Below are 111,280 nucleotides of genomic sequence, written 5' to 3'. Positions count from 1 at the left end.
ACCCACCACCAAGGTGCCCCCATCAGTACCTGGAAGTGTGCGGAGTGCGGCTTCGATGAAGCTTTCGAGGTAGTTCGGCTGTTCAAACTGCTTGCTGCTTTTGCGCAAGCCAGAGGTGCCGGGTTTTTGATCGGTGAATGGGCTGTCGAGATGAACCTCACGTTGGGTCGGTTCCGCAGGGGTTGCGCTGGTCATCTCAACGGGTATGGCATTACGCGGAACCTAAACCCAGGATCGGCATTGTCCGAGGTGGAGCCGACCAGTTGACGTCGCTACCCTCGAGTCCTGGAAATTTCCTCGAGCTATGTCCCGATCGCTTCTGATGCTGCTGTTGGGTTGCGTGGTCGCTGGTTCGGCTGTGCAGGCATCGTCTCAGTCTTGGAAGCGGGCCATTCCCTTCGAGCAGGCCTCCAGTGATGCGTTGATAGCCGCCAATGCTGTGTTGAAGCAGGCGGGAACAGAAGAGTGCCTGAGGGGCAAGCTTTCCAATGCCATCGTTCAGTTGTCCAATAGCTGTGATGTCGCGGGCCTCGAGACGTCGGTCTGTGTGATGGCCTCCAGCATTGCTGGCGAGGAAAACGAGCTCAGCATGGGAGAGATGATGACCACCTCGACGCAACTGCTGTTGATGCTCGAGCCATCAACCACAGCGCCCTAAAACCCAGGGGATCGACGGTTGCTTTCACAACAGGTTTCTTTGAAGAGGTTTCCTTCAAGAGGTCTCATTTCAGTACGCCATGCGTCTGGCAGCGGCACCGTTCATGGATCGTGATCGATTAGGTGCGAGTGAGAGCAGGCTTTTTGGATGGTTTGATTGGTTCGCTACACACCCCGATTAGACGGCGTGCGGGCTGATCAATCGCATCGCGACGTTGGAAGCTATTGGTTGCTGCTACACGCGATTCCTTGACGAGTCTCCAAAGAACGTCTTTGCAAATCGCCGGGAGACGCGGGTGATCCATCAGCTCATCGGCACCTTGGCGTGCACGTTCGCACTGGTCTGGGCTGTTGTTCAGCGAACAGAGAAAGGCCTCTTTTTGCAGCGTTTTCAATACACCTTGGCTTGGCCAAGGCACATAGGTCGGAGCGGCTTGTAGGGGTGCTGCCAGGGCAAGGAGCAGCAGTGTTCGACTCGGAAGCGTCACGTTCATGGCCCCATTCTGCCCTGACGCTTGTCTCAATCGATTGATGTGTATCAGTGGTTTTATTTCTATTCCTTATCAAATATTGTAGTTGATGGGTGTCGGAATTGCATTCTTATATAGATGTATTTTTTTGACTAGTTTTGCAAGAGTATTCTAGCGAGAGTCTGAACTTTCTCTTGGTGTACATTTTTTTTGAGCACCACTAGGGCTGAGTTTGCAGGTAGTTTGAGTGGAATTATTTCTAGATTTTGTGCTTCGCCAGGCAGATTGCTGAGTGGGCATAGACAAGCATCAATGATTTGCTTTTTTAGACATTGAATATGATGTCGCTCGCTAGAAATATTTGAACTGCCCACGACCCAGCTTGGCGGTGCCGGATTGAAAAGAGGGTATTTAATCCAGCCATTGACTTCGATTCTTAGCTGCGATTTCCCTGTTAGACGAGCTTGTTGATGTACCTCTCTCTCGAGCTGTAGCAATGTTGAATCACCATTGATTTTCCACTGGCTTTGAGATTTACTGAATGTAATCCCTAATGCCTGGGCACGATTCGTTCCGTGCAAAATTGCTATCGAAGAATTGATCTAGAAGATTGTGTGATTCTCTTAATTAACCTTTGGCGCTAAGCTTGGAAAAATAGTGATTGAGCCTGTTTTAAATGTAATCATTTTGTTTTCGTCTGTTTGAGTCCAGGCGCCTGTTGTGTTTCGAGTTCTGTCCTTCGTCTTGAGATAAGATTTCGACAATCCCGCTTTTCCAGAAGACGCATCACGATTTAAATGTGTCTTCCCGCTCTGTATCAAGAATCGTATGCTTTTTGATTTTGTCGTAACCTAGTTCTGCTCCGATGTCTGTTGTTTTCTTCTCACGAACCTAATGACTTGTGCTTTCACGCCCTTAGTTTCTAGGATCAACAACCTTGCCAAACTCAGTATTTGTAACGACTGCTGATCCATCCTTGGAATAGATGGTGAAGGTCCTCGTCTCTTTTTGAACTGATCCATCTGGATAGACAAAGGTCATAATCCCATTAAGGTTGATAAAAGACCCACTTACGCTATCGACAGTCAGATTTGAAACATTGACCCGTTCGAATTGCCTGAAGAATGCAGGATCATACATTCGTTCAGCAGCCCCGGTCATATATTTAGATGCTCGTTGAGTATCGTTGTTAGACATTGCTTCTACCCATTCTTGAGTCATATAGATTGCAGTATCTATTGTTGTTGACGAGTCAAAGCGTGTCTTTCCTTGCCCGAGTTCATTGTTGTCGTTTCTATCCGTAGATTCCTCTTGGCGATTATTGAAGGATCTCTGTAGGGATTGAGTCTTGGTCGTTTGTTGTTTTTGGCTCTTTTCTTCTTTTTTTTTCTGGTCGTCTCCGATCCACCGATCCTCAGAGACCAGCCAGAACTTGCAACGGGACAGACCCACTCCCATTTCTTCTGAGGTGACAACACCGCGAACGGCAACCCTCATGCCTTTGCGAAGTTCTCGGACTTCGGGTGCATTGCGTGGTTTTGTGCAGCTCACTGAAGAGAAGCTGTATTCACCACCCGTGATGGTGATGCTGATATTTTTCTCGTCAAATAGTGAGTCGTCAATACTCCCGATTGATCCACTGAGCTCAACTGGTTGATTCATATATTTATTCTCTGCCATAACGGAGTTGGCATCGAATTCCTCTGCGATCGCTTCAACGCTCAGGCTGGCGACCGGTTGATCCAAGTCGAGAGTTCTGATGCGATTTCTGCTTGCTTCTTCCGCTGCCTGCTCTGCCTTGTACTCCTCAGCAAGTTCTTGAAGTTCTGCACAGCCTGCTGTGAGCAGCAATGAGCCTGCGGTGAGGATGCCAACAACAGTTTTCATGACCTAGGGATTGGCTGATTTAGGAATTTAGATCAAGCCACTCTGACCTCCTCTTAGGTTTCTTACTCCCTCTCCACCCCATCCCCGCAGCGGATCCGTTGACGGTCGAGTTTGCGCTGGATGTGTGGTGTGATCCCCAGTTCAGCGGTGTCCCAAAGGCGATCCATTTCACGGGTGAAATGCGCAGCAAGCTTCGGTGAGTGGATCACCAGCAGGGTCTCGTCGTTGGTGTGAGCAGCGGAGGGGCTCCAATTGAAGGATCCTGTGATCACTTTGTGGTTGTCGATCACGGCGAACTTGTGATGCAACTTGTCGCCCCGGGCGAGGCGTGGGGTTCCTACGCCCTTGAGGCCTTTGTTGAAGGGTTGATTGTCTTGTTCAAGTTTGCAGTTGCGATCCGGTAAAGCCACGCCAAGAAGATCGAGCACTTCTGAAAATGAACGGCTCGCGAAGCTTGGATCGGCAATCAGCCGAATCTGCAGCCCAGCATTCACCCTCCGTTGAAGTGCATCAGCGAGTTGTTGTGCCGTAAACACAAACAAGGCCATGTCGATGGTTTTGCCAGCCTCGTCCAACTGTTGTTCGATCCAGTTCAATCCATGGTTGAGGTCGCGTTTTCGGTGCGGTGCAAACAACACATCCACGCGGGTTGCACCCACCATCGCTGTGCGGACGCCAGCGGATTCTTTTTGGAGGCCAAAGCGGCTGTCCATCTTTCCCCCCGGTCCATCTCCCCACATGGTTTCAAATTCTTGCCGAAACAGTTCTGCCAACGCATGGCTTTTGAATCGCAGGATGTGATTCACATTGCCGCGTGTTTTGATTCGGTTGGCATCGCCGTGCATGCCTGAACGGGTGAAATTGGTACTTCCGGTGAGAACCACCATCCGATCAATCACCACAAATTTGTGATGCATTAATCCGCTCCCGCGACTGCCGTCGTCTGTGTCGTCCAGGATTGGGATGCGATGCCCTCGCAGCAACCCAATGGCATCACCCTGTTGGGCTTCCTCTGAAGTTGTTATTCCGTCTCCGTTTTGATCAGCTAGCTGCTCCAGCTGATACCAGCGTTGGCGTTGATGGGGCTTGAGTTGGCTTGGTGTTTGTTCCGTCCAGGGGGTGCTGTAGTTGTTTTCAAGAATCACCTGAACAGTCACCCCGCGACGCTTGGCAGCGATGAGTGCGTCTGCAATCGTTGGCGTCGATAGCTCTTGAACGGCGAGCAAAATTTCGTATTGGGCAAGCTCAATGGCTTGTACCAAGATCTGCTCAATGTCGTCGCCATCGCGCCACCCGCCCGTGATCGGGGACTGGTAACGATTGTGCTGATGGTGGTTGAATCCAACTGCGATTGCGTCTGGAACGTTGAGCTGCTTGATGGAAGCCGCTCCAATCAACATCCCGCGTTGGCTGCAGCCACAAAGGACTGCCAATCCAAGAAGAAGCTGGCTGAGTTTCAGCACATCCGGAGAGATCACCCCTAAAGCATTCCCCTAGCTCAACGCTAAGGCTGCCTAATGGGGCATCTCAGATGTTTTCAGCATGGCCACAAACCATAAGGAGCTCAGTGCTAGGGCAACACCAACTCCAGCTCCGATGCTGACGCGGGTCATCACAATCGGAACGAGGATCGGAAAAATCATGGCCCCCGCCAAGGGGGTCAGGGCAACAAACCAACGCAAGCCAGAAGGGGCTTTTGGGTCTGAGGAGTTGTTTAGAACCATTCGGCGCGAGCTTCGCTGGCGGGGTTGCTGTTGTCGTCAGGGGTTTGACGCTCGAAGTTCAAAGTGATGTTGCGCTTCTGCTCGCCATCAGCAGCGGTGGCTTCAATCGGGTACATCTGCTCGCCATCCCGGAAAGGAACTTGAATGCGGAAGGTTCCGTCGGCTGAAAGGGGCACTTCTTCGCCGCCAATGGTGAGTCGAGCTGAGGGGTCAGTCGCTCCATAGACGATTAACTCGGCATCGGCGACCAGCCAGAACGAACGCTGACGTGAAGCGACCCCGCCTACGCCGGACTCGTTGCGTCCGCTGGCCCAAAGGCCAATACCGGAGTCGTTGAGGCCAGAACGACTGGATGAGGAGGAGTCGTCGAATGCTTCTTGGAATTCCTCTGAGCCGACACGACGACGACGGAAGTTAACGGTGGCGCTTTGGTAGAGACGCTCGTGAAGGCCACTATCGCTGGAGTCGTTCGCTGGTGCTGGTGGCATGGGAGCAACAGCAGGAGCGGGAGCCGGTGATGCGTCCAGGCTGAACGGCACGAACTGATCAAGAATTTGCTCGCTTGGGTGGAGCGCAGGAACCCGGGCAATTGATGAGAAAGCCAAGGACATCCAACTGTTCGAGATGCGGTATCCCAACTCAACTCGGTAGTCGCGGTCGCACAGAGGTACAGGGAGGTACCACTCGGTGCTGTGGCTATCGACGGGAACTTCCTGAAGCGTATGGGGGTGGGCATTGCCGTCTTGCATGCCAGTCACGTCGGCTAGGCGCAAACACAGGCGGTTAGCCCCTTCTTTCTGTGCACGCTGTCGGTCGCTATCGGAGATCTCCCAGAACACGTAGGCCCATTGGGGATCACGGGGTAGAAACACTACGCGTGTTTCGGTGGTGGAGATGGCGGGAGCATTCAGCTCGGCTTCGATCGCCTTGAGATCTCCGCCACGTTTTTCTTGGCGGACCGCCACCTCATCGACGAGGGTTTCTTTGCTTTTACGGCTGTAGAGCGGTACCCCTAAGTCACTGGCGATTTGACGCAATTGACGAAGGGTCAGACGTGCCAGTGATGAAATAGTTGGGGACACGTCCAAAGCTCCAGGTTTAGTTCGGGATCAGTGTGACCCCAAAATTTCCGTTTCAACCGTCGCCATCGCCACTGGTCAGTGGATGCTGACTCCAATTCTTGGGGATCACAGTCAGAGCCATAAAAAAAGCGGAGCTGAAGCCCCGCTGTGCCATTGGATTTGAGTCCGTCTTCAGCGGCCAATGCTGCGGAAAGGAACTTTGGCCATGTAATCCATTTCTGTGCTGCTGACGTTGCCACGGGTGTTCGGAAGGGGCAGATCCTTGAGCCACTCCAGGTAGTCGCTTGGGGCTCCGCCACGTTTGATTTTGGCCCGCGCTGGGAGCTTTTTGCCGGGGCCTCCCATGAACACAACCTGTGGGAATCCGAGGATGCCGCGGTAGTACTCGTCGTAGCGAGGGCTGGTGATGTTGAAGGGGGTTTCACCGAGGGCACGTCCCGGCAGAACTCGGTTGCGCTGGAAAGGAACGGTGTCGTATCCAAAGGCGTCAAGGTATTCCTGGCTGTCCAACAAAACGTCCACCAGGCCAACAAGGCCTTTGGTTGCAATCACGATGGACCAAGACAGCTCTTCGCCTTTGCCGTTCACCTTGCGGCCCAGGATCCGCTCCGTCAGGTGACGAACCACTTTGTAATTACTGTTGAATCCGTAGAAGCTGCGTTTAAAGGTGTCGGAGAGCAGCAGGCCACGGATGAAGTCACGAACCGTGATTTGGCCGTCTTTGAGCTGGGACTCGAGGTTGGCGTCTCGATCGGATTTAAACGCGTGGAAATAAATCTGGCGGTAGGCGCTTTCAATCACCGTGTCCAGGTTGTCCCGGTCATCGGCAATCTCGAAGGAGTAGGCCCGGGGGCCTTCGTCGGATCCGACTCGAATGTTCGGCACGCCAGTTCTCAAGGAGTTCTGGGTGATCGGTGCGTACTCCAGAAGAGGAATGGCCACTCGAGCTTCAACATCCACTGAGGCCGATCGTAAGGGGGGCGCCGGTTTCCTTGACTACTGCTCTGGCAGCGATCACAACCCGTAATAGTTCGGGTAAGTACTAATACTTACCAGCCAAATGGGGCGAGCTCGGTCGCGGCAGCGGCAATTCTCGAGGTTTTGGCCGGCGAATCGTCCAGTTGGCGAGTCTCCATACAGAAGGATGCGTTGTTCGATAGCCCTTGGACGGTGCTGGTCCGCAGCCGAAGGTTGGGCCCGGCAAACCAAAAGCGTTCCAAGGAACTCATCATTTCGTAGTCCGTTGTCAGGATCAGTCCGTTTTCGTCATCCATGCGGAATTGGCCAGCAACGGGTGCTTTTTCGGCATAGCCCCGATCGCGCAGTAGCAAGCCTTGGCGACCAGCGTCATCGCTCGGGATCAGTCCGAACATGGTTTGGTCTTCATGGGATTCTCCGGCCCGATCCCAGGCCATGGAACCGCTCCAGCGAACCCAGCAGCCTCCGACAATCCGGCTCACATCTTCTCCGTTACGGGTTGCGATGTCCGCAAGCCGCTCATCGCCTTTGAACAGTTCCTCCACAACGATGAAGGATGCACCGGCCTCAGCTCGGCGGTGCAGTAAGTGATGCTGGCTGCGTTGAGACATCCAACGTCCGCAGCTCAGGCGGAAAAAACTGAGGGCGTCGGGGATCTCGAGGGTCATCGTCGCGGCTTCACTGCGCTGATGATGGCAGTTTGCTGGTGCTGGCTAGACGCGACAGCGACGTTCCGCTGCGGCGATGAGGTCATCGAGGCTGAGCTCAAGGGGGGCTTTGCTGCAGTCGTCGGCCATTTCCTCGAGCTGGTCCGCTGCGTTGTTGAGCTGATTGAGAAGCAAGACTAAAAATTGGGGATCATCGGCCACGACAGGCTGTTGCTCGCACCACTGCCGTCGCAGGGCAGCGTTCGGCAGAGCTCCATCCAAGTCGGGAGCCATCATGCGAAAACTTGCGAGGCAATGGGCCAGCAACCGCAAATGGTGGCGATCGAGCTGCGGGAGCAACGTGGCATCGATGCGCGCGATCGTTTCAGCATCAATGTTCATGGGATTTCGATCGGCGTAATCCGAAAACCACAGGTGTGTCCGCCCTCGAGACGCCAGTGCACCCGTTCCACTTGGCAGTCCGGAACGGTACGGCGGATGAGAAGAAGCTCCTGGTCGCAGATGGTCGGGAATTCTTCGGCAATGCGCTGAACCGAGCAGTGCGCCTCTTGGAGGTTCCAGCTGTGGCCGTCTTCATCGAGGCTGCAGACCGTCACATAGCCCTCTTCGCGACGTAGGCGAGCGAGTTGATGGAGTCGATTTTCAAGAGGAGCATCGCCGAGTTGGAGGCGGTACTGCTGTGCTTTCCCTTCCGCTTGGCGTTTCAAGAGCTCTTGAAACGCATCTTCCGGAAGGCTGGACCGCAGTGAATCGAGCAGCCCCAAGGCAAACCCCCCGCTCCCATCGGGGAATCGTTCGCGTCCTCCTTCGGTCAGAAACCAGCGATTGCTGGGGCGTCCAGGCCCGTTGGAGCTCGTGCTGGAGGCGACGAGTCCATCGTCGGCGAGGGCGCGGAGATGGCGGCGCATCGCTTGCACGGAAATCTGCTGCGTTTCCGCGAGGTCGCAGGCGTCCATCTCGCCGCGCTCAAGGAGCAGGGCGAGCACGGCGTCGCGGGTGCTGGGCTGGGCCGAAGCGCTCATGAGGAGCCGTAATCCCCCACACCATGACAGTGAATCGATCCCATTGACAGTCACAATGGTTTCCCCGCCAATGAGCTGCCTTCTGGATTAGGCTGCTCATAAGGAAACCGTGGGGTTTCGTAATTCGCTGTTCTCTCCATGTCCGACACCGCTCAAGAGCCGACAGCTGAAAGTCTTGAGGTCATCCGCAAATTCGCTGAGACCTACGCCAAGCGCACTGGTACTTACTTTTGTGCCGAGCCAAGTGTTACGTCAGTCGTCTTGAAGGGACTCGCTCGTCATAAGGACGACCTCGGTGGTGCTCTATGCCCGTGTCGTCATTACGAGGACAAAGAGGCTGAGGTTTCCCAAGCGTTTTGGAATTGCCCCTGTGTTCCGATGCGCGAGCGAAAAGAGTGCCATTGCATGTTGTTCCTGACGGAAGACAACCCTTTCGCATGCCCTGAGAAAACCCAGACCATCACGACAGAAACGATCCAAGCAACCGCAGGCTGAACCTGAATGACCAGCACCTCCACACGCGATCTCGTCAGTCAGCCGTACAAGTACGGCTTCGTGACAGAAATCGAGACCGACAAGATCGATAAGGGTCTCAGTGAGGAGGTTGTGCGGCTTATTTCATCCAAAAAAGATGAGCCGGAATTTCTCCTAAATTTTCGATTAAAAGCCTTTCGCCATTGGCTCACCTTGGAAGAGCCCGATTGGGCTGCCTTGGGCTATGAAGCGATTGATTATCAAGACATCATCTATTACGCAGCGCCAAAACAACAGGCTAAAAAAGCAAGTCTTGATGAAGTTGATCCCAAGCTGCTTGAAACCTTCGACAAGCTTGGAATCCCCCTGAGTGAGCAGAAACGTTTAAGCAACGTGGCTGTTGATGCGGTGTTCGACAGTGTGTCCATCGCCACCACTTATAAAGAAAAATTGGCGGAGCACGGAGTCGTGTTCTGCTCCTTCACTGAGGCTGTTAAAGATCATCCCGAGTTGATTGAGAAATACCTCGGCTCAGTCGTGGCAAGTAACGACAATTACTTTGCAGCACTGAATTCTGCTGTGTTTAGTGATGGTTCGTTCGTGTTCATTCCGAAGGGCGTCGAATGCCCCATGGAGCTGTCCACTTATTTCCGAATCAATTCAGGCGATACCGGGCAATTTGAACGCACCTTGATCGTGGCGGAAGAAGGCGCCTCCGTGAGCTACCTCGAGGGCTGCACTGCCCCAATGTTTGATACGAACCAGCTGCATGCTGCGGTGGTTGAACTTGTGGTTTTAGACGACGCATCAATCAAATATTCAACGGTTCAAAACTGGTATGCCGGAGATGAGAATGGCGTCGGCGGTATTTACAACTTCGTCACCAAACGTGGCCAATGCCGTGGTGCGCGCAGTCGAATTAGTTGGACGCAGGTGGAAACCGGCTCAGCCATTACTTGGAAGTATCCAAGTTGCGTGTTGCAAGGGGCCGATTCCGTTGGAGAGTTTTATTCCGTTGCTCTGACCAACAACTGCCAGCAAGCGGACACGGGAACAAAAATGATTCATGTGGGACCTCGTACCCGCTCCACGATTGTGAGCAAAGGCATCAGCGCTGGCCGTTCCAGCAACAGCTACCGGGGCCTGGTTCAGATGGGCCCAGGAGCGAAGGGCGCCCGTAATTACAGCCAGTGCGACTCCATGCTGATTGGCGATCAGGCAGCCGCGAACACCTATCCCTACATCCGTTCGCAACAGCCCCAAGCTGCGATCGAACACGAGGCCAGCACCTGTCGGATTTCAGAAGATCAGCTCTTCTATCTCCAAAGCCGAGGCATTGGCTTTGAAGAGGCCGTGTCGATGATGGTGAGTGGCTTCTGCCGTGACGTGTTCAACCAGTTGCCCATGGAATTTGCGGCGGAAGCCGACAAATTGCTGGCTCTCAAGCTCGAGGGGTCTGTGGGTTGACCCCCGCTCCCTTGATTAATTGCACTTTTTTCCTCTTTTCCCTTAAGTGATTCGCCCCGACGCCGAGCTTCTCCTCGACATCACTGATCTACACGCCTCTGTGGAAGATCAGCCGATCTTGAAGGGTGTGAATCTTCAGGTTCGGGCTGGCGAGATCCATGCCGTGATGGGTCGCAATGGCAGTGGTAAAAGCACCCTTTCTAAGGTTCTTGCAGGTCATCCCGCTTATCGCGTCACCTCCGGAACGGTGCGCTATCGCGGCGAGAATTTGTTTGAGCTCGAAGCTGAGGAGCGGGCTCGTCTTGGTGTGTTCCTAGGTTTCCAATATCCGGTTGAAATCCCTGGAGTGAGCAACTTGGAGTTTCTGCGGGTTGCCACCAATGCGCGGCGCCTGAAGCAAAACCTCGAGGAGCTCGACACGTTTGACTTTGAAGACCATGTGCATGAACGCTTGAAGGTGGTGCAGATGGATCCCGCCTTCCTGGAGCGCAGCGTTAATGAAGGCTTTTCTGGTGGCGAAAAAAAACGCAACGAGATCCTGCAGATGGCATTGCTTGAGCCCGTTGTGGCGATCCTCGATGAAACCGATTCAGGCTTGGACATCGACGCCCTGCGCATCGTCGCCGGTGGTGTGAATCAGTTGGCCAATGCAGACAACGCCATGTTGTTAATTACCCACTACCAACGCTTGCTTGATGAAATCACCCCGGACTATGTCCATGTGATGGCAGCGGGCCGCATCCTTCGGACTGGCGGTCGCGAGTTGGCACTGGAACTAGAACAGACCGGTTACGACTGGGTGGACAAAGAGCTCGCAGCCCAGGGAGTCGCTTAGCCATGGCTGCGTCCACCAGGGAACAGGTGCTGGCACCAGTCCAGCAACGCGGTCAAGAAGCGCTTGTTCGCCTTGGCTTGCCGACGCGGAAGCATGAAGCCTGGCGACTCACCAACCTGGGCCGACTGGAAGCTGTGGCTCGGATGCCGATCAGCAGCGTGGCTACCGCGTCTGATGCTCCGCCCCGTTTGGATGATGTTGTGCGCCTGGTGCTTGACGGCGTGAATGACCCTTTGGAGGGTGTGACCTTGCCAGAGGGGCTCACGCCCCTTGAGCCGAAGGAACTGGAGCTTGCTTTAGGCCACACCCTTGATCGTTGCGGATGGTCCGACGACTGGTTGATCGAGTTCAACCATGCTTCCGCTCAACAACTGTTGGCCTTGCGGGTTCGCGGCATGGTTCCGCCAGTGGAAATCACCATGGCAGCCGCGTCCGGCCTTATTCCGACAAGGGTGTTGCTGGTGGTGGAAGAAAAAGCACAGCTCGAGCTTCTACAAGTGTTTTCGGCACGGGGCGAAGCGGCCCATAGTCATCTTCTGGAGGTTCATCTCGGTCAAGAAGCGCAGTTGAACCATGGGGTCTTGGCTTGTGCCGATGGCGTGGCGTCGTTGTTCGCTCAATTGGCCGTCGAGCAAGAGCCCCGCAGTGCCTACTCCTTCACGTCTGTTGTTCAGGGTTGGTCATTGGGACGGATCGAGCCAAGGGTGGTTCAGGTGGACGGACAAGCCTCCACCACGTTGAAGGGTCTGGCCGTTGCTGATGCTGAGCAGCAACTTGCTGTGCATACGTCGGTGTGTTTTGAAGGGCCCGATGGTGAGTTGGAGCAGCTCCAAAAATGCCTGGCGGCAGGGCGCTCCCACACAATTTTCAATGGCGCAATCAATGTGCCGCGCAAGGCGCAGCGCACCAATGCAGCGCAACTCAGTCGGAATCTGTTGCTCTCTGATCGGGCCCGCGTCGATACCAAGCCTGAGTTGGAAATCGTGGCGGATGACGTGCGTTGCGCCCATGGCGCCACGGTCTCCCAACTGCAGGAAGACGAGCTCTTTTACTTGCGAAGCCGTGGGATCGGAGCCTCTGATGCTGCGGCGCTGCTGTTGCGCGGTGCATGCCAAGAAGTGGTCGAGAAGCTTCCAGCGCATGCGACAGCTTGGCGACCGCTGGAACGTGTGCTTGAGGGGCTGGCCTCATGACCACCCTTAACCCTTCTTTGGCACGTTCTAGTGAAATTTTGGGAGATTTATCGTCACGATTTCGTGCCGATTTTCCAATTCTTGCTCAAAAAACGCCGGATGACCGGCCCCTGATCTATCTCGACCACGCTGCGACCAGTCAAAAGCCGCAGCAGGTGATCGATGCGATGCAGCGTTACTACAGCTGCGACAACGCCAATGTGCATCGGGGTGCCCACCAGCTCAGTGCCCGGGCAACGGAGTCGTTTGAAGCGGCTCGAACCACAGCGGCTGGCTTTGTTGGTGCTCATAGCCCCCGCGAGATTGTGTTCACCCGCAATGCCAGTGAGGCGATCAACCTTGTTGCCCGCAGCTGGGGTGACTCCACCCTCCGCGAAGGCGACGAGGTGTTGCTCACGGTGATGGAGCACCACAGCAACTTGGTGCCTTGGCAGCTATTGGCGCAGCGCACCGGTTGTGTCTTGCGCCATGTAGGGATTACGGATGATGGCCGCCTGGATCTAGAGGATTTCCAAGCGCAGTTGTCTGAGCGCACTCGACTGGTGAGTTTGGTGCATATCAGCAACACGTTGGGATGCTGCAATCCTCTGGAGTTTGTGATCCCCGCGGCGCATGCCGTTGGTGCCTTGGTGTTGGTGGATGCTTGCCAAAGCCTGGCGCATCAGAGCATCGATGTGGTGGCCCTCGAAGCCGACTTCTTGGTTGGCTCCTCCCACAAGCTTTGTGGCCCGACCGGGATGGGGTTCCTTTGGGCGCGGGAGACGTTGCTCGAGGCGATGCCTCCGTTTCTTGGTGGAGGCGAAATGATCCAAGACGTGTTTTTGGATCACAGCACCTGGGCCGTATTGCCCCACAAATTTGAGGCCGGCACGCCAGCGATTGGTGAAGCCGTGGGGATGGGTGCGGCGCTTCACTATCTGCAGGAGATTGGCCTCGATGCGATTCAAGCTTGGGAAGCCCAGCTCACTCAGCATCTTTTTGCTCGATTGCAAGCCATTGATGGGCTGCGGATCTTGGGGCCAACGCCTGAGCAGCAGCCTGGTCGTGGAGCCCTCGCCACGTTTTTAGTCGAGGGCGTGCATGCCAACGACATCGCGGCCTTGATAGATGCCTCTGGCATTTGTATCCGCAGTGGTCATCACTGTTGTCAGCCATTGCATCGGCTTTACGGGGTCTCAGCTTCAGCCCGCGCCAGCCTGAGTTTCACCAGCACCATGGAGGAAATCGATGCCTTCGCTGAGGAGCTTTCTTCCACGGTGTCTTTCCTGCGGGAGCACAGCTAGCAGCTGTTTGTTTCAAGCCCTAGGTGAAGCCTGAAGAAGGCCTCCGTTTCCTCAAGCACCCTGATTTGGGTTGCTTGGTTGCGGAAGCCATGGCCTTCATCCTCAAACAGGCGGACGTTCACCGTGATTCCGTTGTGGCGCAGGGCGGCGGCCATCTGCTCGGTTTGCTCCGCTGGCACCACCTTGTCTTGCAGGCCCTGGAAAAACAGCACTGGGCAGCGAATGCGGCCGGCGTGTTGCAAGGGAGATCTCTCGTTGTAGGTGGCGCGCTCTTCTGGCCAGGCCCCAACAAGACTGTCGAGGTATCGGGCTTCAAAGCGATGGGTGTCTGTCGCCATCGCAGTGAGATCACAAACGGCATAGCGGCAGGCACCAGCGCGGAACACATCGGTGAAGCACAGTGCTGCCAGGGTGGTGAATCCCCCTGCGCTGCCCCCTTCGATCGCTATTTGATCGGGATGGGCGTGTCCTGAGGCGATCAATGCCTGGGCCGCGGCGGCGCAGTCCGCCACATCGACGACGCCCCAGCCTTGGTTCAACCGTTCCCGATACGCACGTCCGAAACCGGTGGACCCGCCGTAATTCACATCCACGACACCCCAGCCGCGGCTGGTCCAGTACTGAATCGCCAGGCTTAGGCCGCGGCGGGCCATCGCTGTCGGGCCGCTGTGGCTTTTCACCAGGAGGGGGGCTGGTCCATCCCCGGCTCCGATGGGCGGGTAATACCAGGCATGGGTGCGTTGCTGCTGGTGTCCCTTGAACCAAAGAGCTTGCCCCACGCTGATCTCCCTGTCGGGCAGAGGCGTCGCTACGGCAGGGGTATGGCTCCAGGTTGTCGTGGGGGATTGAAGGTCGAGCTCGAGGAGCCCGGCTCCACAGCTGCTGTTGCTGGCGACGGCTACCGCCTTGCCGTTACAGGCCCTCAGACCGGCTAGATCATCAAAGGGTTGCGCGAGCTTCAGCACCGTCCCATCGAGCCCCAGGCGTTGCAGCGTCCAAGTGCCGTCTGCGCAGGTCGCCGCCAGCAGCCGTTCTCCATCCCAGGCGGTGGTACTCATGCCGTAAATCCATTGGGGCATGGCCGTTTCCGCTGCCATCGGCCAAGGCCGTTCCCACGATTCAGTGGCTGGCTCCTCCAGCATCAAATTCCACCAGCCGCTGCTGTCTTCCGCCACCAGCAGCCGGCCATCCGGAAGCCATTGGGGTTGAAATACAGAAACGCCATTCCCCCCGGCCCGTTGGGTTGGATTGATGAGCTCTCCTGTGTGGCTGAGCTCAGCGCACCACAGGCTGCTGCTGTCCCAAGGCATCGATGGTTGCGACCATTCCACCCAGGCCAGGCGGTCTCCTTTTGGATTCAGTGCGGCATATCCAGCAAAGTCTGCTGGCTGATGGAGCAGTTCTGGTTCTTGATCGGTGCGCTGAAGGTTGACGCTGACGAGTTGATCTTTTCCCTGTTGTTCGCGGATGCCGATCCACTGGTTGTGCTGAAGATTCAGCAGACCATCCGCCAGTTCCCACGGCCCTGGGCATGTCAGCCGTTCTGGAGGGGTTTTGGCTGCGGGCACATCTTGGCCTGAGCTGGCTTCTCTCCAACACAGCCGTTGTTGCCAAAGACATCCGGCATCGATCCACACCAGATGCAGGTGGTTGTTGTCTGCGGCTGTGGCCAGGACTCCGCCGCCGTAGTCATGCACCCGACTGCGCAGGTTGATCGGTGCTGGCGTTAGTTCGATCTGAGGGCTAGTTGGCTCGCCAAAGCGGCGCATCATTGCGGTGGTCCGTCCTTTCTCCGCCGGACGCTGTTCAAGCCAGATCAGCCAGAGAACGTTGTCTGCTCCTTGAATCAGCTTCGGTTCCTTCAGGCCTGGGAGCCGGCCAACGGCGGTTTGTGCGGAGAGCTGGGTGTGTCCCATGGCGGTCGAATGATCCCGATTACCATGCTGGACCAATAGAGGAGTGGTCTTGGCGGGAAGCTTTGCGCAGTTGGCACGGGCGGCTGACAAGGCCAGGGACACGATGTTGGTGCCGAAGACGGCCCTGGAAACCCCTCCTTTGGAGATCCATACCCTTGGTGCTGATGCGTTGCGTCAGCCTGCTCAGCGGATCGGCAAGGTGAATGATCAAGTGCGGGAATTGGCCAGAGACATGCTGCGCAGCATGTACACCGCCAAGGGCATTGGATTAGCCGCGCCTCAAGTTGCTGTGTATCAGCAGCTTTTGGTGATTGATCTCGACCTGGAAAACGCAGCGACGCCCCCTCTGGTGCTGATTAATCCAGAGATCACCGCTGCAAGCGCTGGTTTGGACACCTATGAGGAGGGTTGCCTCAGCATCCCTGGGGTTTATCTCGATGTGGTGCGTCCCACCGCAATCGAATTGAGCTATCGCGATGAAATGGGACGACCACGAAAAATGAAAGCCGACGGATTAATGGCCCGCTGTATTCAGCATGAGATGGACCATCTCAATGGTGTGTTGTTTGTGGATCGGGTGACGGATCAAGACGGTCTTCAGAAAGAACTGAAGGACAATGGGTTTCAGTCCAAATATGTTCAAAGCGTGTCCTGAGCCATGCCAATGAAACCTTTGGCCGGACTTTTTCTAGCTCTGGCATGTGTTCTGGGGATTGCCAGCACTGGATGCGTGTTTGAGCTTGCCTATGGGGATCCCGATCTTGGTGTGTCCACCACCAGTTGGATCTTGGCGATCGCTGCCCCCGCCACCGTTGGGACACTACTTGTCGCGATTCGGTTGAACAAACCGGCCTGATTGGGCGGGCTTGAATTGACCATGACTTTTACGATTCCAGTAACTCAGCTCTCGGCCGTGATCCCTCGCTTTTTGCCTACCGCTGCTGGACTTGCTGTTGCTTTGTCAGGGACTGTCCCGGTGATGGCCCAGGGTTCCCTCTTTACAGCGGTTCCCGTGGAGGAGGCCAACTTCATCTTGGTGTCGGCTCCAATTGGCAAAGGCGCCAGATCTCAGCTGAATATCTACGAACAGCGCACCAACAAGCGTCCTTGCTTCGCCGTGAGTGGTGGTGTGCCTGCTGCGGTGGACCCCCTGCTCTCAAGCTTTGATTTCACAGGCGTTTGCAACCGCTATATCGATGGCAATGGGTACTCCTTACGCCTTGGTGGCGACGATCTGGGCACCCGTTATCGCCTCACCGTGGTCAAAACCGGCAGCGATATCGAACTTTTGGCAGCCCCGACCCGAAATTCTTCCCAGCCGGTGTATGTGGTGGCTCGGGCCGGTGGGGTTGCTAGCGGTTTTGTTCAACTCAATCTTCAGCCTGGCTGGATGCTTAAGCGACGTGCCTACGGAACGAAAACCCTGGGCCACCTCTACATCTATCGAGATTCAGCGCCGGCAGAGTGATCTGCCATGAGATCCGTGCAGCGGAACCCACTCGCGTCGGCGATCGCTTCGGTTGGCACCGTGTCTTGGCCGTTCAGGTCGGCAATCGTGCGGGCGACCCGCAATAACTGAAGGCTGCTACGGGTGGTGAGCCTGCGTTGTTCGATCACCCGCTCCCACAGCGTGAGTCCATTGGCCTCGAATTGGCCGTAGCGGTGTAGATCCGCTGTTGTGAGGAAGCGGTTGCTGCAGCCCCGGGGATTTCGGGTGCGCATGCGCCGACGCGCTGCCTTCACCCGTGAGGGCTTGAGCCACGCTGAGTGAGTTTGTGGCGATGGGGTTGCCTCAAGGCAACTCCGCATTTGCTTCGATGATCGACGCTCTAATCGCAATTGCAGATCAATCCGATCGAGGAGAGGTCCTGAGAGCCGTTGCCAGTAGCGCTGTCGTTGTGCCCTCGTACAGCGACAGGCTTGGGTGCTGTCGCCATGCCATCCACATGGGCAAGGGTTCGTGGCGGCCACTAAGGTCACAGCCGCGGGAAAGACTGTGGTCTCTCGCGAGCGGCTGAGGCGCACGTTGCCGTCCTCGAGGGGTTGGCGGAGCAGGTCGAGTACCCGGCGCGGAAACTCCGCCAATTCATCGAGAAAGAGAACGCCCCCGTGGGCAAGGCTGATTTTGCCTGGTTTTGGGGTGTGGCCTCCGCCGAGGAGGGCCGCCCCCGAGCAGCTGTGGTGTGCCGAGCGAAAGGGTCGCTGATGGAGCAACGGCTCACTCGCATCAAACTCTCCTGCTACTGAGTGAATCCGGGTGATGGTGAGCGACTCAGACGTCGTCAGGGGTGGAAGGAGGAGTGGTAAATGGCGAGCCAAGTGGGTTTTCCCGCAACCCGGTGGACCCACCATCAACAAGTGATGCCCCCCGGCTGCTGCCAGGGCGAGAGCATGGGCGGCCCGATCCATGCCCTCGATGCCAAGACCTAGGTGATCCAAGGTCTTGGCGGCAGGGGTGGCTGGCTGAGGCGATGGGTTGTGCTCAATGCGGACAATCGGGCATTCCCCTTTGAGCTGTTGCACCAACTGCTTGAGGTTGCTGGCTGTCCAAATTGTGAGGTTTGGGATGAGGGCTGCTTCAGGAGCATTGGCAGGGGGAACGATCAGGGCTCTGGCGCCCTGCTGTCTGGCCAAATCAGCAAGGGCAATCACGCCACGACAGGGGCGCAGGCTGCCGTCCAGTCCCAATCAATTCACCAGCACACCAAAGTCCGTCGAGCTTGGGGCGGTCCAGCTGACCGCTTGCCACGAGCAGCCCGAGCGAAATGGGTAGATCAAAGGCTGGTCCTTCCTTGCGCCGGTCGGCCGGAGCAAGGTTGATCACCACCCGCACCAAGGGGCCGCGAAAGCCACTGTTTCTAAGGGCTGAGCGCACCCGCTCCCGGGATTCTTGGATCGCCCTATCGGCAAGCCCCACTAACTGAATTCCTGGAAGGCCCGGCGCAAGATCCACCTCCACGGTGACGGGTTTGGCTTCGAGGCCGTGGAGCGACGCGCTGAGACACCGTGCCAGCATCAGAAAAGAGGTTGTGAAGTACGGGACTTATGCCCGGCCTGTCACACCACCTCTGCCGTTTCATTCCTCGTTACCTCCCTGTTGGTTGCCATGGCGGACGACACGATTTTTGGAAAAATTCTCCGAGGTGAAATCCCCTGCGATGAGGTGTACAGCGATGAGTTGTGCCTGGCTTTTCGCGATGTTGCCCCCCAGGCACCAACCCATGTGTTGGTGATTCCGCGTCAGCCGATTGAAAGTTTGCGATCGGCTGGGGACAGCGATCAGGTTTTGCTGGGGCACTTGTTGTTGGTGGCAGCTCGCGTGGCCAAGCAAGAGGGCTTGAACGACTGGCGCACCGTGATTAACAGTGGAGCTGGCGCCGGACAAACGGTGTTTCACCTCCATGTACATGTGATTGGTGGCCGTCCCCTGGCTTGGCCCCCTGGTTAAGCCGTATCTGGTCAGAATGGGGGGATGACAACACCCTCAAGGCGTCCGTTACAGGGCTTCGGTCAGCAGCTCGGCCGGCTGCAGCGCCTCGCACAGCCATATTTTCTGCCCGTTGAAGAGAGTCGCTCTTGGCAGTTTCTGCTGCTCGTTGTTGCGCTGCTCGTTGTTGTTGTTGGGGTCACCCTCCTGCTACTCACGGCAGCGGTCCAGATCAGTGGAGTGCTGATCCCCAGCTTGCAGGAACGCTTCTTGCCCGGGATCCCCGAGCGGGTCGATGCGATTTGGTCGGGTTGGATCGGTCCGTTGGTGAGTGGCCTCACCTTGGTGGGTGGCGGTTGCTTTGTGGCCTTTCGCAGCAAGCTTCGTCAGGGGCGCTGGTTGCCTTGGTTGCTGCTGGGTGTCATTGCTTTGTTGATCCTTGTGATCAATGGAATCAATGTGGGGATTAGTTTTATTGCCCGAAATATTGAAAATGCTCTGGTCGGTTACGACGAGAGCAGCTTCTGGAAAATTGTTGCCATCTATGCGTTCTGCCTTGTTTTGGCCTTGCCAATACGAGCTGTACAAAGTTACCTAATCCCCAAGGTGGGATTGATGTGGCGTCGATGGCTGAGTTCACGCTTATTGGGCCGTTATTTATCAAATCGTGCCTATTACGTTCTGAATCCGAACGACGAGAATGCATCCGATATTGATAACCCGGATCAGCGTATTTCTGATGATACGAGAAGCTTTACGATCACCAGTCTGAGTGTCTTGGTTGAGGTGATCTCAGCCTTGTTAACGTTTCTCAGTTTTATTATCGTTCTTTGGACAATTAATGGACGGCTTGCGTTGCTGTTGCTGGTCTACTCAGTTGTGGGAACCGGTTTAATTGTTTTCGCAAGTCGTAAGCTTGTGTCGTTGAATTATCAGCAATTAAAGCTTGAAGCCGACTTTCGCTACGGGCTTGTTCATATCAGAGATAATGCTGAATCAATTGCCTTCTATGGTGGTGAGGGGCAAGAGGGTAAAGAGGCGAATCGCAGGCTGGATGGTGCCATTCAGAACTACAACCGATTGATTGTTTGGGAGGCGTTGATCAGTGTGATTCAGCGCTCCTATGACTACTTCTCTCGCTTTCTGCCTTGGCTGGTGATTGCACCGATTTATTTCGCTAAGGAAGTTGATTTTGGTGTATTTGGGCAGGCCAGTATTGCCTTCTCTCAGGTGTTGTTTTCGGTGAGTTATATTGTCAATAATATTGACCGTTTAGCGGCATTCTCCGCCAGTATTTCTCGTCTTGAGGGTTTCCAAGGTCGCGTTGATGAGATCAGCGCCCAGCGGGACGATGGTCCTCTAGTCAGTGGTTCCTCCGCGCAAATCACCGAGGGAAATCATTTGTTGCTGAAGGGTGTCGATCTGGTGCCGCCCTTCAGTGATCGGGTCTTGATTCGCGATCTCAACCTCAGTCTTGAGCCCCGCCAGCGATTGTTGGTTGTGGGCCCTTCCGGTTGCGGTAAAACCTCGTTTTTACGTCTGGTGAGTGGTCTTTGGCCGGTGCAAGGGGATGGTGAAATTCAGCGCCCGTCAACGGGGGATTTGCTGTTTATTCCCCAAAAGCCCTACATGTTGCTGGGTTCCTTGCGGGAGCAGCTGGCTTACCCCTTGGAGTCTGATCGGTTTGCCGATGACCAATTCCGGGCTGTGTTGGCCGAGGCCTGTCTGCCTGATTTGCTCAACCGTTATCCCGATCTGGATGTGAAGCAAGATTGGCCAAGGCTGTTGTCCTTAGGCGAGCAACAACGGCTTGCCTTCGCTCGGCTTTTGCTCAATGCTCCGCAGATGGTGGTTCTCGATGAGGCCACCAGCGCGTTGGATGTCGCAACAGAGCGCCATCTTTACGAGTTGCTCTGTCGTCGTGAGATGTCGTTCATCAGTGTTGGACACCGCCCAACCCTGACGGAATTCCACGACACGGTGCTCGAGCTGGATGGAAAGGGAGGATGGCGTCTGTTGCCTGCGGCAGGCTATGAATTCGGCCGCGTCTGATCGACCCGATGACTTCTGAGACCACCAGTGCTGCTGACGCCAGCCAAGAGCAGGCCAGATCTGCCACAGCCACCACAACCGATGCTCCTGCCTTTGGTTGGAGCAGTTATGCCGAGCGGGTGAATGGCCGTTTCGCCATGGTTGGGTTTGTGGCAGTCGTCTTGGTTGAAGTGTTGAGTGGAGACACGTTTCTGTCTTGGGCAGGCTTGCTTCCTTAATTACGGCAAGCGGATGAGATCAACGTCCCAGCGCCCGTTTCGACTCACTTGTACGGCCAGAAGCCTCCCTGAGCCATCAAGACTCACTGATCGAGGCACGCCAGGAGGATCTAAAGGGAGTCGCTGCAGGGCTGCTGCATTACGGCGGTAGAGAAAGAGCTCAGTGCGATCCTCCCGTTGCTGAACCACGGCGATGCGGCCGCCATCACCGCTCACGCTGAGGCTGATGGGTTGGGCGTCTGCGCGATTAAGGCCTGGTAGTGGTACCGGTCGGCGAGTTCTGAGGTCGATCAGTTCGATCCGCTCTCGCCCGCCCCGCGTGCCAAGGCTCGCCAACCAGACCTGGGCAAGAGCTGGGTCCCGGCGGCTACTCACTGATTGACGCAGGAGTCCATTGAGCTCGGGCCGGGGACGCGGTCGCCCGCCACTGCATCCAGCCAGCAAAAGGAGCACACCCAAGCTCAGGCTGAGCCTTGTCATGGTGTTGGCGAGAGGGGTGGAGTGCTCAAGGCTTGTCCCGCTGGTCGGTCGGTTTCCAACACATCGCTCAGGTCAAAAATCTCAACGCGCCAAAGACCTTGATCGGTCACTTGTAGAGCCATGGTTTGGGCGTCGGGTGACAGGCTGACTTGAATCGGATCTCGGCCGCCAGGGAGCTGAATGGGGTGCAATCGCCCGTTGAGACGGTCGGCGATGACTGCCATCCGTCGCCGTCCCTGTTGGGTGATCAGGGCCAGGTATCGACCATTCCAGCTCAGCGATGGTGAGCTATGGGGCTGATGACGTTTGAGTTGAGGCAATGCCTGGATCGATCCATTGCTCACATTGCGCAATTGCACCGTTTGGCGCCCCCGCAGGTCGCTGATCACGGCGAGCCATTGCCCGTTTCCACTCAGGGCAGGATTCTGTTGGCTTTTGGCCAGTAATCCACCGCCGGCTCGCTCCACGCGGCCACTACAGCCCACCAGGCCCATGCCGATCAGGAGCATCAGCAGCGGCGAGAGGAGACGATTCAGTCGTCAAAGCGGGAACTGTTGTCCCGGACCCGAGGGCTGTTATCGCGTGGGCTGTTGTCCCGTTGACTGTTATCGCGAGGACGGGAGCTGCGTGGTGCGGACCGCCCGGTTTCAGCATTCGATTGGAACTGGCTGGTCGCTGCTGTTGAGGAAGGATTGTTTGATCGGGGTCTGCTGCTCAGCGGGCGGCTTGGGGCCTCTCCACCTCTCTCTCTCCCTGAATTGGGGAATGGGCTTTTGGTTTGGGGTGCGGGGGCTGATGCGGTATTTCTCCCACTCCGACTGGTGCTGAAGGCGGCGTCTTCCGCTTCAGGGCGTACGGGCGATCCGGTGGGGCGTTCTTGGCGACCCGTAGGCCGGCTGCCCCGCCGTTGCTCCTCACGATCAGAGCGCCGTTCACCGAAATCGGGTCGCCGCTCATCCCTGGCTTCACCGGCGCGGAAACGTGCCATGCGACGGGAGCGTTCGTCGGGTTGATCCCAACCTTGGGTGTCTTGGTCGCGCCCGCGGCGACTCGCGGCTTCCTCTGGAATCGCGGCTCGACTCGTGCGTCTTGGGCGATAAAAATCGTCTTCGGGGCGGTCCTCTGTGCCGGCATTGCGTCCGCCGAAACGGCGTTGGACCGTCTGCGGTTCGTCAAAGCGGTCGTAGTCCTCATCCCATCCGCCCCGGAGGCCTCCGGGACCAGGCTCCCCCCTTGGTGCCGCAGGTTCATCGTCGAAATAGGCGGAGCGTCGTGCTTGCTCCGTCGCGACACCCCTCAGGCGAACGCTTTCGTACGCGAAAAATACTGTGGTGCCGGCCAATAGAAACTGGCCGAACTGAAGAATCGGATCAAGGCGCCAGCCTTGAAAAAAGAGGATTCCTCCGCAAAGAAGTCCGATTGCGGCAAAGAAAACGTCGTAATCCCTTGCAAGCGCAGGCTTGAAGGTGCGCATGAAGTAAAGCAGCGCACCGCCGACGGCCAGCACAATCCCGACAATGCTGGCCCAATTAAGACTGGCATTTACCAAAGGTGCGCTCCCGCTTGCGCCCTAGCTTACGAGTGGCGCCAGTTGTTGGTCAGAGCTTGCGGTCGAGGCGGTCGGTCTGACTCACCAGGATCAAAGCAATGGTTGCGGGCACAACAATAATCACAGCTCCCCACACGAGGCTGCTTAGAAAGTTGGAGAGGGAGGAGGTCATCGGGGCGTTGCCGTCTGCATCGTGGCCAGCGCGATCCTAATGATCAAAGTCCTGTTTCTACGATGGTGGCTCGATTGCTTTGAGGTTTGTGACGCCGCTGCTGCTTCAGGCCTTGCCGATTGTCCACGTTTTATTGGGTGTCTTACTGGCTGCTTGGACCCTCGCATTTTTGCTCCGCATCGTTCTTACCTGGTATCCCCAGGTGGATATGACGAAAGGAGCGTGGCCTTTGATCGCCTGGCCCACGGAGCCAGTCCTAGTTCTTACAAGAAAAGTGATCGCTCCGATTGGAGGGGTTGATGTCACCCCTGTGATCTGGGTGGGGTTGATCAGCTTGTTTCGGGAGCTGTTGGTAGGACAACAGGGTGTTCTCTCGCAAATCCTGCTGCGGAGTGCCCAAGCGGTGGCCTAGCGCAGAGTGGCCTAGGGCAGCATTTCCTGCTCCACAAATTTGGTGTGGATGTCGCCGTTGATGAACTCTGGACGGTCGAGCATCTCCAAGTGGAATTCAACAGTGGTGGGAATTCCCGTAACGGCACATTCATTCAGGGCCCGTTTCATCCGGGTCATGGCGTGTTGGCGGTCTTTGCCCCAAACAATCACCTTCCCAATCAACGAGTCGTAGAAGGGGGGGATGTCGTACCCCGTGTACACATGGCTGTCGACACGCACCCCAGGGCCTCCAGGGGGAAGCCACCCTGTGATGCGACCTGGAGCAGGTCGGAAATTATGGCGGGCATCTTCAGCATTAATCCTGCATTCGATGGCATGGCCATTGAGTTGGATCTCGTCTTGGCGAACGCTGATCGGTTCGCCTCCAGCAATGCGGAGTTGCTCGGCAATCAGGTCAACCCCAGTGACCATCTCCGTCACCGGATGTTCAACCTGAATTCGTGTGTTCATCTCCATGAAATAGAAACCGCCGGTGCGGTCGAGGAGAAACTCAACCGTGCCAGCCCCTTCGTAGTTAATGCTTCGGGCTGCGGCGATGGCCGCTTCACCCATCTTTCGCCGCAGCTCGGGATCCAAGGCAGGGCTTGGCGCTTCTTCAAGCAGTTTTTGGTGGCGCCGCTGGATGGAGCAGTCCCGTTCGCCGAGATGCACAACATTGCCGTGACGATCCGCCAGCACCTGCACTTCCACGTGGCGGGGGCGGTCGATGAATTTCTCCATGTAGAGGCCAGGATTGCCAAAGGCCGCTTCTGCTTCCCCTTGGGCCGCCTTGTAGAGGCTTTCGAGCTGATCGGGGCTGGGCACGAGACGCATGCCTCGACCACCACCACCGGCAGTGGCTTTGATCATCACGGGATAGCCCATTTCAGCTGCGAGCTGAGCGGCCTCTTGTGGATTGGACAGCAATCCTTCACTGCCTGGAACGGTGGGGACTCCCACCGATTGCATCGTTGTTTTGGCAGTGGATTTATCGCCCATGGACCGAATCGCATGGGGTGATGGTCCTACAAATGTGAGCCCGTGCTCGTTGCACATCTCGGCAAATTTGTCGTTTTCTGCCAGGAAGCCATATCCCGGGTGAATGGCGTCGGCACCGCGTGACGTAGCTGCGGCAAGGATGTTGGGAACGTTGAGATAGCTCTTGTTGCTTTGGGCTTCTCCAACGCATACGGCTTCATCCGCTAGCTGAACGTGCAGAGCGTCTTTGTCCACAGAGCTGTACACCGCAACGGTGGCGATGCCGAGCTCCCTGCAGCTCCGCAAAATTCGAAGAGCGATCTCGCCGCGGTTGGCGATCAGCACTTTGCCGATGGGCATCCCGCAGTGTCATTAGGCCTCAAGGCGGATCGTATCAGCGGCGACTGATTAAGAGCTCGAAACGCCAGCCTGAGTTACTCCGGCCGGTATGATCACTCCTCGATGACGCCCGCGGGGCTGAATCGACCACGCGGATGTGGTGGAATTGGTAGACACGCACGTTTGAGGGGCGTGTGGCTTCGGCCTTGCGAGTTCAAGTCTCGCCATCCGCATTTCATTCTTTTGGCAAGCCTCCAAAACGCTGACCCAGGACTGGCGATCGTCTTGGTTTCGAACGGTCCAGGGGAGTTGAGCACCTGGGTTCGACCTCTTGCGGAACGGCTCCACAGTCTTCAGCCATTACGACCACGCGTTCCCAGCTCTCCCGCCAGCCTGCAACTGGTGTTGGTGCCCTGTCCGAATGCCACGGGCCAAGAGCATCGAGCGGCTCAGCCTTGGCAGCTGTTTGATCGGATCGTTCCGGCTCGATCATTTTGGTCACTGCTGTTGCGTCCCAAACGCTTTGGCTTGTGGCCTAAGAAAGGAATCGTGGTGTTTCTGGGGGGTGATCAGTTTTGGACGGTGCTGTTATCTGCCCGTCTCGGGTACCGCCACATCACCTACGCGGAGTGGGTGGCGCGTTGGCCGCAGTGGAACGACAGCATTGCTGCAATGTCAGACGCGGTGCGCCGCCAATTGCCAGTCCGTTATCAGGGCCGCTGTCGGGTGGTTGGTGATTTGATGGCTGATCTTTCGTCGTTTGCTCGTCGAGAGGCTCCCCTGCCGGATGGTGAGTGGGTGGCGTTACTACCGGGTTCGAAGGCAGCCAAATTGAGCGTCGGGATGCCGTTTTTTCTCGAAACCGCGGATCACATCGCCAAAGAACGTCCGGAATGTCGGTTCTTGTTGCCGTTGGCCCCCACCACCAGCGTTGAAGAACTTCTGCGCTTTGCGGGCCCGACCAACCCAATTGCCGCTCGCTATCGATCAGCGGTGGTGGATGTTGATCGCGATGTGTTGATCACGAAAGCTGGAACGCGCATCCAATTGATTCAGGAGCATCCAGCCCATGGCCCTTTGAGTCAGTGCGATTTGGCACTAACCACCGTGGGTGCCAACACCGCTGAACTCGGTGCGTTGGCGGTTCCCATGATCGTGATGGTGCCCACCCAGCATTTGGACATGATGCGCGCTTGGGACGGCGGTTTTGGCTTGTTGGCGCGGATCCCTGGTTTGCGACGTCTGTTGGGAGCGTTGTTGACGTTCTGGAGACTGCGCAACAACGGTTTTGTGGCTTGGCCCAACATCACGGCGGGTCGAGGTGTGGTTCCTGAGCGAATTGGTGAGATCACTCCCCAACAAATCGCGACGGAAGCGATCGAATGGTTGTCGTCTCCAGAGCGTTTAGAGGGGCAGCGTGAGGACCTCCAGGCCCTTCGCGGTGAGCCCGGTGCTGTGATGGCCTTGGCCGCAGAAGTGCGTGATCTGCTCCCCCGAGCGCTTCCCTCTGTCTAGGGTGCAACCCCTTAATTTCTCTCGTCATGCCCAGCCTTGATCGGATTGATCGCAGCACCGACGAGTGGAAGCAATCCTTATCTCCTGAGCAATACCAGGTGGCGCGCTGTGGAGGAACCGAACGGGCCTTCACGGGTAAGTATTGGGACAACAAGGCGACGGGTGTTTATCACTGCGTTTGTTGTGGAACGCCGTTGTTCAGTTCAACCACAAAATTTGAGTCGGGCACAGGTTGGCCAAGTTTTTGGGACGGTATCTCTCCAGAGGCGATTACCACCAAACAGGATGTGACCCATGGCATGGTCCGGACGGAGATCACCTGCTCCCGCTGCGATGGTCATCTCGGCCATGTGTTTTCTGATGGACCGGCACCAACAGGCCAGCGTTATTGCGTGAACAGCGCCTCGTTGGATTTCAAAGCGGCTTGATCGTCATCGGTCCAGTTCAGTCGTCCATTGCCGCCATTGCAGAAAATGGTGGCTTTGTTGATTTCCCCCACCACTGGTGTTGCGGTTCAATCAACGCGTTGGCTCGCGGTTACCAAGGATCGTCGAGGTCGTCTCGAATCGGTTCGACATCGAGGGGTTCGCTGATTTTTTGCACCGGACGCCTCGAAGCCGGCATGGCTCGTCGCGGAGCTGGGTCATCGTTCAGGCTTGAGTCGTCGAAGCGCTGCTCCTTGATCTGAGGCTGTTCGAATCGTGGTTCTTCGAATCGAAGTTCTTCGACACTGGGTTCTTCATTGGGGGCTGCATTGAAACTGGGCTCGTCCCGGTACCGCGCAGTGTTGTAACGGGGAGATTCGAAGGAATCCGTGGTTTGTTCTTCGAGGTAGCGACGTTGGGGTTGTGCGTCGCGGCGTTGGTCTTCAAGTTCCACGTATTCCATTTCTTCCTCAGCTTCAAACCGTTGAGCTTCGGACGCCTGCAACTGCCGTTGCTGTTGTTCAACGGGTTGTCCCGAACTGAGTTGGTTCTCGACCGGCACAAGATTGACGCGGTAGCGCTCTCGCTCCTGTTCCTCCCAGCTGGGGCCGCCAACCCCTAGCTTTTCGAGCACACCGCTATTCAATTGTTTGAGTTTGTCTTCAGCGCCCTCGTAAACAATGATCCGATCGGGGCCGCTGCTCACGATCTCTTCAACAGGCATTTCCCACGTGCTTAAGACGCCTTCACCCAGGAGCGGAACGCCGAGGGCACCCATCACAAGGGTGGACAGTTCACCCGTTTCAATGTCGAACGCAAATCCCAGAACACGACCAAGTTGGTCACCGGATTCGGTGATCACCTGGCAATTGATCACACGGCTGTAGCGCTCGGGATTGAATCCTTCGCTGAGGGAATCAGCGGAGTCCACCAGGATCACATCTCCCACCTGACGGATGCGATCGAGGGGCATCCAGCGCGGTAAGCCCGGTAAAAAGCGAGTGAGGGGGTTATCCCGCAGTCCAACCGCCACCACCTCACGGCGGTCAATATCGACAATCACCTCACCCACGACGCCGAGACGACGGCCGCTGTCGCGGGTGATCACCTGCGTACCCATGAGCTCTGACCGCAGCCAGAGACGGTCACTGGGAACACCCGTCAGGGTGTCGTTAGCTGAAGGGGTCGGGGTCAAACGGTCCCTCGGCCATGCACAATTCGGCCCATTCTGACGCAGTGGATCCGTTGTGGCAGTTCGATCTGCATCTGTTCAGGCTGCATCGGGAAGTCCAACAACCTGGGTGTGGGCTCCGCGGGCTTGGGTAACGCCAATCGTGCGCTCTGAGGCGCCGATCATTGGACGTCTGTGACTCACCACCATGAACTGGGCATCTTTGGCTTGACGGGCGATTAAGGCAGCTAATCGCTCCACGTTCACACCGTCGAGGAAGCTGTCGACCTCGTCGAGGGCGTAGAAGGGGGAGGGGCGGAAACGTTGTAAGGCAAACAGAAAGCTGAGGGCTGTTAGCGATTTCTCTCCACCCGACATCGACGCCAAACGCCGCACGGTTTTTCCTTTCGGATGGGCCACAAGGGTTAGGCCACCCTCGAGCGGTTCATCGGCGTTTTCCAACTGCAGATGCCCATCGCCTTCGGAAAGCGACGCAAAAATTTCACGGAAATGACCATCCACTGCGGTGAAAGCCTCCATAAAGGCGTCTTGACGCAGGGTGGCGACCGTCTCAATTCGAAGCAGCAGTTCTTCGCGTTCACTATTCAAAACATCGAGCCGTTCGTTGAGGTCACCCAAGCGTTGTTCCAGCGCTTGCAGTTCCTCAAGCGCGAGCATGTTCACGGGCTCCAGCGCTTCCATGCGTCGTTGGATTGCCTGGAGTTCGCCCTGAAGAACCTCCAATCCTTCAAGCCGCATCGACTCAGGGATCTCTGGACGGGGTTCTGGCAGTGCTTCCGCCATTTCCTTGAGGCGAATCGCTCCGCTGCGCTGTTCCTCGATTAAGCCTTCGCGGTCTTCCTTCAATCGCTCCAGGTTCCATTCGGCTTGCTGAAGCGCTTGGCGTTGACGGGCCACCTCAGCTTCCGCGGCATCACGGGCTCGTCGTTGGGTGCCGAAACGTTCTTGGAGGTCTTGTTGCTGAGCCTGTAACGACGTTCGCTTGTTTTGCAGTTCCGACTGTTGATCGCGCCACGCGCCATGGGCTTTGGCCAGGGCCTGAACAGCTTCCTGGAGTCGTGTTTCTTCTGCCGCGAGGGCCTTCTCTTGGTCTCCCAGACGCTCGAGGGCGAGCTGCCGCTCACGCTTTGCATTCAGAAGAAGATCACGCTCATGCCGAGCGACTTCGAGACGATGATCGGCTGCCTCGAGGTCGTGTTGAAGCTGTTGCCAGGCCGCGGCATCGTCGTGATCACCGCTGTTGCGTTCCGCTTCATTCAGTTGGGCGAGTTCCGCTTGCAGTGGTTTGAGTTCTGCCTCGATCATCTCCAGGCGTTGCCGCTGGGTGGTTTGTTCGTTTTGAAGGCGCAATAACCGTTCCGACCGCTGTCGGTTGCGCTCAATCAACGGGCCATGGTTCCGCTGCGCCGCGTTGCGCTCGGCGATGAGGCCGGCCTGGCGTTGTTCCATCTCCCGCAGCTGTGGTTTCTGCTGCTCGAGCAGCTGCGTCAATTTGGATTCTTCACGCCGGCAGGCTGCCAGGGATTCCCCGATCTCCAGGAGCCTGCGGCGGTGGGGTTCGGCTTCGTCTTGATCTTGGCTACGACCAAAACTGAGGCCGCCGCTGCGTTGTGACAAGCTTCCGCCCGTCATCGCACCGCTTTTTTCGAGGAGCTCTCCATCCAGAGTCACGGCCCTCGATCGACCGAGTTGTTGTCGGGCGGTGGCCAGATCAGCAAACACCAGCGTGTCGCCGAACACGTAGGCAAACACTTGGTCGTAAACCGGTTCAAAACGCACGAGTTCCACGGCACGGCCAATTAATCCGCCGCCGGTATCGCCGCTTGGACGGGCCCCGCGGGCGAAGGCTGCCGAGTTGCTTCCGCTTCCGCTGCCTGGGGCACGAATTTTGTTGAGGGGCAGAAAGGTGAGTCGTCCGGCGCGGCGGCTTTTCAGCAGTTCGATCGCTCTTGCTGCAATGCGGTCGTCGTCGACGACGACTTGGCCGAGACGGGCACCTGCGGCAACTTCCAAGGCCAGGCGGTGTTGATCCTGCACTTCACCAAGTTGGGCGACTGGACCATGAATGCCATCGAGACCGGCCTCCAACAACAGCCTTAACGCACCGGTGCCTCGGGTTTCTTGTAGGGCATCACGGCGGCTTTCCAAACGCGCAATTTCCCGTTCCAGTCGGGTTTGTTCTTGCTCCAAACGACTGCGAGTCCGTTGTTGGATGGCAAGGGAGTCCACGGTTTGTTGAAGGGCCTGCTTGCCTTCAGACAGCCCGTGGATCAGCGTTTGCCAGCTCTCTTCCAGGGTTGTGAGTTGTTGTTGAACATCCTGTTCATCAGCCCCGTCTTGCTGCTGCTCTTGATGGAGTTCTTGCAGCCGTTCCGACTCCTGACGCAACCGTTCTTGCAGTTGCTGTTGTTCTTCAAGTTTGGGATTCACGATGCTTTGCAGCTCTTGCCGCCGAGCACTCCGTCGTTTTTGTTCGTCTAACCAAGCCCCAGAACGGCCTGCAACGTCGGCTAGTCGGCGGCGGGATACCTCAACGGCAGATTCAGAGGCACGGCAGGTGTCTTCGGCAGCGGCTAAGGCGTCTTGATGGGGATCCTTCTCTTGGGTTTTGGATTGGTGCTGCCACTCCTGCCGACGGATGGTTAAGTCATGGCGCAATCCTTGCAGCCGCTGCCCTTCTTCTTGGTGTTGTGAGGCTTGACGTTCTAGTTCGCGGCTGCTGGTGTCGAGTCCTGCGAGTTCGGCTTGAACCGCTAGGAGCTGGTCTTCTCCAAGGGCTTTCACCTGATCTTGAAGAATTTGCAGCTCAGCGCTGGCTTTGTTGAGGGCCTCGCGTCCATTCGCGATGGCGATGCCATCCCTTTGCTCTTGGGCTTCGAGGGCCTGTTGGCGCGTGCTGAGGTCTTTGAGGGCTTGTTCGGCGGCCTCAAAGGCCAGCACCATTTCCTGCTGGCGCCCGAGCTTCAATCGTTCACGAAGATCCTTGTATTGACGGGCTTTGGCGCAGTCTTTCTCCAGGCGCTGGCGGCTCGCCAGCAGCTCTTGCTCAATGATTCGGCAGCGGTCTTGCCGCTCCTGCACGTCGTCGAGCTTGCGCCGGGTTTGTTCGATGCGCGTATCGAAAAGGGCGACACCGGCCAGTTCATCAATGAGCCCACGGCGATCGCGATTGCTCATCGACACGATGCGGGTGACATCGCCCTGCATCACGACGTTGCTCCCCTCCGGATCGATGCGCAAACGGCGCAATTGGGTTTGCAGCTGCTGGAGGTTGCAGGGCACCCCGTCAGCGGAATAACTCGAGCTGTAGGAGCCACCTGGCATCACCCGCAACTTGCGCGTCACGGTCCATTCCGTTTGCCCCGGTTGAATCCAGGGACCTTCCGCTGGTGCCTCGAGACCATCTTCCGCCGTGTCGGGTGTCCAATCATTGAGATCGAACCTCACGCTCACCGAGGTTTCGGCTGCTTTTCCGGTTTTGAGAACCCCGCTATTAATCAGGTCTGGCAGCCGATCGGCCCGCATTCCGCGGCTGTTGGCTAAGCCCAGGCAAAACAACACGCCATCCAGGATGTTGCTTTTGCCGGATCCATTGGGGCCGGTCACAACGGTGAATCCCTCTTCGAGAGGGATCGTCATCGCCCCACCAAAGGACTTGAAGTGCTTTAAGCCAACCTGATTGATGTAAACCAACAGGAAAACGGGCTGTCAGCAACCAAAATTTAGCGGAGCTTTTGGAAATCTCAAGGCTTGGAGAGCCGGCAACGACCTTGGACGATTTTGAGGTGTCCGCTGAGATCGCCATCCATGAAGGTGATCTCCACAGGCTCGTTCGCGTCGGTGGGCAGGCTGCCTTGATATCGACCCGCGCGAATGCGTTCGGCCCACCCCCGTCCTCCTGAGACTGCAGCACTGCGGGGCTCCAGCCAAATCAAACGATGGGCAGTTAACGGGATGGCGTCTTGTTCTGCAGCGTTGACAATCGGGATCTCAGCCAATCGCCATGTGCGGCAGTTCGCTCCGTTTTCCAATAACAGATCGAAATGACAGCCACTCGGATCGTCAGGGGCTCCCGTATGCCGCAACAAGGCGTAGCGAGGCATGGAGTTTCCTAGACGCTGCAGGCTCCCTAGTCTCTAGGCATTCCTGTTCATCGGCGTTTTTTATGGACTCGACCTCGCCGCAGCCCAACGGCAACTTCGAGCACCACTTCCGCGACCGTTTCGAGAGCTTGCTGCCCACCATTCAGAAGCGATGGCCTGAGTTGGCCCATCACACCCTCGAAGCAACCCGTGGCAGCGTTGAGGAGCTGGTGCGTTTGATCGAGCGGAATACGGGCCTCACTCCCCAAGGAGCGCGGGAGCAACTGGAGGAATTGATGCATAGCGCCGGAGATCGCAGCAAGCATTTGGCCGACACCCTTGATCCGCTTGAGGAGCAGTTAGAGCAACTCTTGGATGAGCTCAACAGCACGCTTCGACCGAGGATTGAACGCCCCGTTCGCCAACGACCCCTATTGGCCGTTGGCGTCGCCCTCGGTGTAGGCGTGTTGGTTGGCGCCATGCTTCGTGGGGGTCGTCACTCCTGATGGCTGAATCACAATCTCCACGGGGTTTCGGTGCTGCGGGTCGGGTCACCGCCTTGGCCGCATCGGTGATGGATCTGCATGTGCGGATCGCTCTCCAAGAAGTGGATCGCGAGAAGCGGCGTCTGATCAGCGGCGGCTTGTTTTTGGCGATGGGTGGCACCGCCATGCTGCTGGCCCTGCTGGCTGGCGAAGGTGCCTTGTTGCTTTGGATTCAGCAGCGCTGGAGCCTCGATTTGAGTCAGGCGCTGATCGCCTTGGCCGTGGGTAATTTGCTGTTTGCGGGAATCAGCTTGCGGATCGGCGGACAGGTGCTGAAGGGGCCGTTCCTGCCGCAAACGCTGGAGGGTGTGATGAAAACAGTGCGGGCGCTGATCGGTCGGGCTTGATCGCTTGCTAGCGAATGGCGTAGTGCAACCAGCGGCAATCGATCCCACCATTGCTGACCGGGATGCGCCTTGAGGCTTTCATGCGCAGCCCCCCCGTCAACTTGGGATTGCCACTGAGCAACCAGAGTTGCCAGCCCGACGCTCGCTCTCGAACAAATCCACCCAGGGCGCTGTAGAGGTGGTCGAGTTCTTCCTCTTCACCAATGCGTTGTCCATAGGGGGGGTTGCACACCAAAACGCCAGGACCTGCCGGTAAGTGGTGCTCTGTGAACGATCCATCGCGGATCTCAATCACCCCCTCCAAGCCAGCGGCAGCAATATTGACGCGAGCTTGTTCGGCCACCAGTGGATCCTGTTCGATTCCTAATAAGGGAGGCAAGTTGAGGTTTCGGCGGCGGCGTTGTTGAGCTCTCTCGCACTCCTCTTGCCAGAGTTCGGATTGAAAATCTGCCCAACCCTCTAAGCCAAAGTTGCGACCGAGACCCGGTGCTTGTTGAAGGGCCATGAGGGCGGCTTCGATCAGCAAAATACCGGAGCCGCAGCAGGGATCAACAAGCGGAACGGAGCCGTCCCAGCCGCTGAGTTGGATCAGTCCAGCGGCGAGGTTTTCCTTCAGGGGCGCTACGCCCATGGCGGCCCGATAGCCCCGACGGTGCAGGCTTCCACCGCTGCCATCCAAGCTCAACACTGCTGTTTCGCGGTTGAGATGGAGGTGCAGGGAAAGATCAGGTGCCTCCAAATCGATGGAGGAGCGTTCCCCCCAAATGTCTCGTTGCTGATCCACGAGAGCATTTTTTACCTGTAAGGCCGAGTAATGGCTGTGATTCAGCCCAGGGGCTGACCCGGTGACATCGACGCGAAAGCTCATCGAAGGGTGCAGCCAACGCTCCCAATTGAGGGCGCGACGGATGCCGTCATAGAGATCGTCCCGCCCTTGGCAAGGAAAGCTGGCCATCTCCCGAAGCAGCCGAAAAGGCAGTCGAGCTTGGAGGTGGAGGCGATACAGGCAAGCCATGGAGGCTTGAAATTCGGCAGCACGCCGCAGTGGGCGCACCTCATGGGCACCGAGTTTGGAGAGTTCGTCGCAGCCAGCGGCTTCGAGGCCCTGGGGAAGCACTGCTACCGCCGACAGCCGGTTCTCACGACCCACGGTGTGTTGTGCTCCAGATGACCAATGCTGTCAGAATGACAGGGTCCGGTTTGCCGGACTAGGTGATTCACACCAGTGTTTCGGACAGCGGTTCGATTCCGCTCAGCTCCATTCATCCCCCCTCTTGGGGCTGCAATGGTTTCGACGGGACATAAGGAGGGTGACTGAAGCCTGCTCGGTTAGAGCAAATCTCGTAACTGCGAACAACATCGTACGTTTCTCCCGTCAAGCAGCCCCTGTTGCTGCCTGACCCTTTTAAGGGAGATGGGGTGAGGTCAGCCTTATCACCCAAATGACTCGTTGGGGCTGGAAGGCCCCTCAAACTATTCCACCGCAAGAGAAGTGGGCGTTACGCCACTTCCTCTAAATCGCGGTGATGCGATAAACGATGCCACTCTCCCTCCGGTGCTGGCAGGGCTGGACAAGGCAGAGGCTTTGGCTTACGTCAGCCGCATGTTCGATGCCGCTCAGGTCGGTGCCGTGCTCTGGGGGGACAAGCTCCTCCTGAAGCGATTCCTGAAGCAGTGCTCCCGCACGGGGTCGAAAGAGACCCAAGACGGCTACCGCCGAGAGCTGCGGCACTTCGTCCGCTGGCGCGATCGGAACCACCCACACCTACACCTGAGGGAACTCGATCCCGCTCTGGTGGATGACTGGGTGTCCCTTCTGCGGGAACAAGTTGCCATTGGCAGCTTGAAACCCCGCTCGTTCAATCGGCGGGTCAGTGCGGTGAGCGCCCTCTACCGATGGGCGTCGGAACTTACGAGATCAGCTGTGTCAGGAGTGCCGCGCAACCCAATCCCCCGAAGAACAGGAATGTCGGCACCAAAGCTGGCCAAACCGCTGGCTGAGTCTGATCTGACATCAGTTCTTGGGGTCATCAGTGCCGCAAAGGTAAAGGGGTCAGCCATCGCAGCGCGGGACTACGTCATGGTCCGTGGGTCGTATTTGCTCGGGTGCCGTGTATCGGAGCTGTGCCGTCTGCGGTGGGAGGACATTGAGCCGCTGGATGAAGGCGGCAACGTTCGTCTTCTGGGTAAGGGGAGCAAGCCCCGCACCATCCGCGTCAGTACTGAAACGCTGGAGTTGTTCGAGTCGTTGGGCCGCGGCGAGCCTGGTGACTGGCTTTTTCCAAGTAATAAAAGGAATGGCCCATTGACCCGTCAGGCGGTGGCCGCTCGCATGGCTATGTGGGGACGGGAGGTAAATGTCCGGCTCACACCGCACAGATGCCGCCATACACATGCCACTTTTGCGATTAGACGCGGGGTTGATGTTTTTACCCTTTCGGCAACGCTCGGCCGCAGCTCGACGGGAACCACATCTCACTACGTTCTTGCTGAGCCTGGTGAGAGTTCATCTCTCAAATTGGGTTGATGGCCCGTTCTGACGTAACTACAGTTGCGTAAAGTCGTTAACAATTAACTCTGGACATTAAAAGAGGGGACAGTTCACACATGCCCCCTCTTTTTTGTGCTCACGGGTGCAGCCCCGAGTTTGTATTTTAATGTATAAAATCAACGATTTGCATTCAATTCATTCTTAAAAACAAAACCCCCTCCAAATGCAGGGGTTCCGAAAACTCAGTGGGAGTGTGACCTTGTTTTCACCCTGTAAGTTTTTTTCTCACTTTATGCACTTAACGCAGGGAATCGGCACAGTGCCAGTTAGGGATGGACAGCATCGGAGTTGGCAGCCCAGACCCCGGGTTCTACCTGTCGATGCCTGCAGGCAAAGTAATCAATCCTGTTCTTTCAGGTCGTCCTCGGGAGGGCAGACAGGAGCTACCGCATAACGCTTTTGGATATGGCGTTGCGCCCACCGCTCCAAGACAAAAGAACTGAGGTGACTCTCGCCAAGGACTTTGGTGAGGCTGGGCATTTGGCTTGTTGAGATTCCTGGAGTCACTGAGGTGATGAGCACTTTTTGGTTCATAGCCGTGTGTGAGTTTCCTTCAACAGCACCGCAGTCATTAGAAAAATCCATGATCACATCGATCCAGCACCAGTTCTGGATGTTGTGGACAACTGGCGTCGGTCAACAACACGCACCGAGTGGTTTCACCTCACATGAGAACTAATTCAAGATGTCATCACTGATTTGGGTTTAGATCCTGATTCGTTATGCAGGTCGAGGAAATGTTTAATGTCGCAGGCGTTTTCTGATGCATATAGTGGAGAGTTAGTGTTTAGTTTTTGTGCGACTTGCTTCGCAAAAATTCTGGCTTAATATCGAAAATTTGTTAGAAAAATGATGTCATTTCCTCGACTTGGCTGGAATTTAGATCGGTATTTAACAGCCGCGCTTCGATCGAATTGTTATGGTAGATATCTACAAAATTGCCATTATCTACGAAGCCAAGATTGTCGATTATCTCATTGCCTAAGATGTATATCCTATCATTTTCCTCTATATTTTCGACAAGATCCATGAAACTACCGTCGTTTGGTCGGCCATTTGTTTCAACGTCAGTATAAATATAAATATGATCTTGCTGTCCATCATTTTCTCCTGCGTCGATATTATTTGGACCTCCACCTCCTCTTATGAAATCTGCGCCAGATCCACCGAATATCGTATCTGCACCCTGTCCTGCAAAAACATTATCGGAGCCAGCCCTTCCAAGAATATAATCACTTCCATGGCTCCCATAAATTTCATCATCTTGATTTCCACCGTCAAGAATGTCTCCTCCGTAACCCCCATAAATAGTATCGCTTCCGTTGCCTCCAATTAAAGAATCTTTTCCGCCAAATCCAAATATAAGATCACTTCCATCAAGCCCATAGATAGATTCGGAGGGAGTGTCACCCCGTTGCCCAAAAAGCAAATTAGCGGCTGAATCTCCAGATTTAGCATGGTCCTCGCTACCCCATATGCTTAATAAGGCGTCCCAATCATTTGAGGTATAAGTTATATTAAAATCACCAGTAATATCGCTTGAATTGTACGACATTGATGTGTCATCTTGGTCCCAACGCGTGTCATAACCTGGCTCTCCTAATCCAAGGGCGTGACCGAACTCGTGAATGAAAGTATTGTAATTGCTGTTTGTTGTCGCCCTATTGCTTAGGTATGTATCTGCTTCAATCCATGTGCCTTTTAGAGAGCACCTTCCAAGAATATTTTCATCTGACGGAATATGATTTCTAACATGAAAACTAATTGTTGAGTTGTTGATATTGCCTGTTTCAATGAAGTCTAGGTCAATAATGGCATCGACTTGCTTGATGTAATTTTGAGCCCAGTCAATATAGCCTGGAATGAGTGTGCTTGAATCTGAGATATAGTAGTAAACTTGCTCGTTATTTGTACCCCTATTAATAATGTTTTGAGCGTAAGGTGTCCAAGTTGAATTAATTAGTGTCCCAGCTAAAGTCATTGCACAAATAGCAGAAATACAAATCTCATGGTGTTGTCTCGCCTGAACCCTTTTTAAGTTATCGAGACTTTTAATACATCTTTTATCAGGGATTCTTAGGGATTCTGCAAGAAATCTTTAGAGGCCCCTGTTTTGGGCTGTCACTGCTGTGCGGCAGCCCAGAATCTAATCATCAAGTGAAAGCTGACCATGATCCAGAAAGTGATAGAAGCGGCGATCCTCATGGCTAGTGGCACTGCCTTTTTCGCTACCAATCCAAGGGTGGGGCAGGGTGGCGGCCTATATCTCTCTCTTAAGTTGGTTCTCTTAGGTGGTGAGAATCTGAAGCTTCTCGGGGGCGATGTTTGCCGCAAGTGGGGCAGACCGGCTGGTTTTCATCTGCATCCGCACTATTAGAGGCATACCCACGCCACACATGTCATGAGGTGTGGGTGTGATGTGTTCGTTTTGGCTGGATCTCTTGGTCATGCCAATACGTCCACGACGGCTCACTATGTGGCGGCAAACCCAAGACACCAGTTCGTTACGACTTGGCTGAACAAGCCCATACCAAACGGGAACGCAGCGCGGACTACGTTCCCGTTGCCAAGTGAGGCGTGTAATCTTCACCTGACTTTTTATTTGTAACCCACGTCTTTAAGGAATCGATGTGTTGTGCATTACAGCATTTTGGTGTCATCGAATTAACCGGATTAATGGTTATTTCGATCGTTTCAGCCAGAATGCATCCAGCCTCTTTATTTGGATGAAGCGCCTTCTTGCATTCGGCACCATTGCCCTGACATTGGCAGCATGTAGTCCTAATCAAAAGGGCGAGACGTCGCCCACTTCAACCAAGCCTTCAATCCAAGAGGTATTTAAAAGCTCTGAGACTCTGAACGGAACTGCTCTTAAATATCCAGCGGGCAAACCAGAGTTGCGCCTTTACAGAGTTGAAATTCCTGCTGGGGGCAAGATTCCCATGCATACTCACGCCGCCCCAATGATGGTTTACGTGCAAGGCGTGAGGTCGGGTTCTTTACTCAACACTCGCCTACAGCCTGACGGGACTGAAATCAAAACTATTTTCAAGCCGGGTGAGGCATTTGTTGAAGGCGCCAATGAGCCTCATTACGTTGAAAATGTCGGCAACGAACCAACAATTGTTTGGGTGACAGTTGCTTCTGTCGAAGGAGTACCCACAACAGAGTTCATTGACGAATGAACTTGACGTAAGGTCCGTGATGACCATATAAGTAGTACATGTAAAGCCATGGCATGTCGATAAATAAGTTATATCTAATAATTGTGGTAAGTATCGGATCTAATCTGATACATCCCCCTGCCAAGGCTAATCCAGTTGGCTTGTCTTAAAAAATCAAAAGTAAGGTTGACAGGGTGCTTGCAGAATGTGCAAATGTTGACATGGATTTTTTAAAAATCCGCAACTGTCTCAATATGAAGCTTGAGCCTATATTTATTGATAGTAGTTCGCTTGAATAGCCTTCTCAGGACTATGGCTATGCTACGTATTTAGACAATTCGCAATCGTAATTCTCTCTATTTGGATTACAATTAAGGTTCCTTGAATAGAATCGCATGAAGAGAGCTTTAATGGTTCTTTTAATCTTATCGGCGTATTGCCCAGGAGCCTTGAGCAGTACAACCAGAGAACAGCAATCAATTATTGCTCAATGGACAGCAAAGAACATCTGCAAGATGGGCGTTAACGAATTTTACGCAGCAGACGAAGATAAGATCGCTGCTCTTTTTGAAGAGCAAACATCGATGAAGTACGAGGATATTCCGATAGAACCTTCAGACTCAGAACGAAATAGAATTACTTCTCAGTTAACGGGTTATATCTTGTCTGTTTGCCCAGAACAGATGGAAATTTACAAAAATCGTTAACCATTTCTTTATGGTCTTGTTGGCTGATTTTGCAAGATCAAATAATTTTTACCCAAGAAAATAAGAGTTCTTTGTGTAAGGCCGATCTTAATTGACTATCGCGGACGGCAGGGGATTGATGCCCCCTATTCCTGGTCCAAATACCTAAAGTATAGTCACTGCCAAATGTAAAATTGCCGTCTGTTTATAATCAACAAAGGCTCATAAGTTCTTGTCGAGACCATCTTCCGAGCTCCGGGTAAGCCTAAAGAAAATTGACACAATATTGATTACGACTTGAGGAGACGTCATATAAAGATTATTCGACAGTCAAGCTTCATTCAAGCTGCCTAGTTGAATGTGCGCTCGTGCCAAGCCTGAGCTGTCTCTACCGTGATCATAAAGTGGGATTGATAAGACCCTGCAAGCATTAGATACTTAAGGCTTGGGGCTAGTAAATACCAACAGATCAAAAAAATAAAAAGTGCTTTCGATTCTCCAGAAAAGTTGTGAAATTTTAGTTTCACTCTAAATTTTCGAATAACCCATTAAAGTCGTTTTAATTAGTTTTGTTTGTGAACTGCATCACAATCAGTTCGTATTGCAGATAACAATAACTCTCCGAATAGACGTCAAAAGAGTCTGCCAATCAGCCGCCCTTGCAATACCTGACTCTCTCCGGAGACAACGGTGGATCCCAACCAGCCCTCGGGGTAAGGACACAGATCGCCGAAGGGATGGTCTGAATCAACATGCAGAACGCAATCATCAACAGCGCCAAGCCTGTGCCGGGAGCGTGGATGTTGGCTTGGAACCAAGGTTTGTTTGGCATGCAGAGAAATTTTGGTGCGTCAACTGATTAAGGTCTTCCTATCAGTGCTGATAAGGCATTGATGTGTTGTACAGGCGATAGTCAATTCCCAACGATGACTGGTGGGGTTCCACCCTGAATACCAGGAACAACTTTTGTTTTGCCGTCCCATTTATCCAGGAATAACTTATACAAAACCTGATTATTTAATCCCCTATTGAGGGTTTCAAATTTAAGGGCTTCTTGCTCCGCAATTTTCACTTCAGTTTTAGCTCTTAGCAATTGTTGTTCCGCAATTTGTTTTTGCTCAATCGCTGATCGGTATTCTTCCGCGATTTTAAGGCCTGTAAGATCCAATCCCTTGACCGCGACATAGTCGAATTTATTGAGCTCTTTTGCCACACTCTTTTCCACTAAGGTCGAGATTGTGTTCCAGTCTGTCGCAATTGTGTTGAGCTCATACTTTGAGAAGACTGACTTCAGAGATTTCAGAAGCGAGGGCTGAATAACGCGACCATAAATACTGGCATCACTACTAGAAATCGTGCTGTAAATGCGCGGAGCTTCGTTGGGCTTGACTGCGAATTTAACCGTTGCAGTTGCCTCAATCACCTGAAGATCCTTGGTGAGTGTTGAGAATTTCTCAGGCACGACTTGTGTTCTTACACTGAAGAGGTGTGAGCTCTGAATAAAGGGCAGTTTAATATTCAGCCCTGGAAGCCTTGGTGTTTTTGAGACCTTTCCAAGGGTCGTAACAACACCAACCTGCCCAGCAGGAACGACAAACACACTTGAAAGAATCACAATCCCACCTACGGCCAGCCCAGTTATTCCCAACAAGTTCTTCGACATCTGCTGACTTTGCCCGGTTGGGAAAGATTTCATTTCAAATTGAAATTTTTAAAATGATAGCGTCGCAAAACGGTATGGCCTTGGAAAACGGAAACTTTTAGCATTTTACTGAATGTCTCTACTGTCGATATAAACATCTTCTAATTCTCGATTTAAGCACCAGCGAAATTCACTTGAAAAACTTAGATCAACATTGGCACATTTGGCGTGCGCCTTGTCGAATTTTTCATTGAAGATTTTTTCAGATACATACGCGGCATCACCCTTGGCGGTGACGAGGAGTGCGTGTGCCCCCAGAGCCAGCGTGATCAGCAGAAGATGTTTCATCGGTCCTCTCTGGATTGATCCAGTTTGACCCATATGAGATACCAGCTCTGATCGTTGCTCTCAGCACGGAAAAACACTGGTGTTAATCAACTCAGCAGCCGCCTCGGCACCATTTTTTGCTGGGTGGCGGAACGGATATTTGGTTGGCAACTATCGGTTTTATCTCTGGTGGTGGAGGGGGTAGCAGCTGTGGGAATGGAGCAACCGGAAGACGACGAGATCCCCATGAGGCGTCGTACGGAATAACGACAAGACGGATCGGTTCAGCAGCCCGAACCGATCCCGCCGAGACCAGTAAGAAAGCGCAAAACGTGAAGAGAGGTTTTCGCATCAATGCATGATCTTCGGACAAATTCCTTGTTGCAGTCAGCATTGAACACTTTTGAATTTGTACCGTCCTCAAGCCCAGCTCGATGCAGCATCCAAGCGTTTGAAATGGGTCATCGCAGCTCCACCCCCTTGCCGCGGTAGAAGGCAAAGCGTTCACGGATCGACTCAGCGTCGGGCTTGGGAGTGTCATAAGCCCATACGACGTTGCTGATCACTTGATCCCCAACCACCACATCCCAGTAGCGGGCCGTGCCCTTCCAGCCACAGACCGTTGTGAGATCTGACTCGCGAAAGAGATCAGTCTCCATCGAAGCTCGAGGGAAATAAGGATTTCCATCCACCATCACGATGTCATCGCTGTCAGCCAGCACAGTTCCGTTGAAAATCGCCTGCATGGCTTGGCCCTGGTTGTATTGGGCGCAAGGTTAGGAAGCTGAACCACATTCATGCGTCGATCCAACGTTGTGCTGTACATGACGCAGCAGGTTTGGATGGTGCACTTGGAGCGTCGTTGAGGGTCTGCAGGGATATCACTTCAGTGCTAAAACCCTCACCGTTGCAGGCGCACAACGTCAAAATGTGATCGCTGATGCCATCAGATCTGAATAACATATTCATTTAACGACTTTTTCGTGACTGCTCGATAGGGTTAATTTGTTAGACATTTAGTCATGACAGACATCACAGACAAGTACGAAAAGTACAAGGTCCCCTACAGCACCAACGAAAAGCATTCTCCCGATGAATTTGATCCGAAGGAGAATGGTGGTTTAGATAATCCAGCCAACCGTCACAAAGACAAGTTGCTTGATGATATCTGCGATACGCATCCTGGCTCACCCATGTGCAAGGTGTTTGATTGCTGATCAAATTTTATAGAGTGTTCTCTATAAAATTTCTGGATTGCTGAACCAGACTGAAGTTTGGTGTTCTTGTCCATTTCTTGAATGTCCAGTTGTAATTGATTTTGCAACTGGATTTTTTATGTCGGATTTTTTCATACGACGTCTCCAGCTTAACTCGTGAAGGCTATTGGCAGATCGTGAGTTTCACGACAAGTCTTAGCTTCCTTGTGGATCGCCTTTCAGTTTTATTGTTGTCATCGGGTGATTCATGAAGCATTTTGCTTTGATGGCCGTGCAAGAAACTTAGGAATTGAATGATCCTGAAAATTTAAGGAGTACTTCAAGAATACGTCCTTTTATGGATCTAGAAATAAATATAGAATTGTGGTATCTGATTGGAAATGCAGGCATGGAAGGCAGAAGTTGCACACAAGATTGTTGAAATTGGCGAAAGCCTTCTCAATATTGTCTGGTATAGGGCTAATGAATGACGGCCAGCCTCGCTTGAGGTCATTATTTAGAAACCATCGACCCTGATCCAAAAGGTCGTATTCGTGAAACACTCAAGCTGGCAATCTATTAAGTTACAAATGAACAAACCCTTGAAGATATTTTTGCAACAGATCTCAATGGCTTGAAAAACTGGGGCGACAGCTTTTTGGCGCGTCATATCGCCGTCATCATTTACTGGGTGTTTGCTATCACAACCCTGATCGACTATGAACTTGCTGCTCTTCTGGGGGAAGCAGTAGAGGTTGAGGCACTGAAGACATACTGAAGAATGTTGATCGAGCAGTCGAATGAGTGGTTGAACCAACCAGCCGTACCCACTGCTCTTCGTCATTGGAATAAGTCGAACAGCATGTGGAGGCCGAGAGCTGATCGTCAACCTGCCTTAATGAGGGAAGTTGTCGAAGCCATCATGAAAGATGGGCCGGATCATGTTCATGCAAATGCTCACAAATCTATCGCATTCTGAGTGTAGCCTTTGCTGAGAAAAGCATTGATTTATGATAAATTTAAGCTGGCTTGAGAGTTTGTTTATTTATTTATTTAGTCTTGATGTTTGTGTAACATTAGATCTATCGATTTGAATCATCAGATCAATGTCGTGAAAAAGGTTGCTTGCCCAGATCTTGGCAACGTCTTTTTTGGAGGTGATTGTTTTATGGCCATACGTCTGAAAGGGATTCGAGCTGACCTGTGCTGTCGTAGCGCCGCACGATCTGTTGATGTTGTCCGTTGGCGTCCAGCCATCGCAACCCACAAGCCGTGCAGTTACCCATTTGTCGATCCCGTGCATCAAGCAACACCTCCACCCCAGGTTCCGGCTGCCAAATCAGCCAGTCTCCGCAGGGCACTGTTTCACATTGAATCGGCTGTGAGGGAGGGATGGCTTCGCCCCCACTCTTGGTCTCAATGATGAACACCACCTGATCCACACCGTGGTGCCCATAGCGGGCAACGATTCGCCGACGTTCTTCACCAGAAACAACGCTCAGCTCTCCGACCCAACCAAACGGTGTGACAGAGCTGGGACCCAGTGACCACGCACCCGAGGAGTTCACCTGCATGGTGAAAGGTACGGTCTCGAAGTTCATCGACCGCTGTTGTCCTGTGCGCTTATAGGTGAGGCAGCTTTCAATCAAACCATCCTTTTCTTGCACGTCCAGCGACGTGAAAAATCGATCGTCTTCGATGCCATTGCTGTTGAGACGCATAAAACATCCCTGCCATAGCCCCTTGTTGTGCAGTAACAGGGCGGTGCGGGGATCATGCATGGCCTGATGGACGTGGGTCGGCCACTAATCGTGGCGGTTTCCACCAACGGCTGTGAAAGAGGCTTAGGCCTTCTTGATGGTTTGCATGCACTCTACTTTTTCAGCCATGCTCTGAGGGTTCGTTGATCCCTAAGGGACTCGGAGATCAGCCGCCATGGCTATGCAACAGATGGGTGTGAAGTCCGCACCGAAGCCTTCGGATCACCACATCTCTCGAGATCAATTGTCTGAGTCAAAGTAGAAGAAAGGAAAGGAGGTTGTGATGAATCTCATGAAGTGTTTCCAATTCCCCAATAAAAAAACCACCACCTCCGCGGTTTCTAAGCCTATGCCCCATAAAGTTCAAAACTATTGGGATAAAGTTTGTCATCAAAATCCTGCGAAACCTGGTTGCAAGATCTATGAGAGCTAGGCCCTGCAATGGTAGTTGATGGCGCTTCTAGGTGATCGATGAAGCGCCAAATCATTGAAAACTATTTGAGAACTCGGTGATCGTTATGATCAAAAAAAAGACCGTTATCCTCGACACAAATGTGTTACTCCATGATCCTGAATCACCAAGGAGGTTTGGCTCTGACCAAGTGATCATCCCAATTCAAGTGATTGAAGAGGTTGATCGATTTAAAAAGGATCCGGGCGAAAAGGGTAGAAACGCCAGGCGTGTTTCCAGGTTGTTGGATTCCTTCCGAGCGAAAGGGAATCTGGCCGATGGGGTCTCCATTAATCATGGAATTGGAAGCACGTTAAAAGTTGCATTTTGTAGAAAAGAAACGACCGATCGCCTGCCACCTGAATTAAAAGGGGATAGCGGCGATAATAAAATATTGGCTGTAGCACTGGAAGAACAAAATAAAAGGATGTTAGGTGATGAAAATGAAGTTGTACTAATTTCTAAAGACACAAATTTGAGAATTAAGGCAGATGCAGTTGGCCTTAAGGCAGAAAGCTACACGAACGACTTAATTGATGTTAAAGATCTATACAGGGGATTTAGAACGATTCATGTAAATGACGAAGTCATTGATAGTCTCAATAGCACCGGGTCGTTAACGCTTGATTCAAGTCCAAAACTACTGGAGGCTAAATTAAGAGCAAATGAGGGAGTTGTCTTTAATGGCGAAGGCCAAAAAGGCCACACATATTTGGGTAGATATCATGCAGAAACAAAAAGTATTAAAGGCTTAGAATGGTTGAAGAGAGCAAGGCTTGGTCGGATCAAGTCGAAAAATCTTGAGCAAAGCTTTGCCTTGGATTTGTTGCTCGATCCAAATGTTCAACTTGTGAGTCTTGTTGGTAAAGCGGGAACAGGGAAAACGCTTCTTGCATTAGCTGTGGGGCTACATCTCGTTGCTGATGAAAATTTATATGATAAGTTGTTAGTAACAAGGCCACCAATATCACTCGGAAAAGAGCTTGGATATCTACCTGGAAGCCTTGAAGAAAAGCTGGCGCCATGGATGAAGCCAATTATTGATAATCTGAACTACTTGACTGGTTCAGGTATCGACAAGCAAGGAGATCGATCCAAGAAGCATGTGAGAAATAATAGTACTCATTCATGGGAAGACTTGAAGGGAATGGGATTGATTGAAGTAGAGGCTATTAATTACATTAGAGGGAGATCAATAGCCCATCAATACATACTCGTTGATGAGGCTCAAAACCTTACACCACTAGAGGTCAAGACAATCGTCACAAGAGCAGGAGAAGGAACAAAATTAGTCTTTACGGGAGATCCAAATCAGATTGATAATCCCTATGTCGACTCGGACAGCAATGGGTTGACTTGGCTCGCGGAAAAATTGAAAGGTCAAAATATTGTCGGACATATTACATTGAGCAAGGGTGAACGCAGTCCACTTGCCGAATTAGCAGCAAACATGCTTTGATTTATTAGTAGGCGAAACTAGCTGGAGTTTTATGAGCAAATTTAGTAAAAACTCAGATATTACAAAGTCTAATTTGGAGGCAATTATGCGCTCACCTACTTATCAAATAGCTCATGAAGACCAACAGCTTTTGAATAGTGATGAAATGCGTGGCGTAAGAATGCTGCTTGAAATTAGTAAGCCAGAGCAACATCTTGAATTGGCTGGCATTACATCCACAATTATTGTTTTTGGAGGGGCGCGAATTGTTGATCCAGACAATGCGAAGAAGCAGCTTGCTGAAGCTCAGCAGTTATTAAAGCAAAATCCTGAATCGATAAGCCTTAACCAGAGAGTCCGTAGTTGCGAAGGCCTTTTAGGTTTATCTCGCTTTTATAATGCGGCCAAAGATTTTGCATATTTAGCCTCTAAGTATGGTCAATCAACGGTAGATAAACATGCAAGATGTTCATCCCATGTGATTGTGACTGGTGGAGGCCCGGGGATTATGGAGGCTGCGAATCGAGGTGCATTTGAGGCCGGTTGTCGATCCATCGGTTTGAATATTTCGTTGCCTTTTGAGCAACATCCAAATTCTTATATTACTCCTGAACTATGCTTCCAATTTAATTATTTTTCGATTAGAAAATTTCATTTTGTGATGCGATCTGTTGGAGCAGTTTTGTTTCCGGGTGGTTATGGAACTCTCGATGAATTATTTGAACTTTTAACTCTGAGGCAAGTTGGTACAAAAAGTCCAATGCCAATCGTTCTTTTTGGGAGAGAGTTCTGGGAGCGGTTAATTGATTTCGACTTTCTCGCTGAGTCTGGCTTGATCTCCCTTAACGACCTCAAGCTCTTTCACTTTGCCGACTCAGCAGAAGAAGCTTGGATGCATATCCAGGCTGGCACATCTGAATTTCATAATGCACCTGAGAATACTTGACCTGCTAGGCACAAAATAGTGAAGAACTCAGTCTTGATTCGACTTGTCTTGATAGGAGTGTTGTTATAGATGTATATCGCTTTATTGGCGTACTAAAAGACGATCAATTAAATAAATAAATGCGCATAAAATAGTTGCATGCAATATTCGACTCTTTCAAATATTGTCATCTTTCTTTCAGTGCAATATCCTGTTTTCGCCTCCTCGAAGTCCTGTGTAATTTTATTTTCTTGAATGCTAAGTTTCTCTTTTTATCGTATTTGTTGGTTCTGTGGTAATTGTTTTGTGGCTTCGCTTTCTTGTGGAGAAATTGATGTTTGTTTCTTCTTTATAGCTGAAATTGCATCTTTAGCTTGCTCTAATAAACTCGCTTTCCTTGTGGTTGTGAATTTGTCTACAGAAAGCGACATCGATATTGCGACTGATTGATGGATTAATTTTAATTCGAACTAGCCGGTGGCTTTGAGGTGTGTTGATGGTATTGATAATCCTTTTGCGCATAGCTGTAAAAACAACTACGAATTATTGCAATGACGGTTCTGATGCTGGCAGTTGTTGGCCTTTGCCTGCTGCTTCCTTGTGGATATATTAAGAGTACTCACTATTTTGCATTTCGATAATTTTATCCATAAAGCATTGTGATTATACAACTTTTTGCTCGTTAATTGTTGCTTTAAATTGGCAGAAAGAGTGAATTCTCGGTTGATTTATTCTTGGAGCTAAGTTATGTAGTGTCTTTAAGGACTAATTCTTTAGGCTGAAGTCAAAGGCTTGATGTGCTTTTGGGAGGATGAAGGGCGATATATTTTTTAGCATCATTATTCATCTCCCAGCTCCCCACGTATAAGCCTGTTCCGCATGCGGTTCTGTGTTTACAAGCAAAGCATAAATGGCCATAACATTGTTTGCCAGTACGTTTATCTATTGGTATTCCTCGAAAGGCCAGTAGGGAATGGATATGTTCAAAAAATTCAGAGTCTTTATGAATATATGATCTGATTGCCTCATACATCACTTCTGACATGGTCATGTCCCATGCATTCGCATAGTCCTTGAGGACGGCATGGCATTTGTTAGACATTTGAACTTGGACCTTTTTCATCTCAATTTGGTAGGAAACGGATCTTCTTACGTTGTATCAATTGATTCACTTTTAGCTGTCTCAACTGATACCAATTTTTATTGCTGCATGCCTGCGACGTTTTGTAGCTAAAGCGTGTTTCTAAGGGTCTGTGATCCAGCTTTGTCGGTTTTGCTTGTGCCCTGATGAACTGAGCCAACCATTGGCCCATGCGATTGCCAATTCTTTAGTCCGGCTTGAAGATGTAGCAATTAACTTGGAGGAGAGGTGCTGAACTTTCCCACTGGTCTCGGTGGGCACTGGGGCCAAAGCGCTGGCAACCATGGATTTCGAGAGATTGAACCTCTCTGCAAGCCAGGTCCGAATTTTGATTTATGCCCTTGCTTCTGAAGTCCCACCTCATTCCCTGCGTAAGGGGATGAGGAATATAAAGAGTCGACTCGCTCTTCATCATCTGAGAGTTGGTCCAGGTGCAGACTCAAGCAGTGTTGGCATGAATCATGTTCGGTATCTGAGTGAAGTGCAGTCTGTTGTGTAGATCTTCTCCTATTTCCTCTGCTAGCAAATCTCACCTTCTTCTGTTGTTCGGTTCCCTGACGGTTCTCTACCTCGCAGTGGCGATGAGCAGTTGCGAGATTAATTGAGTAGATAATTTACGGGCAAGATGACAACTGAAATTCGGAATTGGGCTGTTGTTGCGGCAGCAATGGAAGCCAAGGGAGCAACGAACAGCGAAATGTATCGCCGTGCCAAAGCTTTAGCAGAAGGACAAGCCGATCCGATGCCCACAAGTGATCCAGCGGCACCATTCAGTATTACGACGGCTTGATTGATCAGTCTTTAAAGCAAAGCCCCACATCCAGTTCGGGGTTTAATTTACTTTCATTTTCATGACCAACCATCATTTATCAGTAGAGCAGAGGTTCCACCTCGAAGCAGCATTTCGTGAGATTGATGCTTGTGGCGATATCGAAAAGCTTCGCTCTCTTACCAAGCAGATCATCACGGCTCAGGAGAATGACAAGGCGTTTGCTCGTGAGGCCATGGTTCAAGTCCGCAAGGAAATGGATGCTGCAGTCAGTCAGCGCTTCGGCTTCAACTGGGGGCAGGCAACATGATTCCGATCTATTAAGTCGTAGGTGCCTAATGGTCAGTTCCTACAGCTTTTCGATTCGGACCCTGATGAAGCGCTGAGCCACGGCAACGTCTTAATTATGACGCTGATGTCTCGTCGGGCTGACTGGAGTGTCCTTGATCCTGTCCGACCTGACGCTTCAGCCACGCCAGCCATTCTTGATACTCAGTTTCAGCCTGATTCGCCCGCCGATACATCTCCATAAGTTCTGCCAAAGGATTGCCTCGGGATGCCGCTGGTGTAGTTGTAGTGCTTCCAACCCGGTTTAAACAGCTTGAAAACCTAAAGGTTGGTTGCTCTGCCTGGCCAGCTACTTCTTAGTCGCGTTTCACCGCTGAATGCATCCGATGCATTTGGTCATGCTTGGCTTGAGGTTCAAGAGCTCCGATAATCACTGCAGGGGTGATATCTGAGACGGATAAAACATTGTGTTTGAGGCGTGGTTACTTCATGGGGCCAGATTGCACCAACAACAATGATCAAAGTTGAGCTGCTAGCGGCAACAATCCCTGGTATTCCCGGGATTATCGCTGATCACTATTGGTTTCTTATTTTGCGAGACTGCAAGGTACAACCCTATCTCACCTGTGATCGTTGGGAGGTGTGGCAATACCCGTATCAGAATGATTCATGTTGGGGACATCTTCATAAGAATCTTTTGCCTCCCTATCAAGGAGTTGGCAACGGATCCTCTCGATTAGTGCGCCAATGGTTGGATGACGAGGCTTTATTCATCGTGCGGAGAATTGAATCATCCCCATGCAATTACCCATTTATTCAACAATATGCATACTGGCCCGGTCCTAATAGCAACACCTTTGCGCAATGGGTTGTTCGAGATCAGATGACACTCGGAAGACGAGCGATTGGAAGAGGCTTCCCTGTGTCAGAGATGGCTGGATAACCAGCATGATCAATGGCGGTCTTTTGAGGACGTTGCCTGAATACTCATCTCCATGGGAAGCACAACCAAGCCTTGCCAACCGTTGGTTGGGTTGTTGTGTTAGTTATGGATCACGCCAAAGCGCCCGATATAGGGACCACTGCGCGAGAACCGATAACCTTTTTTTCAATGAACAGAAGATCACTCACTCCAGAGCGTGGAGACTCAGCTTCGCGAGTTAATGCCTCCAAGCCAACCAAAAAGCAACCAGAATTAATCACTTGGGAAGAAATTATCGGCAAGCGCTAGATGTAGCTCTTGAGCCGAATTTTGGGCGCTAGATATAGCGCTTGAGCTAAATGCTGGCATCGACTCAGCCTCGTCTGGGCAATCATATTTGCGTGTTGTGTACTGCTTCAGCTGTTTGGCGTCGTGGAGACGCCAGTGGGAGATCCCCTTTGGAGTGTCCAAGCCATCTCGGGATAAGAGGCATGAAGCCTTTGCCTCTCCTGAGCAAATAAACCTCATACTGCGAAACCGTTAGGTCTCCGCATGAAGCTCCCCCTCACCCTTCCTTTGATTGGTTGCACGATCGCGATGGCAAGCATGGTGATTTGGTTTGCAACCAAGGCGTCTGTGGTGTTCTAACCAGCACCCTTGTCGTTTGGTTTGTTCGGCTGATGGCATCGTCGCGATCATGATTTCCCGAACAGCTTCTCCAAGGCATTCCGCTTGTTCTGAAGTGAATTGGCCCGCATCGGCTTGCCCATGGGGCGTGGCTGGCGCGGACGATTCAAAAAAACTTTGCTGAGCCACCAAACCTGAAGACCTACAAAAAGGATTGCCACCAGCCCTAGCTCGAATGCTCCCTGCATCAGTAGTGCTTTCCCCTGTTCTCAAGGGCATCACGTTTGAAGCATTCCAATTCCTCGGGTGAATGGAGCGGGGGTTTCTGACGTCCGCGTGTCAGTCGCTGAAGCAGAACGAGGAGTCGTTTCATCTCACTACTTTGCCTCTGCTCGTCATCTCTGACACTGCACCCGTGTTGGCCGGGCCCTCAACGGATGGGAGGGCATGAAAAAAGCGCCCCTTAAAGGACGCTTTGTTGCGGCTTTACAGGGTGTTTCTGGCCATGTCGACGCCCATATCTGCTCTAAGTAAGAACTAATGAAACGAGGAAGCAGTCAGTTCTCGTAAACCTTGCACCCAGGCGCTGTTGGAGAGGTTTCACACTTTTCATCCCAGTACATGTCGTGCTGAGATTTCATCTCATGTGATGTTTTCGGTGCTTCGGAATTGTTGGCCTTTTCTCCCAAGTCAATAGGAAGACAGCAGTCAAAGAAGCCTGAACAGATGGTCATCATGACGTTCGTTTCGACTGACTTGTATCTACTCTTCTCAGATTGAGAGTCAATAGGTACTTAACACGGTTCTGTTGGTCTTCTTCTTACTAACTTGCCCCTTCATGTTTGTGGCGTCAAACATAACCTCTATGGAATCCATGGTTTTGTGTAGTGATAATGATTCTTTCTGGCTAGTTAAATATTCCTAGGTAGTTTACCCGGCGCAATGTGAGGCTTGACGCCAAAAGAAACTCGTCATAAATATCTCAAAGCTGCAGAAGGGAAATGCATTCAATTAAAGGAGAACACAGTCACAGCACTATCTTTGAGCGATGGCAGGCGGTTGATGAATACTTTGTTTGCATCAGCGAATGTGATCTCTCTGATCAGGTTTGCACAACGCGTTGTGTGCTGACTCACTTGAAGGTGGACGATGAGCCATTGGCTGATGTTGCTCCCTTTTGATCCATTTTGTTTTCACTTGTTGCCAGCGTCGGAGCGGCTAGAGCGGGCTTCTCGTATAGGTCGTTGCGTGTGTGGGGTGATGCGGCCGACGTCTCGAATCTTGGATTCAATGCCAACTGCATGATTTTTTGAATATTAGGCGCCTTGTTTTTTTTCTATATAAAAAGCAAAATGTGGTCATGTTGCTTAGGGAATAGTCACCTTTGAGCCTTATTCGCGTAAACATGTATGTCTTTATTTGCTATTTGCTTGCAGAGTAGTTTTCTTCTCGGTGCAAGTTTGACAAATATAGTATTGTCCATTTGCTTTAATTTAAGCGATTAATGATCTCTTCTCAGTCGATAATTACGAAGTTTGGTGGAGAGCGGACCACAGGTCATCCCTTTAAGTTTGATCGAAAGTCACCGATCAAAATTTCTTTGACGAGGGCGGAGTTCCTTCAGGCTGGCTGTGAAAAGATGAGTCTTCCCATGGGGCCAAGGTTGCATGAGGAATGTGAGACCAAAGTGCCAAGAGGAGAGCTCACCGATGCTTCTGCTGAAGCCTGTCAAAAGGCTATCCAGGCTGCTTATATCCATGTGTATGGCAATGCTCATCTTATGGATTATGAGCGTTCGGTTGAGTTGGAATCTCAGCTTTTAAATGGTGAAATAGCCATGAAAGACTTTGTTAAAGGGATCGCAAAATCAGAGTTCTATGAGCGTAATTTTTATACGAATTGTTCTCCAATGCGGACGATTGAACTAGATTTCAAGCATCTGCTTGGAAGGGTACCTTATAACCAATCAGAAATTTCTGAGTTGATTGCTCTCCAAGCTGAGTTCGGGCATGCAGCTGTTATTGATGCAATGGTTGATTCTGCTGAGTATTTGGAAACGTTTGGTAAGCATACGGTTCCATATATGCGTTCTTGGAAATCATCTGCTGGTGCTCCCCAGGTTACGTTTAATCGAACAGCCGCCATGTCGCTGGGGTATGCCTACTCGGACAAAGCGATTGGTGCTTCTAGTCAATTAAACCAATCATTTTCGGCTCAGCCCAATCACTGTATTGTCTTTCCGAAGGGTAGTGATTTCGAATATATGGAAATGTCCATGGCATGGTCTGGTGGCAAGCCGCCGAAGATTGTTACCAAAATTGCAACTGTTTTTACAATTGCCGGCCTGATTGAAGTAACTCGAGTGGTAGCAATTGTTGCCTTTTCTGCAGTAGCCACATAAGGGGATTTCTTTAGATCCTTTGCTATCTTTAGGTTGCTCAGTTCAACTTACATGACTTGAACTAAGAAATCCTTTATTTGGTTCAAGAAGACTTAAAGCCCCTTCGCAAGACGGGGCTTTTGATGTGATAGTTGCTCACCTTGTCGCTAAGAAGTAACCATCCAGAAAGTCTGTTATGCTGGTTGATTCTCCTAGACATGCCGTTAGTGAATGTCGGTCAATAATTTCATTTCCAAATAAGCTAAATTTGGTTCCATTTAATGCAAAGTTGAAATTTTCCCCATCCAAAATAATAAAAAGTCTCTTACCAACTGATTGAAGAAATCAAGTTGTCTTGTAATGAGACCGTCATTAAGAAGACCGTTATTAAGACGACCGTGGATGGATAATTCCTTGTTTGCATCTCTGAGGGTGTTTGTTTGGAGTATCCATGCCTGTGGGATGCCCAAGATCATTTGAGAAATTTTGAACTCTATGGGCTAATGACCAAACGATGGGAAATTGAACCGTCCTGGTGAAGATTTTGAGTGAAACTGATTTGGTTCATTATAAGAATGCTCAAGGCTGAAAGACTTCATCAAGATAATGTCTTCGAAACATCCCTTTTCATTACGGACTGCTTATTCGAGCGGCCTATGGCCTGAAGTCTGCTTAAGAATCGCACGCCCTTTTTTTGACTGGCTTAACTTGCGGATTCAGAGGGCACGCAAGCGCATGGAAGGGCTTGTGTTTCCCGTCGTGAATGAGGGTGCCCATCGGCTCAGCATTCATCGAATCGAACTTCATTGGTGTTCCTACTTTTTGCCTAACTGTTCTAACCATATTGATCAGGTAACCGCTGATGACTGACTTTCAGAAGCTTGTATGACTCGTGCATGCAACTGGCTAACCAGTCAGCTCAGTATTCCCACGACGCTGGTGCAGTTTTGGATGTTGCCGTTGATTGCTTTCGTGATTGCGGCACTCGGAAGTTTTCTTATCTTTAAAATGTGGAAGAACGATCGATGATGCAATTAAAAATGGCTATCGGACTACTTAGCCTGCTTTTTTGTCCTCTCCCATTAGAGGCATCGATCATCCTTCGTGTTATTGATGGAGACAGAGTAATTGCAAGCTTTCAAGGCAAGCAAACTAAAATTCGTCTTGCATGTATCGAGGCACCGGAGATCGGGCAGGCTCCCCATGGACGAATCGCTAGAAATACATTAATTGGACTTTTACCTCGTCATTCAAGAATCAATGTTCAACCGCTAAATTATGATCAGAATGGTTGGCTTGTTGCCAATATTCTTAGCCTTGGTGGTGTCGATATTGGTGAGGAATTAATTCGTCTTGGATTGGTTTATGCCCATAATACGAGTCTGTCCTACTGCGATGGCCCGAAGCTACTCCTTATCGAAGATCAAGCTCGTCAATCTAGGATTGGAATATGGAAGGATACTCAGCAAGGTTTATCGAGGCCCTGGCTCTATCGATAATGAATGAGGCGCCTGCACTGCCCTTTTGTTGATGAGGGCTGCATCCTGTTTGCAAACCGATTCGCTGCGATATCTCTTGAATATCAATTAGAAATCATTAAAAGACCCAACACCAAGGCTGGGTCAAACTCTCACAGTATTTTCTTCTGTGGTTGTGCGTGCGACATGCCGGTTCGAGACATGGGTTATCTGAAGGCCAGCTGTCCGCCGGACATCGAGTTATGCATGAGGTCTGTAGCGTAACGGCGACCTGCCTTCTGAGCGTCACGAATCGACTTGTAATTTCCAACAAAGTCGTACTCAATTCCGTCAACAGTTGCTGCGACAGCATACATTCTGTCGGCTACTTTCTTGACTGTCCAACGTAAGTAACAGGCAGGAGACTTTGACTGGCCAGACATTCTTTCCTCCGTTTATGTTTGGCAAACTTAAACAAGAATTTCAAAAAAAATCCTCTTTCTTATCATTTTGAAAATAGGTAATTATATTTTCTTCGGTTTTTGATCTCGCTGTTCAAGGCGTCGCTCCGAGATGACGATGGATCGATTCTTCTCTGGATATCCGTGATTAGCTGATTAGCTGAGTTAGCAGTGCCGCGGACGCCAACCCACCAAAGAAAAGGAATGTGGGTAGCAGTGCTGGCCAAACTGCAGTCTGTGACTGATCGGTCATCTGTCTTTACCTCGATTTCGGACAACCTAAAAGAACTCACCATCACATTGCGTGCCCTTGTGACGGTCTAGTTGCATTCACCTTGGCCGATTCCAGGCCAAACATTCTTCGAAGCCTTTCGATTGGATGAATGGCTGCTTTGAAGCAAGACTAAGCTCGGCTTTGTTCTTGGGTGTATCCACTCGTGTGGCGGAGGCTTTATCGGCATCGATGCAGATTTCGTTTGCATGTGTATGCAGTGTTGTGCTGATCGTCGCGTAGTAGAAACCGACGACAAGTCATCGTCGTCATACGTGTTTGGACCAATCGAATCTCATGGACATGATTTCGAAGATCGTCATTGCCCATGGGGAGATGACCATCCACTGGGGATAACATTCGTGGAATCAATGGATAAAAACGTTTCGTCTACCCATTGTTGTAGGGCTCGATGATGGCTTCTATCTTTGACATCAGCGCTGACGTGTTCTTCGGTCTGCTTGTGTCGATCGATTCGATGACTTTCTCCAATCATTTTTTCGTTGTTGTGAGGAACCAGGTTTGGCTTTTGCCTTTTGACCCGTACGTACTGATTGGGAAGATCGACGTTGCCGTTGACCGCCTTGTTTCAGCGGTTCAGCTTTTAAGATTTTTTGTTCAAATCCAACAACAGCAACTTTTGGGAGTGGATTGCCGATAAATTTCTCAATCGCCTTGAGTAATAGGGCTTCTTCTGCTGCAACTAATGAGATGGCATGTCCATTCTCACCGGCCCGTCCTGTCCGTCCAATGCGATGGACATAATCTTCGGCGACATTTGGTAAATCAAGATTGATCACATATGGCAGTTGATGGATATCAATTCCTCGTGCGGCAATATCTGTGGCAACTAATATTTTGACGTCTCCATTTTTGAATCCTTCGAGTGCCCTTGTTCTGGCTCCTTGGCTTTTATTTCCGTGAATTGCTGATGCCTTTATGTGTTGATGGCACAGAATTTTTACAACTTTATCGGCACCATGTTTTGTCCGTGCAAAAACCAGCACCTGCTTCCATTCGTTTGTTTTGATGAGATGGCAGAGCAGGTCAACTTTGCGAGCCATGTCGCAAGGATGGACAAGATGTTCAATCGTGGGAGCAGCTTTGTTTTGAACTGAGGCTTTGATTTCAACGGGATCGTTCAGTAATCCGAGGGCAAGTTTTTTGATTGGGGCACTAAATGTCGCCGAAAACATCATATTTTGACGCTTCTTGGGCAAGAATTCAATCACCTTCTTGATATCTCGAATAAAACCCATATCGAGCATCCGATCTGCTTCATCGAGAACTAAAATCTTGAGATTGTCGAATCGAATAGTCTTTTGATTGATTAGATCGAGTAAGCGGCCTGGTGTTGCCACAAGAATATCGACTCCACCTTGCAGTCGTTTAACTTGCGGACGAATGCTAACTCCACCAAAAACAGCATCAGATCGTATGCCCAGATATTTCGTGTATCCCTTCGCGTTGGCCTCAACTTGTGCTGCCAGTTCTCTGGTTGGTGTCAGAATAAGGGAATGTACTTGCAACCGTTTCGGCTTATCTTCTACTCGAAGTAACTCTATGATTGGCAGAATAAAAGCCGCTGTTTTTCCAGTTCCAGTTTGGGCTGATGCCATTATATCTTTGCCCTGCAATACCTCCGGTATCGTTAGGGTCTGAATTGGTGTTGGCGATAGATATCCTGCTTCTCTGATCGATCTGACTGTTTCAGCACAAAGGTTGAGTTGCTCAAAGGTCAATGTGTTGTTGTTGTCGTTCCTTGGATTTGAAATAATTGGTGAATGATCCTTCATTGATACTACACCCATCGACACTGGCTTTTCTGCGTTCAGCATCGTGTTGCTCTGGTGTTTGGAAAGAACCGAGTTGTGTGATGTTTTATGTGGTGTCGACCATGATCTATAAACTCGTCAGTTGTGAACTCTATTGATTGTGGGGGTGGCGGAGTGAGGGTTCAGCAGGTTGACTGGGTTGTGATGATCATTGTTATGACTCGTGTTCTCAAGGACCAATGGATTTCGATCACGATCGCTTCTATGTCTCTGATTGGGTTGTTTTGGCTCGAGCTGGGCGTCTGGTGATCTCCAGTTCGTTAAGTTCAGATGTTGTTATTATGACGTCCGACATCGAACCGAATGTTGCATCGAAGCTGTATCTATAGTGACTTGTCTTGATTTTTCTATTGTTCAGTTCTGCAAAGTATGTAGATATTGAAATGATTAAGCATTCGTGCTGGTCTCGCAATTATTGCTCTCTCTGTTTGAATAACTTTTTCGTCTGCATATAAATCATGTTTAAATATTGTTTATATCGCTATGATGCCAAGATGACATGATTGCAGGAAAATTATTAACTATGGTCAGTAATTATGATTTGTTAGCAGTATATGTGTTGCATTTGTAGAGAGATTTTTATTCCAATTGCATGAGTTAAAAAGTATTGTATTGATTGCTTTGCTAGTAGCAGTATATCGCACGTTAGTGCAGTGATTCGCCAGTCCGCATATCTAGTTATTCCATGAGATATTGCCCTTCTCTTTTTTTTCCGCTGTATCTAAATTAAGCCAGAGTTCACCACCGATGCCCTGTCCCTTAATTTTTCGAACTCCGATCCTGTGGGCTCCGAGGGGGCCAATGCAGTTGCCAATTGTAGTTGGTGGGATGTATCCATCTTTTCGTGGAATGTAGTCGTACTGCTGGTAAAATTTATAATATCCATTAGTATTATGAAGTCCAATCATTATAGTAAAAGTGGGTGTTAGGGCCCCTTTTATGATTCCAATCTTGCACTCTTTGTATGCTTTTATCATGCTATGCCTTACAAGTCGGTCTGCTGCTGCCTCTTGAATTCCGAAAAGCAGAGGTAAAGAAATTGCGCTCATAATCGTAATCACAGTAATGACGACGACTGTTTCAACTAAGGAGAAGCCACTACTGTCCTTCGAGTTTTTCGATTGGTGAAATGGCTTGAGGCGTCTTTGTGAGTAACTCTTGCTAATGGTCGAGAATCAATTCCAGTCGTGTGTATTCTAATCATAAATTCTATTTTGCGATAGTAGTGCTTTCCATTCTTATTTCTTTGGCTGTTTGGTCGGCTTTTTAGAGTCCTTATGGTTTAGTTCTTCTCCCTCGCTCCTTGTAACCTTGAAATCTTTTCTCGTTACCTTCTTGAACAATGAAAGTGGATTCATTCTTTGGTTTTTGTGGGGGAGGTATCCATTTCTTCGCATGTTCAACCCTGATCAAAGGTTTTGTGCGGTATGTCAGGGTTAAATCAAGGTTGTTATGCGTATTGAATGAATAAGAAGTTTCTAATTGATTTAATTCCCCCGCTTTTGTTTCTATTCCAAGGCATTCCGTTGCAATAGCGTCAATTTAGCCTCCGCGATGGTCAGAATTTATTGATGTGGAAGCAAACTGAAAGTTCTAGCAAAGGAGCCAACCCTCAAGATGGTGAGGGTTGGCTCGTGAATGACCAGCAAGGGCTGGTCTGTGAGTTCAGCGTTGATGATCCGTCAATCCAAGATTCATGGACCACTATCCGAACCTTTCGCTGGAGAAAACCTGACTATCCCATTCCGCAGTCGCGTCGGCGCTTACTGAGAGATGGCGCCATTGAGGAGTGGAAAAGGATGCAAGCCGCAGGCTGGAGGCGATGCTTTCCCCCAGTACGTTGAATAACGCTCTTGCTAAACGCTCAAAAATATGTGAGGTTATTATTACGCTAAAGAATCCTCGTCTTAAGGATCCACAGCGCGAGAACCGATAAAAGCGATGACATGAGCAAAAAAGACCTGACTGCCAGAAGGGAGATCAAACAGGCTGAACCCCAATCCGACGACGCACAACTCACCGGATATGAATCTCCTCAGCGACGTCGTTTTTTGCGCGAGCTAGCGGCGGAAGAACCTTGCGGCGAATAATTTCAATGTTGTTGAGTGATCAGTATTCTTTACAATCTTTCTTTTGAGCTTGTTTGCAAGCAGTTTATTGGTTGTATTCATTAGGATGTCTTCAATTACGTTGGTTTTTCTGAGCGTTTTCTCTCTGCTCTTTAGTACGTTAATCTAATGCAGTATCAAGTTCGTGTCGACGACGGCGAAAGTTCTGTTGTAGTTGAATCATTTAGTGAATTGGGACAAGCTGTCGATTGTTATGTGCTTCAAATTCTGGCCCTGACGCAGGCCGATGTAGACATCCAACTTGTTCAGTTGATTGGTGAAGATGATGAATGCGTTCCGATTACGTCCCATACTTTTGTTTGAGCAGATCCATACTGGTGATCTCAAACGTTTGAATGACGTTCATAGTTCCTTGGCTATTTGAAACGCCATGAGGACTAGCTTTTCAGCCTCAAGTTCGACAAGATTAGCTAACCATCTCGTCGTTAATTTCCGACATGCCTCTCCCTAAGTGGTCCACCATGACTGATGAGAGTCAGGCAATGGTCAAAAAAACAGGCGTTGGCCTGGGTGTTGGCATCCTTGTGGTGTGGATTGCTCTTGGCTTCGTGAAGGCTATCTTGCCTCTCGTTTTTCTTGGCGGTGTGGTGTATGTCGCTTGGAAGGTCATGAATAAGCAATGAATTATTGGAAAAGTGATTTTGTGTTGCTGACCTCCCCTTGCGCATCGCTTCCATTGACCTTGTAATTCTCAGCAATGAGCCTTATTTCCGTGGATCAGGCTGAAATCAACAACTGGGCAAGGATCGCTGTTGATCTAGAGGTTGCCGGCGAGGTTGATAACGTTCTATATGAACGGGCACGTGCCATTGCGCTTGGGCAAGTTGGTCCAAGGCCTAACTACCCGTTGGTGATAGCAGACGAACTACCGTTAGTTGCCTAAAAGGTTTGCCAGGTGCTTGTAAGCCATTGAGGGGCAATGGACCACCAGATCGCACACGACACAAAAATGGCTGCCAGCCCAATGAGTGAGGTGACCAGCTGATCATTCGCTTCGTTCGACAGCTTTTTAGCCTTTCCCATGACGCGTTCATAATCCTTCTTCTGGTTGTAGTGCTCCCATAGCAATAGAACTACCCGTTGATGTACTCAGTCATCCATGGCATTCCCAAGGCTGAGTGATTGATCTGCTCTCTGCGCGTCTCATCTGTGATCACCCCTGTCACTGGCCCCATGTTTTGGCAGGTTCGGCTTCAACCATCCACGGATGCTCGTGAGATCGCGTAACGTTTCTTCATACGTGAAATTTGTTATGGGCGACTACTCCTCTGCCATCCTCGCTTTGATTGCTGTGACTGCGGTTTTGACAACCGGTGTGGTCTACGTCTTGGCTCAGCCAACCGACGTTCCTGTGGCAAAGAGAGAAGGTTGATTTTATGTTGACTTTCCTCTTCCCAATTGTTTTCACAGCAGCGTTTGTCTTCCTTCTAGTTCAGGCATTCCGAATGATGACCCTGGGCTTCAGCACGAATGGATCTTATTCATCATCAAAACGTCATGACCGTACCGGCTTGCTGACGACGCATCCTGAAATTCTCGACCAAAACGGAGACATCACGTCTGAGGATTTACTTGTTGTGAAATTTCCAGAGATCGGTGAGTCGGAAGTTGCGCCGGCTTGAATTTCTAATTTAAATATTCTTGCTAGTGTTGGATTAATTTATTATTTTGTATCGATTAATATGCCTTATTTTTTTCATTTATTATCAGATCATGATCAACTATTGATTGAACATCTTAATAACATCTCAATAACATCTCAATAACATCTCAATAATTTCCCAATGACATCCCAGTTCTCAAACACTATTCCCTAACATATTATTAATGGATAATCTGCAATCTTCAACTATTGATCGGATTATAGAAATGGCTTGGGAAGATCGCACATCGTTTGAGGCGATTCAGTATCAGTTTGGATTGTCTGAAAGCGATGTGATTGCGCTTATGCGAAAGGAGATGAAATCATCCTCTTTTCGTATTTGGCGAAAAAGAGTTTCTGGTCGTAAAACAAAGCATGCAGCGACCAATCTTTCCTATCGGTTTAAGGCTCACTGTCATAAGTAGGGTTTTGTTGGTGTTTCTGAAGTATTCAATTAAGTTGATCGGATTTCCAGGTTGTATTAATCCCATTGCCAGGTGTTGTTCGGCCAGTGAAGTGTTTTTAGAAACGCTTCGCTATCGGGCTGAATGATTTCGAGGGTCCGTTTCTTCAGTTCGGCTGTCCATTGCGGAGGTTCAATATCGCGTCGTCCCTTTGAGCCTGCTGGATTCGCCAGAGGGAGTGATCCCTTGAAAAGAAGTGCCGAGCCGTTGGCGGGTTGGCCTAGAAATTTCAAAATTGCATTTAGGCTTTTGATGGGATGGGCGGTGAGTTCCTCTGTCGAGAGGCAGTGAATCGATTTGGCGGGAAACCACTGGCGATAACGCATGAGTTGCTTGTGGTAAAGAGATCCCTCCACCACTCGTTGTTTTAGTGCTTTTGAGTTCAGGAGTTGATGAAAGGGTGGGCAATCATTGATTCTCCCTCGCCAATGTCGCCAATGCGATTCAATGCGTCGCAAGGGGTGACGAACGATATAAATCAGCGGAATGATTCCGAGATGGTGGCGGATGAGTTGTGGTGTGTGTTGATAAGAGCGGTAAGAGGAGGTGTACATCGTGCTTGCTTCCCCACGCAGGCGGCAATGTTCTCCGCTGGAGAATTGCTGTCCATACCATTCCCAGCCACGTCTGTAATTTCGGCCAAAAAACTTCGGCTCCATTGATGCACTGATCTGGATCTCCGGGTGCTGGCTGAGTACGGTTGCCAGTGTGGTGGTGGCAGACTTGGCTGATCCAATGATGATGAAGTTAGGCCACTGATGTTGATAGGCTTTCGCGATGTGGTCATGCTGCCCAGCAAGACTCTTTTGAATGGCTTGATAACAACGTAAATCGCTAAGCCAGCTTGTTTGCCTAGCGGTTGAAGACATGATCTTGAAGCCAGCTTGATAGTTTTAGGGAACGAGATTGCAACGGTGTGATTTGTGGAAGTGGCGCATTATTGATCAAGTTGTCAATACTTGTATCGTTATAAAATAAGTTAACATCGTCGCCATATAGCTGCAGTGCTTTACTGACGAGTGAGTCATTGTGGAAGTATTCTTTTAAGCTGTTTTTCTCGCTTCGGCGTACATTTTTCTGCGGCAATGATTCCATTACATGAATGCCTTCTCGTAACAGAATATTTCGTAGAATGTCCCAATGTTCATCAATTTGTTCGACTCGTCCAACGAATTTTGGAATAACTTGTCGTCCTAGGCATAGCAAATGACTTTGCGGTAACACGTGAACGTCATAACGCTGTATTGGTGTATCAATCAAGACGTCGAGAAAGGATTCAAACGACATATTGTGATGAATTCCCATGTGCTGCATAGGAAGTGGTGGCTGTTCTATTTCGATAACTTTATTGTTGTAAGCAGCGATAAGGCGATCAAATGGATTTCGCACAAAACTGAAGCTAAAGTGGCTGCGTCGATATTTTCGAGCTTTGCGTAATGTGATTAGTTCGGTCTCATTATTTGTTTCATGCTGCCAAAACTTGTCTGATGTGGTTTTTGTCCCTTTCGGTGGTCGTTCACTTAAAAGTCGACATAAAGCTGCTTTGATCGATGAGTTGGCAGCTTTTGGAACACGGCCATAAAGCAGCTTGCATGTTTTTATCCGGATGAAATGGTGTGGTTGTGCCATCAATTAAATCCCTTTTGTGAAATTCTTTTGTAAGAATTTGCGAAACAATTTCCATTCTTGTTTTGTAAAGATTGGTCGCGCTTCTTTGGCGATTTCAATGCCTCGATCGCTGATACCAGGATTGAAGGTTTTATTCGAATTGTTTGACTCTATATCGTTGATTAGAATGGGTTGAATTTGCTCAGCCAGCTCAGGCATGATTATTTTAATAAAGTTGTTTAAATAGACGCATGGATCTGATCTGTCAATATTTTTATCATAGCTGAAGGGAATGATATTGATCATACGATTTTTTTTCAGGGCACTGAGCTCGTCGATTAATTTGTTTTTTTCTGCATGCGCAAAGTCAGTGTTTTGAACGAAATCGTCATGGCTCAAGCTGGCAATTTCATGGCCTTCCTTGATCAGCTGAACATGGCAAGAGCGAATAAAGTCGTCGCTTTCCCTGTTGGCAAAACAGATGCTCCATTGAATTGATTTTGTTGATAGGGCTACTTCAAAGGCTTCCATCAAGCGTCTGACTCTTCTTCTACTGTATCGATAGAGGCCTGGTTGATTTTCTTTATTGGCAGGATTTCTTCGGTCTTTAGTGGTGAGTCCTGCTCTAAGTGTTCCAAAAATTGATTCGAATGAAACCAGAATGGTATGAATATTTCCAAGCGCTTCCTCTCCTGCTAGCTCAGTAGAAACACTCAGTATTTGATTGCGTAAAAGTGTCTTTGGCTTATTGTCGCTCCGTCCCCATTGGAGGTATTTCCAAAGGCCAGGACATCTCTTTTTGATGGTTTGTGGTCCGAAGTATAGGATTCCTTGATCTAATAATTTATCCCGACTGGCCTGAAGGTTGCGTTGAAGATATGTACTACCAGTTTTGTGCACACCGCAATGCAAAATGATTCGCTTGGGTTGGAGCTGACTCACGCGACAGAAGCATTATTTTGGGTTGTTGAGCAGAAGTTTTCTAATCGCTCGAGTGCCATCCATGCTCCTTCTCCACGGTTTTTATGACCTTGCCAAATTTCAGGTATAAAGGAAGCATTAGGGCAGTAGATATTCATAAGATTGAATAGTTCTTTCCAATCAATTTCTCCCTCTTTGATTTGAAGGCCTTCGCCATCCACTCCTTGGGCATCTGCCAAATGTAGATGTGCAGTGAAAGGGAGAATTTTTTTCAAGAATTCACTGAACGATGCATCCAAATGGTTGCAAGCTAGTTTTGAATGGGATACGTCAAGACATACCCGCATTCCGGTGTCGTTATGAAAGGCTTGAATAAAATCGGCGTCGACAAAAAGATTGTGATAACGCTGCCCTCCGAAATGCCATGGGAATGGTGGCATCGTTTGGGGGATGATTTCCACCTCATTAGATGTCGATATTTTATCGAGGCTCTGAATCAGTCGATCACGTAGGGGTTGTTTTTCCTGATCATCGAGATGATGGTGCTCAGAGAAGCCACCAACATTAGTGACGAGAAGAACTGGCTCTTCGCAGTTAAAGCGTTTACGTAGGTCTTTTGAGATGTCAACCACTCTCTGAAGTTCTCGGATCGAATGTTGGCGATATTCATCGTCAGCAGTCGATAGGTCGAGTGTGTGGTCACCTGCAAATAATTCAGGGGCGTGAATAACAAGCCCGATGGGTTGTCGCTCCGGAATCACGACATCAAGATCGACTTCGAGGTCTTTGTAGCTCAGATGAATTTCAACAAGATCGAGGTTGCTTGTTTTGGAAAATGTACTGATGTCGTGATAACGAACCGGCAGCCCGAAGGGTTGGCCAAAGCTGTAAGCACGTGGTGTGGCTGCTTGGGTTTCAAGGTCTGAGGGGAAGAAGATGTCTCCCTTCTTTTTGCTGATCGGAAGCTTTTGGCCAACTAACTCATGAAGACGATTGGGTTGCAGTCCTTGGCCCGGGCTCTGGATCTTCACCATCGCGTCGGTGATCGTTGTTCCAGCATTGATGTCGCACGACGCCACAAGACTTTTGGCGAGGACTTCCCGATTCATCATTTCGCCTTGACTGATACTCCGCTCTCCCCCTTGTCCCATTGATTCTTCAACACGACGGATGCCGAGCATCATTTGGTTGAATTCGTCTGGGAGAAGGCTCACCTTGTGATCGTTGCCTTCCATCCCTCGATCAAGGGTGATGTGCTTTTCAATCACCACGGCTCCAAGGGCTGCTGCGGCGATAGGGATTTCGATGCCCCGCTCATGCCCCGAATAGCCAACAGGTGCATCGGCTAGCTCACGAAGGCGTTCTAAATAGCGGAGATTGACGTCTTTAAAAGGTGTTGGATATGTGGAGTTGCAATGCAGTAAAACATAATTTGCACCAGCTTTCTGAAGATGGCGAATTCCAGAACGAATTTCTAGCTCCGAAGCCATTCCGGTGGAGCAAATTAATGGCTTACCAGTCGCTGCAAGTTGTGTCAGTAAGGCGTGATTTGTAAAGTCAGCAGATGCAACTTTGAAGCCTTCCATTCCCCACTGATTCAGTTTCTGCAGACTTGTTTCATCCCATGGGGTACACAGGGGGACCAGCCCTTTACTGGCTGAGTAATCAAAACAACGGAACAATTCGTCATCGCTGAGCTGAAAGCGCTCGAGCAGATCAAGGGTGTATTGCGTCCCCAGGTCCGACGCCATATCGCTGCTCTTGCCTGAATTGCTGTAGAGCCGTCCCATATCGCGCATCTGGAATTTCGCGCAATCCGCTCCGGCGGCATGCGCAGCGTCAATCAGTTGCAAGGCGATATCGATATTGCCGTTGTGATTGTTGCCAATTTCGGCAATGACAAAAGATGGATGTTCTTCCCCAATGGAGTGTTGTCCAAGCTGCAATGCGCCAGTTCCAAGCCTCGCCACAGCAACGATGCGTCCGTGGCTGTCCAGTAATGGCAGCGCAATGATTCTGGAATTCAGCAGTGCGGCCAGCTCAGCTGTTGAGCTGCTCTCCAAAGCAGACCGGCAGCTTGGGTTCATGGCTGCAGTCACAGGACGGTTGAGATCGATCTCTCCGCACGATGCGATCCAACGTCGAAAGTCCCCGTCGGTGAGAACACCCTGAAGGATTCCGCTTTCGGAAACCACAAAAATCAGCCTGGACTGGTTGGCTGTGATTTTGCTCAGCGCCGAGAGAATGCTGTCTTCTGCAAAGACAACGAACTGGGTGAAATTGCGTTCAATCAGGATGCCTTTCACCGTGCTCGCTTCGTCTCCTCGAGGTCAATCCAGGGCTGACATTACCCCAGATCTCGGTACGTCAGGATCAGCCCACCCCATCGCAGTAAGGGGTTTCGACACGACACGGCCGCCAGTCGACGGGCTACTCCCCGGTGTTGTGGGCGCATTTGTGCGGCCTGAGAGAGGAGATCAGCGGCTCCCCGCCAATCCGCTGTGCAAATCGCTGCTTCTGCGCCAACCCTGAGTTGATTGAAGCTGGACTGGGTATTGGTTGGATAGCCACAGTGCGTGATGCCCTTGGTGGCTGGGGGTTCTAGGTGCTCTAGGGCATCGAATAAATCCTCAGCGCCATAGCGTTCGCCGTACCCCATCCAATCCAGCCATTCAGGATTTGGTTTTTGGAGCTCTTGATCCAGTTGATCAAGGCCTGGAACATCGCGCAGAGAACGCCAAACACCACTACCGGCAAACACGTGGCTGCCATGGCTGGCGCGGAGTCCGAGATCGTTCATGCAGACAGGACGACATCCGAAATCCAGAGCATCAAAAAATGCCGTCGAGGAAATCGTTGCCATGAGCCGTGCTTTGCATAGCAAGTCCGGTAAGGGGCGGTAGTCGAGCTTCAAGTTGGCCGGCGGAACTCCCAGGGTTTGGCGCAGGGTGATGCTGATGTGGGTGTCCACGTCGTGAAAGGTCGCATCACCAGGAGCAATTCTGGGTTTGATTAATACCTCCCAATTGGGTGAACGGGTCGCCAAGTCGGCCAAGATTTTCACCATCTCTGCTCGATCTCTTGCGGAGGCGGGCATCACGACTTGCTCTGCAAAGACCAGGCGTTTGGGTCGTTGTGCGGCCGGAGTGAGCGTCTCGATCGTGCCATTGCGCTGGAGACCGGTCAGCACCGTTTGCTGGCGAGCGAAGGGGGTATGGGCGACCAGCTGGTTGAGGGCATCGCGGTCGCGCGGACCACTAAGGCAAATCAGGTCGTAGCCCAATCTCCAACTGATGCCTTCCACAAAGTGCTCGAGCACGACGCCATTAAATCCACAAAACAGCTTGGGTCGTGCTGGGTGTCGTTCGAGGGCAATACGGATGTCGTTCAGCTTGCTCCCCGTGAGGAACACACCAACGGCATCGAACTGCAGAAGCTTTGGATTGTTGAGTAGGTGCGCCAGGTTTTGGCGCCAGAGCGTTCCGAGGTTGGCAATCCGTTGAAGAATGTGTTGGGGCGTGCCATCCCTGGGAATCACGTTGATGGTGAACTCCACCTGCCGTGCTGTTTGGCATCGACAGAGCGCTTCACAGGCCAGGAGTTGGCTGTCGCTATCGGCGATGAGCAACAGCGTTAGCGAACGGTTCATGGGGCTGTGTTCCCCGAGCTGAGGCTGTCGAGGGAGATCAGAAGGCGAAGCGGACCGTCCTGAATGCACCCCCCCATGGCCTCAAGCCAGCCTTGGTTCGCCAAGGGAAGCTGCTGAAGTTTGTGCAGGCCCCCTAGGTCGCGGAGACGATGCATCGCGCCACAGCCGAAGAAATTGGTGGTGTGCTGCTCAGCTTGAATGCCGTAATCCCCCACCACAACTGGTATTCGGCCCCACATCATCGCTGCCAGGCTCCAGGGGGAACTCACCGATAGGCAAGCCGTGCACCGACTCAGAAGTCCGAGCATTTGTTCCGGTGCTGCCTCCACCACATTTGGTGGGTTCTTGGCGTGGCCTTTGTCTAACGACGGGGCCGACCTCCAGGGATGATCTGGTTGCAACACGACCGTCCAATCGGTTTGTTCACGAGCCCAACGTTTCAACAGTCGAATCAATTGCTCTTTGGCGCCTAGGTGCGTTGGTATCTCGTGTTGAAGAAGCGCCACAAGCAATGGTTTTTGGCTGGGCGGCGTCGGGGGAATCGCCGGAAACCAGAAGCCCGTCGCGATGAGTTGTGGCTTTGTTAGCTCAGCAGGCCAGAGGCTTGTCATGGCCCTTAGCTGCCTCAACTGATCGTCGCCGCTGACGAGCATCAGATCACAACTGAGGCGCTGCAGAAAAGCATTGATCAGTTCGTCCCCTGCAAGAGGCATCAGGGGGCCGCTGAAGATTGGGGCAGTCCAGAGGCCACGGCTTCGGCGAAGGGCTCTGTATCCCGCCGTAAACGCTTCAATGTCTGCGGGGTTGCGTAGAAATAATCCAATGGCAGTGGCGTGCTCCAACACCGTGCTGCCAAGCAGTTCCTTCGGATCAAGCGTCAGATCACACGATCGATGAGGCAATGGCTGGTCGTCTGCCATGGAAGGGCCCACAACGAGGCAACTCCGACCCGCCTGGCGCCAGGCGTCCGCAAAGCGATGGCAGCTGTACTGCTCCAGTGCACCGTCGCCAACCAGAACGATGCTCACTTACTTGCGCAGAAGTTTTGACAACCAACCAAAACCCACAACACTGTCCCGGACCGTTCGAATGATTCGACGGGTGTGATGGCGTTTTCGTTGACTGGAACGCGCTCCTCCACTGCTCAACATCCTGCGGCCGCCATTGCCTAATGCCGTGCGTTGCCAAGCTTCGCTTCCCCAGCTGATGGGGCCTAGATCGTTGGTCAGCAGCGGAGTCGGTGCGGTTTGGAGACGGTTGACGAGCGCTTCAACGAAGCGGCTGTCTCCATTCGGGTTCCAGCCCTGGTCCTGCAGCCAGGTGTTGTCGTGCAACACCTCAAAGGGGTTGTCACGAATGGCTGAAAAATTGGCGATCGCACCGGAATCGGCAAAAAAGTGGTTCCCCAAGGTTTCGGTTACTCCCAGATCACCGACGATCCGTGTACTGATGCCCATGGCCATGGACTCCAGTGCAGCCGTTGATGACACCGTGATCGCGCAGCCACACTTGCGTAACAGTTGCGTGGCTGGCTTGAAGCTCAGTTTCAGGTTGCTGTGTTGATGCGACATGGTGTCGATCACGCTGGCCATCTCCCCGTGGCGGCGGTGGAGGGTGCTCTCGATGCTGGAGGTGCGCGGCTTGAAGATCACTGAATGGTTGGGCCAGGCTGCTGATAAATCCCCCAGTTGTTCACACACAAACCGGCGCTGAAGGGGATGAACAGGGATAGAGGGCTGCTCAAAAAAGACGATCGATGGTTTCTCAGGGAATTCCGTTCGGGGATGGGTGCGCCAAAGGATGGGTAGTCCCGTGACAACTGCATTGCTGCTATCGAGTCCCAGCGCGGCGCAGCCTTTCTGATAAAGCGCGAGATCTTGCTGACTATTGAGGCACAACAAATCAGCACCGGAGCGATCCAGCATGCCCTCCAGGGCGAAGCGGAAGAGAATGCCTGGATAGGCACTGATCAGGCGTGGCCTGCTTGTGCTGTGGCCCCAGGCTCCATGGAGTTGTAATAGGGCATCGCGACTGCGACGACCGTCGAGTCCAAGGATGAGGGCATCGACGGTGCCAGCCATCGGACTGCCGAGGTTATGCAGATCGCTCCAATTGTGTTTTTCGATGCGTGTTCGCGGGTCGATTCGGCGGATTTCCAACCGTTGCCGTCGGGAGAGAGCTCGATTGTTGAGCTCCAGCAGATGCAGCGTGGTTTCGGCTCCCTCCCTGCGGCAGGCCGCGAGGAGCGTCATCGCCAACTTTCCGAATGAGTCGAAACATGCCACCGCCGCGACTTTGCGACCTTCGAGGCGCTTAGGAGCGACAGGCGCCATCGACATGAACTACGGATCCCCTGAAATTAGCTGGATAAGACTGAGGCAAGACTGCGGCAAAGTGCCAAATCTTGAAGGGTGTCGATTTCTGGACCGGGATCGGTCAGCACGACGGGTTGCCATGGGGGGCAGAACCGTTGGCCTCCTGCACGAAAGTTGGTGGTGCGCATTGCATAAATCGCCCCTGTTTCCAGAAAACTCGGCTCGAGGTCTTGGCGGCGTTGGCGCGGGGCGTTTGGGTCATGGTTGATGCCTTCTCCATCGGCTCTCCAGAGGAAGCCATGCCAAGGAGCAACTGCAAAGCTGCTGTTGATCTTCGGTTGGTCGAGGGCTGCGAGAACCTTGTCGATTTCTGCACCAGTGGTGAATGGTGATGTGCACTGCAGAAACACCACATTGGCTTCGAGTCCATTGGGCGATTGACTTGGACATGCCAGGGCATCGAGGGCATGCAGCAGGGCCGATTCAGAACTGGCGCTATCCCCCGCAATGCTCTGCGGGCGTTGGACGACGACGGCCCCAGCATCCCGTGAAAGCTCTGCGATTGCATGGTCATCGGTACTAACCACCACGCGAGTCACCCGATGGCTGGCCTGCGCAGCATGAATGGAGCGCACCACCAGGGGGAGGCCTCCCACGTCTTGCAGATTTTTGCCCGGGACTCCCTTGGATCCTCCGCGGGCGGGGATCAAGGCCAGCGCTGCAGCATGGGCCGCCATCGGAGAGGATTCGGTATGCCCTGTCTTACCCGATGACCAGGCTTGCTGCTGCGCGACTCGGTGTGCCGGCGCAGGGAATGCTTGTGCATCAAACCCTGCCCAGGTTGTTGGCGCCGGCTCAATTGCTGCCGGGTCGTTGTCGTGATGTCGATGCGTTGTTGGCCTGGGGGCGTCGTCCGAGTGCGCGCCGGGTTGAACGGCTGGCTCAGTACTGGGGGCTTCCGGTTTGGCACATCGAGGATGGGTTTCTGCGCTCTCTCGGCAAAGGAAATGCTGATCCACCGCTGGCCCTTCTTGTTGATGATCTGGGGGTTCACTTCGATGCGACAGCTCCCAGTCGCCTCGAGCACTTGATTGCGACGCAGCTGTCGCCAGAGCAACGCCTTCGGGCGCAGCAGGTTCAGGCGCTTTGGTGTGAGCAGCGGCTCAGCAAAGTGAATCCTGCCCAGGAATCTCCGGTGCCAGAGGAACCTTTTGTTCTGGTGGTGGATCAATCAGCTGGTGATTGTTCGATCCCCCTTGGTTGGGCTAACCCAGACAGTTTTCGAACGATGCTGCGGGAGGCCTTGGCGGATTATCCGGCCTGCACCATCGTGCTCAAGGTGCATCCCGATGTCATTCACGGCCGGGCGCGGGGGCATTTCAGTGCCGATGATCTGGACCATCCCCGCATTCGAGTGAGTGCGGATGGTTTGCATCCGGCTGGACTGCTGCAACGGGCGGAGGCGGTCTATGCCGTCACGTCTCAGATGGGATTTGAGGCCCTGCTTTGGGGGAGACCGGTCCATTGTTTTGGGATGCCGTTTTATGCCGGTTGGGGGCTCACCCACGACCGCTTATTGCCGCCTGCTCGCCGTCAACAAGGGGTGTCTTTAGAGGCGTTAGTGCATGGAGCCCTCATTGCGTATCCCCATTGCATTGATCCCCATCAGCACGAGCCCTGCTCGATTGAAACCTTGATGCGGGCCATTGGCTTGCAGCGCCGGACGCATGTCTTGGCTCCCAGAAGAGTGCAGGCGTTTGGGTTCACTCCCTGGAAACAACGCAACCTTCGACGCTTCATGGCCGGGAGCGACGTGATCTTTCCGATGCCATGGAAGCTCCCTGATCCGGGCATCGATGCGGTGGCGGTGTGGGGCCGTCGTGGCAAACCACGGCTGCTGCGCGCCGCGGACCGTCGCCAGTTACCGACCTTGCAAGTGGAGGATGGTTTCCTTCGGTCAGTGGGACTGGGGGCCGACTTGATCGATCCGATCTCTTGGGTGGTGGATGGCCGCGGCATGTATTACGACGCCACGGGGGCCAGTGATTTGGAAGGTTTGTTGTCCCATGGCCATTGGTCGGCCTCTCAGCTAGAGCGTGCAGCACAACTGCGGCAGCGGTTGGTGGGTGCAGCGATCACCAAATACAACCTTCAATCGGCCCCCTGGCAGCGCCCCTCCGAGGTTCAACGGGTCGTTCTGGTGGTGGGTCAAGTGGAGAGTGATGCCTCGATTCGGTTTGGTGCGCCTGGGGTTTGCACCAACCTCGGTTTGTTACGGGCCGTGCGAGCTGCTGAACCCGATGCCTATCTCATCTACAAACCCCATCCCGATGTAACAGCAGGCCTCTGTCGCGCCGGAGAGGGGGAAGAGATCGCCCAGAGCAGTTGCGATGAGGTGCTGACCTCAGGGTCGATTGACCAGCTTTTTACCCAGATTGATGCGTTGCATGTGCTCACATCTTTGGCGGGGTTTGAGGGGCTCCTCCGAGGCGTGGAGGTGCATTGCTGGGGTTTGCCTTTTTATGCGGGCTGGGGGTTAACCCGTGATCGTGAGAGCTGTTCGAGACGCGGTCGTTCCGTGGAGCTCGATGCGCTCGTCCATGCAGCATTAATCGAGTATCCCCGATACGTCAGTCGTGGGAGTGGTTGGTTCATCACCCCTGAGCAGGCCATTGATGAGTTGATTGCCTGGAAAGATGCTCCCCCCCAACGCCGCACCGTGGTGCAGGCACTGTTTCGCCATTGGGGTCGGCTCCGCCGTCGTTAGGGCATGCCAGGATTTCGTTCTGATACACCCGATGGTGAGCGGTTTGGGTAGGGGACGGGCGCCGGCTCTGGTGCAAGTGCGCATTGATGGTCCAGTGCTCCTCTTAATGGGTCCGATTGGCCTGTTTTTTGGCCGGTTTTGCCACTACCTCAGGGGCTGTGGGATCCCCGTGACCAAAGTCGCCTTCCCGTTGCGGGAATTTGGGTTCCCGTCTGAGGTAACGGTGCCATTTCGCGGTGATATGGAGGCGTGGCGTCCGTATGTCCGACGTCTGCTCCAGGACCGCGGTATCCGGCACATTTTTATGTACGGGGATTTCATCATTCCCCATCGAATCGCGATTGAAGAAGCTCAGTCGCTCGGTATCGAAGCGTGGGTGTTTGAACTTGGCTATTTACGACCCAACTACGTCACGTTGGAGCGTGATCGAGTGAATGCTCGATCCAATCTGAACAAGCCGGTTGCTTTTTATCAGGATCTCGCTCCTGTCGATCAACTGCCCCAAGACATCGTCCTGGATCCGGGGTCGCGATGGCGCAAGGCTTGGAAAGCGCCCACGTTTATTCAGCATGCTTTTACCCATTACCCAATCATCGAAGGGGAGCACAAACTGCAGCCCTCTCCGCGTTTTTTGTGGTGCCAGGTGCGCGGTAGCTGGCGCTATTGGCTGTATCGCTGGACCGAGAGAGTTGTGAAGCGGCGACTGCTGGAACATGAGTCTTTTTTCCTTTCTGTCCTGCAGGTTTCCAGCGATTCTCAAATTCAGATGGGATCCCCCTATCGGGGCATGCACGATTTCATTGAAGATGTAATTCGATCTTTTTCCGAGCATGCCCATGCTTCGGATCAATTGGCCTTTAAACATCACCCGCGCGATCGCGGCTACAACAATTACGGCGTATTAATTGCCCTCTTGGCCCGCCGCTATGACGTTGTCGGCAGGGTGCACTACTTCCACGATGGCCCATTAAGTCGGTATCTACGGACGTGTCGAGGTGTAATCACTGTGAACAGCACGGTGGGCCTTCAAGCCCTGTTTCATGCAGTTCCAACCAAGACCATGGGTAACACCTTCTACAACTTGGAAGGCCTCACAGATCAAAAACCCCTCAACGACTTCTGGCGTGATCCTCAGCCCAGCAATCGGCCGCTTTTTTACCGCTTTTACAACCATCTCGTGATGAGCACGCAGGTTAATGGCAATTTCGATGGGGACTTCCCCTTCCGCACTACCTTTCCGATCGGCCCGGAAGCTCGCCAGCTGGAGTCGACTCCCACCTTGCCGGCATTGAAGCCGCCTTTGATTCGGAACCCTGTGGTCTTGGGGGCTCGGGTGGTGTCTCGCATGGCATGGGCTGGCCTGGGCTTTGTGCTGTACGGCCTACAACTTCCAGCCGCACTGCTCGGCCGACCAGAGTGGGCGGCCCAATTGATGACCCTGGCGTCCGCTGTCGCCCTGCGTGCCTTGGGTGTGCAGGTGGTGGTTGACGACAGCCAACCCTCTGAACAACCTGGCACTCCCTTGGTGCACATTTTTAATCACCGCAGCCCCTGTGATGGCTTGGTGATTCAGGCCGTGCTCAAGTTGCCTGGCCTCACGACGGCGCAGTTGCATCTCAAATGGGTGCTGCCTGGCTACGCGGCTGCGGCGCGCAATGCCGGTTCAGCGGTGCTCGATCATCGACAGCCCCAGTCCCGTCTTGCGGGGCTGATGAGTGCATCCACGTTGTTGAGGGATCACGGTGAAATCATGATTGCTCCGAACGGATCGTTGGTGACACCGATTGAAGAGCGGGTCTCGTCCAGCGCCTGGATGTTGGCTCAGCATTACGGCGGCAGCATCGTGCCCTGGGTTTTTCGCTACGAGGGGTTAGATCGCGCTGTGGGTGCTCGCTATAAACCGCTGCGCTTGCTCTTGAATCGATTGACGGCACCATTAGGCACGATTCACTGTCGCCGCGGCCGCTCATCTGATTTGCAACTTCCTGAAGATCCCCGTGATCGTGATGGCTTTAGTCGTGCTGTTCAGCAGTACTATAGGCAGCAACAAAAATAAGTTTGAAAAGAGCTGATATTGGGTCTAAAAACCATGCTTAGTTGGACAGATGGCTGCAAATATTTTTTGTTGATATTGGCGCGGATTATTTTTCGTATTGGTTTACTTTGTTCAGTTTTTTTTGTTTATAGCTTGCAGCTAATAGCTCTTGTATCGCAGAAAAAAATATTGGCCTCAAGGCTTTTGGCATTTGCTTCAAGACTTGTGCTGCATGCTTTGGGAGTTCAAGTTGTTGTTTGTGGTCAAGCGGGTGAATACTTGAATAAGTCGTCACAATCTCGTATCTATTTGTATAATCACCAAAATCCGCTTGATCTTTTTTTAATACAGGGGTATCTACAAATTCCAAGTCTTACAACGGCTGGTCTGCATTTAGGCTTGGTTTTTCCATGGTTTTCGTTGTCTGCATCAAATGCAGGGCACGTATTAATGAACCATAGGGAGCCCCTCTCTCGTCGCTCAGCAGTACATAGGGCCTCAGATGTAGTAAGAAAGTATGGCGGTATTGTGATAGCTCCAAATGGATCGCTTAAAACATCTATTTTTCAGCGTGTGTCTGCCAGTGCTTTGATCTTGGCAAGAAAGCATCAGTCGCTGATTATTCCCTGTTTTTTTTCTTATAGCAATCTCGAAATTCCTGAAAAAGATTTTTATCATCCATTGATTATTTTGGCGAAGCGACTTCCGGCTCCGCTTGCAAAGATTAAATGTCGCATTGGATTGTCGGCTGATCTTGACTGCCCAGCAGATTTTCGCGATCGGGAGGGATTTAGGCGAGCTGTTCAGGCTTATTACAGGGAGCAGCAAGAATCAGACTGATGTTATGACCGCCAAATCCGAAGGCATTTTTGAGCATGAACCGCTCGGACTGATGTTCTTTCAGCTTCACTGGTTCCGATGTAGTGACTGCTAAGTCAACACCTGGATCGAGAGGGTCGGCGTTGATGCTTTGAGGCAAGATTCCTTCACTTAAGGCTTGTAATCCCAAGATCGCTTCAACGGATCCGGCGGCTCCGAGGAGGTGACCAAGCTGCCCCTTTGGTGCATACACCGGAAGGGAGTCTGCAACGGTTCTCAAGCTGCGATGCATGGCTCTGGCTTCTGCAAGGTCCCCGAGAGAGGTGCCAGTGGCATGAGCCTGAACTGCACAGAGATCTTCAGGGTGGATGTCCGCCCGTCGCAGGGCATCGTTAATCGCTCGACTGGCCTGGATCCCTTGTGGCTCTGGCGCCACAATGTGATGCCCATCGCTGCTGCTGCCACTCGCGAGTTGCCAGCCGAGCGTTGCACCTTTAGGGGCATCCCGATCGCGCATCATGGCAAGAATCCCGGCCCCCTCTGACAACACAAAGCCGTCTCGGTCGATGCTGTAAGGACGTGAGGCCTGCTCCGGTGCGTCATTACGGGATGACAAAGCGCGCATGGCGGAGAACCCCACGAGGCCGAGTCGGTTCACCGGCGCTTCTGTTCCTCCAGCAAGCACAAGATCGGCTCGGTCATCGTTGAGCAACATTTGGGCCAGCATCATGGCTTCAGCGCCAGAAGCGCAGGCCGAGACTGGTGCATGAGCTCCGCCATGGAGTCCAAGGTCGATGGCGACTTGGCCCGCGGGAGCGTCGGGGATCAGCATTGGCACGGTGAGGGGATTGACCCTTGATGCGCCCCCTTCGGAGAGTTGGATGTGCTGTTCATGCATGGTGGAGAGCCCACCAATCCCCGTCCCGATGACGACAGCGACCCGATCGGGATCTACCCCCGGCACTCGCTCTAATGCCATGCCCCAAGCCTGTCGCGCTGCTAACAAAGCAAGCTGTGCACAGCGGTCAGCGCGTCTCCTCAGGATGGGCTCCAACGATGCAAAGGCAGATTCATCTACCCGTCCAGCAATGCGTGTTGCCAGGTCGCTGCACCAGGGGTCGTGAAGCGCTTGGATTCCCGAGCGGCCGCTTAGGGCTGCTTCCCAGGTGCTGCAGGGATTTGAGCCGATGGGGGTAATTGAACCCCAGCCAACAATGGCCGAACGTTCAGGCGTTTTCGGCATTTGGTTGTGTGAGCTCTAGCGACTCAAGATGGGTCTGAATATCACCAACGGTTCGGAATTGCAGAAGGGTTTCCTCTGGGATGCGAATTCCGAAACAGGTATCGGCCTCGATCAGAATCTCGTAGAAGCCCAGCGAATCGATACCGATATCTTCCATCAAACGAGCATCCGCCTTAATTAAGGCAGGGTCGGTTCCTGAGATGCGATGCAGGATCTCCACAAGGCGTCCCTCGAGCGCGTGCTTGTCGGGGTGTACCTCGGCCAATAGGAGCACCGGACGGTTGTCAGGCCAAGTTACCAGCGACAGCTGGCTCAGGCTTCGCCTCGGTACCAGCTGAAGTGCTGGTAGATCGGTTGATGGGGTACATCAATGAAGTAATTCAGGCGCTCCTTGGGAAGACTCTTAAGTTCTGCTGCCATCAAAATTTCAGTGATTTGATTGAAATCCTTCGCCAGCGAAAGGTTGCACACCTGTGCTCCCATCAGGTTGAAGTACTGCCGTAGCAACACCGGCAAGCGGAAATCTTCGCCGTAGTCGTTGCGCAGCGCCAGTTCTAGGGCCTGGACGTTGTCGATCGAATGGGGTTTGTCGCTGCTTTGGATGGAAGGAACAGGGTGACGCGGCCCTGGCAGCCCAAGATCTGCGCGGCGATAAGGAGGCCGCATTAGCGCACTTAAAAATGCGTTGTTGACAGTGTCGGAGAACGCGAAATGGTTGTAGGAGACAAGGCCATGCAGGGTGCTGTAGCCCGAGAGGGACGAAATTAAGAGCCCCCCACGGAAGAGCGCCATCAGGGAATGAGGCTGCCGCTGGAATCGTTGCGCGAGGGCGACCCGCCCAATCTCAACGTGATGTTGTCGCTCAGCCAGCAGCGCTTTGATGCCTGGGTAAACGTGTTCAAGATATGAGTGTTCACCTCCTGGAAGCTGTTCAAGCGGTGTTGCTTGGGGGATGAATTGAAGTCGGGCCGATCCCGCTAGGGCTCCGCTCTCAAGATCTAAAAGTAAGAGGTGGTCATAAAAGGGATCTCGACCATCCAGGTCACGAGTGTTGCCTGAACCGGAGAGCTGTTGGCGGTATGTCGATTCCCGCAATGTGCCAACTGCATCAGCGATGGGGGCAAATTGTGAGCCTGAAATCAAATGCAATTCGAGGCTGTCAAGGGTAAAAAGGCTGGTGCTCGTTGGGTTTGTACCGTTCCACCCCGAAGGAAGCAGTACGTCAGCCTGTTGATCGGATTCTTGTAACGCCATGAACTCTGCTCCTAGCGGGCATTATGCGGGAAGATTGGCCGTAGGCCTCAGCGGATCACATCATTTCCTCCTCCATGTCCCTCATTCTTCGGTCCGGATTATCTGCAGGCATGGTCGTCGCTTGGATGTTGACCCTGTCCTCGCTTGGGGTAGGAGCAGCAAGGTCGGAGGAGAGGCGCAATTGGCTCAAAGTCCCAGAGAGGTCTGTCAAGACCGTTGAACCCGCAGCAGCTCCGATCAGCCGATTCACGGCAACGTCCTATCGGTATCGGCTTGCACCTGGAGACCAATTGGTGATGTCGGTGTTCAAGATTGAAGGCTACGAAGCAAAGGTTGAGGTTTTGAGCGATGGCACGATCAATCTTCCCCGCTTGGGCACAGTCTTGGTGTGGGGATTAACGCTGGAGGAGGCGCGCCAAAAAATTACCAAGGGCTACAGGCAGATTCTCCGGCGTCCGATTGTCTATTTGGATTTGGCCCGACAACGCCCAATCAGGGTCACAGTGACTGGTGAAGTCGAGAGGCCTGGTATTTACACGTTGCAAGTCAATGCCAGTAAAGCTGATATCGATCAAGGACTTGGGAGTGGTGGTGGTTGGCCAACGCTTGTTGATGTGATAGCTCGCGCTGGAGGAATTACGGCTGTCGGAGATCTTTCCAGCTTGGAACTTATGCGTCCGAGCTACACCAATGGTGGACAGTCGAAACGCTACAAATTTGATTACCTAACCGTTTTGAAGAATGGTGGGCATGCACCAAATCCACTTATTTATGACGGGGATAGTGTTCGGGTTGTTCGAGCTGATTCACCCACGACGACCGATCTCATAGCGGGATCAATTTCTAATTTTTCTCCTGCATTGATTCAAGTAGCGGTGATTGGAGAGGTTAAAAGCCCTGGTTCAATTCAGGTCCCACCAAATTCACCATTGGCGGCAGCAGTCCTGAAAGCTGGTGGCATTGAACCGATTCGCGGCAGCATTGCGCGTGTTGCTGTGATTCGTACAGAACGTGATGGATCTACATCCGTCAAGAAAATGACGTACAGCCCTGATGCATTGCTGAGTAATCCAAACAACCCTCCCTTGAGACAAGGCGACATCGTTGTGGTCGACCGCAATGTTCGGACTCAGATTACAGACGGTATGAATGCAGCATTAGAGCCTTTAAATCCCATCGTCAATGCGATGTCGATTTTCCGCGTTCTTGGGTTGCCATCACCATTTGGCACTGAAAACTAATACTTTGCGCCTTACTCTTAAATCCCCAAGCGATTCCAAATCACGTCCAGATTCTCCTGGTGAACCTCCGTGCTGAAACACGCGTCTAGTGCATCACCGGAAAGATGGGCTGCTACATCGGCATCGCTGTCGAGGTTGGCGCGGAAGTTGCCTCCCTCCTTATTCCATGCGGTGTGGGCGTTGCGTTGGACGATGCGATAGGCCTCTTCCCGACTCATTCCAGTGCTGACGAGGGCGAGAAGAACACGCTGACTGAAGACCACCCCGCCATACACATTCATGTTGCGGCGCATGTTCGCGGGGTAGACGCCCAATCCTTGAACGACGGCGGTCATCTCCCTCAACATGAAGTGCAGGGTGACGGAACAATCCGGCAACATCATCCGTTCTGTTGAACTGTGGCTGATATCGCGCTCATGCCACAGAGTCACATTTTCGAGGGCTGCAATGGTGTAGCTGCGAATCACCCGGGCGAGTCCGCTGATCCGTTCGCTACGGATCGGATTGCGTTTGTGGGGCATGGCCGAGCTGCCCTTTTGACCTTTGGCGAAGTTTTCCTCCACCTCGAGCACGTCAGTGCGCTGGAGGTTGCGAATTTCCGTGGAAAACCGCTCGAGTGACGCTGCCACGAGGGCCAGGGTCTGCACGTAGTCCGCATGGCGATCACGGGAGATCACTTGGGTGCTGGCTGTGTCAGGTGTTAACCCGAGGATCTCGCAACTGATCGCTTCCACTTGTGGATCTGTGTTGGCGTAGGTGCCCATCGCCCCACTGATTTGTCCAACGGCCACATCGGTTTCCAAGCGTTCGAGCCGGCTGCGGTTCCGTTCGGTTTCGGCCAACCAGCCGGCCACTTTGAATCCAAACGTGATTGGCTCGCCATGGATGGCGTGGGAGCGTCCGATCATCTCCGTGCTTTTGTGCGCACGGGCCAATGTTCTTAGGGCATCGGCGAGGGCATCGAGTTCCGTGCGCAACAGCACCACGGAGCGTTTCATCTGTAGGGCTAAGCCTGTATCCAAAACATCGGAACTGGTCATCCCAACGTGGATATGACGGCCAGCATCGCCGACATGCTCATTCACATTGGTGAGAAAGGCAATCACGTCGTGACGGACCTCTGCCTCAATTTCCAGAATCCGATCGACGGAAAAGGAGGCTTTGGTTTTGATCGTTTCGAGGGCTTCCTCTGGCACGCGGCCGAGGCGGCAGTTGGCTTCCGTGGCTGCAATTTCCACGTCAAGCCAACTTTGAAATTTGGCTTGCTCACTCCAGATGGCTCCCATCTCGGGGAGGGTGTAGCGCTCGATCACCGGCTCGCTCGCCCATACGAATTTATGAATCTATGGGGCGGGGGGTGTCGACCTCCAGCTTTCCTGTGTGGAATTTGAAGCGATTGCTCGTTCGAGCTAATGGCTTCGACGCTTATTGGATCCCATGTGCTTGCGAAACGACGCGGTGGTTAAGCACCGCGTTGCTCTGTGCAATTCAGCCTCAGAGGGCTGTGCCATCGCGATCTCCCGTGCGGATGCGCACCACTGATTCCACGGGTGAGATGAAGATCTTGCCGTCACCAATCTCTCCGGTGCGGGCTGCATCAGCGATAGCGGTAACAACGTCATCAACACGGTCGGATTCAACGACCACTTCGATCTTCAGCTTTTGAAGGAACTCCACGGTGAATTCAGAGCCGCGATAGCGCTCTACTTGACCTTTTTGACGGCCAAACCCACGGACTTCGCTGACGGTCATGCCGATGATGCCGGCTTCCACTAACGCCACCTTGACGTCTTCCAATTTGAAGGGGCGAATAATTGCTTCAACTTTTTTCATGCTGTTGGATCAACTGAATCCAGAATGGCTCGGAACACACCTTGGGGTGTGATTGCTGTTACAGAACACTGCTGTGTCCTTGTTGCTTAAGGTCATTTCATAGTGATCCCCTTTGAGCATTGACTGGAGCTGCATCTCAACAACGGACCGAGACTCCGCTTTATGGAGAACGGGCGATTGATGAGGCTGAGCTGATTTGTTTTGACAATCCTCGGCCGGGTCGCGCCTATGAAGTGAGCATTGAGTTGCCGGAATTCACCTGTAAATGCCCCTTTTCTGGGTACCCCGACTTTGCTGTCCTCCGACTTATCTATCAGCCTGGTCCCCGGGTAGTGGAGCTCAAGGCCATCAAGCTGTATGTGAACAGCTACCGAGATCGCTCGATCTCCCATGAAGAGGTGTCCAATCGGATCGTTGATGATTTAGTGGCAGCCTGTGATCCTGTTTGGTTGCAACTAGAAGCAGACTTCAATCCCCGGGGAAACGTCCATACCGTGGTCCGAGTCAGCCATGGCAGCCGTCAGGCCTGCTGATCGGCTAGTGCTGTTTCCCTGAGCAAGTTGGGTAATTCCTTGGCAAAGGCGGTGAGGTTTCGATTGCACAGGCCACCCACGTGTAGTTGGCCTTCACTGGCAATGGCCCAAAGTTGACGCGTCGCGATCAAGCTGAGGCCCCCTCCGATGAGCATCACGGCGAAGCCTAAATACACCAATGGGACGCCTGGATCACGCTTCAGTAACAAGCCACTGGCGGGAAGAACCGAATTCACACGCATCGGTAATCCTTTTACGTCAACTGCTGGTCCCCCGGGGCGCAGGAGGGTGAGCAATGTCCCATCAGTGTCAAAAATATTGATCGGACCCTGTTCGTTTTCAACACTCAAAAACACGGGTTCGCTTCCATCCGGTCGAGTCGGCAGGACGAGTCCCCATACCTGTTCCCCGAGCTCGGGGAAGCTGCGCAGCGGCAGCTGCAATTGTGGGCTTCGGCCGATTTGAACGGTGATCGCGGCGAGTGACCAATCCGCTTGATAGATGGTGATTCCCCGATGCCGCAGGGGATGGTTCACGCTGATTTCGCGATCGAGCGAGTTGCCGTTTTCTTCGAGGTGCAACTGAGAGCGAAATTGTTCAGCACGCCCCGCAGGGTCGCGGTCCACTTGAAAGGCTTCCAAAAGAATCGATACCTGAGAGTCGCCATTGCGGCTCAGCAGGTCGAGGGTGCGACCTGGGGCTAGGAACCGTTCCAGGCGATTCCCAGCAAGCACTCCCCAAACAGCACCCAGCATCAGCAGGATTAAACCGGTATGGACGAGCAATGGACCAACCCGTCCTGCGGTGCCTTTACGGGCTGCAAAACGGTTGTCTTTGCGTTCGAGGCTCCAGCCCCGTCGGCTTAAGACCAATGAAAAGGCCTGAAGTGCTGAGTTGGAATCCGTGCACGGCAGACTTTCTGCAATCGCGAGTTTGCTGAGCTGGCGGGGGTTGCGGTAGTCAATCCATCGCCTTGCGGCCTGAAGAGCCGGCCATTGGCGTCGCCAGCTGCACAGAATCAGCGCTAGGCCGAGCCAGGCCAGGAGAGCAAGGAACCAAACGCTGGAATACACATGGTCGAGCTGAAGCTGAAGCACCTGCTCTCCATGGAGTAAGCCGAGCCAAGGTCGCGTGGCGTAGGCCTCCACATAGCTTCGGGGAGCATCCCCTTGTGGAATAGCGGTGCCAACGGCGCTGGCAAGGGCGATCAAGAACAGCAAAACGATCGCAACCCGTAGGTCTGACAACCAGGCAGCGATTCGTCTCATCAGCTCCAGCGTGCAAGCAGGGTGAGCAGGCCTGTCGTGAGAAGAACGACTCCACTGATGGGAGGAACCCATCGTCCGATTGGTCGAAGCTCAAGCAGCTTTGGAACACTGGCTGCAAACGTTCCTGCAATTAGCAAGGGCAGCACTTGGCCGATGCCAAAACTCGTCAATAACGCTACCCCCACTAACGGTCGGCCGCTTTGGGCAATCCAACCGAGAAGAACAGCCACGACTGGTGTGGTGCACGGTGAGGCTGCAACGCCGAAAGCAAGGCCCGCCGCCACTGGTGCAAAAGGGGCCGGAACTTTGTTGCGCCAACTGTTTGGATCAGGTCCAGCAGGAAGGCGAATGCGTATCAGGCCTAGCAGGTTCAGGCCCATAGCGACCGCAAGAATGGCCACCAGAGTTGGCACCAACGCTGGCATTTGGCCATAAATCTTTCCTAGCAGTCCACTCAAGCTCCCCAGCACAACGAGTGCGCCAACGATTCCAAAGCAAAAAGCCAGGCTGCGTTGCCATGGCGAGCGCCCGTCCTCGAAACCCGCCAGATATGCCAGCGTTACGGGAAGAAGGGAGAGCGAGCAGGGCCCCAAGCTGGTCAGAGCCCCTCCGCCAAAGACAAGCGCGATGGTGAGTGGGCCAGGGTTCGCTAACGCACTGCTCAACAGCGCTTCACTGCGCTGGGCCATTTCGGAGAGCAGCAACCAGTCCACAGACACCCACCAGGCTTAATGAGCCTATCCAGTTCTGGGACGTTGCGATTGGCTTTGTTCGTTGAATTGCTGTTGTTCCCGGCGAAGGCTTGGTCTAAATCGTTGTACGTGGAGCGTTTGAACGGCGTCCGATTAATCCTGTTGATTCCAATGAGCACCGGATTAAGAGGCCCATGATCACCAGACTCGACATCAGCGAGTTTCCGCCGTAGCTGATCATCGGTAGTGGAAGGCCGGTCGTAGGCATCGCCCCAGAGGCCACAGCGATGTTGAGGATCGATTGCCCCACCAGGATCGTGCAGCAACCGATGGCCACAAGCCTGGCCTGATTGCTGCGGCACCGCAGCGCCACTCGGAGACTGACCCAGGCCACCAGCATGAGGAAAAGCAGGAGCATGAGCGATCCCACGAAGCCGAATTCCTCAGCAAAAACGGCATAGATGAAATCGGTGCTTTGAATGGGCAAATATTGCAGTTTCTGGGTGGAGAGGCCGTAGCCCTGCCCCATCACACCGCCTGATCCAATCGCCAGCAGGCTTTGCACTAATTGATAGCCATCGCCCATCGGGTCTTTCCAGGGGTCGAGGAACGACACCACCCGCAACCGTTGGTATTCGTTAATCAAAATGCTTGCCGTGCCAAGGGCACCGCCTGCAAAGGCTGTCCCGATCAAACTGCGCCAACGCAGGCCAGCGGCAAGGGCCACCATCCAAAGGGTTAAGCCCATCAGTGCTGCGGTGGAGAGGTTGGGCTGTTTCAAGATCAGTAACAGCAGCCCTCCAAAGCTTGCTAGCCAGAGCAACTTTTGATCGATGTTCATCCTTGTCCACGAGGCAAATAGGTTGGCGGCCTGAAGCACCACAAACGGTTTCACCAGTTCCGACGGCTGAATTTGTAGCGGACCTACAACCAACCAACGGCTGGCTCCATTCACTGTGGTGCCCATGACCAGGGTGGCGGCGATCAGGATGCAGCCCATCCACAGCCCTGGCCCCGCCCACTTGAGTAGTCGCCGCAGGTCGATGCTCACCGTGAGGCCCAGCAGGCTCCAGCTCGCAAGCAGCCAGATCGTTTGGCGTTTCACGTAAAAGGCGCCATCGCCCATTTCCCGCAGCGCAACCCACCAGCTCGCTGATGCCAAGACCACCAAGCCAGCCACGCTCCAAAATGCTGCCAATCCAACAAGCAGCCGTGCTTCTGCCGGCCAAAGTTGCCAGGGAAGTGGCATCAAGCGCTGCAAGATCCCATTTTTTTCCTGCTTAACCCGCTGACGCGATGCAGAACGACGACGTGGGGCGGAAGCGTTCAGCAACGGGTTGGAAATTTGAAAAGTTGTCCTATTGAGCCGCGATCTCCCGAGTTTGCCAAGACATTGATGCTGAAAAACAACCTGGAGTTGTTAATTCTTTTGCAGTCGAGGTGAGCGTCGTTAGGCAGCGTTTAAGCGTCCATGTTCAACTTCCCACTGAACGTGGTGTCCCCAAGCCTGCTGCCTAACCCAGCAACGACCACCTCGGCAACGCAGGACTTGGAAGGGTGGTAGATCCGATGGTTGATTCTCCAGGGTCACGAATGTTCCTGGCCGAAGCAGAGGAACCACCTTCGAAAGTTGGATTTGGTGGTTGGACACGTCGTGACGGTCAATTGAGGCAGATCCTCCCGTCGGAATTCGATTCGAGCCCTGGATGTCCTGTTTTCTTTGGGATCGGGTCTGCTTTTATGACGGAATGGGGTCAAAACAGCGTCTTGATTTAGAGCTCGTGGCTCGCGGTCTTGTGGCCTCCCGGCAGCAGGCGCAGCAGTTGATCCGTGCCGGCAAGGTTCGGGATGGAGTCGGGACCGTGCTCGATAAGCCCGGTCATGATGTGAAGGACTCCCTGCAGCTTCAGGTGGAGCATCCACCTCGGTTTGTCTCGAGGGGTGGAGAGAAATTACTGGCGGGGTTAGAAGCCTTCCCGGTGGCTGTGGACGAACGCATCTGTCTGGATGGCGGGATCTCCACGGGTGGTTTTACGGATTGTCTGCTGCAGCACGGTGCCAAACGTGTTTATGGCATTGATGTTGGTTATGGGCAAACCGCTTGGAGTTTGCGCACGGATGATCGGGTGGTGCTGCGGGAACGAACCAATCTGCGCCATTTGCAGCCGGAGGCGTTGTATGGCGAGGCTGATCCTTGGCCCACCCTGGCGGTGACGGATGTGTCGTTTATTTCCTTGCGATTAATCCTGCCGGCATTGCGTCGTCTGCTTCGCGGTTCTGAAGCAGAAGCCCTTGTGCTGGTGAAGCCTCAATTTGAGGTGGGCCGTGATCGGGTCGGACGTGGGGGTGTGGTGCGTGATCCGGCTGCCCATTGCGACGCGATCGGCACGGTGGTGGCAGCCGCCCAGACGCTTGATTGGCATCCCCAAGGAATCGTGGCATCACCAATTACGGGGCCAGCCGGGAACCACGAATACGTGCTCTGGCTTGGCGCTAACCGCATGGAGACTGGACTCGATTTTCAGAGGCTTGTCGACAACACACTCTCGTAGGTGGGAAAGAACTGCATTGTTGGGCAATAAAAAAGCCCAGCCATCTGGCTGGGCTTTTGTTTGTCGCAACGAAGCGATTAATTTCCGACGTTGACTTGTCGGTTTCCAGTGCAGAGTTCCACCTTGATGATGCGTCCCCCTTGCTTTTGGATGCGCTGTTGTTCAGCGAACCAACTGTCGTAGGGAACCCACTTCGTGAAGAAGGTGTTTTGGAGTTCTCGCTGCGCCCGAACCTTTTCAGGGCTGGGGATGCAAGCGGTGACTTTGAACAACCGCATGGGTTTCAGTTGCCGAGACCGGAGCAGATGTAGTCGAAGTACACACCCATTTCCTTACCGGCATCTGGGCCGACCAGCCCTGCGGTGACCTCTTTCATGGCCTGAATGGCCTGAACGGTGGCGCCGATGGGAACTCCAAGGGAGTTATAGGTCTCTTTGAGGCCATTCAAGACACGCTCGTCGAGGATGGAGGTGTCACCCGCCAACATGGCGTAGGTGGAATAGCGCAGGTAGTAATCCAGATCGCGGATGCATGCTGCATAGCGACGGGTGGTGTACATATTTCCACCCGGGCGGGTGATGTCTGAGTACAGCAAAGCTTTGGCAACAGCATCGCGAATGATCGCGGAAGCGTTGGCGCTGATGGTTGCAGCGGCCCGAACCCGCAGTTCACCGCTGGCGAAATACGATTCGAGGTTGGTCATCGAGGCCGTGTCCAAGTACAAGCCTTGGACGTCGGACTTATTGATGACGTTGGTGATGGCGTCTTGCATGGATGCGGGGAAAGGCGTGAAGGAAAGTCAGCAGCGTGTTCAGGCGAGGGCGCCCACCACGTAGTCGAAGTAGGTGCCGGCTTCATCGGCATCAGCGCCGGTTAGAAGGCCCATGGCGACATTTTTCATTTCACGCACGGCCTCTGCCATCGCTTCAAGAGGTGTACCTAGAGAGCGGTAGAGCTCCTTAGCGCCAATCACACCGATTTCTTCGATCGGTGTGACGTCGCCAGCAACGATGCCGTAGGTCACCAAGCGCAGGTAGTAATCCATGTCGCGCAGACAGGTGGCAGTCATTTCCTCGCCATAGGCATTGCCGCCTGGGGAAATGACGTCAGGACGCTTTTGGAAAAGCTGACCGCCGGCCTGCTTAACAATGCGCTCACGGCTTTCGCACAGAACCTGAGCTACCCGTAAACGGCGCTGACCGCCGGTTACGAAAGCCTTGATCTGGTCGAGTTCGCCAGGGCTTAGATAGCGGGCTTCGGCGTCCGCGTTGATGATCGAGTTGGAGACGATGCTCATGCAGTTCTGCCTCGAAGCAAGCGGCCGCCCGTAGGAGACCGATATCCGGTGAATAAGGGGGAGATCCCGAGGGATCAAGCCTCAGCGTAATGGCTGAAACAGGGTGTCGAACCGTTTTGCACCGATGAGTTCACAACGATCAACAAGAATCGGTGTGGCTCTCGAGCGCAACGTGTCGGCTGAGGCATTCTGCTCTGAGCTGGTCCATTGCCTTGGGCTTGGGTAACAGTTCTTCATGGCCAAGCTCCATTTGTGAAATCCATTGGGGCGCAGTGGATTCTCCTGTTTGCATCCTTTTAAATTCCAAACAATGAAAAGTTCCGGTGACGGGCCTCATCGGAACTTTTTAGACAGAATTTTTGAGCAGCGTTATCGCTTCGTTATTGATGAACGATCAGACCTTGTGGCGCGCTAGATCGCGTCATCAGTGGATGGATTGATGGCGGCGTTACCGCGATACAGCGCGGCTGTTCGCTGCTGGGTTGCTTGGCTAACGCCTGCCCGGGTATTCATGCCATCCATGCGTGGAACGGTGTCCTCATCAGGCCGCTTCTCGAGTAGCTCTTTAACGGCTGCCGGTTGCCCCGCTTGAGCGCGAATTGTCAGAAAACGGCTCACTTCTGCAGGGGCAGCCGCGCGACCAAGAAGAGCCATCGTTGCCGCTGACGCTGCCCTTAGGGGCGCCATGTTGAACAGCCTGGTCTGGAAGGCGTCACTCATGGCGATTTCTTCAACGAACTGGTTCAGCGATGTGTCGTCGTTGCGGAGTCGTGATTCCGCCTCGATCAGGCGCTCATCTTGCAGTGGAACTCGGTTGAGAACTTGCTTGTAAGTGGCATCAATGATCGATCGCAAATCGCTTTCAGTGCAAGGCCGATTTAAGCGAAGGTTTGTGGGCAGGCTTGAGCGAAGTCGGTAGCCATCCGCGCCGGAGATGGCAGACAAAGCCCCAGTCATCGGGGTGAGTGGTGATGAGGATGTCGATCTCGTTTTCGAGAGCCCAAAACCAGTAGTTGATCGGCCACCTCCAATCGGTTCGCCGAGACGAATCAAGCGAAGGCTTGACTGCAGGTCTTCACCTTTTCTGAAGTTACGGGCAAGGCTTGTCCAATCAGCGCTTGCACTTTTTGCTGCGCTGGCCAAATTCCGTCGTGTGACGTCACCGCTGCCTCGAAACACTTGTGTTGTGCTCGCATCAGGGCGACTTCCCAGGACGAACGACGAGTTGTCGTAACCGAATTGCTTCACTTCTCGCGTGAGCGTGGCGGTTCGTCTCACATTCAAATCTTTCGGGGTGATGAAGCGTTCGTATGGAACGGTGTCTTCCCCGAAGCAATCCTTGTATTCCTCTCCGTTAACGAGAGCATCCACCACTCCATAGAACCCATGCCGTGCGGCTGTATCGAATAGGGCATCAATTTCCCAACGTCCAAAGGTTGGACGTCCGAGGAGGCGCCGATGCATGACTTCAATCGCTTTGATGATGTAGAGACCGCTCCAGTAGCGGCGTCGGAATGCATCAGAGCGGGCCACGCTTCGGACAAACTCGCGGAGGCAAATGTCGCCGTTTTCGAGACGAGCTTCCGCTGAGGTCAGCCGTTCGCCGGCGTAACCAGCATTTCCCAAAACCTGGACATACACCGCATTGATAACGGCTTGGGTGCTGGACTCTGTATTTCGAACGCTGGGCTGCCCACCACGCCTCGGGTTGACGGAACCACCGGTGGCTATTTGTTGGAGACGCATCACCCGAGGGCCAACCTTGCGAGGCCGGCTACTGCGGAACTGGTTGCTGTTCATCTGCCCGGGAGAGGCCATTCCGTTGCTCACCAGAAGTCGGCGGCTGTCGTAGCCATAGGGCGCTGGCCGTGTGCGGACGGAATCGGTCCCGCTAGGGAAAATGGCGCCGTACTGATTCCCGACGGGATCGTTGCTGCCTCCGTAGACGTGCTGATCGGCGAAGGGTTGGCGATACGACGCGTACAACGTGATGTATTGCGGTGCTCCCTCAAACGGTGCACTGAAGTTGAACAATTTGCGGTTTGAACCCCAACCAGCGCTTTCTTGGGCCTCTTCGCCAAGATCGCGAAGGTAAGGAACCATCTCTTCGCCAAAATTTTGGGCATATTCGGCGGAGTTCACCAAGACATCAACTAGACCCTTGAGGCCCTGGGCACTCACGATTGCAAAGGATTTTCTGAACTCTTCGATTGAGCTGATCCCACGACCGAGGAAATGGCGATAGGCGAGCTCCACCACGCGGCTGTTCACAAACCGGTCGTGAAATTGTTGTCGATATTCCTTGCTGCGGCCAAGGGCGCGAACAAATTCGCGCATTGAAATTTGTCCCTGGGCCACCTGGCTAGCTTCAACAGGACAGGGACTTTGGGAATAACCCTTGGCGATATCCCTTTCAAAGATCTGGCGATAGGCCGCGCGGATGATCTCTGCTTTTTCCGCCCCAGATAACGCAGGTCGCATTTCGAACCGTTGGCGTCCTTCGGAAGCCAAGGCATAAATCGCAGGGAGCTGTAAGCCCTGTTGCACCTTGCTGCCTTGGCGTTGACGGGTGCTCGGGGTGGCAACGGACAGTTCCTTCAGCAGAACGTTGAAACAGTCGATCGCCAGTTGGCGTGCCTCTGGCCGATCTTTTAAAAGAAGTGCTGATGCTGCACGCATTTCTTGGAGCGCAACATTCGTGGCAGCCAAGGAACAGTTCGCCTGCAGGATGTCGCGTAGGCCCCGGGTATTGACCGCAAGGATGCTGGGATCTCCAGCCACGAGGGCATAGCCCACGTAGCGCAGGAACCAACCCATATCCCGAACGGACTTCCGCATGAAGGCGGGTCCGTACTTCGCAACACTGATGGCGTTGAAGCCCGTGGGCAAAACAACGCGCACATCTGCATCTCCGCCGGCGCCGTCAAGCAATCGACTTAAGAAATTTCCACTCTTTGTGCTGTCGCTGTCGCCGGTGAAGGTGCGAACGGAGTCTTGGAATGCGGCTTGGTCAGTAGCAAGCGGGGTGGCATCTTTGGCCCGGATTTCGTCACCGGTGGTGAGAGGCGCTTCCAGAAAAGACAGTGGTGTGCCACCGACAAAGATGCGATTGGCGGCCCGCGCCACGATCGCTTCGGCATTGGCCGCCATGATTCGGGCCGCCTCAATTCGATCTTGACCGCTTCGGAAAAAGGTGACAAGCGTGTCGAGTTCGACTGAATCAGGGAATCGGTCCTGCTGTTCAGCCTGACGAACACTGGAAACTGGCAGGGTGTCGAACAGCTGGGGAGACACGCGCGGGCTGCCGCTGCTGGCGGTCACTGTCATCGACGGAAGCAAACCAGATCGAGCCACGTTACGGCTCATGCCTGGTTGGTTCGCCTACCTATGAACAAATGTTTGCAGGCCTTGCGGTGCTTGTGATGGACATTGGTGTTGCCATGAAATGCTCAGCAGCATTGATGGAAGCTGATGGACGACGTCCGACCCAGTGATGCCGCCACCCCTGTGGTGAGTGCGTTCTATGACCGCTTTCCATTCCCCGGGGATCCGTTGCAGGACGGCCCTCCGCCTGGATACAACTGGCGTTGGTGTTATCGCAGTGTTCTGGCTTCCGTCCATGGTGTGATCCCATCAGGACAGGAGCAGCCACGCATCCTTGACGCCGGATGTGGCACTGGTGTCAGCACGGATTATTTGTGCCATCTCAACCCTGGCGCGGATGTTGTCGGTGTCGATATCAGCGATGGAGCCTTGGCGGTGGCGCGGGAGCGGCTGGAGCGATCCGGAGCCCGTCAGGAGGTCCGGTCGTTACGGCAGCAGCAGCGGAGCCTGTTGGATTTGGGAGATGAAGCTCCCTTCGATTACATCAATTCCGTGGGTGTGCTTCACCATCTGCGGGAGCCGGAGGCCGGGCTCTCTGCCCTCGCAGGCCTTCTCGCTCCCGAGGGACTGCTCCATCTCTTTCTATATGCAGATGCAGGGCGCTGGGAAATCCATCGCACTCAAAAAGCACTGACACTGCTTCAGGCCGGAACCGGCCGAGACGGCCTGCGTATGGGTCGGAACTTGTTCGAGACTTTGCCTGAATCCAATCGGTTGCGTTGTCACCACGAGCGGCGCTGGGCAGTGGACTGTGCCCCAGACGCCAATTTTGCGGATATGTACTTACATCCGCAGGAGACCAGTTACGACCTTGAGCGTTTGTTCTCGTTCATCGAGACGGCTGGGTTGCACTTTGCAGGTTTTTCCAATCCAGAGGTGTGGGATCCGGCGAGGCTGCTACAAGGCGAGCTTTTGGAACGGGCTCAAGCATTGCCTGCCTTCCAGCAGTGGAGCCTGATCGAGCAACTCGATCCAGATATCAGTCATTTCGAGTTCTTCCTTTCAAAGGCTCCTCTCTCCATTAGGTCCCGAACAGATCAGGAGATTGCTGCGGCCCGAGGGCAGCGGCAGCCTTGCTTGTGGGGGGAGCCTGACCCAATCCTTGGTCGGAATATGGAACCCATCTCCCTGAGCGCTGCGGCGAAAGATTTGCTCCGTTCCGTCGATGAACAGCCCGATACCCCGCTGGGATCGTTGGGCGCTGTGGATCTATTGAGGGGTCTTGTGGATCGTCAGATTCTGCTGTTGCGGGAGTAGGGGCGAAAGACGCGTGATAGATTCCGCGCGCCAATTCAGGTGTCGTCTGGAAGATTTTTACCGTCTCCAGCGCCGTCTGCTGCTAGCCACCGTTCTGGTGTCGCTCGTCACGGTTCCGATCGTGGCCTTCACCATGAATCTTTCAGTCGCTAGCAGTGTTCTTGTGGGTGCATGCGCCGGACTTTTGTACGTGCGTTTGCTTGCCCGCAGTGTGGCCCGGCTCAGTGACCAGTCCCGTGGACTGGGGCGTTTTCAGCTCATCGTTCCAATCCTGCTTGTGGTTGGATCGGCCAAGCTGCCCCAGCTCGATCTGTTGCCGGCCTTCCTGGGATTCCTTCTCTACAAGCCCGCCCTGATTCTTCAGCACGTCTTTGACGACTGAAGCTGAGCACTTTTTCCTGCACCCATGGCATTAATGCCCTTCTCACTCCCGTTTGCCGAACTGGAAGTGGGCCACCACCTGTACTGGCAGATCGGTGATCTGTATTTGCACGGCCAGGTGTTCCTGAGCTCCTGGATCTTGATCGGCGTTCTTTTGGCATTCGTGCTTGTTGGCACGCGTGGCATGAAGCGCGATCCGATAGGTCTGCAGAACCTGTTGGAGTTCCTTTGGGACTTCATCCGAGACCTAGCCCGGGATCAAATCGGCGAGAAGTATTACCGCGATTGGCTTCCGTTCATTGGCACCCTCTTCTTGTTCATCTTTGTGAGCAATTGGGGAGGAGCGCTGATTCCTTGGAAAATTATCGAGCTGCCGGAAGGTGAGCTTGGTGCACCAACCGCGGACATCAACACCACCGTGGCAATGGCCCTTTTGGTGTCGTTGGCGTACTTCTATGCAGGTCTGAGCCGCAAGGGATTGCGCTTCTTTGAGCTGTACGTGGAGCCGACCCCAATCATGCTCCCGTTCAAAATCATCGAGGAATTCACCAAGCCTCTTTCCCTCTCTTTCCGTTTGTTTGGAAACATCCTTGCCGACGAATTGGCCGTGGGAGTGCTGGTTTATTTGGTCCCTTTGATCGTGCCCCTGCCCGTGATGCTTCTTGGTCTGTTTACCAGTGCCATTCAGGCTCTGATCTTTGCGACTTTGGCTGCCTTTTACATCGGTGAAGGCCTTCACGAGGCCCATTAGCGGCCCCACCCCCTTTCGCTATGCCCTAGCGATCTGCTAAACACATCCGCGCGCAGGTCCGGACTGCATCCGGGCCCTCTCTTTCAAAGAGTGTCCCTGCGCGGGGGGAACCGATCCCCAACCCATTTCTGTTCAGCGCTCCTGAGCGCTTCCCCTTATCCCACCCAACATGGATTCCATCACCTCCGCCGCTTCTGTTGTGGCTGCTGGCCTGGCCGTCGGCCTCGCCGCAATTGGCCCTGGTATCGGACAGGGCACCGCATCCGGCGGCGCTGTTGAGGGCATCGCCCGTCAGCCCGAAGCCGAAGGCAAGATCCGCGGCACTCTGCTGCTGTCCTTGGCATTCATGGAATCGCTGACCATCTATGGCTTGGTGGTTGCTCTGGTGCTCCTGTTCGCCAACCCCTTCGCCTGATTCAGATCGGGGGACACAACGTTCCCCCTTCTGACCCCCTCGTTTCGATTCCTTCCCAGCGCACCCTTCCATGACCTGGCTTCTGCTCGCTGAAGCAGGTGTTCCGGAGGGAGGTCTTTTTGACCTCGATGCCACCCTTCCGCTTATGGCGGTTCAGGTGGTTCTCCTCACCTTCCTTCTCAATGTTCTCTTCTTCCGTCCGGTCGGCAAGGTCGTGGAAGACCGAGAGGGCTTTATTTCCACCAGCCGTGCTGATGCGAAGCAAAAGCTCGCCGAGGTTGAACGTCTTGAAGCTGCTTTGGCTGAACAGCTGAAGGGTGCTCGACAGGCCGTTCAGTCTGTGATCGTCGACGCGGAAAAGGAGGTCGATGGCCTCTACCGCGAAGCGCTCGCCCAGGCCGAAGCTGAAGCCAATCGCACGAAAGAAGAGAGTCGTCGCGGTATCGAAGCCGAGCGTGAATCTGCACGAGCTCAACTCAAGGGCAAGGTGGATCAGCTCAGCACCACGATCATCAACCGATTGCTGGCTGCCTGATGCATCTCAATTTCAATCCCCTCGAGACCAACCTGGTCAACCTGGCCATCGTCATCGGTGTGCTGTTTTGGTTCCTGCGTGGTTTCCTCGGTGGCATCCTTGAGCGTCGTCGCTCAGCGATCCTCCAAGACCTTCAGGATGCTGAAGGACGTTTAAAAAAGGCCTCTGAAGAGCTCACCACAGCTCAGTCCGAGCTTGCTGCCGCTCAGCAAAAAGCGGAGCAGATTCGGATCGATGGCCAGAAACGTGCAGCTGCGATCCGCGCTGAAGGCGAAAAACGCACCATTTCCGTGATGGCTGCCATCAAGCAAGGTGCAGCGGCCGATGCTGATGCTGAGGCGTCTCGGATTAAAGATGCCCTGCGTCGTGAAGCCGCCATGGCGGCGATCGACAAGGTCCTCACCGATCTGCCTGGCCGCCTCGATGATGCGGCGCAGTCCAAGCTGATCGACTCAACCATTCGCAATTTGGAGAACGCCTGATGCCTCTCCTTAATTCTCTTGCGACGCCCTACGCCGAAGCCTTGCTTCAGGTAACTGAGGCTCGCGATGAATCCCAAACGGTGTCTGAGCAGTGCAAGCAGCTTTTAGGTGTTTGGGACAGTTCGGCTGAATTTCGCGATGCGATGGTGTCGCCTGTTCTCGAACCCTCCTCTAAGAAAAAGGCTCTCGAAAGCCTCTTGGCGGAGGAGGTGACCCCCTCGTTGATGAATCTCCTGAAGGTTCTTGCCGATCGTCAGCGCCTACAAGCCTTCGAGGCGGTGATGAACCGTTTCCTTGAGTTGTATCGCGAGCAGCAAGGAATCACCCTGGCTCAAGTTCGTTCTGCCAAGCCTCTTTCTGAAGAACAACAGTCGGCTCTCTCCAAGAAAGTGCAGGCCATGGCCGGCACCTCGAAGGTCGACATCGACCTCAGCGTCGACCCCGCCTTGATTGGCGGTTTCGTTGTCAGCCTCGGCTCTCAAGTGATCGATGCCAGCTTGGCTGGTCAGGTCCGCCGTCTCGGTCTGGCACTCGCCAAGGCGAGCTGAACCCACCTCTTCTCTTACAGCCCCTTTTTTCCTATATCCCCGCTGGGATCACAAGCCATGGTTTCCATCCGTCCCGACGAGATCAGCGCCATCCTCAAACAGCAGATTGAGGATTACGACAAGTCAGTTTCCGTCAGCAATGTCGGTTCCGTTCTGCAGGTGGGTGATGGAATCGCCCGCGTTTACGGCCTCCAACAGGCCATGGCAGGTGAGCTCCTCGAATTCGAGGATGGCACTGAAGGGATCGCTCTGAACCTCGAAGACGACAACGTCGGCGCGGTGTTGATGGGTGAAGGCCTCGGCATTCAAGAAGGCAGCACGGTGAAAGCCACCGGCAAAATCGCCTCGGTTCCCGTGGGCGACGCCATGTTGGGGCGTGTCGTCAACTCCCTCGGACGTCCGATCGATGGCAAAGGTGATATCGCTGCCTCGGAGACGCGGCTGATCGAATCGATGGCCCCTGGCATCATTCAACGGAAATCGGTGCATGAGCCGATGCAGACCGGAATCACCGCCATCGACGCGATGATTCCTGTGGGTCGTGGCCAGCGTGAGCTGATCATTGGTGACCGCCAGACCGGCAAAACCGCCATCGCGATTGACACGATCCTGAACCAGGCAGATCAGGACATGATCTGTGTTTACGTGGCTGTCGGCCAAAAGGCTGCTTCCGTAGCCAACGTTGTTGAAGTCCTGCGTGAGCGCGGCGCCCTCGGTTACACCGTGATTGTTGCCGCTAATGCTTCTGAGCCTGCGGCACTTCAGTACTTAGCCCCTTACACCGGTGCTTCGATCGCTGAGTACTTCATGTACAAGGGCAAAGCCACCTTGGTGATCTACGACGATCTTTCCAAGCAGGCTGCTGCCTACCGCCAGATGTCCTTGCTGCTCCGTCGTCCGCCCGGTCGTGAGGCCTATCCAGGTGATGTTTTCTACTGCCATAGCCGCTTGCTGGAGCGTGCAGCGAAGCTGTCCGATGCGATGGGTAAAGGTTCGATGACAGCCCTGCCCATCATCGAAACCCAGGCTGGTGACGTTTCCGCTTACATCCCCACCAACGTGATTTCGATCACGGATGGCCAGATCTTCCTCAGCTCTGATCTGTTTAACTCCGGTCTCCGCCCCGCAATCAATGTGGGTATTTCTGTGAGCCGTGTGGGTGGTGCGGCCCAAACCAAGGCGATCAAAAAAATTGCTGGCACCTTGAAATTGGAGTTAGCTCAGTTCGATGAACTGGCCGCTTTCTCTCAGTTCGCCTCCGATTTGGACGCTGCGACGCAACAGCAGCTCTCCCGGGGCAAGCGCCTGCGTGAACTGCTCAAGCAGCCCCAGTTCAGCCCGCTGATTTTGGCTGAGCAGGTTGCCATCGTTTACGCCGGTGTGAAGGGTCTGATCGATGCTGTCCCCGTGGAGCAAGTGGTGAACTTCTCCCGTGAACTGCGTGAGTACCTCAAATCCAACAAGCCTGAGTTCATCTCTGAAATTCAGGAGAAGAAGGTGATGAGCCCCGAAGCTGAGAGCGTTCTGAAGGCCGCCATCAGCGAAGTCGTGTCCACCATGGTCGCTTCGGCCAACTGACGGAGCAGCCGACATGGCAAATCTCAAAGACATCCGCGACCGGATCAAATCTGTCAAGAACACCCGCAAGATCACTGAGGCCATGCGCCTCGTGGCTGCGGCCAAGGTTCGTCGTGCTCAGGAGCAGGTTCTAAGGAGCCGGCCCTTCGCTGATCGTCTCTCTCGCATCCTGGAAAATCTTCAATCCAGGATGCGCTTTGAGGAGGCTGATGCTCCACTCATGGAACAGCGCACCGTTGAAACGATCACGCTTGTTGCCATCACTGGCGACCGTGGCCTTTGCGGTGGTTATAACGCCAACATTATTAAGCGCACCGAGCAACGGTTCGCTGAGTTGAAGGGCAAGGGCTTCAACGTAAAGCTGGTGTTGATCGGCAGCAAAGCAATTAGTTACTTCACCAATCGGGATTACCCCATTCAGGCCAAAATTACTGGGCTGGAGCAGGTTCCCACCGCGGATGAAGCCAACACGATCGCAACCGACATGCTGGCTGAATTCACTGCAGCCGGGACTGATCGAGTGGAGATGGTGTTCACCAAGTTCATCAATTTGGTGAGCTGTAAACCCGTCCTCCAGACGCTGCTTCCCCTTGATCCGCAAGACATCGCTGATCCTGAGGATGAGATCTTTAATCTCACCACTGATCAGGGTCGTCTGACGGTCGAGCCTGGTACCAGCTCTGCCAACAAGGCTCCCAAAATCCCGTCGGATATCGTTTTTGAGCAAAGCCCTGACCAGCTGCTCAATGCTTTGCTGCCGTTGTACTTGCAAAACCAGCTTTTGCGCTGTTTGCAGGAATCGGCTGCGTCGGAATTGGCGAGTCGGATGACCGCTATGAACAACGCAAGCGATAACGCCAAGGAATTGGCGAAGACGCTGACTCTTGACTACAACAAGGCACGTCAGGCCGCGATTACCCAGGAGATTCTGGAAGTGGTGGGTGGTTCCGCTGCTGCCGCTGGTTAATCGTTCCCGTTGATTGTGTTGATGGCCGGTTCCTTCGGGGGCCGGCTTTTTTAATGGGGTGATGACAATGCAGCTTCATCAGCTCTTTCCCACTGCCATCGCCACGGTGCAGTTGGCCTTGGATCCTTTGGATGTGGCAGGGCAGCTTCAGGTGTTGTTTGCCTTGCGAGGGGAGGTGACCGGAAATCCCACAGAAGGATGTGCCTGGACTGGCGATCTCCATGGCGCTTGGAGGTTGCATCAGCACCCCGATTTCGTGGAGCTCACGCAGCAGGTTGTTGATCAGATATGGACCTATCTCGATGCGGTGGGCTTTGAGTGTTCTCAAGTGGCCCTGCACCTTCAGCGATGTTGGCCCGTGCTGAGCGATTGGGATCAGGTGGTCGGTCGTCATCACCATCCCAATGCCCATCTCAGCGCTGTGCTCTATCTCACGGGAAGTGGTTCCGGTGAGGAGGGAGTGCTGCGCCTTCAGGCGCCGCATCGAATCAATGAACTTGTTCCCGGACTCGCTGTTGGCCATGGAGGCCCCATCACTGAAGGACATCCGCTGAATTCCGATCACTGGGACCTCGCGCCTCGATCCGGGTTGTTGGTGCTATTTCCCTCCCGTCTGGACCACAGCGTTTTGCCCAACAGCGATCCAGAGGCGTTGCGCTGTTCGATCAGTTTTGATTTCGTGCTCACGGCCCCAGATGACGACCATTCGGCGGAATACTTGGCTCCGCATCCCAATGTGTGGGTCCAACAAACCCCACCCGCTGCCTGAGAGAATCACTTGGAGAGCAAAGTTTTGACGGGATGTCTGACCCATCAGCGGCTGTGGCCACCTATTCCGTGTCTGCTGAAATTGAAGGTGAAGTCCATCAATTCAAATGTCGGGCTGACCAGACAGTGCTGAACGCGGCAGAAGCCGCAGGGATCAGCCTTCCCAGCTCCTGCTGTACAGGCGTCTGCACCACGTGTGCAGCTGTGATTTCAGCTGGAAGCGTCGATCAGCCCGATGCCATGGGTGTTCGATCCGATCTTCAGGAGAAGGGATATGCCTTGTTATGTGTGTCCTTCCCCCGTGCTGATCTCACCCTCAAAACGGGCCAAGAAGATGCCTTGTACGAAGCCCAGTTCGGTCAGTATCAAAAGTGAAGCTGCTTCGCCTGCAGCGTCAGCTGATCTGGCCAGAGCATGTCTCCATCATTGAGTTGCGCCCATGGGTCCGCGCTGAACTCGCCAGTGATCCCGATGTTGAGTTGCTGCGCTGGGCCATTACGGGGCTGACGACGGCAGCCGATGGTGCCCGTTGTCTTCAGGTGGAGGGGGTTTGTATCGAATGAGTGCAGCACCACTGCCCACCCTGATGGTTGTGCCCACGGGCATCGGTTGTGAGATCGGAGGGTATGCCGGTGATGCCTTACCCAGTGCCCGTTTATTGGCTGCGGCCAGTGGCTGCCTGATCACCCATCCCAATGTGATGAATGGCGCGGCGCTGTATTGGAGTGATCCCCGCATTCAGTACGTGGAGGGCTATGGCCTGGATCGTTTTGCAGTAGGCGATTGGGCACTGCGACCGGTCCGTCGGCAGCGCATCGGCCTTCTCCTCGATGCGGGGATTGAAGCTGAGCTGGCCCAGCGCCAGATTCAGGTGGCCGAGGCTTGTCACGCCAGCTTGGGTCTGGATATCGGACCCGTCCTGCGTTCGGATCAACCCCTAGGAGTGTCCCTCGCTCGCGGAGCAAGTGGCGCCAGCTGGGGAAATCTGGAGCACCCCGATGCGTTGTTGCGTGCGGGCGAGCGACTGCGTGATGCCGGCGCAACGGCGATTGCTGTGGTGGCACGCTTCCCGGAGGATCTCGGCAGTAAAGCGCTCACGTCCTATCGGCAGGGCAGTGGTGTCGATGCGCTAGCGGGGGCTGAGGCCGTGATCAGTCATCTGTTGGTGCGTCATCTGCAGATGCCCTGCGCCCATGCTCCGGCCCTTGCGCCCCTGCCATTGGATCCCCAGCTGGATCCTCGAGCAGCCGGGGAAGAGCTGGGCTACACATTTCTGGCCTGCGTGTTGGTGGGCTTGAGCCGGGCGCCAGACTTGATCGATACAAGCGCTGCTCTCACTGGCGATGTTCAGGCATCCCAGATCGGAGCCGCAGTGGTGCCCGAAGGTGCCCTGGGAGGAGAGGCGTTGTTGGCGTGTGTGGAGCGTGGAATTCCTGTGATCAGCGTGGCGAATCCCTCGCTGTTGTCCGTGACGCCCGCGGTTTTAGGGCTGTCGTCGGGGGTGTTGCCGGCCAGCAGTTATTCCGAAGCTGCTGGGTTGCTTGTGGCGCTACGAGAGGGGATCAGTCCAGCTGCGCTCGGGAGGCCCTTGCCACCGTTGAGGGAGATCCAGTGATGAAGCAGGGCAAGGGATTTGCGATGTCGACGGATCAAGGCCCCTGCCCCTGCGGGGGCGGTGCTTATCGCACCTGCTGTGCTCCCCTGCACCGCGGCGATCAGCGTGCCGAAACGGCCGAACAGCTAATGCGTTCGCGCTACTCGGCGTTTGTGAAGGGTGAGTTGGACTATTTGTTGCTTACTCATCCGGAAGCACATCTGCCTGAGGCGGAGCGACGACAGCAACTGCGCCGAAGTTTTCGGGCTACGCGCTGGGTGGGCCTTCGCATTCTGTCCTGCACCGATGGAGGTGTGGCTGACGTGATGGGAACGGTGGTTTTTGAAGCCCGCCATCGCGAGGGAGTGCTGCGGGAAACGTCGTTCTTTCAACGGTGCGGTGGAGGCACCGATGGAGATTGGCAATACATCAAAGCCCTCGACATGCCTTAAACAGCACGCAATTGACTCAATATTATTACGATTTCGTGAATCAATCGTGCTAGCGCAGGCAGGCCATCGGGTGTCGTGGCGTAACTCCCAGCGCTTTGGCCACGCCGGGGTGGCAGATCGATCCCTGCACCGTATTGAGGCCTGAGAGTAGTTCCGGTCGTTCGGTAAAGGCCTCTTCGAGGCCGCGGCCAGCGATGCCCAGGATGTAGGGCAGCGTCACGCTGACTAGGGCCTCCGTTGACGTGAATGGAACCGCCCCAGGCATGTTGCCGACCGCGTAGTGCTGCACTCCATGGATGGACACCGTTGGATTGGTGTGGGTGGTTTCTCGGCTGGTGGCAATGCAGCCGCCCTGATCAATGGCCACATCAACGATCACCGAACCGGGTCGCATCGCCTGAACCAGGTCTTCGTCCACCAGCGTGGGGGCACGGCCGCCGGGGGTGAGCACAGCTCCGATCACGAGATCCGCCGTCGGCACCAGCCGTTCGATCAGTCCACGGCTGCTCACCACGCTCGTCAGCCTGCCGCGTCGATCCGCCTCCAGGCTGCGAAGCCGCTGCGGTGAACGGTCGAGTAGCAACACTTCCGCATCCATCGCTGCTGCTGTGCGCGCCGCATTCCAGCCGGCGTTTCCGGCACCGAGCACCACCACCCGCGCTGGTTGAACGCCGGTGCAGCCACCCATGAGGACTCCGCGGCCTCCGTGGGGTTTTTCCAGGAAATGGGCCCCCACCTGGGCCGCAAGCCGTCCGGCAATCTCACTCATCGGTGCCAACAAAGGCAGGCTTCCGTCCTCGAGTTGAACTGTTTCGTAGGCCATCGCTGCGGTGCCTGCCTTGAGGAGTGCTTCCCCCACGTCTGGATAGGCAGCGAGGTGCAGATAGGTGAACAGCACCATGTCGTTGCGGAGAAATCCGAATTCCTCGGGCTGGGGCTCTTTCACCTTCACGACGAGATGGGCAGCCCAGGCTTCGTCTCGGCTGACGAGTTGTGCCCCCGCTTTGCGGAAGGCGTCATCTCCGATCCCGGCCCCCGCTCCGGCACCAGCTTCAATCTTCACCTCAAGTCCATGGGTGACCAATTCGCGCACCCCATCGGGGGTTAGGGCGACGCGTTGCTCGTCAACTTTGATCTCCTTCGGTATGCCAATGCTGGCCATCGGTGCCGACAGGATGGAATCTGCCATGGACGCTCAGCTCGATGGTCTTCAATCTGGCTCAGCCGCAGGCAATCGGCAGCCGCCAGCCACTGCCAAAGGCCTGAGGGCTCACTTTGAGCAGGGGCGCCGCCTGTCGGCGTTTGAACTCGGCCCGTTTCAGCAGCTGTTCAACGCGGGAGACGAGTTCAGGGTTATGGCCGGCGGCGATCAAGTCCTCACCGTGTCGTCGTTCTTGGATCAGATCCTTGAGTAAGGCATCGAGAGCGCTGTAGTCCGGCAGCGAGTCGCTGTCTTTTTGATCAGGTCGTAGTTCAGCACTCGGGGGTTTTCGTCGAATGGCATCGCCCACCAACTCTCCGTGCTCGGGAAGGTGATAGTCCCCACGGCAGTGTCGGGATGCTGGACTGTCGAGCCAGTCACAAAGCGCGAATACGCTGGTTTTGTAGAGGTCGCCGATCACGGCTAGCCCACCATTCATATCCCCATAAAGGGTGCAGTACCCAACGGCTAATTCAGATTTATTGCCGGTGGTTAACAGCAATTGGCCCTCCTGATTCGCCACCGCCATCAGCAAGGTGCCGCGAATGCGGGATTGCAGGTTCTCAGCGGTGACTCCGCTTGGATCGGCACCAAGTGCAGGGTTCAAGGTTGTGTCGAAGCCATCCATCAAGGGACGGATCGGCAAGGTCGTGGTCTTCAGTCCCAGTCGTTTCGCCAGGGCAACGGCATCGTCGATCGATCCTGCTGAACTCCAAGGCGACGGCATCAGCAGTGTTGATACGTGATCGGCTCCGAGGGCTGCGGTGGCGATCACGGCAACGAGCCCTGAATCGATCCCACCACTCAGGCCTAACAGTGCTTTTTGAAAACCGCACTTGCAGGCGTAGTCCTGAACCCCCAGCACAAGGGCGCGAAATAGTCGATCTAGTGGGTCATCAGGGCTGTGATCTCGATTGGCGGGTTCAGCTTCGCTGTCCCAAAGACTGACCTGGTCGCAACAGCATGGGAGTTCCAGTAAGGGGTCTCCTGAGGCAGACATCACAAAACTGCCGCCATCGAAGACCAATTCGTCGTTGCCTCCGACTTGATTGAGATACACCACTGGACAGTTCAAGCGGCGCGCTGCCGTGGCGGCCAGCTTTTGTCGCAACAATGGTTTGTCCGCATCGAAGGGTGATGCAGCGAGGTTGATCACCACATCCGGCTGTTCTGGGATCAATTGTTCGATTGGGTCGGGGCCTGCCAGACGTTCCCGCTGCAGGTTGTCGTCTACCCAGAGGTCTTCGCAGATCGTGAGCCCCAGTCGTTGGCCGTTGGGAAGTTGCAGAAGGTTTGGTCCCGTCCCTGGACGGAAGTAGCGCCGCTCATCAAAAACGTCGTAACTGGGCAGCAGTTGTTTGTGAGCAACGGCGCGCCATCCCCGCCGGTCCACGAGGGCGATGCTGTTGGTGAGCCCGGGGGCACGGTCATCGTCGGTGGGTAAGGCAACACCCACCAGCACGATGAGATCGCTGTCCAAATGCTGGCTCATCCCCTGGAGCAGCTCTGCTTGAGCGGCGATGCGGTCTGGTTGGAGCAGCAGGTCTCGCGGTGGATACCCCCAAAGTGAAAGTTCGGGGGTGAGCAACACATCGGCCCCGTCGCGTTGGGCTTCGCTGGCTGCCACAAGAATGCGCTCTGCGTTGCCCTGCAGATCACCCACAAGTGGATTGATTTGGGCGAGGGCAAGACGCATCAGCTAGAGGGTGGGATCGAGACCGTAAAGATTGTGCTCGAGCAGAAGGGGCCACACCGCACTGGGGACCTGCTCAGGCTGGGGGGCATGACGTTGCTCAGAGCTGGCGCTCGCTGGGATCTCCACATCCAACACTTCAACAGAGGCTCCGCATCGGCTCAAATCGGCCAGTGCCATCGCGGTGAGAGGCCAACCCTGGCGTGGAGCAATCGCCATGTGGCATTGGCTGAGCCACTGATCAGCTTGTTTCCAATGGGGGATTTGAGCGGCTAAATCGCTACCCACCACAAACACCAGGTTGTGTTGAGGCCAGCGTTGATGGGCGCGATGCAACGTCTCCATGGTGAATGGACTGCTGAGGTCTTGGGCGAGGTCCAGGTTTGAACTGTTCAGTTGTTCGACCAACGCTTTCAACAGCATGGCCCGCACGGACAGCGTTGCGCCGTGCTGCTTCATTGGGTTGTCGCTTGCCCATGTGGCCACGCGGTCGTAGCGATGCAGCAGCTGCTCAAGGAGAGCCTGGTGTCCTCGGGTTGGAGGGTCGGCACTCGTTCCGAAGAGGGCAATCCGCTGTTGCACCATTTCAAGGCAGCAACGGGCGGAGATCTTGCTGTGCACGCAATGGCCAGCGATGCAGCCAGTGACGCACGACGGGATCGCGTCGCGCCAAGCGTTGGAGTAGCGCTCCGGGTTGGCCACCCGATGGGTGGAGTAGGTGTTGGGCTACGAGTTGACCGGTGCGACGGCTTGCATGAACCGCCAGTGCCGCCTGGGCAAAGGCCACAGGTGCGGCGGGGGCCAGGCTGGTGCCGCCACTGATCGGCACCAACAACAACAGCATCTGCTTGAGCGCGCTGAGGCCGATTTGTATGCCCCCTAGGAGTGCGTTACTTCCAGATAAATGCGTGAGCAGTTGTCGGGCTGCTTTCGGTGTGAGAGGAAGGCCATAGAGGCGACTGAGTTGCACTACTAAGGCGGTGTCGCAGGCCATGCCCCCGGCTAGGTCAAAGGCGAGCACTGGGTTGATCGCCACCCCCGTCGCTTTGGCCGCGGCATATCGACCAATCAGACCTTGGGCGCTGCGGCGGTGTTGTTGAAGCCGCAGCTGTTGGCAGTTGCGCTGGAACTTATCGGCTTGTCGCAGGGCTTGGAGTGCGAGGAGCAGCACGCCTTCACGTTCGAGTTGGCCCTTCAGCTGTTGTTCTAGGGCCTCAACCTGGGCTGGGGTGCGTGCACTGCGAACGCGGCCATCGGGCTGGAGCTTGGCCTGCCGCGGTGCTGCGGCCACAACGGTGAGTGGCAGGTCTCCGGGAAGGCGTGAGCGAATGCTGTTGAAGAGTGCTGCGCGTTCCTGTGCCGGCCAGCGGTCGCTGCGGTTGAGCACCACATGTAAGGGCTTGCCGCTGCTGAGCAATGTTTGCAGCGCCTCGCGATCCGTCCGGGTGAGATCGCTATCGATCACAAGCAGAACCAAATCAGCCCCCATGGCCACCCGGGATGCCAATCGCGCTCGACCCGCGGCATTGATTTCATCGATCCCTGGTGTATCCACCAGCTCAACGCGGTTGAGGTCTGCGATTGAGCCTGGCCACACCACACCTCTCTGGCTCCGCGTACTGCCGTGGGCCACATCAGTGGCCAGTAGGGGCTCGCCAATGAGAGCGTTGATCAGACTCGACTTGCCAACGCCAACCCGGCCAAACACCGCGATTCGCAGGGTGCGTTGCTGCAGACGTTGCAATTGTCGATCGAGCTGGACGAGTTCTCCCCCCAGGAGTCCCTGTTCCCGCCGGGATAGGCGGAGGCTCTGGCGCCATTGATCGAGCAGTTCCCGGCAGCGCACCACGGTGGACGGTGGCACCGCGGAAGGATGCATGGATGAAGGTGGCGACCCTGTCACCGCTGGTCTTGCGTTGACAAAGCCTTCGGACAGGCCTGCAGAGTGAGCCGAAACAGCCTGGCTTGCTGTGATCTGGAATCGACCCTGATCCATCCCACCAGGTTAAAAGGCCACGCAAGCGACCAACGTGAGGTCATTCATGTCTGGATGTTGCTCTGACGACATGTCTCAGGGTTGTTCAAGGTGCGTTCTCCAGTAGAGGCTGCTTGTTGAGAGCCTGTTGTTCGGCGTCTTGGTCCAGCTACGCTGAAACTTGATTAGGCCAGTCAGCCAGGGGAGAATCCGTGATTCGCATTCTTCTTCTCTCGCTCATACTTCTTTTTACGATCCGTCAAATTAAAAAGATTTTTGCTGACGCAACGGTCGTTCAACACGACATCAGTGCCGACTCGGCGGTTGTTGATGTTGATGTAATTGTCGATGAGCAGAAGGATCACCATTCATCTAGCTGACCTGTTCTCAAGCCTTTGGATGGCAGAGCATGTTGCAACCGATACGAGTGTTCACTCGGCTTCGGGCTCAATTTTCTCGGGTTGTTGATCTGCGATCCCAAAGCGATTCCGTTATTTCGGTATTTGTTTCCATTTTTTTCTTGCAGCCGTTGTTTTTTGTGCCAATCCTGGCGTGTACGGACAATTTAAAAAACACCATGACCGTCCGACTAGAAAAACTCACTTCAAATGGTTGGGAGCATGATTCCAATCACTCAGATCTTCACAGTGCGACTAACCACGCCAAAGATTTGATCGGGCAGGAGTTGTCCACCTATCGCTTACTTCGTGATGACCGCGTGATGTTGTCGCTCATCACTGCGAAAGGGGTGATGTGGGTCAATGCAGACCTAGAAGTCCAAGGCAAAGCTTTGGTTCACGCGTAAATTTTTTTTTAATCAGTGATTCTTGATTTACTCGGTTCCAAAAGTATTGGGACCATTGTCCAAGAAGGCAAGCACCAACCCTTTCGTGCTGTTGCTTGCCCGATCAAGGGCCTCAACTATGACGAATCACAGATGAAAGACAACGACGTTCATCGTCGACAACGTCTGTCTGAAGTCGAATATGATTGTTGATGTGGATTGAGTTGGCTTGTTGAGGTCTGAGACCATCGCTTAGGCGGGTTTGCGCCACCATCCTGCTAATACCGCCAACACGGCTTCGGCTCCAATCACTCCAACAAATCCGCCGAACTCATCGACAACGACCCGTACTCCGCCGCTGTCTTTTCTGAAGCCTGTGAGTAGTCGATCGGCTCGGATCATTTCAGGTACGTAATCCACCTGCTCGCAAAGGTCGACCGGTGTTAGTAGGCCGCGGTTTTCCAGTAAAGCGGTGAGGAGATGTTCTCGGCTTGCAACGCCTAAAACCTTGTCCACTTGGTCGCCTAAGACCACCCACCATGGGGAATTGTTTTCCATCAGTCGAGTCCGTTGTGACTCAATGCTCAAGCTGCCATCCAGTGTTGGAGCAGCCACCCGGGGCGTCATCAAATCTCTTGCGGTGAGGTCGTTGAGTTGAAACACCTTGCCGATCATCGCGGCCTCATCCGCTTCGATTTCTCCCTTTTGGGAGCCAAGGCGAGCAAGGAGCCTGATTTCGTCTTCGTTGGTGCTGATTTCGGCTTCCGCTGTGAGAGCCGGCAAGATCCGCTCCAGGAGCACCACAAGCGGGCGTAACAAAATTCCCAGCCAATGCAGTAATGGCGCACTAGCGAGGGCCACAGGGAGGGCCAAGCGGCTACCCAAAGCCTTGGGAAGAATCTCCCCAAGCAGAATGACGAGAATCGTGAGGCCAATCGAAAACAGCGGCAGTGCCGCACTGTTCACACCGCGCTGCTCAAAAACCCAGGCGGCATAACCACCGAGCATCAAGCTGCCAAAAATATTGAAGCCATTGTTGGTAATCACCAGTGCAGACAGCGTTCTGCCGAGATGTTTCCGCAACTTGGCCAACCGCCGCGCTCCAGCCACAGGACGCTCGCGGGCGGCGAGCTCCTGGACTCGAATCGGATTCACCGTTAACAGTGCCGCTTCTACACCAGAGCACAGGGCAGAACCGAGCAGCACTATCAACACAAGCACGATCAGCACGAGAAGATCGGAGCTCATTGCTGACCAACACTCGGTCCATCGTATCCGTCGCGCTCAATCAGGCTTCGTGAACTGCCATCCTGAACAACACTCGCTCCCGCCGGTTTGACCGCGTTTGATCCTGGTATCCATGCGCTCAGGCGTGAGCGCTTCATGGAGCAACTAGGGGCTGCAGCGGCGGTGATTCCAGCCGCAGCTCTGACGACCCATCACGCCGATTGTGAGTGGCCGTTTCGCCAAGACAGTGATTTTTTCTATCTCACGGGCTTCGACGAGCCCGATGCGGTTGCTCTCTTGCTGCCCCACCGACCGGAGGGTGAGCGCTTCGTTTTGTTTGTCCAACCGAAGGATCCAGCGGCGGAGGTTTGGACAGGATTCCGTTGGGGGACGGAGGGGGCCTTGGAGCGCTATGGGGCTGACCTCGCCCATCCCCTTGATCAACTCCAGGAGAAATTGTCTGGTTATTTGAATGGAGCGGAAGCCATTGCATTCCGGATTGGTCGTCACCCAGCCGTTGAGCCACTCGTGCTTGCCGCTTGGGGGCGTCAGCTCGACATGTATGCACGCTCTGGAGAAGCGGCGTTTGGTTTGGTGGCGCCGACGCCGATCCTTCATCGTCTGCGTCTTCGCAAAGACCCGCACGAGCTGGCGCGGTTGCGCGATGCCTGTCGAATTTCCGCAGAAGCCCATGAACTGGCACGGGAGATGACCCGCCCTGGGATGAGGGAGTCGGAAGTGCAGGCGGCGATTGAGTCCCATTTTCGGGCCAGTGGGGCCCGGGGCCCTGCCTATGGATCCATCGTCGCCGGCGGCGATAACGCCTGCGTTCTTCATTACACCGCCAACACGGCCCCCCTGCAGGACGGAGATTTGCTCCTGATCGATGCCGGATGTTCCGTGGAGGACTATTACAACGGCGATATCACCCGCACATTTCCCGTTAATGGTCGCTTCAGCGCCGAGCAGCGTGAGCTCTACAGCCTGGTCTTAGCGGCCCAGGAATCGGCCATCGAGATGGTTCGACCGGGCGGAACGGCAGAAAACGTGCACAACACAGCGTTACGCACGTTGGTTGAGGGTCTCGTTGATTTGGGCCTTCTCGTTGGAGATCCCGATGGATTGATTGAACGAGGGGATTACCGCCATCTCTACATGCATCGCACCGGTCATTGGTTGGGGTTGGATGTCCATGATGTGGGGGCCTATCGGTTGGGTGAACGGCCCGCTGAATTAGAAACGGGCTTCGTGCTCACCGTGGAGCCAGGGCTTTACATCAGCGATCGCTTGGCAGTTCCCGAGGGTCAGCCCGAGATTGACGATCGGTGGAAAGGGATTGGCATTCGGATTGAAGATGACGTTGCCGTCACCGATCAGGGCCATGAGGTGTTGACCCACATCGCCCAAAAGAGTCTCGCCGCGATGGAGAGCTAGAGGAGACCGAGGAGATCCAGGGTGTGATTGAGCACCCGATCGGCGCCTGCTCTGCGCAGCGATTGCTGATAGGCAACCACGTTCTTCACGTGGGGAGGGCTAACGGCCAGGCTTTGCCAGGGCAGCTCTGGTCGGATCCTTCTGGCATTGACCACTGTGGTCACGTCAGCCACCGTGTCGCCGATGTAAGCGATGCGTTGTGGATGTTCACCGGCAGCGAGTTGCTCGGCTAGGCGGATCAACCCCGTTGGATCGGGTTTGTCTGGCGCGTCGCCCATCGCAATCAACGGTGGGTCGATTAATCCCAATCGCTCTTGGAGCACGAAGCGCGCGGAGGGCGGTTCCGCTCCACTGACAAAGCCCCAGCGCCAACCTTGACGACTGAGATTGGCGAAAAAATCTGGATCCACGAGCAAGGGCTCATTCCCGATGAAGCCCTTCCATTGGCTGGGATCACCGTTGGGATTACCACCAAAGTAAAAATCACTAAAAACCGAGATCAGATGGTTCCGATCTGGTGGTTCTCCCCCTCGGCGCCGCAGGAATTCGAGGCTGGCGTCCCAGTCGTTGTTCCAGAGGCCTTCCCCTTTCAGCGCGTCGATCTCCTCAGCGGATGGCCGCCATCCGCTGTAGTGCGCCACCGTCTCCTGGAGCGCCATGCGATAGCTGCCGGCCACATCACGGATGACTCCGTCGATGTCGAACAGAAGAATGGAAGGTGATCCCAGAGTTAAAGCTGAATAAAGCGGCTGGTAGGCTAGTTCTTCTTGTATTTCTGACTTGAGCGCTGACCCCATGACGGCTACCGAAGGCGCTGCCACCACCGACCAGGAGGTCGCGACTCCGGCCGCCGCTGCGGTTGAAGACGCCACCCAGGCAGCTGATCCCACTGAAAAGACTGCTGAAACTTCAGCAGACCCAGCGCCAGCAACCCCAGCCCCAATCAAAGCCGAGGGACGACCTGTTTTGACTGGTGCAGCAGCAGCGCTGGCATCCGCAACGATCGACGCCGATGGCGTTCCTTCTGGCTACACGCCAAAGGCTGATGAAGGTCGTTTTCTGCTGAAGATCCTCTGGCTCCCAGACAACGTTGCCCTCGCCGTGGATCAGATTGTGGGTGGTGGCCCAAGCCCCCTCACGTCCTACTTCTTCTGGCCCCGTGAGGATGCCTGGGAAACTCTCAAAACAGAACTTGAGGGAAAGAGCTGGATCACCGACAACGAGCGTGTTGAAGTTCTCAACCAGGCCACGGAAGTGATCAATTATTGGCAGGAAGAAGGCAAAGGCAAGAGCCTTGATGAAGCCAAACTGAAGTTCCCTGACGTGACGTTCTGCGGTACCGCTTGATCGCCCGTTGATCGGTTTGTGCGTAAAAAAAACGGCCTGCCTTTGCAGGTCGTTTTTTATGGAAATACTGAATCGACTGCGTTCTTTGCGAACCCAACAAAGCGCAAAAAAAGCCGGAAGCTCAGCTTCCGGCGAAGTTATAAAGAGCAATCGCTCTGCCCTTCAGGCAGGCAGCCATGGTCGGTCAGTCAGCCGACTTGCTGGCTTGCATGCGAGCACGCGCCTCATTGAGCTGCTGTTGGGCCTTCACCTTTTCAGCTGATGCAGGTTGACCTTCCATGCCAGCAACAGCGGACGTTGCCTTTTGAAAGTCTGCTTCCGCGGCGTTGGCATCGATGCTGCTGCCAAGCTCTGCTTTGTTCACCAAAACGGTGACTTCGTCGGAATCGACTTCCGCAAATCCACCCATCAAGGCGATGGAATTCCACGAGCCGTTCGCACGAACACGCAAAACACCAACGTCAATGGCCGTAAGCATTGAGATATGGCCAGTCAGAATGCCGAGCTGACCTGTGGTACTGGGCAGAATCACCTCATCGGCGCTG

General features: G+C 53.6%; 124 protein-coding genes and 1 tRNA gene (2 of these 125 running past the window's edge). 62 read left to right on the top strand and 63 right to left on the bottom strand.

Annotated features, from left to right (window positions below):
- Nucleotides 1-195, bottom strand: partial view of an alpha-D-glucose phosphate-specific phosphoglucomutase gene (locus BL107_RS11815; protein WP_009790603.1) — the start only. Its footprint begins 1,464 nt before the window's first position; the window shows 195 of its 1,659 coding nt (coding positions 1-195); its start codon is at nt 193-195; the stop codon falls past the left edge of the window.
- 109 nt (nt 196-304) lie between these two features.
- Between BL107_RS11815 and BL107_RS11810 the strand changes: the two genes are divergently transcribed.
- Nucleotides 305-658: a hypothetical protein gene (locus tag BL107_RS11810; RefSeq protein ID WP_009790602.1), complete on the top strand. Its 354-nt coding sequence runs from the start codon at nt 305-307 to the stop codon at nt 656-658.
- 118 nt (nt 659-776) lie between these two features.
- Here BL107_RS11810 and BL107_RS11805 read toward each other — a convergent pair whose 3' ends face one another.
- The 10 genes from BL107_RS11805 to sufR form a co-directional block, all read right to left on the bottom strand.
- Nucleotides 777-1,151, bottom strand: a complete 375-nt coding sequence (locus tag BL107_RS11805; RefSeq protein WP_009790601.1) for a hypothetical protein — start codon at nt 1,149-1,151, stop codon at nt 777-779.
- A 128-nt stretch (nt 1,152-1,279) separates the two neighbouring features.
- The gene (locus tag BL107_RS13020; protein WP_071934153.1) at nt 1,280-1,708 is read right to left on the bottom strand and encodes a hypothetical protein; all 429 of its coding nucleotides are present in this window, start codon (nt 1,706-1,708) and stop codon (nt 1,280-1,282) included.
- Between the two features lie 334 nt (nt 1,709-2,042).
- Nucleotides 2,043-3,014 carry a serine/threonine protein kinase gene (locus tag BL107_RS11800; RefSeq protein ID WP_009790600.1) on the bottom strand — a complete coding sequence of 324 codons (972 nt, stop codon included), beginning with the start codon at nt 3,012-3,014 and terminating at the stop codon, nt 2,043-2,045.
- Nucleotides 3,015-3,076: 62 nt separating this feature from the next.
- A complete protein-coding gene (locus BL107_RS11795) occupies nt 3,077-4,492 on the bottom strand; it encodes a phosphatidylserine/phosphatidylglycerophosphate/cardiolipin synthase family protein (RefSeq protein ID WP_009790599.1) in 1,416 nt (471 codons plus the stop codon).
- A gap of 36 nt (nt 4,493-4,528) precedes the next feature.
- Entirely contained in the window at nt 4,529-4,738 is a 210-nt protein-coding gene (locus BL107_RS11790) for a hypothetical protein (protein ID WP_037988583.1), read from the bottom strand.
- Nucleotides 4,729-5,820 carry a DUF4912 domain-containing protein gene (locus tag BL107_RS11785; protein WP_037989062.1) on the bottom strand — a complete coding sequence of 364 codons (1,092 nt, stop codon included), beginning with the start codon at nt 5,818-5,820 and terminating at the stop codon, nt 4,729-4,731. Before BL107_RS11785 ends, BL107_RS11790 begins: the two co-directional genes overlap by 10 nt.
- A gap of 171 nt (nt 5,821-5,991) precedes the next feature.
- Nucleotides 5,992-6,780, bottom strand: a complete 789-nt coding sequence (locus BL107_RS11780; RefSeq protein ID WP_009790596.1) for a phycobilisome rod-core linker polypeptide — start codon at nt 6,778-6,780, stop codon at nt 5,992-5,994.
- An 89-nt stretch (nt 6,781-6,869) separates the two neighbouring features.
- The gene (locus tag BL107_RS11775) at nt 6,870-7,466 is read right to left on the bottom strand and encodes a phycobiliprotein lyase (protein ID WP_009790595.1); all 597 of its coding nucleotides are present in this window, start codon (nt 7,464-7,466) and stop codon (nt 6,870-6,872) included.
- 45 nt (nt 7,467-7,511) lie between these two features.
- Nucleotides 7,512-7,847, bottom strand: a complete 336-nt coding sequence (locus BL107_RS11770) for a hypothetical protein (protein ID WP_009790594.1) — start codon at nt 7,845-7,847, stop codon at nt 7,512-7,514.
- On the bottom strand, nt 7,844-8,488 hold the full coding sequence (gene sufR / locus BL107_RS11765; RefSeq protein WP_009790593.1) for an iron-sulfur cluster biosynthesis transcriptional regulator SufR: 645 nt from the start codon (nt 8,486-8,488) through the stop codon (nt 7,844-7,846). The genes BL107_RS11770 and sufR overlap by 4 nt, the downstream gene beginning before the upstream one ends.
- A gap of 138 nt (nt 8,489-8,626) precedes the next feature.
- Between sufR and BL107_RS11760 the strand changes: the two genes are divergently transcribed.
- From BL107_RS11760 to BL107_RS11740, 5 genes are read left to right on the top strand one after another with little or no spacing between them, the layout of a single operon-like run.
- Entirely contained in the window at nt 8,627-8,983 is a 357-nt protein-coding gene (locus BL107_RS11760) for a ferredoxin-thioredoxin reductase catalytic domain-containing protein (protein WP_009790592.1), read from the top strand.
- A 6-nt stretch (nt 8,984-8,989) separates the two neighbouring features.
- Nucleotides 8,990-10,429: a Fe-S cluster assembly protein SufB gene (sufB, locus tag BL107_RS11755; RefSeq protein WP_009790591.1), complete on the top strand. Its 1,440-nt coding sequence runs from the start codon at nt 8,990-8,992 to the stop codon at nt 10,427-10,429.
- 46 nt (nt 10,430-10,475) lie between these two features.
- Nucleotides 10,476-11,264, top strand: coding sequence for a Fe-S cluster assembly ATPase SufC (sufC, locus tag BL107_RS11750; RefSeq protein ID WP_009790590.1), 789 nt, complete (start codon nt 10,476-10,478; stop codon nt 11,262-11,264).
- 2 nt (nt 11,265-11,266) lie between these two features.
- Nucleotides 11,267-12,457, top strand: a complete 1,191-nt coding sequence (sufD, locus tag BL107_RS11745) for a Fe-S cluster assembly protein SufD (RefSeq protein WP_009790589.1) — start codon at nt 11,267-11,269, stop codon at nt 12,455-12,457.
- Nucleotides 12,454-13,740 (top strand): SufS family cysteine desulfurase, encoded by a 1,287-nt coding sequence (locus tag BL107_RS11740; protein ID WP_037988579.1) that lies wholly within the window; start codon nt 12,454-12,456, stop codon nt 13,738-13,740. The genes sufD and BL107_RS11740 overlap by 4 nt, the downstream gene beginning before the upstream one ends.
- On the opposite strand, the gene BL107_RS11735 is transcribed toward BL107_RS11740, so the two are convergent.
- On the bottom strand, nt 13,737-15,656 hold the full coding sequence (locus BL107_RS11735) for a prolyl oligopeptidase family serine peptidase (protein ID WP_009790587.1): 1,920 nt from the start codon (nt 15,654-15,656) through the stop codon (nt 13,737-13,739). The two genes, BL107_RS11740 and BL107_RS11735, sit on opposite strands and share 4 nt — an antisense overlap.
- A gap of 49 nt (nt 15,657-15,705) precedes the next feature.
- On the opposite strand from BL107_RS11735, the gene def reads away from it, so the two are divergent.
- The 3 genes from def to BL107_RS11720 are packed head-to-tail and all read left to right on the top strand — an operon-like array spanning nt 15,706 to nt 17,124.
- Entirely contained in the window at nt 15,706-16,311 is a 606-nt protein-coding gene (gene def / locus BL107_RS11730) for a peptide deformylase (RefSeq protein ID WP_009790586.1), read from the top strand.
- A 3-nt stretch (nt 16,312-16,314) separates the two neighbouring features.
- A complete protein-coding gene (locus BL107_RS11725) occupies nt 16,315-16,512 on the top strand; it encodes a hypothetical protein (protein ID WP_009790585.1) in 198 nt (65 codons plus the stop codon).
- A 21-nt stretch (nt 16,513-16,533) separates the two neighbouring features.
- Nucleotides 16,534-17,124 carry a DUF3747 domain-containing protein gene (locus tag BL107_RS11720; RefSeq protein ID WP_050749885.1) on the top strand — a complete coding sequence of 197 codons (591 nt, stop codon included), beginning with the start codon at nt 16,534-16,536 and terminating at the stop codon, nt 17,122-17,124.
- On the opposite strand, the gene BL107_RS11715 is transcribed toward BL107_RS11720, so the two are convergent.
- Together BL107_RS11715 and BL107_RS13340 are read right to left on the bottom strand one after the other, a co-directional pair.
- Complete coding sequence (locus BL107_RS11715; RefSeq protein ID WP_369791574.1) at nt 17,097-18,344, bottom strand: ATP-binding protein; 1,248 nt, start codon at nt 18,342-18,344, stop codon at nt 17,097-17,099. The two genes, BL107_RS11720 and BL107_RS11715, sit on opposite strands and share 28 nt — an antisense overlap.
- On the bottom strand, nt 18,292-18,672 hold the full coding sequence (locus BL107_RS13340) for a magnesium chelatase domain-containing protein (RefSeq protein ID WP_009790582.1): 381 nt from the start codon (nt 18,670-18,672) through the stop codon (nt 18,292-18,294). The genes BL107_RS11715 and BL107_RS13340 overlap by 53 nt, the downstream gene beginning before the upstream one ends.
- A 90-nt stretch (nt 18,673-18,762) precedes the next feature.
- Between BL107_RS13340 and BL107_RS11710 the strand changes: the two genes are divergently transcribed.
- From BL107_RS11710 to BL107_RS11700, 3 genes are read left to right on the top strand one after another with little or no spacing between them, the layout of a single operon-like run.
- On the top strand, nt 18,763-19,104 hold the full coding sequence (locus tag BL107_RS11710; protein WP_009790581.1) for a histidine triad nucleotide-binding protein: 342 nt from the start codon (nt 18,763-18,765) through the stop codon (nt 19,102-19,104).
- A 24-nt stretch (nt 19,105-19,128) separates the two neighbouring features.
- Nucleotides 19,129-21,135 carry an ABC transporter ATP-binding protein/permease gene (locus tag BL107_RS11705; protein WP_009790580.1) on the top strand — a complete coding sequence of 669 codons (2,007 nt, stop codon included), beginning with the start codon at nt 19,129-19,131 and terminating at the stop codon, nt 21,133-21,135.
- 8 nt (nt 21,136-21,143) lie between these two features.
- A complete protein-coding gene (locus BL107_RS11700; protein WP_009790579.1) occupies nt 21,144-21,353 on the top strand; it encodes a chlorophyll a/b-binding protein in 210 nt (69 codons plus the stop codon).
- Here BL107_RS11700 and BL107_RS11695 read toward each other — a convergent pair whose 3' ends face one another.
- From BL107_RS11695 to psbX, 4 genes are read right to left on the bottom strand one after another with little or no spacing between them, the layout of a single operon-like run.
- Nucleotides 21,354-21,833 carry a hypothetical protein gene (locus tag BL107_RS11695; protein WP_009790578.1) on the bottom strand — a complete coding sequence of 160 codons (480 nt, stop codon included), beginning with the start codon at nt 21,831-21,833 and terminating at the stop codon, nt 21,354-21,356.
- Complete coding sequence (locus BL107_RS11690; protein ID WP_009790577.1) at nt 21,830-22,342, bottom strand: hypothetical protein; 513 nt, start codon at nt 22,340-22,342, stop codon at nt 21,830-21,832. The genes BL107_RS11695 and BL107_RS11690 overlap by 4 nt, the downstream gene beginning before the upstream one ends.
- A gap of 23 nt (nt 22,343-22,365) precedes the next feature.
- Nucleotides 22,366-23,382: a Ycf66 family protein gene (locus BL107_RS11685; RefSeq protein ID WP_037988577.1), complete on the bottom strand. Its 1,017-nt coding sequence runs from the start codon at nt 23,380-23,382 to the stop codon at nt 22,366-22,368.
- Between the two features lie 49 nt (nt 23,383-23,431).
- A complete protein-coding gene (gene psbX, locus BL107_RS11680) occupies nt 23,432-23,554 on the bottom strand; it encodes a photosystem II reaction center protein PsbX (protein WP_009790575.1) in 123 nt (40 codons plus the stop codon).
- 88 nt (nt 23,555-23,642) lie between these two features.
- Between psbX and BL107_RS11675 the strand changes: the two genes are divergently transcribed.
- The gene (locus BL107_RS11675) at nt 23,643-23,966 is read left to right on the top strand and encodes a YggT family protein (RefSeq protein ID WP_009790574.1); all 324 of its coding nucleotides are present in this window, start codon (nt 23,643-23,645) and stop codon (nt 23,964-23,966) included.
- An 11-nt stretch (nt 23,967-23,977) separates the two neighbouring features.
- On the opposite strand, the gene accC is transcribed toward BL107_RS11675, so the two are convergent.
- Nucleotides 23,978-25,324: an acetyl-CoA carboxylase biotin carboxylase subunit gene (gene accC, locus BL107_RS11670; RefSeq protein WP_009790573.1), complete on the bottom strand. Its 1,347-nt coding sequence runs from the start codon at nt 25,322-25,324 to the stop codon at nt 23,978-23,980.
- A 130-nt stretch (nt 25,325-25,454) separates the two neighbouring features.
- On the opposite strand from accC, the gene BL107_RS11665 reads away from it, so the two are divergent.
- The 3 genes from BL107_RS11665 to msrB all read left to right on the top strand — a co-directional run bounded on the left by BL107_RS11665 (nt 25,455) and on the right by msrB (nt 27,246).
- Nucleotides 25,455-25,536, top strand: a tRNA-Leu gene (locus BL107_RS11665).
- A gap of 10 nt (nt 25,537-25,546) precedes the next feature.
- Complete coding sequence (locus BL107_RS11660; protein WP_037989059.1) at nt 25,547-26,818, top strand: hypothetical protein; 1,272 nt, start codon at nt 25,547-25,549, stop codon at nt 26,816-26,818.
- A gap of 26 nt (nt 26,819-26,844) precedes the next feature.
- A complete protein-coding gene (gene msrB, locus BL107_RS11655; protein ID WP_009790571.1) occupies nt 26,845-27,246 on the top strand; it encodes a peptide-methionine (R)-S-oxide reductase MsrB in 402 nt (133 codons plus the stop codon).
- Nucleotides 27,247-27,355: 109 nt separating this feature from the next.
- On the opposite strand, the gene BL107_RS11650 is transcribed toward msrB, so the two are convergent.
- The 3 genes from BL107_RS11650 to BL107_RS11640 form a co-directional block, all read right to left on the bottom strand.
- A complete protein-coding gene (locus tag BL107_RS11650; RefSeq protein WP_037988572.1) occupies nt 27,356-28,438 on the bottom strand; it encodes a PRC-barrel domain-containing protein in 1,083 nt (360 codons plus the stop codon).
- Between the two features lie 75 nt (nt 28,439-28,513).
- Nucleotides 28,514-32,128 (bottom strand): chromosome segregation protein SMC, encoded by a 3,615-nt coding sequence (smc, locus tag BL107_RS11645; protein ID WP_009790569.1) that lies wholly within the window; start codon nt 32,126-32,128, stop codon nt 28,514-28,516.
- Nucleotides 32,129-32,178: 50 nt separating this feature from the next.
- Entirely contained in the window at nt 32,179-32,538 is a 360-nt protein-coding gene (locus BL107_RS11640) for a hypothetical protein (RefSeq protein WP_009790568.1), read from the bottom strand.
- A gap of 62 nt (nt 32,539-32,600) precedes the next feature.
- Here BL107_RS11640 and BL107_RS11635 point away from each other — a divergent pair, with 62 nt between their 5' ends.
- Together BL107_RS11635 and BL107_RS11630 are read left to right on the top strand one after the other, a co-directional pair.
- A complete protein-coding gene (locus BL107_RS11635; RefSeq protein ID WP_009790567.1) occupies nt 32,601-33,023 on the top strand; it encodes a YqjD family protein in 423 nt (140 codons plus the stop codon).
- Nucleotides 33,023-33,409 carry a phage holin family protein gene (locus tag BL107_RS11630; RefSeq protein ID WP_009790566.1) on the top strand — a complete coding sequence of 129 codons (387 nt, stop codon included), beginning with the start codon at nt 33,023-33,025 and terminating at the stop codon, nt 33,407-33,409. The genes BL107_RS11635 and BL107_RS11630 overlap by 1 nt, the downstream gene beginning before the upstream one ends.
- Before the next feature lie 7 nt (nt 33,410-33,416).
- On the opposite strand, the gene BL107_RS11625 is transcribed toward BL107_RS11630, so the two are convergent.
- The gene (locus BL107_RS11625) at nt 33,417-34,559 is read right to left on the bottom strand and encodes a class I SAM-dependent RNA methyltransferase (RefSeq protein WP_009790565.1); all 1,143 of its coding nucleotides are present in this window, start codon (nt 34,557-34,559) and stop codon (nt 33,417-33,419) included.
- A gap of 342 nt (nt 34,560-34,901) precedes the next feature.
- On the opposite strand from BL107_RS11625, the gene BL107_RS11620 reads away from it, so the two are divergent.
- Entirely contained in the window at nt 34,902-35,936 is a 1,035-nt protein-coding gene (locus BL107_RS11620; protein ID WP_232193019.1) for a tyrosine-type recombinase/integrase, read from the top strand.
- Between the two features lie 363 nt (nt 35,937-36,299).
- Here BL107_RS11620 and BL107_RS11615 read toward each other — a convergent pair whose 3' ends face one another.
- Together BL107_RS11615 and BL107_RS12055 are read right to left on the bottom strand one after the other, a co-directional pair.
- Entirely contained in the window at nt 36,300-36,545 is a 246-nt protein-coding gene (locus tag BL107_RS11615) for a hypothetical protein (protein ID WP_156779470.1), read from the bottom strand.
- Between the two features lie 256 nt (nt 36,546-36,801).
- Nucleotides 36,802-37,941 carry a Peptidase, metallopeptidase gene (locus tag BL107_RS12055; RefSeq protein ID WP_009790562.1) on the bottom strand — a complete coding sequence of 380 codons (1,140 nt, stop codon included), beginning with the start codon at nt 37,939-37,941 and terminating at the stop codon, nt 36,802-36,804.
- A gap of 420 nt (nt 37,942-38,361) precedes the next feature.
- Here BL107_RS12055 and BL107_RS13335 point away from each other — a divergent pair, with 420 nt between their 5' ends.
- From BL107_RS13335 to BL107_RS11595, 3 genes are all read left to right on the top strand, one after another.
- On the top strand, nt 38,362-38,568 hold the full coding sequence (locus BL107_RS13335) for a hypothetical protein (RefSeq protein ID WP_369791573.1): 207 nt from the start codon (nt 38,362-38,364) through the stop codon (nt 38,566-38,568).
- Nucleotides 38,569-38,686: 118 nt separating this feature from the next.
- Nucleotides 38,687-39,145, top strand: a complete 459-nt coding sequence (locus BL107_RS11600) for a cupin domain-containing protein (protein WP_009790560.1) — start codon at nt 38,687-38,689, stop codon at nt 39,143-39,145.
- 374 nt (nt 39,146-39,519) lie between these two features.
- On the top strand, nt 39,520-39,831 hold the full coding sequence (locus tag BL107_RS11595; RefSeq protein ID WP_009790559.1) for a hypothetical protein: 312 nt from the start codon (nt 39,520-39,522) through the stop codon (nt 39,829-39,831).
- Between the two features lie 892 nt (nt 39,832-40,723).
- Here the strand turns inward: BL107_RS11595 and BL107_RS11590 are convergent.
- The gene (locus BL107_RS11590; RefSeq protein WP_369791583.1) at nt 40,724-41,473 is read right to left on the bottom strand and encodes a prohibitin family protein; all 750 of its coding nucleotides are present in this window, start codon (nt 41,471-41,473) and stop codon (nt 40,724-40,726) included.
- 105 nt (nt 41,474-41,578) lie between these two features.
- Nucleotides 41,579-41,800, bottom strand: coding sequence for a hypothetical protein (locus BL107_RS11585; protein ID WP_156779468.1), 222 nt, complete (start codon nt 41,798-41,800; stop codon nt 41,579-41,581).
- A gap of 54 nt (nt 41,801-41,854) precedes the next feature.
- Here BL107_RS11585 and BL107_RS11580 point away from each other — a divergent pair, with 54 nt between their 5' ends.
- Nucleotides 41,855-42,046, top strand: coding sequence for a hypothetical protein (locus tag BL107_RS11580; protein WP_037988570.1), 192 nt, complete (start codon nt 41,855-41,857; stop codon nt 42,044-42,046).
- A 194-nt stretch (nt 42,047-42,240) separates the two neighbouring features.
- Here BL107_RS11580 and BL107_RS11575 read toward each other — a convergent pair whose 3' ends face one another.
- Nucleotides 42,241-42,525: a DUF427 domain-containing protein gene (locus tag BL107_RS11575; protein ID WP_009790556.1), complete on the bottom strand. Its 285-nt coding sequence runs from the start codon at nt 42,523-42,525 to the stop codon at nt 42,241-42,243.
- Between the two features lie 276 nt (nt 42,526-42,801).
- Here BL107_RS11575 and BL107_RS11570 point away from each other — a divergent pair, with 276 nt between their 5' ends.
- Nucleotides 42,802-42,996 carry a hypothetical protein gene (locus tag BL107_RS11570; RefSeq protein ID WP_009790555.1) on the top strand — a complete coding sequence of 65 codons (195 nt, stop codon included), beginning with the start codon at nt 42,802-42,804 and terminating at the stop codon, nt 42,994-42,996.
- Between the two features lie 613 nt (nt 42,997-43,609).
- Nucleotides 43,610-43,753: a plastoquinol terminal oxidase gene (locus BL107_RS13180; RefSeq protein ID WP_009790554.1), complete on the top strand. Its 144-nt coding sequence runs from the start codon at nt 43,610-43,612 to the stop codon at nt 43,751-43,753.
- 388 nt (nt 43,754-44,141) lie between these two features.
- On the opposite strand, the gene BL107_RS11560 is transcribed toward BL107_RS13180, so the two are convergent.
- The gene (locus tag BL107_RS11560; RefSeq protein ID WP_009790553.1) at nt 44,142-44,756 is read right to left on the bottom strand and encodes a DUF3598 family protein; all 615 of its coding nucleotides are present in this window, start codon (nt 44,754-44,756) and stop codon (nt 44,142-44,144) included.
- 497 nt (nt 44,757-45,253) lie between these two features.
- On the opposite strand from BL107_RS11560, the gene BL107_RS11550 reads away from it, so the two are divergent.
- Both BL107_RS11550 and BL107_RS11545 read left to right on the top strand, forming a co-directional pair.
- The gene (locus tag BL107_RS11550) at nt 45,254-46,645 is read left to right on the top strand and encodes a PhoH family protein (protein ID WP_009790552.1); all 1,392 of its coding nucleotides are present in this window, start codon (nt 45,254-45,256) and stop codon (nt 46,643-46,645) included.
- A 31-nt stretch (nt 46,646-46,676) separates the two neighbouring features.
- Nucleotides 46,677-47,570 (top strand): LOG family protein, encoded by an 894-nt coding sequence (locus BL107_RS11545; protein ID WP_009790551.1) that lies wholly within the window; start codon nt 46,677-46,679, stop codon nt 47,568-47,570.
- 251 nt (nt 47,571-47,821) lie between these two features.
- Here BL107_RS11545 and BL107_RS12795 read toward each other — a convergent pair whose 3' ends face one another.
- The gene (locus BL107_RS12795) at nt 47,822-47,980 is read right to left on the bottom strand and encodes a hypothetical protein (protein WP_156779467.1); all 159 of its coding nucleotides are present in this window, start codon (nt 47,978-47,980) and stop codon (nt 47,822-47,824) included.
- 1,335 nt (nt 47,981-49,315) lie between these two features.
- Between BL107_RS12795 and BL107_RS13010 the strand changes: the two genes are divergently transcribed.
- The 4 genes from BL107_RS13010 to BL107_RS11530 all read left to right on the top strand — a co-directional run bounded on the left by BL107_RS13010 (nt 49,316) and on the right by BL107_RS11530 (nt 50,690).
- Nucleotides 49,316-49,480 carry a hypothetical protein gene (locus BL107_RS13010; RefSeq protein ID WP_009790550.1) on the top strand — a complete coding sequence of 55 codons (165 nt, stop codon included), beginning with the start codon at nt 49,316-49,318 and terminating at the stop codon, nt 49,478-49,480.
- Nucleotides 49,481-49,541: 61 nt separating this feature from the next.
- On the top strand, nt 49,542-49,769 hold the full coding sequence (locus tag BL107_RS11535) for a hypothetical protein (protein WP_009790549.1): 228 nt from the start codon (nt 49,542-49,544) through the stop codon (nt 49,767-49,769).
- 21 nt (nt 49,770-49,790) lie between these two features.
- On the top strand, nt 49,791-49,991 hold the full coding sequence (locus tag BL107_RS12790; RefSeq protein ID WP_156779466.1) for a hypothetical protein: 201 nt from the start codon (nt 49,791-49,793) through the stop codon (nt 49,989-49,991).
- A gap of 270 nt (nt 49,992-50,261) precedes the next feature.
- A complete protein-coding gene (locus BL107_RS11530; RefSeq protein WP_037988563.1) occupies nt 50,262-50,690 on the top strand; it encodes a DUF3750 domain-containing protein in 429 nt (142 codons plus the stop codon).
- A gap of 674 nt (nt 50,691-51,364) precedes the next feature.
- On the opposite strand, the gene BL107_RS11525 is transcribed toward BL107_RS11530, so the two are convergent.
- Nucleotides 51,365-51,517, bottom strand: a complete 153-nt coding sequence (locus tag BL107_RS11525; RefSeq protein WP_232193017.1) for a hypothetical protein — start codon at nt 51,515-51,517, stop codon at nt 51,365-51,367.
- Nucleotides 51,518-52,800: 1,283 nt separating this feature from the next.
- Between BL107_RS11525 and BL107_RS11515 the strand changes: the two genes are divergently transcribed.
- The gene (locus BL107_RS11515; RefSeq protein WP_009790545.1) at nt 52,801-53,697 is read left to right on the top strand and encodes a phycobilisome rod-core linker polypeptide; all 897 of its coding nucleotides are present in this window, start codon (nt 52,801-52,803) and stop codon (nt 53,695-53,697) included.
- A 989-nt stretch (nt 53,698-54,686) separates the two neighbouring features.
- Nucleotides 54,687-55,175, top strand: a complete 489-nt coding sequence (locus BL107_RS11505) for a thermonuclease family protein (protein ID WP_232193008.1) — start codon at nt 54,687-54,689, stop codon at nt 55,173-55,175.
- A 1,124-nt stretch (nt 55,176-56,299) separates the two neighbouring features.
- On the opposite strand, the gene BL107_RS11495 is transcribed toward BL107_RS11505, so the two are convergent.
- Both BL107_RS11495 and BL107_RS11490 read right to left on the bottom strand, forming a co-directional pair.
- The gene (locus BL107_RS11495) at nt 56,300-57,703 is read right to left on the bottom strand and encodes a DEAD/DEAH box helicase (protein ID WP_009790540.1); all 1,404 of its coding nucleotides are present in this window, start codon (nt 57,701-57,703) and stop codon (nt 56,300-56,302) included.
- A gap of 671 nt (nt 57,704-58,374) precedes the next feature.
- The gene (locus tag BL107_RS11490) at nt 58,375-58,866 is read right to left on the bottom strand and encodes a prepilin-type N-terminal cleavage/methylation domain-containing protein (protein WP_156779465.1); all 492 of its coding nucleotides are present in this window, start codon (nt 58,864-58,866) and stop codon (nt 58,375-58,377) included.
- A 405-nt stretch (nt 58,867-59,271) separates the two neighbouring features.
- On the opposite strand from BL107_RS11490, the gene BL107_RS11485 reads away from it, so the two are divergent.
- The 6 genes from BL107_RS11485 to BL107_RS12420 all read left to right on the top strand — a co-directional run bounded on the left by BL107_RS11485 (nt 59,272) and on the right by BL107_RS12420 (nt 61,896).
- Nucleotides 59,272-59,544: a DUF1651 domain-containing protein gene (locus BL107_RS11485; RefSeq protein ID WP_009790537.1), complete on the top strand. Its 273-nt coding sequence runs from the start codon at nt 59,272-59,274 to the stop codon at nt 59,542-59,544.
- A gap of 102 nt (nt 59,545-59,646) precedes the next feature.
- Nucleotides 59,647-59,790, top strand: coding sequence for a hypothetical protein (locus BL107_RS12785; RefSeq protein WP_156779464.1), 144 nt, complete (start codon nt 59,647-59,649; stop codon nt 59,788-59,790).
- Between the two features lie 147 nt (nt 59,791-59,937).
- On the top strand, nt 59,938-60,132 hold the full coding sequence (locus BL107_RS11480) for a hypothetical protein (RefSeq protein ID WP_009790536.1): 195 nt from the start codon (nt 59,938-59,940) through the stop codon (nt 60,130-60,132).
- A gap of 158 nt (nt 60,133-60,290) precedes the next feature.
- Nucleotides 60,291-60,452 carry a hypothetical protein gene (locus BL107_RS11475; protein WP_232193006.1) on the top strand — a complete coding sequence of 54 codons (162 nt, stop codon included), beginning with the start codon at nt 60,291-60,293 and terminating at the stop codon, nt 60,450-60,452.
- A 753-nt stretch (nt 60,453-61,205) separates the two neighbouring features.
- Nucleotides 61,206-61,451, top strand: a complete 246-nt coding sequence (locus BL107_RS11465) for a DUF2973 domain-containing protein (RefSeq protein ID WP_037988557.1) — start codon at nt 61,206-61,208, stop codon at nt 61,449-61,451.
- Nucleotides 61,452-61,656: 205 nt separating this feature from the next.
- Nucleotides 61,657-61,896 (top strand): TIGR03643 family protein, encoded by a 240-nt coding sequence (locus tag BL107_RS12420; protein WP_009790531.1) that lies wholly within the window; start codon nt 61,657-61,659, stop codon nt 61,894-61,896.
- A gap of 56 nt (nt 61,897-61,952) precedes the next feature.
- Here BL107_RS12420 and BL107_RS12050 read toward each other — a convergent pair whose 3' ends face one another.
- Genes BL107_RS12050 through BL107_RS11425 form a run of 8 tightly spaced genes read right to left on the bottom strand, consistent with a single transcriptional unit; the run spans nt 61,953 to nt 71,165 of the window.
- Entirely contained in the window at nt 61,953-62,804 is an 852-nt protein-coding gene (locus BL107_RS12050; protein WP_009790530.1) for a sulfotransferase, read from the bottom strand.
- Nucleotides 62,788-63,564 (bottom strand): sulfotransferase family protein, encoded by a 777-nt coding sequence (locus BL107_RS12415; protein WP_009790529.1) that lies wholly within the window; start codon nt 63,562-63,564, stop codon nt 62,788-62,790. Before BL107_RS12415 ends, BL107_RS12050 begins: the two co-directional genes overlap by 17 nt.
- A gap of 3 nt (nt 63,565-63,567) precedes the next feature.
- The gene (locus BL107_RS12780; RefSeq protein WP_156779463.1) at nt 63,568-64,485 is read right to left on the bottom strand and encodes a hypothetical protein; all 918 of its coding nucleotides are present in this window, start codon (nt 64,483-64,485) and stop codon (nt 63,568-63,570) included.
- Entirely contained in the window at nt 64,482-66,770 is a 2,289-nt protein-coding gene (locus tag BL107_RS11445; RefSeq protein ID WP_009790526.1) for an N-acetylneuraminate synthase family protein, read from the bottom strand. The genes BL107_RS12780 and BL107_RS11445 overlap by 4 nt, the downstream gene beginning before the upstream one ends.
- A gap of 41 nt (nt 66,771-66,811) precedes the next feature.
- On the bottom strand, nt 66,812-68,113 hold the full coding sequence (locus tag BL107_RS11440) for a DUF6716 putative glycosyltransferase (RefSeq protein WP_009790525.1): 1,302 nt from the start codon (nt 68,111-68,113) through the stop codon (nt 66,812-66,814).
- Nucleotides 68,110-69,141: a DUF6716 putative glycosyltransferase gene (locus BL107_RS11435; protein ID WP_009790524.1), complete on the bottom strand. Its 1,032-nt coding sequence runs from the start codon at nt 69,139-69,141 to the stop codon at nt 68,110-68,112. The genes BL107_RS11440 and BL107_RS11435 overlap by 4 nt, the downstream gene beginning before the upstream one ends.
- Entirely contained in the window at nt 69,142-70,446 is a 1,305-nt protein-coding gene (locus BL107_RS11430) for a DUF6716 putative glycosyltransferase (RefSeq protein ID WP_037988551.1), read from the bottom strand.
- Between the two features lie 26 nt (nt 70,447-70,472).
- On the bottom strand, nt 70,473-71,165 hold the full coding sequence (locus BL107_RS11425; RefSeq protein ID WP_009790522.1) for a cytidylyltransferase domain-containing protein: 693 nt from the start codon (nt 71,163-71,165) through the stop codon (nt 70,473-70,475).
- A 32-nt stretch (nt 71,166-71,197) separates the two neighbouring features.
- On the opposite strand from BL107_RS11425, the gene BL107_RS11420 reads away from it, so the two are divergent.
- Genes BL107_RS11420 through BL107_RS12410 form a run of 3 tightly spaced genes read left to right on the top strand, consistent with a single transcriptional unit; the run spans nt 71,198 to nt 76,070 of the window.
- The gene (locus BL107_RS11420) at nt 71,198-73,195 is read left to right on the top strand and encodes a capsular polysaccharide biosynthesis protein (protein ID WP_009790521.1); all 1,998 of its coding nucleotides are present in this window, start codon (nt 71,198-71,200) and stop codon (nt 73,193-73,195) included.
- Nucleotides 73,125-75,251 carry a capsular biosynthesis protein gene (locus BL107_RS11415; protein ID WP_232193004.1) on the top strand — a complete coding sequence of 709 codons (2,127 nt, stop codon included), beginning with the start codon at nt 73,125-73,127 and terminating at the stop codon, nt 75,249-75,251. Before BL107_RS11420 ends, BL107_RS11415 begins: the two co-directional genes overlap by 71 nt.
- A gap of 18 nt (nt 75,252-75,269) precedes the next feature.
- Nucleotides 75,270-76,070 (top strand): 1-acyl-sn-glycerol-3-phosphate acyltransferase, encoded by an 801-nt coding sequence (locus BL107_RS12410; RefSeq protein ID WP_198002345.1) that lies wholly within the window; start codon nt 75,270-75,272, stop codon nt 76,068-76,070.
- Here BL107_RS12410 and BL107_RS11405 read toward each other — a convergent pair.
- The 3 genes from BL107_RS11405 to BL107_RS11395 are packed head-to-tail and all read right to left on the bottom strand — an operon-like array spanning nt 76,021 to nt 78,546.
- Complete coding sequence (locus BL107_RS11405; RefSeq protein WP_009790518.1) at nt 76,021-77,292, bottom strand: beta-ketoacyl-[acyl-carrier-protein] synthase family protein; 1,272 nt, start codon at nt 77,290-77,292, stop codon at nt 76,021-76,023. The genes BL107_RS12410 and BL107_RS11405 overlap by 50 nt on opposite strands.
- Nucleotides 77,276-77,566, bottom strand: coding sequence for an acyl carrier protein (locus BL107_RS11400; RefSeq protein WP_232193002.1), 291 nt, complete (start codon nt 77,564-77,566; stop codon nt 77,276-77,278). Before BL107_RS11400 ends, BL107_RS11405 begins: the two co-directional genes overlap by 17 nt.
- 38 nt (nt 77,567-77,604) lie before the next feature.
- Nucleotides 77,605-78,546, bottom strand: a complete 942-nt coding sequence (locus BL107_RS11395) for a GNAT family N-acetyltransferase (protein WP_009790516.1) — start codon at nt 78,544-78,546, stop codon at nt 77,605-77,607.
- 74 nt (nt 78,547-78,620) lie between these two features.
- On the opposite strand from BL107_RS11395, the gene BL107_RS11390 reads away from it, so the two are divergent.
- Nucleotides 78,621-79,787 (top strand): SLBB domain-containing protein, encoded by a 1,167-nt coding sequence (locus BL107_RS11390; RefSeq protein WP_037988546.1) that lies wholly within the window; start codon nt 78,621-78,623, stop codon nt 79,785-79,787.
- Nucleotides 79,788-79,804: 17 nt separating this feature from the next.
- On the opposite strand, the gene purB is transcribed toward BL107_RS11390, so the two are convergent.
- Together purB and BL107_RS11380 are read right to left on the bottom strand one after the other, a co-directional pair.
- A complete protein-coding gene (purB, locus tag BL107_RS11385) occupies nt 79,805-81,100 on the bottom strand; it encodes an adenylosuccinate lyase (RefSeq protein WP_009790514.1) in 1,296 nt (431 codons plus the stop codon).
- Nucleotides 81,101-81,281: 181 nt separating this feature from the next.
- On the bottom strand, nt 81,282-81,620 hold the full coding sequence (locus BL107_RS11380) for a P-II family nitrogen regulator (RefSeq protein WP_009790513.1): 339 nt from the start codon (nt 81,618-81,620) through the stop codon (nt 81,282-81,284).
- Between the two features lie 119 nt (nt 81,621-81,739).
- Between BL107_RS11380 and queF the strand changes: the two genes are divergently transcribed.
- Nucleotides 81,740-82,153: a preQ(1) synthase gene (queF, locus tag BL107_RS11375; RefSeq protein WP_009790512.1), complete on the top strand. Its 414-nt coding sequence runs from the start codon at nt 81,740-81,742 to the stop codon at nt 82,151-82,153.
- Here queF and BL107_RS11370 read toward each other — a convergent pair.
- The 4 genes from BL107_RS11370 to BL107_RS11355 all read right to left on the bottom strand — a co-directional run bounded on the left by BL107_RS11370 (nt 82,141) and on the right by BL107_RS11355 (nt 85,764).
- Nucleotides 82,141-83,421 (bottom strand): cytochrome c biogenesis protein ResB, encoded by a 1,281-nt coding sequence (locus BL107_RS11370; RefSeq protein WP_009790511.1) that lies wholly within the window; start codon nt 83,419-83,421, stop codon nt 82,141-82,143. The two genes, queF and BL107_RS11370, sit on opposite strands and share 13 nt — an antisense overlap.
- Nucleotides 83,421-84,110 (bottom strand): cytochrome c biogenesis CcdA family protein, encoded by a 690-nt coding sequence (locus tag BL107_RS11365; RefSeq protein ID WP_198002366.1) that lies wholly within the window; start codon nt 84,108-84,110, stop codon nt 83,421-83,423. The genes BL107_RS11370 and BL107_RS11365 overlap by 1 nt, the downstream gene beginning before the upstream one ends.
- A gap of 118 nt (nt 84,111-84,228) precedes the next feature.
- Nucleotides 84,229-85,446 (bottom strand): FtsW/RodA/SpoVE family cell cycle protein, encoded by a 1,218-nt coding sequence (locus BL107_RS11360; RefSeq protein ID WP_009790509.1) that lies wholly within the window; start codon nt 85,444-85,446, stop codon nt 84,229-84,231.
- Nucleotides 85,447-85,563: 117 nt separating this feature from the next.
- Nucleotides 85,564-85,764: a hypothetical protein gene (locus BL107_RS11355; RefSeq protein ID WP_009790508.1), complete on the bottom strand. Its 201-nt coding sequence runs from the start codon at nt 85,762-85,764 to the stop codon at nt 85,564-85,566.
- 97 nt (nt 85,765-85,861) lie between these two features.
- Here BL107_RS11355 and BL107_RS11350 point away from each other — a divergent pair, with 97 nt between their 5' ends.
- Complete coding sequence (locus BL107_RS11350) at nt 85,862-86,665, top strand: TlyA family RNA methyltransferase (RefSeq protein ID WP_009790507.1); 804 nt, start codon at nt 85,862-85,864, stop codon at nt 86,663-86,665.
- Between the two features lie 77 nt (nt 86,666-86,742).
- Here BL107_RS11350 and BL107_RS11345 read toward each other — a convergent pair whose 3' ends face one another.
- The 5 genes from BL107_RS11345 to BL107_RS11330 form a co-directional block, all read right to left on the bottom strand.
- A complete protein-coding gene (locus tag BL107_RS11345) occupies nt 86,743-86,943 on the bottom strand; it encodes a phycobilisome linker polypeptide (RefSeq protein ID WP_009790506.1) in 201 nt (66 codons plus the stop codon).
- A gap of 5 nt (nt 86,944-86,948) precedes the next feature.
- Nucleotides 86,949-87,437 carry an allophycocyanin subunit beta gene (gene apcB, locus BL107_RS11340; RefSeq protein WP_009790505.1) on the bottom strand — a complete coding sequence of 163 codons (489 nt, stop codon included), beginning with the start codon at nt 87,435-87,437 and terminating at the stop codon, nt 86,949-86,951.
- 39 nt (nt 87,438-87,476) lie between these two features.
- A complete protein-coding gene (locus BL107_RS11335) occupies nt 87,477-87,962 on the bottom strand; it encodes an allophycocyanin subunit alpha (protein WP_009790504.1) in 486 nt (161 codons plus the stop codon).
- Between the two features lie 81 nt (nt 87,963-88,043).
- Nucleotides 88,044-88,199, bottom strand: coding sequence for a hypothetical protein (locus BL107_RS12775; protein WP_156779462.1), 156 nt, complete (start codon nt 88,197-88,199; stop codon nt 88,044-88,046).
- 174 nt (nt 88,200-88,373) lie between these two features.
- A complete protein-coding gene (locus tag BL107_RS11330; RefSeq protein ID WP_037989047.1) occupies nt 88,374-91,289 on the bottom strand; it encodes a phycobilisome rod-core linker polypeptide in 2,916 nt (971 codons plus the stop codon).
- 144 nt (nt 91,290-91,433) lie between these two features.
- On the opposite strand from BL107_RS11330, the gene BL107_RS11325 reads away from it, so the two are divergent.
- The 14 genes from BL107_RS11325 to BL107_RS11260 all read left to right on the top strand — a co-directional run bounded on the left by BL107_RS11325 (nt 91,434) and on the right by BL107_RS11260 (nt 101,074).
- Nucleotides 91,434-92,603, top strand: coding sequence for a bifunctional 2-polyprenyl-6-hydroxyphenol methylase/3-demethylubiquinol 3-O-methyltransferase UbiG (locus BL107_RS11325; RefSeq protein WP_009790502.1), 1,170 nt, complete (start codon nt 91,434-91,436; stop codon nt 92,601-92,603).
- Between the two features lie 46 nt (nt 92,604-92,649).
- A complete protein-coding gene (locus BL107_RS11320; protein ID WP_037989046.1) occupies nt 92,650-92,985 on the top strand; it encodes an ATP synthase in 336 nt (111 codons plus the stop codon).
- 24 nt (nt 92,986-93,009) lie between these two features.
- Nucleotides 93,010-93,735 (top strand): F0F1 ATP synthase subunit A, encoded by a 726-nt coding sequence (gene atpB / locus BL107_RS11315; protein ID WP_009790500.1) that lies wholly within the window; start codon nt 93,010-93,012, stop codon nt 93,733-93,735.
- Nucleotides 93,736-93,904: 169 nt separating this feature from the next.
- The gene (gene atpE / locus BL107_RS11310) at nt 93,905-94,150 is read left to right on the top strand and encodes an ATP synthase F0 subunit C (protein WP_009790499.1); all 246 of its coding nucleotides are present in this window, start codon (nt 93,905-93,907) and stop codon (nt 94,148-94,150) included.
- A 70-nt stretch (nt 94,151-94,220) separates the two neighbouring features.
- Nucleotides 94,221-94,685 (top strand): F0F1 ATP synthase subunit B', encoded by a 465-nt coding sequence (locus BL107_RS11305; protein ID WP_009790498.1) that lies wholly within the window; start codon nt 94,221-94,223, stop codon nt 94,683-94,685.
- Nucleotides 94,685-95,167 carry a F0F1 ATP synthase subunit B gene (locus BL107_RS11300; protein ID WP_009790497.1) on the top strand — a complete coding sequence of 161 codons (483 nt, stop codon included), beginning with the start codon at nt 94,685-94,687 and terminating at the stop codon, nt 95,165-95,167. The genes BL107_RS11305 and BL107_RS11300 overlap by 1 nt, the downstream gene beginning before the upstream one ends.
- Complete coding sequence (gene atpH / locus BL107_RS11295) at nt 95,167-95,715, top strand: ATP synthase F1 subunit delta (protein ID WP_009790496.1); 549 nt, start codon at nt 95,167-95,169, stop codon at nt 95,713-95,715. The genes BL107_RS11300 and atpH overlap by 1 nt, the downstream gene beginning before the upstream one ends.
- Nucleotides 95,716-95,772: 57 nt before the next feature.
- Complete coding sequence (gene atpA / locus BL107_RS11290; protein ID WP_009790495.1) at nt 95,773-97,293, top strand: F0F1 ATP synthase subunit alpha; 1,521 nt, start codon at nt 95,773-95,775, stop codon at nt 97,291-97,293.
- Between the two features lie 13 nt (nt 97,294-97,306).
- Nucleotides 97,307-98,260 carry a F0F1 ATP synthase subunit gamma gene (locus tag BL107_RS11285; RefSeq protein WP_009790494.1) on the top strand — a complete coding sequence of 318 codons (954 nt, stop codon included), beginning with the start codon at nt 97,307-97,309 and terminating at the stop codon, nt 98,258-98,260.
- Between the two features lie 67 nt (nt 98,261-98,327).
- Nucleotides 98,328-99,029 carry a putative 2OG-Fe(II) oxygenase gene (locus BL107_RS11280; RefSeq protein ID WP_009790493.1) on the top strand — a complete coding sequence of 234 codons (702 nt, stop codon included), beginning with the start codon at nt 98,328-98,330 and terminating at the stop codon, nt 99,027-99,029.
- A gap of 32 nt (nt 99,030-99,061) precedes the next feature.
- A complete protein-coding gene (locus tag BL107_RS11275) occupies nt 99,062-99,403 on the top strand; it encodes a 2Fe-2S iron-sulfur cluster-binding protein (RefSeq protein WP_009790492.1) in 342 nt (113 codons plus the stop codon).
- Nucleotides 99,400-99,591 carry a hypothetical protein gene (locus tag BL107_RS11270; protein WP_009790491.1) on the top strand — a complete coding sequence of 64 codons (192 nt, stop codon included), beginning with the start codon at nt 99,400-99,402 and terminating at the stop codon, nt 99,589-99,591. The genes BL107_RS11275 and BL107_RS11270 overlap by 4 nt, the downstream gene beginning before the upstream one ends.
- A complete protein-coding gene (locus BL107_RS11265) occupies nt 99,588-100,643 on the top strand; it encodes a DUF3326 domain-containing protein (protein WP_009790490.1) in 1,056 nt (351 codons plus the stop codon). Before BL107_RS11270 ends, BL107_RS11265 begins: the two co-directional genes overlap by 4 nt.
- Entirely contained in the window at nt 100,643-101,074 is a 432-nt protein-coding gene (locus BL107_RS11260) for a YchJ family protein (protein WP_006169942.1), read from the top strand. The genes BL107_RS11265 and BL107_RS11260 overlap by 1 nt, the downstream gene beginning before the upstream one ends.
- Nucleotides 101,075-101,123: 49 nt before the next feature.
- On the opposite strand, the gene ald is transcribed toward BL107_RS11260, so the two are convergent.
- The 5 genes from ald to BL107_RS12770 form a co-directional block, all read right to left on the bottom strand.
- On the bottom strand, nt 101,124-102,263 hold the full coding sequence (gene ald / locus BL107_RS11255) for an alanine dehydrogenase (RefSeq protein WP_009790489.1): 1,140 nt from the start codon (nt 102,261-102,263) through the stop codon (nt 101,124-101,126).
- 31 nt (nt 102,264-102,294) lie between these two features.
- A complete protein-coding gene (locus BL107_RS11250) occupies nt 102,295-103,971 on the bottom strand; it encodes an NAD+ synthase (RefSeq protein ID WP_009790488.1) in 1,677 nt (558 codons plus the stop codon).
- Nucleotides 103,972-103,974: 3 nt separating this feature from the next.
- Nucleotides 103,975-104,553: a nicotinate-nucleotide adenylyltransferase gene (locus BL107_RS11245; RefSeq protein ID WP_009790487.1), complete on the bottom strand. Its 579-nt coding sequence runs from the start codon at nt 104,551-104,553 to the stop codon at nt 103,975-103,977.
- A gap of 1 nt (nt 104,554) precedes the next feature.
- Complete coding sequence (locus BL107_RS11240) at nt 104,555-105,847, bottom strand: GTP-binding protein (protein ID WP_037989044.1); 1,293 nt, start codon at nt 105,845-105,847, stop codon at nt 104,555-104,557.
- A 290-nt stretch (nt 105,848-106,137) separates the two neighbouring features.
- A complete protein-coding gene (locus BL107_RS12770) occupies nt 106,138-106,311 on the bottom strand; it encodes a hypothetical protein (protein WP_009790485.1) in 174 nt (57 codons plus the stop codon).
- A 209-nt stretch (nt 106,312-106,520) separates the two neighbouring features.
- On the opposite strand from BL107_RS12770, the gene BL107_RS12765 reads away from it, so the two are divergent.
- Nucleotides 106,521-106,748, top strand: a complete 228-nt coding sequence (locus BL107_RS12765; RefSeq protein WP_156779461.1) for a hypothetical protein — start codon at nt 106,521-106,523, stop codon at nt 106,746-106,748.
- Nucleotides 106,749-106,979: 231 nt separating this feature from the next.
- Here the strand turns inward: BL107_RS12765 and BL107_RS11230 are convergent, their stop codons facing one another.
- The gene (locus BL107_RS11230) at nt 106,980-107,975 is read right to left on the bottom strand and encodes a CNNM domain-containing protein (RefSeq protein ID WP_009790482.1); all 996 of its coding nucleotides are present in this window, start codon (nt 107,973-107,975) and stop codon (nt 106,980-106,982) included.
- Nucleotides 107,976-108,062: 87 nt separating this feature from the next.
- Between BL107_RS11230 and BL107_RS11225 the strand changes: the two genes are divergently transcribed.
- On the top strand, nt 108,063-109,388 hold the full coding sequence (locus BL107_RS11225) for an aminopeptidase P N-terminal domain-containing protein (protein ID WP_009790481.1): 1,326 nt from the start codon (nt 108,063-108,065) through the stop codon (nt 109,386-109,388).
- Here BL107_RS11225 and BL107_RS11220 read toward each other — a convergent pair.
- Nucleotides 109,385-110,185, bottom strand: a complete 801-nt coding sequence (locus tag BL107_RS11220) for a TIGR01548 family HAD-type hydrolase (protein WP_009790480.1) — start codon at nt 110,183-110,185, stop codon at nt 109,385-109,387. The genes BL107_RS11225 and BL107_RS11220 overlap by 4 nt on opposite strands.
- Here BL107_RS11220 and BL107_RS11215 point away from each other — a divergent pair.
- Nucleotides 110,184-110,735, top strand: a complete 552-nt coding sequence (locus BL107_RS11215) for a 30S ribosomal protein PSRP-3 (protein WP_009790479.1) — start codon at nt 110,184-110,186, stop codon at nt 110,733-110,735. The genes BL107_RS11220 and BL107_RS11215 overlap by 2 nt on opposite strands.
- 184 nt (nt 110,736-110,919) lie before the next feature.
- On the opposite strand, the gene atpC is transcribed toward BL107_RS11215, so the two are convergent.
- Nucleotides 110,920-111,280, bottom strand: partial view of an ATP synthase F1 subunit epsilon gene (gene atpC, locus BL107_RS11210; protein ID WP_009790478.1) — the 3' portion only. Its footprint extends 50 nt past the window's final position; 361 of the gene's 411 nt are visible here — the last part of the coding sequence; its start codon lies beyond the right edge, outside the window; its stop codon occupies nt 110,920-110,922.

The sequence above is a fragment of the Synechococcus sp. BL107 genome (assembly GCF_000153805.1).
Classification (GTDB): Bacteria; Cyanobacteriota; Cyanobacteriia; order PCC-6307; family Cyanobiaceae; genus Parasynechococcus.
The sequence above is the reverse complement of the archived record's forward strand: the minus strand, read 5'-3'. Positions and strand labels throughout refer to the sequence as shown.

Coding starts and splice junctions, on each gene's coding strand:
- BL107_RS11240 (WP_037989044.1), bottom strand. CDS start 105,847: ATGCATCCTTCCGCGGTGCCACCGTCCACCGTGGTGCGCTGCCGGGAA.
- BL107_RS11590 (WP_369791583.1), bottom strand. CDS start 41,473: ATGTCGAAGAACTTGTTGGGAATAACTGGGCTGGCCGTAGGTGGGATT.
- BL107_RS13340 (WP_009790582.1), bottom strand. CDS start 18,672: ATGCTGGCACGGTGTCTCAGCGCGTCGCTCCACGGCCTCGAAGCCAAA.
- BL107_RS13010 (WP_009790550.1), top strand. CDS start 49,316: ATGACAACTGAAATTCGGAATTGGGCTGTTGTTGCGGCAGCAATGGAA.
- BL107_RS11595 (WP_009790559.1), top strand. CDS start 39,520: ATGAAGAGAGCTTTAATGGTTCTTTTAATCTTATCGGCGTATTGCCCA.
- BL107_RS11465 (WP_037988557.1), top strand. CDS start 61,206: ATGTTGACTTTCCTCTTCCCAATTGTTTTCACAGCAGCGTTTGTCTTC.
- BL107_RS11735 (WP_009790587.1), bottom strand. CDS start 15,656: ATGGGACACACCCAGCTCTCCGCACAAACCGCCGTTGGCCGGCTCCCA.
- BL107_RS13335 (WP_369791573.1), top strand. CDS start 38,362: ATGAGGTGTGGGTGTGATGTGTTCGTTTTGGCTGGATCTCTTGGTCAT.
- BL107_RS12770 (WP_009790485.1), bottom strand. CDS start 106,311: ATGGTGATCCTTCTGCTCATCGACAATTACATCAACATCAACAACCGC.
- BL107_RS11600 (WP_009790560.1), top strand. CDS start 38,687: ATGAAGCGCCTTCTTGCATTCGGCACCATTGCCCTGACATTGGCAGCA.
- apcB (WP_009790505.1), bottom strand. CDS start 87,437: ATGCAAGACGCCATCACCAACGTCATCAATAAGTCCGACGTCCAAGGC.
- psbX (WP_009790575.1), bottom strand. CDS start 23,554: ATGACCTCCTCCCTCTCCAACTTTCTAAGCAGCCTCGTGTGGGGAGCT.
- BL107_RS11585 (WP_156779468.1), bottom strand. CDS start 41,800: ATGAAACATCTTCTGCTGATCACGCTGGCTCTGGGGGCACACGCACTC.
- BL107_RS11405 (WP_009790518.1), bottom strand. CDS start 77,292: ATGCCGAAAACGCCTGAACGTTCGGCCATTGTTGGCTGGGGTTCAATT.
- BL107_RS12420 (WP_009790531.1), top strand. CDS start 61,657: ATGGATAATCTGCAATCTTCAACTATTGATCGGATTATAGAAATGGCT.
- BL107_RS11345 (WP_009790506.1), bottom strand. CDS start 86,943: ATGCGGTTGTTCAAAGTCACCGCTTGCATCCCCAGCCCTGAAAAGGTT.
- BL107_RS11535 (WP_009790549.1), top strand. CDS start 49,542: ATGACCAACCATCATTTATCAGTAGAGCAGAGGTTCCACCTCGAAGCA.
- BL107_RS11545 (WP_009790551.1), top strand. CDS start 46,677: ATGAGCAAATTTAGTAAAAACTCAGATATTACAAAGTCTAATTTGGAG.
- BL107_RS11725 (WP_009790585.1), top strand. CDS start 16,315: ATGCCAATGAAACCTTTGGCCGGACTTTTTCTAGCTCTGGCATGTGTT.
- BL107_RS11365 (WP_198002366.1), bottom strand. CDS start 84,110: ATGGCCCAGCGCAGTGAAGCGCTGTTGAGCAGTGCGTTAGCGAACCCT.
- BL107_RS12785 (WP_156779464.1), top strand. CDS start 59,647: ATGAGCAAAAAAGACCTGACTGCCAGAAGGGAGATCAAACAGGCTGAA.
- sufR (WP_009790593.1), bottom strand. CDS start 8,488: ATGAGCGCTTCGGCCCAGCCCAGCACCCGCGACGCCGTGCTCGCCCTG.
- BL107_RS11810 (WP_009790602.1), top strand. CDS start 305: ATGTCCCGATCGCTTCTGATGCTGCTGTTGGGTTGCGTGGTCGCTGGT.
- BL107_RS11285 (WP_009790494.1), top strand. CDS start 97,307: ATGGCAAATCTCAAAGACATCCGCGACCGGATCAAATCTGTCAAGAAC.
- BL107_RS11275 (WP_009790492.1), top strand. CDS start 99,062: ATGTCTGACCCATCAGCGGCTGTGGCCACCTATTCCGTGTCTGCTGAA.
- BL107_RS11760 (WP_009790592.1), top strand. CDS start 8,627: ATGTCCGACACCGCTCAAGAGCCGACAGCTGAAAGTCTTGAGGTCATC.
- BL107_RS11495 (WP_009790540.1), bottom strand. CDS start 57,703: ATGCTGAACGCAGAAAAGCCAGTGTCGATGGGTGTAGTATCAATGAAG.
- BL107_RS11430 (WP_037988551.1), bottom strand. CDS start 70,446: ATGGCGCCTGTCGCTCCTAAGCGCCTCGAAGGTCGCAAAGTCGCGGCG.
- BL107_RS11550 (WP_009790552.1), top strand. CDS start 45,254: ATGATCAAAAAAAAGACCGTTATCCTCGACACAAATGTGTTACTCCAT.
- BL107_RS11720 (WP_050749885.1), top strand. CDS start 16,534: ATGACTTTTACGATTCCAGTAACTCAGCTCTCGGCCGTGATCCCTCGC.
- sufD (WP_009790589.1), top strand. CDS start 11,267: ATGGCTGCGTCCACCAGGGAACAGGTGCTGGCACCAGTCCAGCAACGC.
- BL107_RS11390 (WP_037988546.1), top strand. CDS start 78,621: ATGTCCCTCATTCTTCGGTCCGGATTATCTGCAGGCATGGTCGTCGCT.
- BL107_RS12795 (WP_156779467.1), bottom strand. CDS start 47,980: ATGTCGCTTTCTGTAGACAAATTCACAACCACAAGGAAAGCGAGTTTA.
- msrB (WP_009790571.1), top strand. CDS start 26,845: ATGCCCAGCCTTGATCGGATTGATCGCAGCACCGACGAGTGGAAGCAA.
- BL107_RS11630 (WP_009790566.1), top strand. CDS start 33,023: ATGGCTGAATCACAATCTCCACGGGGTTTCGGTGCTGCGGGTCGGGTC.
- BL107_RS11480 (WP_009790536.1), top strand. CDS start 59,938: ATGCAGTATCAAGTTCGTGTCGACGACGGCGAAAGTTCTGTTGTAGTT.
- BL107_RS11335 (WP_009790504.1), bottom strand. CDS start 87,962: ATGAGCATCGTCTCCAACTCGATCATCAACGCGGACGCCGAAGCCCGC.
- atpE (WP_009790499.1), top strand. CDS start 93,905: ATGGATTCCATCACCTCCGCCGCTTCTGTTGTGGCTGCTGGCCTGGCC.
- BL107_RS11705 (WP_009790580.1), top strand. CDS start 19,129: ATGACAACACCCTCAAGGCGTCCGTTACAGGGCTTCGGTCAGCAGCTC.
- BL107_RS11775 (WP_009790595.1), bottom strand. CDS start 7,466: ATGACCCTCGAGATCCCCGACGCCCTCAGTTTTTTCCGCCTGAGCTGC.
- accC (WP_009790573.1), bottom strand. CDS start 25,324: ATGCCCATCGGCAAAGTGCTGATCGCCAACCGCGGCGAGATCGCTCTT.
- BL107_RS12415 (WP_009790529.1), bottom strand. CDS start 63,564: ATGGCACAACCACACCATTTCATCCGGATAAAAACATGCAAGCTGCTT.
- BL107_RS11635 (WP_009790567.1), top strand. CDS start 32,601: ATGGACTCGACCTCGCCGCAGCCCAACGGCAACTTCGAGCACCACTTC.
- sufB (WP_009790591.1), top strand. CDS start 8,990: ATGACCAGCACCTCCACACGCGATCTCGTCAGTCAGCCGTACAAGTAC.
- BL107_RS11575 (WP_009790556.1), bottom strand. CDS start 42,525: ATGCAGGCGATTTTCAACGGAACTGTGCTGGCTGACAGCGATGACATC.
- BL107_RS11220 (WP_009790480.1), bottom strand. CDS start 110,185: ATGGGGTCAGCGCTCAAGTCAGAAATACAAGAAGAACTAGCCTACCAG.
- BL107_RS11250 (WP_009790488.1), bottom strand. CDS start 103,971: ATGCGTCTTGCCCTCGCCCAAATCAATCCACTTGTGGGTGATCTGCAG.
- BL107_RS11230 (WP_009790482.1), bottom strand. CDS start 107,975: ATGAGCTCCGATCTTCTCGTGCTGATCGTGCTTGTGTTGATAGTGCTG.
- BL107_RS11305 (WP_009790498.1), top strand. CDS start 94,221: ATGACCTGGCTTCTGCTCGCTGAAGCAGGTGTTCCGGAGGGAGGTCTT.
- BL107_RS11265 (WP_009790490.1), top strand. CDS start 99,588: ATGAGTGCAGCACCACTGCCCACCCTGATGGTTGTGCCCACGGGCATC.
- BL107_RS11420 (WP_009790521.1), top strand. CDS start 71,198: ATGACCAGGCTTGCTGCTGCGCGACTCGGTGTGCCGGCGCAGGGAATG.
- BL107_RS11740 (WP_037988579.1), top strand. CDS start 12,454: ATGACCACCCTTAACCCTTCTTTGGCACGTTCTAGTGAAATTTTGGGA.
- BL107_RS11380 (WP_009790513.1), bottom strand. CDS start 81,620: ATGAAAAAAGTTGAAGCAATTATTCGCCCCTTCAAATTGGAAGACGTC.
- BL107_RS11695 (WP_009790578.1), bottom strand. CDS start 21,833: ATGACAAGGCTCAGCCTGAGCTTGGGTGTGCTCCTTTTGCTGGCTGGA.
- BL107_RS11615 (WP_156779470.1), bottom strand. CDS start 36,545: ATGGATTTTTCTAATGACTGCGGTGCTGTTGAAGGAAACTCACACACG.
- BL107_RS11710 (WP_009790581.1), top strand. CDS start 18,763: ATGGCGGACGACACGATTTTTGGAAAAATTCTCCGAGGTGAAATCCCC.
- BL107_RS11245 (WP_009790487.1), bottom strand. CDS start 104,553: ATGGTGCAACAGCGGATTGCCCTCTTCGGAACGAGTGCCGACCCTCCA.
- BL107_RS11640 (WP_009790568.1), bottom strand. CDS start 32,538: ATGCCTCGCTACGCCTTGTTGCGGCATACGGGAGCCCCTGACGATCCG.
- BL107_RS11805 (WP_009790601.1), bottom strand. CDS start 1,151: ATGAACGTGACGCTTCCGAGTCGAACACTGCTGCTCCTTGCCCTGGCA.
- BL107_RS11215 (WP_009790479.1), top strand. CDS start 110,184: ATGACGGCTACCGAAGGCGCTGCCACCACCGACCAGGAGGTCGCGACT.
- BL107_RS11395 (WP_009790516.1), bottom strand. CDS start 78,546: ATGGCGTTACAAGAATCCGATCAACAGGCTGACGTACTGCTTCCTTCG.
- BL107_RS11690 (WP_009790577.1), bottom strand. CDS start 22,342: ATGCTCCTGATCGGCATGGGCCTGGTGGGCTGTAGTGGCCGCGTGGAG.
- atpH (WP_009790496.1), top strand. CDS start 95,167: ATGCCTCTCCTTAATTCTCTTGCGACGCCCTACGCCGAAGCCTTGCTT.
- BL107_RS11425 (WP_009790522.1), bottom strand. CDS start 71,165: ATGGCGGCCCATGCTGCAGCGCTGGCCTTGATCCCCGCCCGCGGAGGA.
- BL107_RS11770 (WP_009790594.1), bottom strand. CDS start 7,847: ATGAACATTGATGCTGAAACGATCGCGCGCATCGATGCCACGTTGCTC.
- BL107_RS11570 (WP_009790555.1), top strand. CDS start 42,802: ATGACAGACATCACAGACAAGTACGAAAAGTACAAGGTCCCCTACAGC.
- BL107_RS11790 (WP_037988583.1), bottom strand. CDS start 4,738: ATGGTTCTAAACAACTCCTCAGACCCAAAAGCCCCTTCTGGCTTGCGT.
- BL107_RS11325 (WP_009790502.1), top strand. CDS start 91,434: ATGGACGACGTCCGACCCAGTGATGCCGCCACCCCTGTGGTGAGTGCG.
- BL107_RS11485 (WP_009790537.1), top strand. CDS start 59,272: ATGTGGAAGCAAACTGAAAGTTCTAGCAAAGGAGCCAACCCTCAAGAT.
- BL107_RS11530 (WP_037988563.1), top strand. CDS start 50,262: ATGATCAAAGTTGAGCTGCTAGCGGCAACAATCCCTGGTATTCCCGGG.
- BL107_RS11330 (WP_037989047.1), bottom strand. CDS start 91,289: ATGACAGTGACCGCCAGCAGCGGCAGCCCGCGCGTGTCTCCCCAGCTG.
- BL107_RS12055 (WP_009790562.1), bottom strand. CDS start 37,941: ATGACTTTAGCTGGGACACTAATTAATTCAACTTGGACACCTTACGCT.
- BL107_RS11440 (WP_009790525.1), bottom strand. CDS start 68,113: ATGAACCGTTCGCTAACGCTGTTGCTCATCGCCGATAGCGACAGCCAA.
- BL107_RS12775 (WP_156779462.1), bottom strand. CDS start 88,199: ATGAAGAACTGTTACCCAAGCCCAAGGCAATGGACCAGCTCAGAGCAG.
- BL107_RS11800 (WP_009790600.1), bottom strand. CDS start 3,014: ATGAAAACTGTTGTTGGCATCCTCACCGCAGGCTCATTGCTGCTCACA.
- BL107_RS11560 (WP_009790553.1), bottom strand. CDS start 44,756: ATGCATGATCCCCGCACCGCCCTGTTACTGCACAACAAGGGGCTATGG.
- BL107_RS12765 (WP_156779461.1), top strand. CDS start 106,521: ATGACCGTCCGACTAGAAAAACTCACTTCAAATGGTTGGGAGCATGAT.
- BL107_RS11280 (WP_009790493.1), top strand. CDS start 98,328: ATGCAGCTTCATCAGCTCTTTCCCACTGCCATCGCCACGGTGCAGTTG.
- BL107_RS11415 (WP_232193004.1), top strand. CDS start 73,125: ATGCTCCCCCCCAACGCCGCACCGTGGTGCAGGCACTGTTTCGCCATT.
- BL107_RS11350 (WP_009790507.1), top strand. CDS start 85,862: ATGGGGTCAAAACAGCGTCTTGATTTAGAGCTCGTGGCTCGCGGTCTT.
- ald (WP_009790489.1), bottom strand. CDS start 102,263: ATGGCAGATTCCATCCTGTCGGCACCGATGGCCAGCATTGGCATACCG.
- BL107_RS11260 (WP_006169942.1), top strand. CDS start 100,643: ATGAAGCAGGGCAAGGGATTTGCGATGTCGACGGATCAAGGCCCCTGC.
- BL107_RS11300 (WP_009790497.1), top strand. CDS start 94,685: ATGCATCTCAATTTCAATCCCCTCGAGACCAACCTGGTCAACCTGGCC.
- BL107_RS12050 (WP_009790530.1), bottom strand. CDS start 62,804: ATGTCTTCAACCGCTAGGCAAACAAGCTGGCTTAGCGATTTACGTTGT.
- BL107_RS11370 (WP_009790511.1), bottom strand. CDS start 83,421: ATGAGACGAATCGCTGCCTGGTTGTCAGACCTACGGGTTGCGATCGTT.
- BL107_RS11700 (WP_009790579.1), top strand. CDS start 21,144: ATGACTTCTGAGACCACCAGTGCTGCTGACGCCAGCCAAGAGCAGGCC.
- BL107_RS11515 (WP_009790545.1), top strand. CDS start 52,801: ATGATCTCTTCTCAGTCGATAATTACGAAGTTTGGTGGAGAGCGGACC.
- BL107_RS11475 (WP_232193006.1), top strand. CDS start 60,291: ATGACTGATGAGAGTCAGGCAATGGTCAAAAAAACAGGCGTTGGCCTG.
- atpA (WP_009790495.1), top strand. CDS start 95,773: ATGGTTTCCATCCGTCCCGACGAGATCAGCGCCATCCTCAAACAGCAG.
- atpB (WP_009790500.1), top strand. CDS start 93,010: ATGGCATTAATGCCCTTCTCACTCCCGTTTGCCGAACTGGAAGTGGGC.